The following is a 113148-nucleotide window of genomic DNA, read 5'->3' as shown; positions in this document are numbered from 1 at the left end:
CTCGGCGAGAATCAGCTGCAGACGTTCGTTCGGGATCTTTTCCAGGCTGCTGTCGAAGCCGTTAAGCACCTTGTTCAGCAGGCGTTCGCCAAGATTGATGGATTCTGAGCGTCGTTGCAGTTTGAGTGCGTGCCGAATGTGGGTGCGGGCCTTGCCGGTGACGACAAAGTTGAGCCACGCCGGATTGGGTCGCGCTCCCGGTGCACTGACGATTTCAACTGTCGAGCCGCTTTGCAGGGGCTCGGACAGTGGGGCAAGCCGACGATTGATGCGACATGCGATGCAGCTATTGCCAACGTCAGTGTGTACCGCATAGGCGAAGTCGACAGCCGTGGAGCCTTTGGGCAACTCCATGATCCGGCCTTTAGGGGTGAACACATAGACCTCGTCCGGGAACAGGTCGATCTTCACGCTTTCAATGAATTCCAGGGAGTTGCCGGCGCGTTGCTGCATTTCCAGCACGCCTTTGACCCATTGACGGGCGCGTGCGTGGGTGCCTTTGGGCTGCTCGTCACCCGAGGATTTGTATAGCCAGTGTGCGGCGATGCCGTTGTTGGCCATCTCTTCCATTTCGCGGGTGCGAATCTGGATTTCGATGGGGACGCCGTGCATGCCGAACAGGGTGGTGTGCAACGACTGATAGCCGTTGGCTTTGGGAATCGCGATGTAATCCTTGAAGCGGCCAGGCAGCGGTTTGTACAGATTATGTACAGCCCCCAGCACGCGATAACAGGTGTCGACCTTGTCGACGATGATCCGGAACGCGTAGACGTCCATGATCTCGTTGAAGGCCCGACGCTTGCCGCGCATCTTCTTGTAAATGCCGTAAAGGTGCTTCTGTCGCCCGCTGACTTCGCCTTCGATACCGTCGACGGCAAGGCAGTGGCTCAACGACTCTTCAATCTTGTTGACCAGCTCCTTGCGATTGCCCCGCGCGCGTTTGACCGCCTGACCGATGCGCGAAGAACGCATGGGGTACATCGCCTTGAAACCCAGGTCTTCGAATTCGATACGCACACTGTGCATGCCAAGGCGATTGGCGATGGGGGCGTAGATTTCGAGCGTTTCCTTGGCGATGCGTCGGCGTTTTTCGCCTGACAGCACTTCGAGGGTGCGCATGTTGTGCAGACGGTCGGCGAGCTTGACCAGAATCACACGAATGTCGCGCGCCATGGCCATGGCCATTTTCTGGAAGTTTTCTGCCTGGGCTTCGGCTTTGGTCTCGAAGTTCATCTGGGTCAGTTTGCTGACCCCGTCGACCAGTTCGGCCACGGTTTCGCCAAACTGCGCACAGAGCGCTTCCTTGGCGATGCCTGTGTCTTCGATCACATCATGCAGCATCGCGGCCATCAGGCTCTGATGGTCCATGTGCATGTCGGCAAGGATATTGGCCACCGCCAGCGGGTGCGTGACGTAGGCTTCGCCGCTGCGACGGCGTTGGCCGTCGTGGGCTTGTTCGGCATAGAAGTACGCTCGGCGAACCAGATTGACCTGGTCTTTGCCGAGGTAGGTCGACAGGCGATCGGCGAGGGCGTCTATGCTCGGCAAGATGCAACTCCTTGCCGATGGCTCTGACCCTGCGCCTTGCTACGTCGACCGGGCATAGGCTTAGACGGCCTCGTTGGACTCGTCCTCGAACGCAGCGAACAATGGTTCATCTTCAACGATTTCAGCTTCTGCAATGACGGCGTAATCCATCAGGCCAGCTGCGATTTCACGCAGGGCAACAACGGTAGGCTTGTCGTTTTCCCAGGCCAGCTTTGGCTCTTTGCCGCCGGTCGCCAGTTGACGCGAGCGTTTGGTGGCGAGCATGACCAGCTCAAAGCGGTTATCTACATGTTCCAGGCAGTCTTCAACGGTCACGCGGGCCATGGGTATTCCTCGTAGCAAATGCGGTATGCGCGGTGCCCGGATGGGCGAGCGGACTCGGTAGTTTACAAGCGGACAGCCACAAGCTTCAAGCGGCAAGCCACAAGCGGTCGATTTTTACAACCCTGCAATCACGCCAGCAGTTGTGCAAGTAGCTCCTGGAAGCGCTGCTGCTGATGCTCCTGGGTGAGCAAATTGGTACGGAAGATGGCTTTGAGGTCTTCCAGCGCGGTGGCGAAATCATCATTAATGACGATGTAATCGTACTCGACGTAGTGGCTCATTTCGCTGACGGCCTCGCGCATCCGGCCCTCGATGATCTCGTCGCTGTCCTGGCCGCGGTTGGTCAGTCGTTGACGCAGCGCCTGCTGGGTCGGTGGCAGAATGAAGATCGAGCGAGCGTGAGGCATCAGTTTGCGCACTTGCTCGGCGCCCTGCCAGTCGATTTCCAGAATCAGGTCATGGCCTTCATCCAGCGTCTGCTGCAGACGGCTTTGCGAGGTGCCATAGAGATTGCCGAAGACTTCGGCCTGTTCGAGGAAATCCCCGTGTTCGATCATGCGCACGAATTCGGCGCGGTCGACGAAGTGGTAATTCACGCCGTCCACTTCACCAGGGCGCATGGCCCGTGTGGTGTGCGATACGGAGACGCGAATCTGCGGCTGAGCATCGATCAGGGCTTTGACCAGGCTGGTCTTGCCCGCGCCCGAAGGGGCGGAAATGATGTACAGAGTGCCGGTGCTGTGGGTCATGTCGGAATTGGCCTTACTCAATATTCTGCACTTGTTCGCGCATCTGCTCGATCAACACCTTGAGGTTGACCGCGGCTTGGGTGCTGCGAGGATCAAAGGCTTTGGAGCCCAGTGTATTGGCTTCGCGGTTGAGCTCTTGCATCAGGAAGTCCAGGCGGCGACCGGCCTGTCCGCCGGTCTTGAGTACGCGGCGAACTTCAGTGACGTGGGTGCTCAGACGGTCGAGTTCCTCGGCGACGTCGCTCTTCTGCGCCAGCAGGACCATCTCCTGCTCCAGACGCTGGGGATCGAGCTCTGCCTTCATATCAGCGAAGCGATCGAGCACTTTCTGACGCTGAGTGGCGAGCATCTGCGGCACGAGGGTGCGCAGGGTAGCCACTTCGGTCTTGATTGAGGAAAGCCGTTCGTCGAGAAGTCTGGCCAGGTCTGCGCCTTCACGGGCGCGCCCGGCTTTCAATTCGTCCAGCGCCTCATTGAAGAGCGCCAGCGCATCGTTGTTCAGGGCTTGGGGATCGGACGCGTCAGCCACGAGAACCCCAGGCCAGGCCAGCACTTCCAACGGGTTCAGCGCGGCAGGTTGCTTGATCAGGCTGGCGACGGTTTCCGCAGCGGCGACCAGCTGGCTGGCACGCTCGCGATCAACCTGCAGCGGTTTACCTGCGGTTTCTTCGGTGAAGCGCAGGGTGCATTCGATCTTGCCCCGTGACAGACCTTGGCGTAGCGCTTCGCGTACGGCGCTTTCCAGGTCGCGGAAGGATTCCGGCAGGCGCAGGTGTGGTTCGAGATAGCGATGATTGACCGAGCGCAGTTCCCAGCTCAGCGTGCCTTGTGTGCCGGCTCGTTCGGCACGGGCGAAAGCGGTCATGCTGTGCACCATGGGAAGTACCTCTGTTTAGTCAGGTGTTGGCGGTAGCCTGCCCGGGGCGGTGTTCTGCCCGAACGAACGTCGTAAAGAACGACAGGCTATAAAGGCGCCAGATTGTAGCTCAGAGCGAGGTTCGCGCCCAAATGCTGCAATGCCGCACGGACTGAAGGAATGCACCGCTTGTTTTGTAGGGTAATGCCAATTCATGGGGCGACACCTGGGCCGATGGTCATCGATGGATCATTTGATGTCCCCAGCGCGAGCTTGCGCCTCTATAATGCACGTCAGTTTTCCGTCTCAGTACAGGTATCCCAGATGAAACGTCCAAGTGGTCGCGCTGCCGATCAGCTTCGCTCGATCCGCATCACCCGCAACTACACCAAGCACGCCGAAGGGTCTGTACTGGTCGAGTTCGGCGACACCAAGGTGATCTGCACCGTCAGCGTCGAAAACGGCGTGCCACGTTTTCTCAAAGGTCAGGGCCAGGGTTGGCTCACCGCCGAATACGGCATGCTGCCCCGTGCCACAGGTGAGCGTAACCAGCGTGAAGCCAGTCGTGGCAAGCAAGGCGGTCGTACTCTTGAGATTCAGCGTCTGATTGGTCGTTCCCTGCGCGCTGCCCTGGACATGTCCAAGCTGGGTGATGTGACCCTGTATGTCGATTGCGATGTGATTCAGGCCGACGGCGGCACTCGTACCGCTTCGATTACCGGTTCCATGGTCGCGCTGATCGATGCCTTGAAAACCATCAAGAAGCGCGGGGGCCTGAAAGGCGGCGATCCGCTCAAGCAAATGATTGCCGCCGTTTCGGTGGGCATGTATCAGGGTGAGCCAGTGCTGGATCTGGATTACCTGGAAGATTCCGCCGCCGAGACCGACCTCAACGTGGTGATGACCAACGCCGGTGGCTTCATTGAGGTGCAGGGCACTGCCGAGGGTGCGCCGTTCCAGCCTGAAGAGCTGAACGCCATGCTGGCACTGGCCCAGAAAGGCATGAACGAGATCTTCGAGTTGCAGAAAGCAGCACTTGCCGACTGAGCATTGCCTCGGTCTTACGGTTTATATCTGTCAGAACAGAGGCAGCACAATGATCGACAGTCAGCCGCCGCAACCAGTGCCGAGCAAGGAAGTCCGCCAATGGGCGATGTTGTGCCATTTCGCGGCGTTTTTCGGCCTGATCTTTCCGTTCGGTAATTTGCTCGGGCCGCTGATTGTCTGGCAATTGAAGAAAGAAACAGATCCGTATATCGACGCTCAGGGCAAGGAAGCCCTGAACTTCCAGATCACCGTGGCCATCGCCGCGATGATCTGCTTCCTGTTGATGGTCATCGTCATCGGCTTCCCGCTGTTGATGCTGGTAGGCGTCGGTGCGCTGGTGCTGACGATCATCGCCGGGATCAAGGTCAACGACGGAATTGCCTACCGCTATCCATTTACCTGGCGGTTGATCAAATAGCGTTGGTGGCCGGCCCCGCAGTGATCGCGGGAGTCTTTCTCTTCTACGCACACCTGTAGCAGTCCGGCTTGCCGGCGGTGACGACTTCGAGATCGATGCCGCCGGCAAGCCGGACTGCTACAGATCGCAGTATTGCGGAAAAACAAAAGCCGACTTCGCGTCGGCTTTTTTTTGAGCAACTGGACGTCAGATCGTCAAGGTCCAGTCGTAGTCCACGATCAGCGGCGCGTGTTGCGAGAAACGCGGCTGGCGTGGCAGGCGTGCGCTGCGAACAAAGCGGCGCAGACCCGGGGTCAGCAACTGGTAGTCGAACCGCCAGCCCAGATTCAGCATCTCGGCCTGTTCGTTATCCGGCCACCAGCTGTACTGGTCGCCTTCGCGGCTGACTTCGCGCAGGGCATCGACATAGCCCATGTTGCCGACAATCTCGTCCATCCACGCCCGTTCGGGTGCCAGGAAACCAGGAGATTGCTGGCTGTCGCGCCAGTTCTTGATATCCAGCTTCTGCTGCGCAACGTAGAGCGAGCCACAATAAATGTACTCGCGACGCTTGCGTCGCTGCTTGTCCAGATACTTGCCGAAGTCGTCCATGAGCTTGAACTTCTGATTCAAGTCTTCATCGCCGTTCATCCCGGACGGGAGCAGCAAAGTTGCAATACTGACTTTGTCGAAATCCGCTTGCAGGTATCGCCCGTAACGGTCGGCTGTTTCAAAGCCCAGACCGTTGATTACCGCCTTTGGTTGCAGTCGCGAGTAAAGCGCCACGCCACCTTGGGCAGGAACTTCGGCATCGCAGGCATACAGGAAGTAGCCATCCAGTTGGAAGGCTGGATCGTCCAGTTCAAAGGCGGAGGCGCGGGTATCCTGAAGGCAGATGACGTCGGCATTCTGGGCTTGCAGCCAACTGAGCAAACCACGCTCGACTGCAGCCTGAATACCATTAACGTTCACACTGATGATCCGCATAAATGGCCCCAAAAATCACGTGCGTGTATGATACCCGAGCTCTACCTAATTAGCTAAATCCGTGGTATTCGGGGCTTTTTTCATGCAAGCGTATCAGCGCGATTTCATTCGTTTTGCCATCGATCGCGGGGTTTTGCGCTTCGGTGAGTTCACGTTGAAGTCAGGACGCACCAGTCCTTACTTCTTCAATGCCGGTCTTTTCAACAGTGGTTCGGCACTGGCCCAGTTGGGCAAGTTCTACGCGGCTGCTGTGGTGGAAAGCGGGATTTCCTTCGATGTTCTTTTCGGGCCGGCGTACAAGGGTATCCCCCTGGCGGCCGCGACAGCCGTGGCTTTGGCAGATCATCACAACCTCGATCTACCGTGGTGCTTCAATCGCAAGGAAGCCAAGGCCCATGGTGAAGGCGGTAGTCTTGTCGGTGCTCCATTGACCGGCGACGTGCTGATCATCGACGACGTGATCACCGCAGGCACCGCGATTCGCGAGGTCATGCAGATCATTCAGGCGCAGGGCGCGAACGCCGCAGGCGTGTTGATCGCACTGAACCGCCAGGAACGCGGCAACGGCGAGCTTTCGGCGATCCAGGAAGTTGAGCGCGACTTCGGCATTCCGGTGGTGAGCATCGTTTCGTTGAATCAGGTCCTCGAGTTCCTGGCCGATGATCCTCAGCTCAAGCAGCACCTTCCAGCCGTTGAAGCGTATCGGGCTCAATACGGAATCTGAGTCGTCAGGGGATCTCGTTTTTATGCTCAAGTCGGGCTCAGTGGGTCTTTGTCTGTTGCTGGGTGTGGTGTGCGTGGCAAGCGTTCAGGCTGACGAGAACCCAGGCATCGTGCTCTATCGCTATGTCGACAGTCGCGGCGTGACGGTTCTTGACCGCCAGGGCGTGCCTGCCGAATACGCAGGTAAAGGCTACGAGGTGTTGAATCAGCGCGGGCGCGTGATCCAGACGATTCCGCCTGCGCCGACCGCTGACGAGGCCCGGAAGGCTCAGGCTGCAGCGCAGGCTGCCAGACTACAGGCCGAGGCTGATGCGCAGTTGCTGCATCTGTACAGCAGCGTGACCGATGTCGATCGTGCCCGGACCCGCAAGCTGGCGGAGCTCGATGCGCTGATTTCCGTAGCCCAGGGCAATATTCAAGGGCTGACAACTCAGCAGGGTGCGTTGCAAACCCAGGCGGCCGATCAGGAGCGCGCGGGGCGACAGGTGCCGCAAAGCCTGATCGACCAGATGGCGGATGTGCGTGATCAGCAGCAGAATCTCAAGCTCGATATCCTGCGATATCAGACCGCACGCAAGCAGGCCGATGCCGAGTTCGCTCAGGACAAGGTGCGATTGCAGCAACTGCTTGGGCATTGAGTGCCAGAATGAAAAAAGACCCCGCCGGTTACGCCGGCGGGGTCTTTTTTTGCGCGGGATCCGCGATCAGTGACGTTTGCGGTTGCTGATCAGGGTGCCGACGCCGGTGTCGGTGAAGATTTCCAGCAGCACGGCGTTCGGAACGCGACCGTCGATGATGTGCGAGGTGGTCACACCGCCCTGCACTGCTTCCAGCGCGCATCGGATCTTCGGCAGCATGCCGCCATAGATGGTGCCGTCGGCGATCAGGCCGTTGACCTGCTCGGTGGTCAGGCCGGTCAGTACCTTGCCTTCCTTGTCCATCAGGCCTGCGATGTTGGTCAGCAGCATCAGCTTTTCAGCCTTCAGAGCTTCAGCTACTTTGCCGGCAACCAGGTCGGCGTTGATGTTGTAGGACTCGCCGTCAGCGCCCACACCAATTGGCGCGATCACCGGAATGAAGTCGCCTTTGACCAACATGTTCAGCAGGTCCGTATTGATGCCCACCACTTCGCCGACATGACCGATGTCGATGATTTCCGGCTTGGTCATCTCCGGGGTCTGGCGGGTAACGTTCATTTTCTTCGCACGGATCAACTGGGCGTCTTTACCGGTCAGGCCGATTGCACTGCCGCCATGGCGGTTGATCAGATTAACGATGTCCTTGTTGACCTGGCCGCCCAATACCATTTCCACGACATCCATGGTCTGCGAGTCGGTGACGCGCATACCGTCGATGAAGTGGCTTTCAATGGACAGGCGCTTGAGCAGATCGCCGATTTGAGGTCCCCCGCCGTGTACCACGACCGGGTTGATGCCCACGGCCTTCATCAGCACGATGTCGCGCGCGAAGCCGGTCTTGAGCTCTTCGCTTTCCATGGCGTTGCCGCCGTACTTGATCACCAGCGTCTTGCCGACGAAGCGTCGGATATAAGGCAACGCTTCGGAAAGGACCTTGGCGGCATTGGCTGCGGCATCACGTTCGAGGGTCATTTGGGCTCCACTCAAAAAGTTTGATCAAAAAGGAAGTTCTAGGTCCGGTGCTACGTTTTTCAACTGGGTGTGGAAGATGTCCTTGATCCGTTGCAGTTCGTCCTCGGTCTCGGCTTCGAAGCGCAGCACCAGAACCGGCGTCGTGTTGGACGCACGAACCAGGCCCCAGCCTTTCGGATAGTCGACACGCACACCGTCGATGTTCGTGAGATTGGCCTTGCCCCACTGGGCATCCCGCTCCAGCGCTTCGATGATGCTGAATTTGCTGGTTTCGGTGACCTTGATGTTGATTTCCGGTGTCGACAGATCGTTCGGGAAAGTCTTGAACAGGTCTTCGGCGCTGAGCTTTTCCTGGCTGAGAATCTCCAGCAGGCGCGCGGCACTGTAGATGCCGTCGTCGAAACCGAACCAGCGCTCCTTGAAGAAGATGTGGCCGCTCATCTCGCCAGCCAATAGCGCGCCGCTTTCTTTCATCTTCTTCTTGATCAACGAATGACCAGTTTTCCACATTACCGGGCGACCGCCGTATTCCTGGATCAACGGTATCAAGCGACGGGTGCATTTCACGTCGAAGATGACGTCGGCTCCCGGATTGCGCTTCACGACATCCCGAGCGAACAGCATCAGCAGGCGATCAGGGTATACGACGCTGCCCGCGTTGGTGACGACACCTACCCGATCGCCATCCCCATCGAACGCCAGGCCCAGGTCGGCGCCCGTCTCCTTGACCTTGGCGATCAGGTCCTGAAGGTTTTCCGGCTTGCCCGGGTCGGGATGATGGTTGGGGAAGTTTCCGTCGACTTCGCAGAACAGCGGGATGATTTCGCAGTTGAGGGCTGCCAGCAGTCGAGGCGCGATAACGCCTGCTGCTCCGTTGCCACAATCGACCACCACTTTGAGTCGGCGCGCCAGGACTACGTCATTGGTGATTTGCCCGGCATAAAGATCGAGGATGTCGACCTTGTTCACGCTGCCTTTGCCGGCTGGAAGGTTGTGGCGCTTGATACGGTCGTGCAGCGCCTGGATCTGTTCGTTGGCGAGCGTATCGCCTGCGATGACGATCTTGAAGCCGTTGTAGTCCTTGGGGTTGTGGCTGCCAGTGAGCATCACGCCGGTTTTGCCTTCGAGCACGCTGGCGGCGTAGTACAGGGCGGGAGTCGGAACCAGCCCGACATCACTGACGTGGCAGCCGCTGTCATACAGCCCCTTGATCAGTTGAGCGACAAGTTCGGGGCCGGAGAGTCTGCCGTCTCGGCCGACGCATACATTGGGCTCACCCTCGGCCAGGCTCTGCGCGCCAATGGCACGGCCCAGCCAGTAAGCGGTTTCTCCGGTCAGGGTCTCACCCACGATGCCGCGGATGTCATAGGCGCGAAAAATGGTATCCGGGAATTGGGGTGCGGTGTTTGCGGTACTGCTCATGGTGTGGGAGTGCTCCGACTTCAGGGCGTCCTGAGATTCATCGAGCAAGTCGATGTCGAGAATGTCGGTGTCTTGAAACAGCGGATCGGTCAGCTCGGTGTCACGTGAGCCGAGTGGCGTAAACGTTGCGGTGCTGCTCGTCGAACCGAGTGCGGTGTCAGGCGAAACATTGTTCGTGGCCGCGACGGGGGCGACCGGCTGATTGCGCAACGACAACTGCGCCAGACTCTGAGCCAGCCCATTGAGGGCGGCCATGCTCAGGCCGAAAGCTTTGACGGCCTTTCCGCCCGAGAGTTCTTGCAGCAGTTGCTCCAACTGTCGGGCATCTGCGGCCACGCGACGTTTCAACGCGCTTTCGTTCAGATACAGCCCCAGCAGCAGGCTGCCGACGGCGACGATTGCCGCCAGTAGCAGCATTAAAGAGGGAGGCGAGGAGTCCAGTGCGGGACCCGGCGTGAAGGTCAGTTTCCAGTTGGGGTAGCCGGTTGGGAAGTCCACAGCGCGACCGCCATTGGCTTGGCCGCGTGTCAGAAAACTCTGCGCCGGTGCATCACCGAATTGCTGACTCAGCACGATCTGCCCGACTTCGGCGGGAGCCTCCGGCAAGGCATTGGTCAACCGTTGCAGCTTGAAAGCCAGCAGCAGGGTCCCGTTGACCGGTGCGTCGGGTGCCGTGCGCAACGGCGCGACGCTGTAAATCACCCAGCTGTCACCCATTTTGCGTGCTTCCGGCGCAGGCATTTCACCCTTGCTTGCCTTGGCGAGCATATCCAGCGTCGCGAAGCTGACCGGCAATGAGCCCTGGTTGTCGACGTTATTGAAACCAGGAGGACTGAGCCGAGCGCCAATCACGCCGTCGCGGTAGGCGAGCTGATTCTGGGCGGCTTCGATCCGTGTCGGATCATTGCTATGCACTGCTTGGGCCAGGGTCGGATCCATGGCCGCGGCCTGGGTACCTGCGCTGATCTGGCGTAACGCCTTGCCGATGGCACCCGCCTGCGCGGTGCCCCAGGCTTGAGCCAGTTGATCCTGTTCCTGCGGTTGGCTGAGCAGGCCCAGCCAGACCAGAACGGCTGCGGCGAACAGGCCGATAAGGGAGGGGAAAAGCCCCGGGGTCGCCAGACTCAGGTTTGAGTCCTTGCCCGCTGCGTCAGTCGTTTCTGGGTGAGGCGTCGCCTTCGCTGTGCGCTTGATGCCTTTCAAACTTGACTCTCCCTGCTCGAGCTTCCTGGGCGGTTCTTATGATTTTGCATCGGGGCGGGGCTTTTAGTCCCTCAAAGACTGCCTTGCCAAGGCGATTGGTGCAGGATCAATGGCTGCCGGAATGGCCGAAACCACCTGCGCCGCGCTGGCTTTCGTCGAACTCTTCGACGACTTCAAAGTGAGCTTGAACGACCGGAACCAACACCAACTGCGCGATACGTTCGCCGATGGAAATCTTGAAAGCGGTCTGGCCACGGTTCCAGCAGGACACCATCAGTTCGCCCTGGTAATCGGAGTCGATCAGACCGACCAGATTGCCCAGTACGATGCCGTGTTTGTGGCCCAGGCCGGAGCGCGGAAGGATCAAGGCGGCAAGGCTCGGATCTGCGATGTATATCGACAGGCCGGTGGGAATCAATAGGGTCTGGCCGGGTTCGAGTACCGTTTCCTCTTTGAGCATGGCGCGCAGGTCCAGACCAGCAGAGCCGGTGGTGGCATAGGCCGGAAGCGGAAAGTCGCTGCCAATGCGAGGGTCGAGGATTTTGGCTTGTAGAGCGTGCATACGTGATTAAACCTGGTTCATGCGATCAGCGATAAAAGACACCAGCTGGCGGGCAATCTTGGCCTTGCTGGTCTGGGCGAAGAGCGTTTCCTTCAGCGCTCGGTCGATCACGCTGCACGCGTTTTCTTCGCTGTTGAAGCCAATGCTGGGATTGGCAACGTCGTTGGCGATGATCAAGTCGAGGTTCTTATCCTTGAGCTTGCGTGCGGCGTAGTCGAGCAGGTGTTCGGTTTCGGCGGCGAAACCGACACTGAACGGGCGATCCTGGCGTTGTGCGATGGTGGCGAGAATGTCCGGGTTGCGGACCATCTGCAGCAGCAGACCATCGCCATTCGTAGGGTCTTTCTTCAGTTTTTGTGGTGCGACGACTTCCGGGCGGTAGTCGGCGACGGCAGCAGAGGCGATGAACAGGTCGCACGGCATCCCGGCCTCGCAAGCAGCCAGCATGTCACGGGCACTGACGACGTCAATGCGTGAAACCCGATCCGGTGTCTGCAGGTTGACCGGGCCGGTGATCAGCGTGACCCGTGCACCCGCCTCGGCCGCGGCTTCTGCCAGGGCGAAGCCCATTTTTCCGGAGCTATGGTTGGTGATATAGCGCACCGGGTCGATGTTTTCCTGGGTCGGGCCGGCGGTGATGAGCACATGCTTACCGGTCAGCGTCAGACGCTGGAAGCAGTCCGCTGCGCTCTGCGCCAGATCGTTGGGTTCGAGCATGCGGCCGTAACCCACGTCGCCACAGGCCTGACTACCACTCGCTGGGCCAAACATGCGGAAGTCACGTTGTTCAAGCAATTGCAGATTGGCTTGCACGGAGGGATCTCGCCACATCGCCTGATTCATGGCAGGTGCGACGGCGACGATGGCATCGGTCGCCAACACCACGGTGGTGAGCAGGTCGTTGGCAATGCCTTGGGCCAGGCGTGCGATCAGGTCTGCGGTGCCCGGTGCAATCAGCACCATGTCCGCCCATTTGGCCAGCTCGATGTGGCCCATCGCTGCCTCAGCGGCAGGGTCCAGCAGGTCCATGTGGACAGGGTGCCCGGACAGCGCCTGCATGGTGAGCGGGGTGATGAACTCGGCGCCGCCCTTGGTCATGACCACGCGCACTTCTGCCCCATGGTCGCGCAATCGGCGGACCAGTTCGGCACTCTTGTAGGCCGCAATGCCGCCGCCGACGCCGAGAACGATGCGTTTCCGATACAGCCGCTGCATAGGCCTGCCTTTTGGTCGAGTTAACACGCGGCAATCAAACGCCTCCCCAGGCTGGACTGTCGCGTAAAAATGATGGGCTAAGATAGCACAGCGACCGCACGGGAACAGCGGCGCCCACATACAGGGAGGTGCTATGAGTATTCGTGACTGGCCCGCGGCCGAGCGACCACGGGAGAAGCTGCTTGAACGAGGCGCTTCGAGTCTTTCGGACGCCGAATTGCTCGCCATTTTCTTGCGCACCGGCGTCTCCGGAAAAAGCGCTGTGGACTTGGCCCGACACCTTTTAGGTCAGTTCGGCAGCTTGCGTGCCCTGCTGGAAGCCAACTTGACAGCATTCAGCAACGAATTGGGCCTGGGGCCTGCAAAGTTCGCTCAGTTGCAGGCGGTCATGGAAATGGCGCGGCGGCACATGGGCGAGAATCTCAAGCGTGGTTCAGTCTTGAGGAGTCCGGTTCAGGTGCGCAGCTACCTCAAGGCGCTGCTGCGACATGAGCCCCACGAGGTGTTCGGCTGTCTGTTTCTGGACAGCAAGAACCGCGTTCAGGCGTTCGAGGCGCTGTTTCACGGCTCGATCAATGTGGCCCATGTGCATGCCCGGCAGGTCGTCAAACGCGCACTCGCCAATAACGCGGCGGGCGTCATCCTTTGCCACAATCATCCGTCCGGCGTGTGTGAGGCTAGCGAAGCCGATGTCGAACTGACCCGACATCTCAAGAAGGCGCTGGCGCTTGTCGACGTGGTGGTGCTCGATCATGTGATCATCGGCGACGGAGACCCGCTGTCGATGCTGGAGCATGGCTTGATGTAGATGCCAGAGGAGGGCCGGAATTTGCTTTCCAGTTCTGGCCGCAAGCCGTAGGAACCAAACTCCGACGGCCTTTGGCCAGAAGCGGAAATCGCATTGGCAGTTACTTCACCATCACTTTCGAAAAGTCCTGTCGGCCGAACGGGCTGACGTTGTACCCAAGAATATCCTTGCGGGTCAGGGCGAAGGCCGTCGGGTGCGCCAGGGGTAGCCACAAAGCCTGTTTCTGGATCTGTTCCTGCGCCTGATGATAGAGCTTGGCGCGCTGTCCCTGATCGGTCACGGCCTTGCCCTGGCTGATCAGCTTGTCCAGCCCCTCGTCGCAATAGCGTGCGAAGTTGGTGCCGGACTTGACCGCTGCGCAGGAAAACTGCGGCGTCAGGAAGTTGTCCGGGTCGCCATTGTCGCCTGCCCAGCCCATGAACAGCAGATCGTGTTCGCCGGTCTTGGCGCGACGAATCAGCTCGCCCCACTCGATCACCTTGATCTCGGCCTTGATGCCTACAGCGGCGAGATCGTTTTGCAACAGCTGCGCGCCTGCGCTCGGGTTCGGGTTTAACAGACTGCCGGAGGGGCGCGTCCAGATCGTGGTCTTGAAGCCGTCTTTGAGGCCTGCCTTGGCGAGGAGCGCCTTGGCCTTGGCGACGTCATGCTTGTAGCCGGGCAAGTCGCTGGCATAGCCCCAGGTGTTGGGCGGATAGGGACCATTGGCGGCGCGTGCCGAGCCTTCGAAGACGGCCTTGAGGTACGTGTCCTTGTCGAATACCAAGTTGATCGCCTGGCGCACTTCAGGCTTATCAAGAGGTGGGTGTTGGCTGTTGATGGCCAGGAACGCGGTCATGAACGCATCGGTCTTTTCGACTTTCAGGTTCGGATCCTTACCCGCTTCGGCCACATCCAGCGGTTTGGGAGACAGAGCGACCTGACATTCATTCTGTCGAATACGTTGCAGACGAACGTTAGCGTCCGGGGTGATCGCGTAGATCAGCGTATCGATAGCCGGTTTGCCCGCGAAGTAATCCGGATTGGCCGCGTAGCGCACCACCGAATCTTTCTGGAAGCGTTTGAAGACGAATGGCCCGGTGCCGATTGGCTGGCTGTTGAGCTTCTCCGGGGTGCCGGCTTTCATCAGCTGTGCGGTGTATTCAGCCGAATAAATGGAGGCGAAGCCCATGCTCAGCGTGGCGAGGAAGGTCGCGTCCGGGTGGTTGAGGGTGATGCGCACGGTATTGGCGTCGGGGGCCTCGACCTTCTTGATCAGTGATGGCCATTGCATGGACTGCGCGTGGGGGAAGCCCTGCACTGCAACCTTGTTCCACGGGTTGGCCGGGTCGAGCATGCGCTGGAAGCTGAACACCACATCTTCTGCATTCAGGTCGCGGGTCGGGGTGAAATAGTCGGTATGGTGAAATTTCACGCCAGTGCGCAATTTGAAGTCATACGTCAGCCCGTCGGGCCATACGCTCCAGTTTTCTGCCAGACTGGCGACCAGTTTGCCGGTCTGCGCGTCGTAATCCACCAGGCGATTCATCAGCACGTCGGCCGAGGCGTTGGTGGTCGTCAGCGAGTTATATTGCACAACGTCAAAGCCCTCGGGGCTGGCTTCCGTGCAAACGCTAAGGCTGGTGGCGGCCTGAGCCATCAACGGCGCGGACAGGGACGCAATCAACAGGGGTAAAACAGCTAGGCGCATGGCGATTTTCCTTTCAGAGATAGCCCATCTGCCGGCGCAGTCTGGTGAGGGACTAACCCTAGACCATGCGTAGGCGCAGGACAATCGCTGCGGCGCGACGAGTGGTATATTTCCCGTCGCGGCCTTTACTGCTGGCGTTGCCGGACTGAAAGCCCTGATTTTCTTGCAGGTAATTCGTCGTTTGTGTTGTTGCTCCAAACGCTTTCTGGTATAAAGCAGCGCTCTTTTCTAGGGGCCCGCTGCCTTCACCGTAGGTGTGGCCGGTAAGACCCCTGAAGAAACGCGGCGCCTGGCGCCAAATGACTGAGAGATTAAGCGGCCAACCCATGCCGGGTTGGGCATGTGGTTTTAGAGGGCTGAGGCATGTCGAGAGTCTGTCAAGTTACCGGTAAGGGTCCGGTAACCGGGAATAACATTTCCCACGCGAACAACAAAACCCGTCGTCGTTTCCTGCCAAACCTGCAGCATCATCGCTTCTGGGTTGAAGAAGAGAAACGTTTCGTACGTCTGCGCGTATCTGCTAAAGGCATGCGTATCATCGACAAGCGTGGCATCACGGTCGTTCTGGCCGAAATCCGCCGCGCTGGCGCTAAGGTCTAAGGGAGAGAATCATGCGTGAATTGATCCGTTTGGTGTCGACCGCTAACACCGGCCACTTCTACACCACCGACAAGAACAAGCGCACTACTCCGGACAAAATCGAAATTAAAAAATTCGATCCGGTTGCTCGCAAGCACGTGATCTACAAAGAAGCCAAAATCAAGTAATTGATTCGCCTCTTACAAAAAAGCCCGCAGCGATGCGGGCTTTTTTGTGGGCAAGGGGAAATCAGCAAGCTGCAGTATGTGTAGGAGCACGCTGCCCGCGATTACGGTCGGTCAGTTCTCACGGATGTGTTTGGCCGAATGCAATACTCCTACCGCTACACGTTGGCAGTCAGGCCTTCTGCTCGAACACCACGTAGATCTTGCGGCACGGCTCAAGCACTTCCCACGTGCCCTTGAAGCCGGCCGGAATCACGAAACGATCACCTGCACGAAGGGTCTTGGCGTTGCCCTCCTCGTCGCGCAACACGGATACGCCCTGGACGATTTCACAGTATTCGTGTTCGGTGTAATTGACCTTCCAATGGCCCACTTCACCCTCCCACACGCCAGCATTCATCTGGCCGCACGGGCTGTTGTAGTGGTTGTAAATCGTTTGCTCAGGATCGCCCTTGAGAATCTTTTCCTCTGCGGGTTTGAATCGCTCCGCTGGGGTAGTGGCTTCACTGAAGTCGACGACGTTCTCGATACTCATGTCCCTGGCTCCTGAACTGGCAATTGAAGATGGTGTTGGATGGGGTTAAGCGGCATGGCGCTCAGCCCTCGATGACGCACTGTTGAATAAAATGCACGATTTCTCGCCGTTTTTCCCCTTTTTGTCCAATATATTGGAAATTCCACCGGCGCTGGTTTAGGGTGACGGATGCCTTTGGCCGATCCGACAGTATGTTAGGCGATGTCCTACAGCACGGCTCATGAGCGCGAGGGCGCGCACAATTCATAGGAGGAGGATGTTTCATGACCACCCTGACTCATGCGGACTGGGAAAAACGCGCCCAGGATCTGAAAATCGAAGGCCGTGCCTTCATCAATGGCGAATACACCGACGCCGCTAGCGGCGCCACCTTCGACTGCATCAGTCCGGTCGATGGTCGATTCCTTGCCCATGTCGCCAGTTGTGACGCCGCCGACGCTCAGCGCGCTGTCGAAAATGCCCGCGCCACGTTCAACTCCGGGGTCTGGTCGCGTCTGGCGCCGGTCAAGCGCAAGGCGGCGATGATTCGCTTCGCCGCGCTGATCAAAGAGAACATCGAAGAGCTGGCGCTGCTCGAAACCCTTGATATGGGCAAGCCGATCAGCGACTCCTACGGCATCGACATTCCGGGCTCCGCACAAGCGTTGAGCTGGAGTGGCGAGGCCATCGACAAACTGTACGACGAAGTCGCGGCCACTCCCCATGACCAACTGGGCCTGGTGACACGTGAGCCAATCGGCGTTGTCGCAGCCATCGTACCGTGGAACTTCCCGCTGCTGATGGCCTGCTGGAAACTGGGCCCTGCTCTGTCGAGCGGTAACTCTGTCGTCCTGAAACCTTCGGAAAAGTCGCCCCTGACCGCCATCCGTGTCGCGCAACTGGCTGTCGAAGCAGGCATTCCGGCTGGCGTGCTCAACGTGTTGCCGGGCTACGGCCATACCGTCGGCAAGGCGCTGGCGCTGCACATGGATGTCGACACCGCGGTGTTCACCGGCTCGACCAAGATCGCCAAGCAGTTGCTGGTCTACGCGGGCGAGTCGAACATGAAACGTGTCTGGCTGGAAGCTGGGGGCAAAAGCCCGAACATCGTTTTTGCCGATGCGCCCGACCTACAGGCTGCTGCCGAATCTGCTGCCAGCGCCATCGCTTTCAATCAGGGCGAGGTCTGCACCGCTGGTTCGCGTCTGCTGGTCGAGCGTTCGATCAAGGACACATTCCTGCCAATGGTGATCGAGGCGCTGAAAGCCTGGAAGCCGGGCAATCCACTGGATCCGGAAACCACCGTCGGCGCGCTGGTCGACACTCAGCAGATGAACACCGTGCTGTCCTATATCGAAGCGGGTCACACGGGTGGGGCCAAACTGGTCGCCGGTGGCAAACGTATCATGCAAGAGACCGGCGGTACTTACGTCGAACCGACGATTTTCGACGGCGTGACCAACGCCATGAAGATCGCGCAGGAAGAAATTTTCGGTCCGGTGCTGTCGGTACTCACGTTCGACACCGCTGAGGAAGCAGTACAGATCGCCAACGACACCCCTTATGGCCTGGCAGCGGCAGTGTGGACGGCGGATCTATCCAAGGCTCACCTCACGGCCCGTGCCTTGCGTGCAGGTAGCGTCTGGGTCAACCAGTACGATGGCGGCGACATGACCGCGCCGTTCGGTGGCTTCAAACAGTCGGGCAATGGCCGTGACAAGTCGCTGCATGCGTTCGACAAGTACACCGAACTGAAGGCGACCTGGATCAAGTTGTAAGGTCACGCGTTGCAAAGCTTGTAGCAATCCGGCTTGCCAACGGCAGCGTCATCGAACTCGCTACCGTCTGCAACCGGACTGCTACAGGGTTGAGTCGAAGTATATTTCCGAACAGCCGGGTTTCCCTCAAGAGCCCGGCTGTTTTGTCTCATCCCTTTGAGCCACAGGAGCGTGGTGATGCGTTGGGGTACTTATTTCGCGGTGTTGTCGTCCGTATTGAGCGTCGGCCTGGCGCTGGGCGTGAGCATGCCGCTGGTGTCGTTGCGACTGGAAAGCTGGGGCTACGGCGCGTTTGCCATTGGTGTCATGGCGGCAATGCCTGCCATCGGCGTGCTGCTCGGCGCGAGCCTGGCCAGTCGCCTGGCGTCGATCCTTGGGACCGCGAACCTGATGCGCCTGTGCCTGTGGGCAGGTTCTATTTCGGTGGGCCTGCTGGCATTGATGCCTGATTACTGGATATGGCTGGTGCTGCGCCTGATGCTCGGCGTGATTCTGACCATGTTATTTATCCTTGGCGAAAGCTGGATCAACCAACTGGTGACTGAAAACCTGCGCGGCAAGCTGGTTGCGCTATACGGCAGCTGCTATGCCCTGAGTCAGCTCGGCGGGCCGTTGCTGCTCGGCGTCATCGGGACCGGGCACGATTACGGCTTCTGGATCGGCACCGCGTTGCTTGCCACGTCTCCTTTGCTGCTGCTGGGCAGAACCGGCGCGCCCAGTGCCGAGTCCAGTCATGTCACCTTGCGCGATCTGGGAGGCTTTTGCCGTCAACTGCCAGCAATCGCGTGGGCAATTGCGTTGTTTGCAGGGTTTGAAGCGATGATCCTCACATTGTTGCCGGTGTATTGCCTGCAACAGGGCTTCACCCCGGAGGTGGCGCTGGCGATGGTCAGCACGGTGGTGGTCGGTGATGCGCTGTTGCAACTGCCGATTGGCGCACTCGCAGACAAGATGTCGCGTCGTCGGTTGTTTTCTGGCTGCGCGCTGGCGCTGATGGTGTCGAGTCTGGCGATTCCCATGCTGGTGGACACGGTTGCGATCTGGCCGCTGTGGGTGCTGTTCGGTGCCAGTGCGGGCGGGTTGTTCACGCTGTCGCTGATTCTGATCGGCGAGCGTTATCGTGACGATGCATTGGTGCGCGCCAATGCTCATGTGGCGCAACTGTGGGGTATCGGTTGCCTGCTTGGCCCTCTGGCGGCTGGCGCTGGCAGCCAATGGATCAGTGGCCAGGCGCTGCCGCTGTTGATGGCGGCCGGGTCGTTGGGGCTGGTGATCCTGTCGCAACGCCCGAGAGCGTTCGGTGCGCAGCCCGTCGCGGCTTAAAGCATCTTCTCCAGGCCTACGGCGCTGCTGAACCAGGCGTTCAGTCGGCGCCACCAGTCGCCGGGCTCCTTGTACAGCGTGTGCATCTTGCCGTTGTCTTCGGTGACCCAGACCACGCGATCATTCTCCAGCTTTGCCTGATAGCTGATGGCAGGCGCCATACCTTGCAGCGCCAGGTCGCGCAGGTATCCGGTCAGTTCGGGACTGTCGACCAATACCCCCACTTNCTTCTGCTGATCGAAGATCATTGCCTTGCTGTGCAGGCTGGACTCGGAGCCGCCCTTGAACGTCCTGGTGTTGAAGAACTTTGGCCCGCTTCCACCGTTGCTCGGGTCGCCTGGTTGGCGGCGCAGCTCGAACAGCTTGACGCCATGGGCCAACAACGCTTTGCGATACGGCGCGTAGCCGCCATGCACGACCGGCACATCAGTGGCTTCGAGGGAGTTGGTCAGCAAACTCACAGCCACGCCTTTGTCTGAGAGTCCGGTCAGATACGTCATGCCTTGTTGTCCCGGTACGAAATAGGCAGAGATCATCATCAGTTCTTGATGCACGTTCTGCAGATCCGGGCTCAGCTGGGTGGTTAGTAGCAGGTGTGGATCCGGCTCGCCACGGGACAGCACTTTGGTGGGCGCATCCCATAGGGCCTGGTTGTGCGCCCAGATCAGTTCATTGAGCCAGGTTTTCATGCGCGGCTGGGTCTTGTAGGCCATCAATCTTTCATACAGCGCCTTTTTCTCAACGTGCGCCTGCTCCAGTGAGACGGCCAGGCGTTTGCGTGCCTTGTCCAGATCCTTGGCGTCGGGCGGCCAATAGAGAAAATCGTCCACTGGTTTGCTCAGGGTGCTGTTCCAGTACTGATCGAAGCTATGCCCCAACTGTTCGGCGACCGGGCCGACGCTGAGCATGTCGATGTCAGTGAAATTGAGGTTGGGTTCTGCGTCGAAATACTCATCGCCCAGATTGCGCCCGCCGACGATCGCGACGGCGCTATCGGCCAGCCACAGTTTGTTGTGCATACGCCGATGTTGCAGCGACAGGTTGAACAGCCGACCGAGCGAGCGCGTGGCGCCTGTGCTACGTCCCAGGTTGAGCGGGTTGAATAGCCGAATCTGAATATTGGGGTGCGCCGCGAGCGTGGCGATGACCTCATCAAGGCCGTCGCTGGTGGTGTCATCCAGCAGGATGCGGACCCGCACTCCCCGGTCAGCGGCTTTGAGCAGTTCGTCGACCAATGCCCTTGTGCTCAGGCCGTCGTGGACGATGTAGTACTGCAGGTCCAGGCTGGTCTTGGCATTGCGGATGAGTTCGGCCCGGGCCATGAAGGCCTCGGTGCTGTTGGGCAGCAGGCGGAAGCCCGAGCGGCCTTCGTAAGGCGCCGCCTGAGCCATGATCGAGCGACCGAAAGCTGAGTCGCAAGCAGGCAGCGCCTGGCTTGGTGCATCGTCCACGGCGGTTGTGTGCGCGCATCCCGTAACGCTGAGGGCAAAGGCCAAAAGGAGGGACAGTGCCCATTTGTTCGTCAACGCATTCATCCAGAAGTCACACCATGGCGATATGACCGCATTTTCTACAAAAGGTTAAATCACACGCGCTCGGTTTGAGCCAAAAGCCGCGCTGCCGTGGCGCCGATCTTGCGTACTGCTTCTTCGATCTGCGGTGTCGGCTTCGCCGCGAAGTTCAGGCGCAGGCAGTTTCTGTATTTGCCCGACGCGGAAAAGATGTTGCCGACGGCAATCTGTACGCCCTGCCCTTCGAGCGCGCGGTTCAAGCGCAGGGAGTCGAAATCTTCCGGCATCTCGATCCAGAGCATGAAGCCTCCCTGTGGACGACTGACCCGTGTGCCGTCAGGGAAATAGCGTGTGACCCAATCTGTCATCAAGTCGCGACTGCGCTGGTATTGGCCGCGCATCCGACGCATGTGTGGCTCGTAATGCCCCGCCTGAAGAAACTCGGCGATTGCCAGTTGCGGCTGAGTGGCGGTGGAGCCGGTGCTGATGTATTTCATGTGCAGCACGCGGTCCAGATATCGGCCTGGTGCGACCCAGCCAACCCGCAAGCCCGGCGCCAGGGTTTTAGAAAACGAGCTGCACAGCAGGACGCGGCCGTCTTCATCGAAGGATTTGATCGTGCGCGGACGGGGGTAATGGTAGGCGAGGTCACCGTACACATCGTCTTCGATGATTGCCACGTCAAAGCGCTGGGCGAGGGTCAACAAGGCGCGTTTACGATCCTCGGGCATGATATAGCCCAGCGGATTATTGCAGTTGGGCGTCAACTGTATGGCCTTGATCGGCCATTGTTCGAGAGCCAGTTCCAGTGCATCCAGACTAATACCGGTAATCGGATCGGTGGGGATCTCCAGCGCCTTCATGCCCAGACCTTTCAACGCCTGCATGGCGCCGTGAAAGCTCGGTGAATCAACCGCGACGATATCCCCCGGTTGGCAGATCGAACGAATGCTGACCGCCAGCGCTTCCTGCGCGCCTGTGGTGATGACCAGATCCTCCGCGCCAACATTGGTGCCTGAGTCGAGCAGCAAGCGCGCAACCTGATCACGCAGGCATTGGGTGCCATTGATGTTGTCGTAATACAGGCCGGGCATGTCCTGACGGCGGCTGATCTTGCCCAGCGCCTGGGTCAGCGGACGAAGCGTGGGGCTGGTGATGTCGGGCATGCCCCGCGCGAACTGCACAACGTCGGGGCGGGGGACGGCGCGCGCCAGTTCCAGCACTTGATCCCATTGCGAGATATCCACAGGCCGCTGGGCAGGGCGCCCTACGACTGGCAACGCTGCGGTCTTGCGCCCAGCCGGTACAAAATAACCGGACTTGGGGCGCGGCGACGCCAGACCGTTGTCTTCCAGCAATCGATAGGCTTGTTGCACGGTGCTCAGGCTGACGCCATGTTCCACGCTCAAGGCGCGCACTGACGGCAACCTGTCGCCAGGGCGATAGAAGCCGCTTTCGATGCGTGTGCCGAGCAGTTCGGCGAGATTGACATAGAGCGTCATGGGCGTAGTCCCCAGCAGTGGCGCGTCGGCTGACCGATACAGATTGGGCAAAAATACATCATTCAGGGGGTGATGTATTGAATCTGTATGCAAAAAATTATAATTCTTTGGATCTGTAATGGTTTTCCATACAGACGCATCATGGATTCACTTGGAACCCATGATGAGGTGTCTGGAAATGAGCGGTATGAGCGATGTCAGGCTGACGCTGTATGCACAGGAGTTGGTACAGGATCAGGACGTTGTGGTGCGCACGAACGCCCCGAAAGGGTTGAGCCTGTGGGGGCTGTTTCAACACCGTCGGGTAACGCGGCGGGCGTTGCTGACCCTCAATGAAGATCAACTGCGGGACATTGGCCTGAGCTACGACCAAGCCCGGTGCGAGGGGCTCAAGCCGTTCTGGAGGGAATGATGGTGTTTCAGTGCACTGATGTTCCTGAGTGTGTTGCAACATATCCACATCCGCCGATTCCTCCGAGCAGCACGGCTTGCCGGCGGTGACGTTTGTCAAAGCGCTGCCGTCGGCAAGCCGGACTGCTACAGGTGCGCGGCAACCCGAGGGGTATGTCTGAGAACACTCGCTACACCAGTTCTTTGAGTCGATGCCATAGCATCCCCAATGCCAACAACGGCGACCGCAGATGTTTGCCGCCCGGGAAGGTCATATGCGGGACTTTGGCGAACAGCTCGAAGTCGCCGCTGTGCTGACCGCTGATGGCTTCTCCCAGTAACTTGCCCGCCAGATGGGTAGCATTGAGCCCGTGGCCGGCGTATGCCTGGGCATAGAACACGTTCGGATGCTCTTTCAGACGTCCGATCTGCGGCAGGCGGTTTGCACCGATGCCGATCATTCCGCCCCACTGAAAATCAATCTTCACGCCCTTGAGCTGCGGAAACACCTTGAGCATTTTGGGCTGCATGTAGGCGCTGATGTCTTGTGGGTCGCGGCCGGAATAGTGGCAGGCGCCGCCAAACAGCAGTCGTTTGTCAGCCGTTAGCCGGAAGTAATCCACTGCCACGCGTTGGTCGCACATCGCGGTGTTGAGCGGAAGTAGCTGGCGGGCCAGGTCTTCGCCCAAGGGTTCGGTGGCGATGATGTAACTCCCCGCGGGCAGGACCCTGCCGCTCAAGGTCGGGTCCAGATCATTCAAATACGCGTTGCAGCCCAGCACCAGCGTGTTGGCGCGGACCAGGCCTTGGGCCGTATGAACCTTGACCTGCGAACCGTATTCCAGACGAGTCACTGCCGAGTGCTCGAACAACTGGACCCCCAGCGATTGCGCGACGGCCGCTTCGCCCAGCGCCAGATTCAGCGGATGCAGATGGCCCGAGCCCATGTCCAGCATGCCGCCGGCGTAGTTGCCTGAGTCGATGACGCTGCGGATGTCTTCTGGCTGTATCAGCTTCAGTGGGTGGCGATACCCCAGTCCGATCAGCTCTTCGGCATCTTGAGAGAAGCCTGCGAACTCCTTCGGCTTATTGGCCAGATCGCAGTAGCCCCATGTCAGGTCGCACGCAATAGTGTATTTCTCGACCCGTTGGCGAACGATTTCGACCGCCTCAAGCCCCATCAGTTTGAGCTGCCGCACGCCCTCCTCACCGATTACATCGCTAAAGCGCTCGACGTGATGGCCGACCCCGCGAATCAATTGACCGCCGTTGCGTCCGCTGGCACCCCAACCGATCTTGCGCGCTTCCAGCAATGCGACGCTCAGGCCGCGCTCGGCCAGTTCGATAGCGGTATTGAGCCCCGAGAACCCCCCGCCCACCACGCAGACGTCAACGTTCACCTCCCCGGCAAGGCTTGGGTAATCGGGTTGCACGTGGCTGCTGGCTGCGTAATAAGAAGCAGCGTGGCTGGAGGGGTTCATGGGTGGGTCTCAATGTGCTGTTTGGAAATTTTTACAGAGGGTAGCCCGTGAATTCGCGCCAGGGCAAGGAAGGTCAATCTCTATCAGCCAGAGTCCCGCTCGGGCACAATTACCGCTCTCCACAGGAAAAAGTCTCGCCATGAGCTGCAACAGCCAGAAAATTCGCGATTTGCGGCGGCAGATTCCGTCCTTCGAATGCGTGCCCGGCTGCCATGACTGCTGCGGACCGGTGACAACGTCGTCAGAGGAAATGGCGCGCCTGCCCCGCAAGACGCCGGCCGAGCAGGAAGCAGCGCTCAATGAGTTCAATTGCGTGCACCTTGGCCCGAACGGTTGCACGGTGTATGACGAGCGCCCGCTGATCTGTCGCCTGTTCGGCACCACGCCGACATTGCCATGCCCTAATGGCCGCCGACCCGAAGTGTTGATTCATCCTCGGGTCGAGAGGCAGGTTCACGAGTACATTGCGTCGACGCGGCAGGTGTTGGTGTAGTTGACGCACTGCAGATCCGTAGCAGTACGGCTTGCCGTCGGTGGCATTCTTCTAAGTCCTGCCGCCCGCAAGCCGGACCGGTACAGGGGATAGCGGATCTCCAACGACGTTTGCATCGCTCACTCTGGAATCGGCAGGCTCAGGCTCTCCTTTACCTCTTCCATCACGATGTAACTCTTGGACTCTCGCACATGGGGCAGTTTGAGCAGGATATCGCCCAGTAGCTTGCGGTAGGAGGCCATTTCCGAGATCCGCGCCTTCACCAGATAGTCGAAATCCCCCGACACCAGGTGGCATTCCAGCACATGAGGCAATTTGAGGACCGCTCGGCGGAATTCCTCGAAAGTGTCCCCTGATTTGTAGTCCAGGCTGATCTCCACGAACACCAGCAGACTAGCCTTCAGGTTCTGCGGATTGAGCCGGGCGTTATAGCCCATGATGATCCCTTCGCGCTCAAGCCGGCGGACCCGCTCGGTGCACGGCGTGGTAGAGAGGCCGACACGCTCGCCCAGCTCCGTGAATGAAATTCTGCCGTCGCTTTGCAAGATGCGCAGGATGTTGCGATCGATCTTGTCCAGTTCACGTTTTGACTGGTGTTGGGTGCGCATTGCAAAGCCCCTCTGCTAAAGCCCTGGTTGTCGAGAACTAACGCTGAATATAGGCGCTTATATAGTGAAAAGCACTGCTCGTTGCTTTTTATACTGCCCACATCCTTGCTTCAAACTTCAAAACGTCAGCGGATATCCGCGATGAGGGAATCAACATGCGCGTTCTGGTCCTTGGAAGTGGCGTAATCGGTGTCACCAGTGCTTACTACCTGGCACGCGCGGGCTTTGAAGTGACAGTCGTCGACCGTCAGTCTGCCGCCGCCATGGAAACCAGTTTCGCCAACGCCGGACAGGTGTCCCCGGGGTACGCGTCGCCATGGGCCGCACCAGGCGTGCCGCTCAAGGCCATCAAGTGGTTGCTGCAGCGTCACGCGCCGCTGGCGATCAAGGCGACCGCCGACATTGATCAGTATCTGTGGATGGCGCAAATGCTGCGTAACTGCACTCAGAGCCGTTACGCGGTGAACAAAGAGCGCATGGTGCGTCTGTCCGAGTACAGCCGCGATTGCCTTGACGAACTGCGTGCCGAAACCGGCATCGCCTATGAAGGCCGCAGTCTTGGCACCACACAACTGTTTCGCACTCAAGAACAACTGGATAACGCCGCCAAGGACATCGCCGTGCTTGAGCAGGCCGGTGTGCCTTATGAAGTGCTCGACCGCGAAGGCATCGCCCGCGTGGAACCTGCGCTGGCAAGCGTGAGCAATATCCTCAGTGGCGCGCTGCGTCTGCCCAACGACCAGACCGGCGACTGCCAGCTATTCACCACGCGTCTGGCAGAGATGTGTGTGAAGTTAGGTGTTGAATTCCGTTTCGGTCAGTCGATCGAGTCGATTGATTTCGCCGGCGACCGGATCAATGGCGTGCGCGTGAACGGCAGGCTGGAAACTGCAGATCGCTACGTGCTGGCGTTGGGCAGTTATTCCCCTCAATTGCTTAAGCCTCTCGGTATCAAGGCACCGGTTTACCCGCTCAAGGGTTACTCCCTGACTGTGCCGATCACCAACCCCGATATGGCCCCGACGTCGACGATTCTCGACGAGACCTATAAGGTCGCGATTACCCGTTTCGACAACCGTATCCGGGTTGGCGGCATGGCCGAGATCGCCGGTTTTGACCTGTCGCTCAATCCTCGCCGGCGTGAAACGCTGGAGATGATCGTCAACGATCTCTATCCTCAGGGCGGCGATCTGAGCCAGGCCAGTTTCTGGACCGGTCTGCGTCCGACCACTCCGGATGGCACGCCGATCGTGGGCGCCACACCGTATCGCAACCTGTTCCTCAATACCGGCCACGGAACTCTTGGCTGGACCATGGCCTGCGGTTCCGGTCGTTTGCTGGCCGATCTCATCGCCCGCAAAACACCACAGATCAGCGCCGAAGGCCTCGATATATCCCGCTATGGAAGCTCCAAGGAGATCGCAAAAAATGTCAGTACAGCGCCAGCTCACCAATGAGCGCATGAGCCAGCTCGTCGTCCACAACGGCACCGTTTATCTTGCCGGACAAGTGGGTGACAATCTGACAGCGGGGATCGAACAACAGACCCGAGAGACGCTCAATAATATCGAGCGCTTGCTGGACCTGGCCGGCACCGACAAAAGCCGCCTTTTGTCGGTGACGATTTACCTGAAAGACATCGACGCCCATTTCGCCGGGATGAACAGTGTCTGGGACCAGTGGCTGCCCAAAGGCGTCGCCCCCGCCCGTGCCACCGTAGAAGCCAAGTTGTGCGAACCGGACATTCTGGTTGAGTTGTCGGTGACTGCTGCACTGCCGTAATCAACACGCGTAGCCCCCGCCGGGATTACGCGAAACCCTGTAGGCGTGAGCTTGCTCGCGATGGCGTCGTGTCCGGCGTGTCTGGTTCATCGGGCTGGCCTCATCGCGAACAAGCTCACGCCTACAGGTCATTCATATTCTTTGATCAAGAAGTCATCCCCATGCGTCCAGCCCGCGCCCTCATCGATCTTTCAGCCTTGCGCCACAACTACCAACTGGCTCGTGAAGCCGCGGGCGCCAAGGCACTTGCCGTCATCAAGGCCGATGCCTATGGCCATGGCGCCGTGCGCGTGGCTCAGGCGCTGGAAACCGAAGCGGATGGTTTTGCTGTGGCCTGTATCGAAGAGGCGCTGGAACTGCGTCAGGCCGGCATCAAAGCACCGGTTCTGCTGCTGGAAGGTTTCTTTGAGGCGGACGAACTGCCGCTGATTGTCGAGCACGACTTCTGGTGCGTCGTTCATTCGCTGTGGCAACTCGATGCCATCGAGCAGGCCAGCGTCAGCAAACCGCTGAACATCTGGTTGAAGATGGACTCAGGCATGCACCGAGTAGGGATTCATCCCACTGACTTTCAGTCCGCCTATCAGCGTCTGCAGGCCAGCGCCAAAGTAGCCAATGTCGTGCTGATGAGCCATTTCGCCAGGGCTGACGAACTGGACAGTTCGCGCACCGAAGAACAGCTCGCCATCTTCCAGTCGGCCCGTGAAGGGCTGGGCACGCAGATCAGTCTGCGCAATTCCCCCGGCGTGATGGGCTGGCCGAACGTCCCCAGCGATTGGGTTCGCCCGGGCATCATGCTGTATGGCGCAACGCCCTTCGATCAGCCGCAGTCAGTGGCTGATCGTCTTCAAGCGGTCATGACGCTGGAGTCCAAGGTGATCTGTGTGCGCGAATTGCCAGCCGGTGAACCCGTCGGCTACGGCGGAGCATTCGTGACTGACCGCAACATGCGCATCGGTGTAGTGGCGATGGGTTACGCCGACGGTTATCCGCGTCAGGCGCCAACGGGTACACCGGTCATGGTCGACGGTCGCCCCAGCCGTTTGCTGGGACGCGTCTCGATGGACATGCTGTGTGTTGACCTGACTGATGTTCCGGGCGCTGGCCTGGGAAGTCGCGTCGAGTTGTGGGGCAAAAACGTTCTTGCCAGCGACGTCGCTGCCAGCGCGGGCACCATTCCCTACCAGATATTCTGCAACCTCAAGCGCGTGCCAAGGCTCTATTCCGGGGATTGACTCACGCTTGTCGTCGCCCCGCCTGAACTGCCCATGGTTTATGGCGGGCACCGGCCTCTTTGCTAATCGGGTCAAGTGTTGTAAATACTGAACGCTGTCGCCATCATGGCGACCACTTGACCGTGTTTGATTATCAGGAGGACTCCAGCATTGGACGTCGGTGAACGACTGCAATCCATTCGTAAACTCAAGGGTCTGTCCCAACGCGAACTCGCCAAACGAGCGGGCGTGACCAACAGCACCATTTCCATGATCGAGAAGAACAGCGTCAGTCCCTCGATCAGCTCGCTGCGCAAGGTGCTTGGCGGCATACCGATGTCCATGGTGGAGTTCTTTTCAGAAGAGCTTGAGCCAGAAAATCCGACCCAGGTGGTCTACAAAGCCAGCGAATTGATCGATATCTCGGACGGCGCTGTCACCATGAAACTGGTCGGCAAGTCTCATCCGAGCCGTGCGATTGCTTTCTTGACCGAGGTCTATCCGCCAGGTGCCGACACCGGGGATGAGATGCTCGTTCACGAAGGTGAAGAGACCGGCATTCTGGTCGAAGGCCGCCTTGAGCTTGTCGTCGGGCTTGATACGTATGTGCTCGAAGCCGGGGACAGCTACTATTTCGAGAGCACCCGACCGCATCGCTTCCGCAATCCGTTCGACGTACCGGCACGGCTCATCAGTGCTGCTACGCCTGCGAATTTCTGATCAGCGAAACCCTCCTGCCTGAGCGCTCAGACGGGATACAGGAATAGCCCGAAGCAAAAGGTCGATGCGCTAATAACCCTGCGATGCTCAGGGATGTTACGGCCAACGGGCTAACCGCTATACTTTCGTCGCCTGCGCCTAACCGTGAACGCAGGGGCGTTATAGCCACCATGAGGGTGAAAGCGTGAACCTTACTAATAAGATCCTGGCTGCAGTTGCACTCCTCGCCTTCTGGGCATTTACGGCCCAGGCCTCCACCAGCGATGACCTCGCCAAACGACTCGAACCGGTCGGACAAGTCTGTGTTCAGGGCAAGGAATGTCCCGGCATGGACGTGGCGGCGACAGCCGGTGGTGCGGGTGGCGCCAAATCCCCTGATGACGTGATCGGCAAGCACTGCAACGCCTGCCATGGCTCCGGTCTGCTGGGCTCGCCGAAAATCGGCGACAGCGCCGACTGGGGCAAGCGCGCCAAGGAACAGGGCGGTCTGGACGGCCTTCTGGCCAAAGCGATTAGCGGCATCAATGCCATGCCGCCCAAAGGGACCTGCGCCGATTGTTCGGATGAAGAACTCAAGGGTGCAATCAAGAAAATGTCCGGGCTGTAACGACACGGGGTTCTATGGTTCGCAAGACAACGCTGCTGTGGTTGCTGCCTTTACTGCTGTTTGCCGGTTTCGCGCAAGCCACGATGCGTTGCGGGACCGCGCTGATCAGCTTGGGGGATACAGCGAGTGTTGTTCGCGAGAAGTGCGGTACGCCTGATCGCAGTGAGGATCAGGACCCTGCGTCACGGGTCAATGGAGTTCCTCGCCTTAACGCCGTGAAAGTCAGCCTCTGGGTCTACGGGCCTCGCAACGGCGCTTATCAACATCTCAAGTTCATCGAGGACAAGCTCGTGTCCATCGACACGCGGCGCGACTGAACCGCTGGTTTGTACCTATCCCTCCTGTAGCCGCACGGCTTGCCCGCGGTGGTGATCTTCCCGCCGCCACCGTCGGCAAGCCGCGCTGCTGCGAAGGTGGGGCTGGGCGACCGGCAATTGCGTACCCGTGGCGAACGCATGATCGCATTGCAGCAATTTCCTCTGATCCCCGGTCCAACCTCCATCGAATAACAAACCAGGAGAGGCCGGATGCCGCATTCCTGCTCGATCGAGCAAGCCGTCGATCACGTACTGGCCGAGCTGCCGTCGCACATTCGCATGGGCATGCCTCTGGGGTTGGGCAAGCCCAATCGTTTTGCCAACGCCCTGTATGCCCGGATCAAATCCTTGCCCGAGCGGCAACTGACGATTTACACCGCTCTGTGTCTGGGGCGTCCCGCGGTGGGCGAGGGTTTGCAAGGACGCTTTCTCGAACCCTTCCTCGAGCGCGTGTTCGGTGACTACCCGGAACTGGATTTCCTCGCCGATCTGCACAGAAGCAATCTGCCGTCCAACGTTCGCGTCGAGCAATTCTTCATGCAGCCGGGCAGTCTTCTGAACAGCACCTTTGCACAGCAGGATTACGTCAGTAGCAATTACAGCCACGCTGCCCGGGACATCAACGCCAATGGGCTGAATCTGGTCGCGCAACTGGTCGCCCACGATCCGCAAAAACCAGGGTACCTGAGCCTGAGCTGCAACCCGGACATCACCCTCGATTTGCTGCCCATGCTGGAAAAGCGCCGTGCTGCGGGCGAAAGCATTCTGGTGTTGGGTCATGTCCACGCCGATCTCCCTTATATGCCCGGCGATGCAGAAGTGAGCGTCGATACCTTCGATTTGCTGATCGAGCGTGAAGAACGCAGCACGCTGTTCTCCACACCCAACATGCCGGTCGGCTTTCAGGATCATTTCATCGGGCTGTATGCCAGCACGTTAGTGCGCGATGGCGGGACGTTGCAGATCGGTATCGGTTCGATGGGCGATGCGTTGACCGCTGCCTTGTTGGCGCGTCAGGCCGACAACGAAACCTACCGGGCGTGCCTGGCCGAGCTTGACGGGATATCGACCTGGAAACCGCTGATCGAAGCAGAAGGCGGCGTCATGCCCTTCGCAATGGGGCTTTATGGTTGCAGCGAAATGCTGGTCAACGGCCTGTTGGTGCTTCTGGACGCAGGGATTATCCGGCGCAAGGTTTACCCGGAACCTGCGCTTCAGAAGCAGGCTGACGCAGGATTGCTGGATGAGTCCATGCATGACAATGGCGTGCTGATCCACGGCGGCTTCTTTCTCGGACCTGCCAGTTTTTACGGGCGACTGCGAGAGTTCTCCCCCGCCCAGATGGCGCAGATCAACATGACCGCCATCAGTTACATCAACGAGCTGTATGGCGATGAAACGCTCAAGCGTTTGCAGCGCCGCGATGCACGATTCATTAACAGCTCGTTCACGGTGACGCTGCTCGGTGCGGCGGTGTCGGACCAACTGGCAGACGGTCGAGTGGTCAGTGGCGTGGGTGGGCAATACAACTTCGTTGCCCAGGCGCATGCGCTGGAGGGCGCGCGGTCGATTCTGATTTTGCGCAGTTGGCGCGAGTCAGGTGGTGAAGTCAGTTCCAACATCGTCTGGGACTATGCGCACACTACGATTCCCAGGCATTTGCGCGATATCGTGATCACCGAATACGGCATCGCCGATCTGCGCGGCAAGACCGACTCGGCGGTCATCGAAGCTTTGCTCAATATCACCGATTCACGCTTTCAGCCGGTGCTGATCGAGCAGGCGCAGAAGGCGGGCAAGCTGCCTAAAGGATTTCGACTTGATCCGTTGTTCACGCAGAACACACCGGAGCGGCTGAAAGATATCCGCGACCGCTTTCCTTCGCTGTTCATCGAGTACCCATTGGGCAGCGATTTTACGGCGCCAGAGCGCGACCTGTTGCGGGCGCTGAATTGGCTCAAGAGCAAGTTCAAGCTCACAGAGATCATCGAGCTCGGTAAGGCGACACTCGAAGCACCGGATCCCGGCCTGTTTCCCGAGCATCTGCAGCGCATGGGGCTGGATCAGCCGCAGGGGCTGCGCGAGGAGTTGTATCAGCGTCTGTTGCTGGCGGGGTTGCAGGCCACGAGTGCATCCCAGCCCTCGTGACCTTCGATCGCGCTACAGGACGGGGTCAGGAGAGTGTCTTCACCACCAACAACACCGCAGCGATCATTCCGATCACCGCAAACAGTTGTTGCAACCTCGGCCCTGCCAGAAAGCGCGAGACCTGCCTGCCGGCCATCAATCCGACGACAGCGCCCGCCGCAAACGGCAAACCCACTGCCCAATGCATCACGCCGCTGGCGCTGGCGGAAATCACACTGCCGGCCGAGACCAGCGCAATCACCGCCAGCGACGTCGCAACGATGCTTTTGATGTCCAGATCGGTGTAGCGGGTCAGTGCCGGAATGATGACGAAACCTCCTCCTACGCCCAGCAATCCGGATAACAGGCCAGCGACCACGCCGGTGATCGCCAGTGAGCGCGCGCATGGCAGAGTCCAGCGCAGACGACCTTCCAATGGATTGAGCACGCAGGGCAGAAACGCTGCCCTCGCTGGCGGCTGGCCGTGGTGCAGTTCATGCGCGGCCTTGCGGTAAATGCGTGCGCAGGCGTAGACCAGGACCGCGGCGAAACTTGATGCCAAAGGTGCGTTTGGCAGTTGATGGGCGAGCCACAAGCCCAGCGGCGTGAAACAGATCCCGATGACCGCGATGAACAGCGCCGCCCGGTAGCGCACGATCCCCTGACGCAACCCCAGCAGCGCGCCGACTGCCGCTGCAAGCCCAACGGCCAACAAGCCGACCGGGGCGGCTTCGACCATCGACATGCCCAGTCCGAAAACCAGTAAAGGCACCGCGAGAATTCCGCCCCCTGCGCCAGTCAGCGCCAATACCGCTCCGATGATTGTGCCGAGACCGGCTCCGATCAGTTCGTGTTCATTCATGAGAGACAAAAGCGCCTTGTAGCCACAGCCAGATATGAGCCGGGAGTCGGTATTTACAGCGAATTGATCGGGACCTTCAGATAACTCACGCCGTTGTCTTCCGGCTCTGGAAGATGCCCTGCGCGCATGTTGATCTGCACCGAAGGCAGGATCAGCACGGGCATGTCCAGGGTCGCGTCGCGTTTCTCGCGCATCTCGACAAATGCGTCTTCGTCGATGCCCTGGCGGATGTGGATGTTATTGGCGCGCTGCTCGGCCACGGTGGTCATGTACATCAACTCCCGCCCGTTTGGCAGGTAGTCATGGCACATGAACAGACGCGTCCGAGGCGGCAGGCTGAGGATTTTGCCGATGGAGCGATAGAGTGTTCGCGCGTCCGCCCCCGGGAAGTCACAACGGGCTGTGCCGTAATCGGGCATGAACAGCGTGTCGCCGACGAACGCCACGGTTTCGTCTGCGATCTCGATCAGGTAGGTCATGCAGGCGGGCGTGTGGCCCGGGGTGTGGATCGCCCGAGCCGACAGACTGCCGATCCGAAAATGCGCATCGTCTTCCAGCAGCCGGTCGAACTGACTGCCATCGCGGGCGAATTCGCCTTTGGCATTGAATAGCGTGCCAAACACCTTCTGTACACGGGTGATATGACTACCGATGGCGACGCTGCCGCCGAGTTGTTCCTTGAGATAAGCCGCCGCGGAGACGTGGTCCGCATGCACATGGGTTTCGAGAATCCACTCCACTGACACGCCCAGCTCGCGAACTCGGGCGATCAACTTGTCGGCTGACCCGGTTGCAGTGCGTCCGGACTTGGGATCGTAGTCCAGCACGCTGTCGATCAGCGCGGCCTTGAGGGTTGAGCGGTCAACGACCAGATAGCTGATGGTCCAGGTCTGCGAGTCGAAAAACGCTTCCACGCATAATTTTTCGCCGATGATCATGGGTCTCTCCAAAATTGGCCGATGCAACGCTGGCCGGCCGCCGAGACCTGAGTGCCGGAACCCGCAGGCCGCTCAGGAACAGAGTCGCCGCTGCCAGCTTCCGTCAGGACCTAGTCTATCGCATCAGTGCGTTCGCGATGGGTCTTGGGGACCTGCCAGCGTGGTGGCGCTCATCCATCGGTTACACCCACGCTCTGCGCCTCCTGCTACCATGTCGCGCAATTTGCCCCTGCCGTGACGCTGACCGATGCCCGACGCTCCTGTTCCTGCCGCCAAGTCTGAATTGTCCGCTGTGTTTTCCACCGTGCAGCAACACTTCATGGAAGTGATTGTGCCGCTGTGGCTGGGGCCGGGCTGGAATGCCGAAATGGCGTTACCTTTCGAGGCGCTGGACGCTGAGCATCGCCCTTTGCCTGCCCAGCGTTATCGCGCGATGGCCTGTGCCCGGCAGCTGTTTCTGTTCTCCAGCTTCATCGGCAATCCGCAGGTGCCTGACGCCCCCGTTCGTGCTGCGGCGCTGTTCCGCTCGTTGCAGCGGCATTTCCACGACGCCGAGAACGGTGGCTGGTTCTACAGCATCGATCCACAGGGCGCGCCGCTGGACCGTCGCAAGGACCTGTACACCCACGCCTTCATCATCTTTGCCTGTGCACATTACTGGGCGAAGGTCCGTGAACCTTTGGTCGAGTCGGTGCTCAATGCCGCGTTGCACGTCGTCGCAAAGCAGTTTTCCGATGGGGACGGCCTGTATGAAGCCGTGCTGGCCGAGGACTGGTCGTCACTGGGGGCAGGCCCGCTGCAGAACCCGTTGATGCACCTGGCCGAAGCCTTCCTGGCGACGCTTGAGGTCCGCGAAGACCGCGACACTCTTTCTGCGCTGGATACATTGGCCGACGCCATGCAGCGCCGCTTTGTGGATATCGAGCATGGCGTAATGCTCGAGAAGCCACTGAACGCTGTGGATAACTGGTCCGAGCCAGGTCATCAGTTCGAGTGGTTCTATCTGCTGGAATCGTCTGAACATCTGCGCGGCACGCCGTTGCATCGCTCGCTGACCACGGCTTTTGCTCACGCCGAACAGCAAGGCGTCGATCCGGCGACTGGCGCCGTGGCTGCGATGCTGGAAGTGCAAGGTTCAGTGAAGGACGGCACCCAGCGCATCTGGGCTCAAGCGGAGTACCTGCGAGCGCTGACATTGCGCCAAGGCAGTGAAGCGCTGCTGGCGCGCCAGTTGAAGGCTTTGCAACACCGCTTCCTGCACTCATCTGGCTGGAACGAGTGCCTGGACAGCGAGGGCAGGATCAGTCGCAGCGACATGCCTTCGACCACGCCCTATCACCTGGCAACCTGCTATATCGGTTTGGCTGAGTACTTCCAGGCCTGATACAAATTCTGTAGCAACACCGGCTTGCCGGCGGTAGCGATCCCGATGACGCCACCGCCGGCAAGCCGTGCTGCTACAAAAGTGATGCTAGATGTCAGCGGCAATGCATGGCGTGCTGCCGTTGCTCGAAATTACTTCGTTTCACCGCGACTGCGGTCAATCGCAAAGCCCGCCCAGGTCTGGCTTACTGGCATCAATTCCAGATTGTTCACGTTAACGTGTGCCGGGGTGTTCATGATCCAGAAGATGGTGTCGGCGATGTCTTGCGGCTGAATCGGCTCGGCACCTGCGTAGGTGGCGTCGTACTTGGATTGGTCGCCACCAAAACGCACCAGCGAGAACTCGCTTTCGCACAGGCCTGGCTCCAGGTTGGTCACGCGCACACCTGTGCCGACCAGGTCATTACGCAGGTTCAGGGAGAACTGACCAACGAATGCCTTGGTGCCGCCATACACGTTACCGCCCGGATACGGATAGTTGCCTGCCACTGAGCCCAGATTGACGATGCTGGCACCGCGGCCGTATGCGATCAGGCGCGAGAGCAGCAAGCGAGTGGTGTAGACCAGGCCTTTGACATTGGTGTCGATCATCGTGTCCCAGTCATCCAGATCGCACTTGGGCGCAGGGTCGATACCCAATGCCAGACCGGCGTTGTTGATCAGGCCGCGAATCTTGGCGAAGTCGGCAGGCAGGCCTTCGATGGCCTTCTCCATGGCCGCACGATCGCGCACGTCCAGCGTCAGCGTGTGAACCTTGGTCTGCTTCGACAAATCGGCGCTCAACGCCTGCAAACGGTCCTCACGGCGACCGGTCAGCACCAGCGACCAACCCGCCTCTGCGAAACGGCGTGCACAGGCTTCGCCAAACCCGGAGGTAGCGCCGGTAATGAACACGGTAGAAGTCATGTCGTTCTCCTGAATGAGGGTTACGGGCTTATGGGATAAGCGTTGGGCAAGCACAACCTGAGTTGCGCGTAGGAAAGTTCTGGAGGATGCCCGCGCAGACGCCACTGGATCAAGCCCGAAGCGAAAGATCATCGTACAACCCGTTGAGTTCATTGAGTCTGTACAAAAAACATACAGCTTAACCAAAGCCTTGTGCCATATGGCCCGCACGCAGTTTTGCCCACCTTATCCACAGCCAGGCACACAAAATCCGGGGGCAACTCGAAAACTTACAGATCACGTCATACGCGGCCTGTGAGCAAATCTGCCGGCGTTTTCACTTGACCTGCTGAAACGTATCTGTAAGGAAATCGACAGCAGAGTTGCGCATGCGGACAGGATTGAACGCCCAAGCCCAGAGATTGCGCTACCTACGGCGGTCTTTCCAACGGTTGCACACAGAGTTATCCACAGGATGGAGCGGTCGTTGGGCTGTATAAAAAACCAGCTTACGTACCGTTGACAAGTGGGTCTGAAATGTCGGCCGAATCCGCTGATCAAATATTGATCAGGGCGCTGCAGGCCGCGTGAATCAAGGCTTGTAGCCAACTGCCACCAACTTATTCACAGTCGCCTCCACAGTAAAACTGAACAAGTCAAAACGGTGACAAAACAAACATTTAGAGCGGCTATATGTCGCGCTTTGGCGGTTGTTGAAAATTGTTTTCCACAATTGCTGCACGGCAGCCAGACTGCCGACCAATTGGTGCCATTTCACCTTTTTCGACCTCACAAAAAAACCTTGTAGCAGCACGTCTTGCCGGCGGTTGCGTTCCAAAGATCGCTGCCGTCGGCAAGCCGGACTGCTACAGGGGTCATCTCAGTCTTTGTTATAAAAACCAGCTAACGAATCAATGCCCGCCGAGGTAAGCGTTCCTGACTTCCTCATTGGTCAGCAGCTCCTTACCGGTGCCTGTGAGACGAATCTCGCCGTTCACCATCACGTACGCCCGGTCCGACAGCTTCAGCGCGTGGTTGGCGTTCTGCTCGAGCGCTGATTGCGACATTCCTTGAGGCGCGGGACCATGCGCTGCATGGCTTCAGTGGGGTATTTATCGCCTAATCGGGAGGGTGTCCGATCCCTCTCTCTGCCTCTCCTCTACCCCTGCCGCAATCCGAATATCTCCACCCCGGTATTTTTAGTTGCGACGAAAAACCGCACTTCGGTTTAGGAAACGTCCGACATACATCTCCTGAAATATAGATCTACATGGGAACCGTCATAACAAGCGGCTCATAGACACCGAACATTAGTTTGGTAAATGTTGAAAATGGCGGAACGTCATAAAATTCTAAACTGCCCCAAAAATTATAAGGAAGTACCATGCAGATAACGTTACCCAATACTTATGTTATTGCCGACAGAGAGCCAACCTTTGGTCCAGGATTTGGAGGCGGATATAACGTCGGGTCTGCACTCCAGATAAGTTATAGCTTAGACCCCACGGAGCCTCCTTTCACGAGGCACCGAGCAGCGCAGTCGTTGGCAGAACTTGGCAGGGCTGCGCGGAGCTCTATCGAGCAGGCATTCAGCTTAAGACTACAGTCGCTTCCCTCGTCGCTTGAATCCGAACTACAAAGCCTGAGGTTAGCTTCCGGGCAAAGCAACATGCTTTCACATTATGAGAACTTGGCCAAAGAAAAAAATTTGGTTGAAACGTTGATTCATACCAAATACATCCATAAGGAAGAAAAGCACCGCCAGGCCAACGCTTTTTTTGGTAGTGATCCGCTGAGCAAAACAGAAAGTGAATTGAGGCAACAGCTTTTTAGAAACTTAACGATGGATATCAGAGATAGCAAATATGATCTATGGGCCACCTCTGTTAATGCAGGCTACTCAGTAAAAATACATTCCGAGGCCATCAATATATTAAACAGTAAAGTACACTTGTTATATCAGCAGCTGGCTCAGGAATCCGCGCGACTTAATGCAGCAGCCGAAGCACGTCGCCGTGCAGACGAGCAGGCACGCATTGCAGCAGAGGCCGAAGCACGTCGTCGTGCAGACGAGCAAGCGCGCATCGTTGCCGAGGCCGAAGCACGTCGTCGTGCAGACGAGCAGGCGCGCATCGCTGCAGAGGCCGAAGCACGTCGCCGTGCAGACGAGCAGGCACGCATTGCTGCAGAGGCCGATGCACGTCGCCGTGCAGACGAGCAGGCACGCATTGCTGAAGAGGCCGAAGCACGTCGCCGTGCAGACGAGCAGGCACGCATTGTTGCAAAGGCCGAAGCACGTCGTCGTGCAGACGAGCAGGCACAGCTCGCGACAGCAGCCGAAGCCGCACGTATCGCGCAAGAGCAAGCGAGACAACGAACGCAGACTGCGCTTACGCAGGCCCAGACGTTCCATACGCGAACCCCAATATCTGCGGCAACAACCATGGTTCTGACGCCGACGGGCGTAGTCGCAGTTCTCGAGGCAGCAGGTGTAACGTTACAGGCCGCTATCAGGGCAGCCGTTGCCACTGTCGGCGGCGCCGCGGCGAGTGTCGCGTCAGGATTTGCAGTAGGAGCAGGCGCTCTCCTCTATTCACCGAAACTAGGGAACGGTGAACTGCCGTTGTCTTACATCGTCAACACGCCGTTATCAGACTTGGCACCGGAAATCGCTAATGCACTGAGCACCGGCGCCACGACAGCGTCGACAGTTGAAATGCCGGTCCGTCTGGGCGCTATTACCGGCGCGGATGGTCAATCTCAAGTCGCTGTAATAGCAACAAAAGAAGTTTCAATGCCTACCACGGTCCAAGTGGTAATCGCAACTTATGACGCTTCGGCAAACCGATACACCGCTACCACAACCGACGCCATACCAAACACGCTTACTTGGACTCCGATCGTCGCTCCAGGAAACGCTTCGACGCAGACCCCAGCTCAAGCTCAACCCGTGCCTGCCTACACTGGAGCAACGGTAACCCCTGTTTTGGGTCGGCTTGACTCATTTCCTGCAACGCAGATTCATATTCACGACCTGATTACGGTGTTCCCTGCTGATTCGGGATTGGCGCCGATATATACGGTGTTCAGTAGCCCCTACAAAGGAGCAACGACGAAGGGCGAACACAGCGGTAGATACTACAATCCAGAAAAGGCCGGAGGCCCGACATTGAATCTCGACTGGACGACCGTCACCATCACTCGAGAGGGGGTTGATCTCGTAAAGTTGCACACAGGGAGGTTTCAATTCTCTGCTGGTAACGGAGTAATGATTGAACGATTGGAGCGGATTATACGAGGAGAAACGAATGTTACTGATGTGGATAAAAGATTTTATACACATGAAATCAGAGAGCTGGAGCGCTATCGAGCTTTAGGTATTCAAGACGGCGCAGTACAGCAAGATCAGGAGTCAAGAGCTGCAACATGGAATAATACACACACCGCGACGCTCGAAGACTACAAAATGCACGACAATCATGACCTGCTGTATACTCAAGAAGCGATCACGGCAGACGACAAGCAAGAATATGGAGAATATTTCAGTGATTAATCTTGAGACATTATTCGCACAAGAAAGTGTTATTGACATTGTCACATTCCATGCAGGCTTAAAAAACGGGATAGACTATCGAATGCTTGATCGCAAATTTGTTCAATATCGTTTCGAAGTCATTGCAACCGGGGAGCTGCTGTCAACCGTTAACACGTTGTGTCGGGAGGGCATCATCCAAGATGAGCGTGGCTCCATGGTCTTCACAAAAGGCTCAAACTGGAAGGAGCCGCTTTTTTCCAAAGAAAAGAAACATGGGATTAAGTAAAAGTATATATAACCGCTAACAGCCATGATCGATTTTCAGTGATTAATTGAAAACGAAACACCGGCTGAGTTTTTAGCTTTTTTTGCCAGTAGCGATAAAGGGCTAAACTTTCCAGTGGGCGAGCGCTAGTTTCTGCATAACTGCAGCAGCAAGCAAACTATATTTTTCTGTATCCTCGAATCATAAGTACTAACCACGCCCTGATGTCTCCATCAGGGCGTTCTGTTAACACGACGAACGAATCAATGCCCGCCGAGGTAAGCGTTCCTGACTTCCTCGTTGGTCAGCAGCTCCTTACCGGTGCCTGTGAGACGAATCTCGCCGTTGACCATCACGTACGCCCGGTCCGACAGCTTCAGCGCGTGGTTGGCGTTCTGCTCCACCAAGAAGATCGTCATGCCGGTCTGCGCCAGCTCACGCAACGTCGAGAAGATCTGTTTCACGATGATCGGTGCCAGTCCCAGGCTCGGCTCGTCCAGCAGCAACAGTTTGGGACGGCTCATCAGTGCGCGGGCGATGGCGAGCATCTGCTGCTCGCCGCCCGACATCGTCATCGCACGCTGATTACGACGTTCCTTGAGGCGCGGGAACAGGTCGAACATGCGCTGCATGTCTTCGGTGGCGTACTTGTCCCCAATCGGGATGGTGCCCATCATCAGGTTTTCTTCCACCGACATGTCGGGGAACACACGGCGGCCTTCAGGCGACTGTGCAATGCCGTTGGAGGCGATGTAGTGCGACGACTTTTGAGTAATGTCTGTGCCCTGATAGATGATCTGTCCGCTCGCCGCACGCGGCTGACCGAAGATCGACATCAATAGCGTGGATTTGCCCGCGCCGTTGGAGCCGATCAGGCTGACGGTTTCGCCCTCGTCAATGTGCATCGAGACTTTCTTCAGGGCCTGAATCGGCCCGTAATACACGTCGATCTCTTTCAGTTCGAGGATCGGCTTACTCATACCAACTCCTCTTCATCAGCACCCAGATACGCGGCAATCACTTTTGGATCGTTACGAATCTGCTCCGGCTTGCCCTTGGCGATCACGTTGCCGTGGTCGAGCACGACGATATCGTCGGAAATGCCCATGACCATGCCCATGTCGTGCTCGATCAGCACGATGGTCATGTCGTGGTCGTCGCGCAGGTGGCGGATCATGCCGCTCAGCGCTTCGGTTTCCTGTGGGTTGAGGCCTGCGGCCGGCTCGTCCAGGCAGATGACCTGCGGACGGGTGCACATGGCGCGAGCGATTTCCAGGCGGCGTTGCTGGCCGTAGGAAAGCTCACCGGCCAGGCGGTTGGCGCAGTCCACCAGATCCACCACTTCCAGCCAGTAGAAGGCCGTGTTCATGGCGTCGTCTTCGGCCTTGCGGTAGCCCTTGGTATTGAGGATGCCGGCGATCATGTTGCGGTTGACCCACATGTGCTGGGCCACCAGCAGGTTCTCGACGACAGACATTTCCTTGAACAGGCGAATATTCTGGAAGGTCCGCGCCAGACCTGCCCGGTTCACCAGATGGGTGCCGCCGAACATCTTGTAGAACAGACGGCTGCCGAAGCGCTTGGGCGAAGCGAAGTCACTGGCGCGGAATTGTTCGCCCAGCAGTTGGATCACGTTGGTTTTCTTGCCACGAGCGTTCAGCTCGATGCGACCACCCGTGGCTTTGTAGAACCCGGTCAGGCAGTTGAACACGGTGGTTTTGCCCGCGCCGTTGGGGCCGATCAGGGCGAAGATGGAGTTGCGGCGTACCTCGAGGCTGACGTCGCTCAAGGCCTTGATGCCACCGAAGTGCATCATCAGGTTCTCGACGGAAAGAACGATTTCGTCGCTCATCACGCGCCCTCCACTTTTGCCAGCACGCCTTTGCGTGGTTGTACGCCGGCACGGCTGATGCGGATCAGGCCGCGTGGGCGCCAGATCATCATCAGGACCATCAGGATACCGAACAACAATACGCGGTATTCAGCGAAGCTACGCAGCATCTCCGGGGCAACGGTCAGCACGAATGCGGCAATGACCACGCCGACAGTCGAGCCCATGCCGCCGAGCACGACGATGGCCAGGATCAGCGCCGACTCGAAAAACGTGAACGAGGTCGGGTTGACGAAGCCCTGGTAGCTGGCAAAGAACACTCCGGCCAGGCCCGCGGTCGAGGCACCGATGGTGAACGCCGAAAGCTTGACCAGAACATGGTTCAGGCCCATGGAGCGGCAGGCGATTTCGTCTTCGCGCAGGGCTTCCCACGCACGGCCGACTGGCATGCGGGTCAGGCGATGCTTGATATACAGGACCGCCAGCACGACCAGGAACAGCACGGCATAGATGAAGATGAATTTCAGGTCCGGGTTGTATTCGAAGCCGAAGTACTCGTGAATCGGGATGCCGCCATCTTTGGCGCGGCGGCCGAACTCCAGACCGAAGAGGGTTGGAGCAGGCACGGGCACGCCGTTCGGGCCGCCGGTAAACGACAGCCAGTTGTTCAGCACCAGACGAATGATTTCACCGAAGCCCAGGGTCACGATGGCCAGATAGTCGCCGTGCATGCGCAGGACCGGGAAGCCGAGGATGCAACCGGCCAGCGCCGCTGCAATCGCTGCCAGCGGCAATGCCGACCAGAAACCGAGCCCCAGATACTGATAACCCAGCGCCAGGCCGTAAGCGCCAATGGCGTAGAACGCTACGTAGCCGAGGTCGAGCAGACCCGCCAGGCCGACCACAATGTTCAGCCCCAAGCCCAGCAAAACGTAGATCAGGCCGAGGATAACCACGGTCAGTACGTATTTGTCAGCGAACACGGGGAAGATCACCGCAATCAGGATCATCAGCGGAATGATGAAGCGCAGGCGGGTCTTGTAGCCCGGTGGCAGCACATGCACGCCGGAGCCCGAACTTTCGAAGCTCTGCGCGATGGCGACGCCCTTTGGTGTCTGCAGGAAAAGACTCATCAGGAAGCGGCCGACCATCACAACGCCAACCAGCGCCGCAACGCGACCTGGCTGCGTGTTGAATCCGTAACCGTCGAGCACGATGCCGACAATGGGGCCGAACACGATGAGCGCCAGCAGACCGGCAACCACCGCGTCGATCAGGCTTTGTTTGATATCGATGGGTTTAGTAGGTGCAGACATGGTTATACCTTCGCCACGAGTGGGCGACCCAGCAGGCCTTGAGGACGGAAGATCAGAATCACTACCAGCAGGCCGAAACTGAACACGTCTTTGTAGTCGGAGTTGATCAGACCGGAGAATTGCGACTCGGCAACCCCCAGGATCAATCCGCCGAGCATCGCGCCCGGCAGCGAGCCGATGCCGCCCAGCACCGCAGCGGTAAAGGCCTTGATGCCAATCACGAAGCCAGCGAAGAAGTCGAAGGTGCCGTAGTTCATGGTGATCAGCACGCCGGCCAATGCCGCCATGGCTGCACCGATGACGAATACGTAGGAAATGACGCGGTCGGTGTTGATCCCGAGGATCGACGCCATCTTGCGGTCCTGTTGCGTGGCGCGGCACATGCGACCCAGCTTGGTGTACTTGATGATGTAGGTCAGCACGCCCATGCCGATGAACGCGGCAATCAGGATGAAGATCTTGGTGTAGGTGATCTGTACGAAACCGCTGCCGACGTCGAAGCGCATGGCGCCTTCGAGCAGGGTGGGTACGCCCTGCTGGCGTGGGCCTTGGGCGATCTGCGCGTAGTTTTGCAGAATCAGTGAAATGCCGATGGCGCTGATCAGCGGTGCCAGACGGGTCGAGTTACGCAACGGTTTGTAGGCCACGCGCTCGATGACGAAACCGTACACACCGGTCACCACGATGGTGAAGATCAGCGTGCCCAGAATCAGAAAAGGGAAAGATTCGATGCCGAAGAACGACAACACGGCCAGGCCGATAGCGGCGAGGTAGGCGGAGATCATGTACACGTCGCCGTGGGCGAAGTTGATCATGCCGATGATGCCGTAAACCATCGTGTAACCGATGGCGATCAAGCCGTAGACCGACCCCAGAGTCAGGCCGTTGACCATTTGCTGCAGGAAAATACCATCCATCACGCACGCTCACGAACTTGATAGGCCAACCTGGCGCGCACCGGATATCTCCTCGTGAGAGATAGCGGACGAGNCGTCGTGTCGAGGGTCCAAGCCCGCGACACGACTCATCCGACTAGGAGCTCAACTCACTTCTGCTTTTCGAGCTGGTGATATTTGCCGTCCTTGTCCCACTGGTAAACCACGTAGTCGGAGACCTTCAGGTCGCCTTTGGAGTCCCAGGCCTTCTCGCCCATGACCGTTTTCACCGGGTGGGACTTCAGGAACTTGGCAGCGTCTTCGCCCTTGTTGGACTTGGCGCCGTTGAAGCCAGCGGCAAGGGCCTGAACCGAAGCGTAGGCGTACAGGGTGTAGCCTTCAGGCTCGTAACCGGACTTGCGGAACTGCTCAACCACAGCCTTGCTGTCTGGCAGCATGCGCGGGTCGGCGCCGAAGGTCATGTACACGCCGTCGACGTACTGAGCGCCGCCAGCAGTGGTGACCAGTTCGTCGGTCACAACGCCGTCGTCAGACATGAACTTGACGTCTTTGAGGCCTTGTTCACGCAGTTGGCGAACCAGTGGACCGGCTTCCGGGTGCAGGCCGCCGAAGTAGACCACGTCGGCGCCGACGCTGCGGATTTTGGTGACCAGAGCGCTGAAGTCTTTCTCGCCGCGGGTCAGGCCTTCTTCCAGCACCGGCTTCACGCCACGAGCAGTCAGCTGTTTGGCGGTGGCGTCAGCCAGGCCTTTGCCGTAGGTGTCTTTGTCGTTGATGACAGCGATTTTCTTGCCCTTGAGCACGTCGACGATGTAGTCGCCTGCAACGATGCCTTGCTGATCGTCACGGCCGCACATACGGAACATGGCGCTCAGGCCGCGTTCGGTAACGGTCGGGTTGGTGGAGCCGGGGGTAATCGCGATGATGCCGGCTTCGTCATAGACTTCCGAAGCGGGAATGGTGGACGAGGAGCAGAAGTGGCCGACCACGCCGGCGACTTTGTCCGAGGCGGCCTTGTTGGCCACTGCCACGGCCTGTTTCGGCTCGCACGCATCGTCGTAGGCGGTCAGTGCGATTTTCTCACCGTTAACGCCGCCAGCAGCGTTGATGGCATCGGCTGCCGCTTGAGCGCCTTTCATGTATTGCTCGCCGAAGGAGGCGTTGGCGCCTGTCATCGGACCTGCAACGCCGATCTTGATGTCAGCCTGCGCAAAAGTAGCCGCACCCATTGCAGTAGCGACTGCGAGTGCCAGAAAGCCTTTCCTGTAAAACGTCTGCGACATGAGTTGGTGCTCCTAGGTTTTTTAATTAGCACTGCGACCACAGAGATGCTCTGAGCAAGTGGCGTGCCATCGGTTTTTTATTCTGAAAAAAGTCGTCGTTTTGTTGTTATTCGACTGTTTCTGGCCCTTTTTTACTGGGCGTGCAACCGTCTAAACCGCGCAAGGTGCAACCCTGCGACTTTTAAAGAGCAACCCTCCCCGAATAAACGCGCAACCACGCCAGCCTGACTTGTACAACCCTGTTGTTACAGGCTGCGTCACCGAACTGCACACCGCCGGTGCGGTGCCGCTACGGGACGCACCATTTCAGGTTAGTGGATGCGCGAGAAAGCGTCGTTTTATGACAGATATTTCGCCTCAGATCACGATTCTGAGGCATTGCCCTGCATGGTATAGCGAAAAGCCAGCCTCATATAGAGAGCTGCGCAAACCAATGACGGAGAGCGGCTGCATGCTCGCGAAGGGAATGGGCAAAACAGTCGCATCGCCGCTGCACAGATAATCGGCAAATGCTTTACCGACGACCGTGCCGGTCGTGTTGCCGCGACCGTTATAGCCGGTCACCGCGACCAGTCCTGGTGCAGGCTCGAACATGCGCAGCAGGTGATCGGGCGTAAACGCGATGGTGCCGGTCCAGGTGCATTCCCAGTCGACCTTCCTCAGGTACGGGAAGTAGTGCTGCTGAACGCGGTCAGCCCAGGCCTTCAGAAACCAGGTAGGTTTCTGGTTGCCATTGCCCAGACTCCCCAGCAACAGGCGTCCGTCGGCGTCGCGGCGAATGCTGCTCAGTACCTGACGCGTATCCCAGGAGCCTTGCCCGCCCGGCAGGATGTCGTGGGCGGCGTCTTCGGTCAGCGGCGCAGAGGCGACCTGATAGTAATAACCGGGGAAGAAATTGCGACGCAGCTCGGTCCATTCGCCCTCGGTGTAGGCGTTGGAGGCGACGACCACCTGATCGGCGACGACCGAGCCGTTTTCAGTGATTACGCACCAGCGTTGGCCCTGACGCTCCAGCCGCTTGACCGGCGAGTGGTCGAAACGTTTACCGCCCAGTTGCGTGACGGCGGCCGCCAGGCCGCTGGTGTAGGCCATCGGGTTGATGGTCCCGGCGCGGTGGTCGAGCAATGCGGCGGTGATTTCCCTGGTGCCGGTGGCCTCCTGGCAAGCCTTGCCCGTCAGGAGCTCAATAGGCGCACCGCGGCGTTTCCATTGTTCTTCGCGACTGCGCAGATCGATTTCGCCCTTGGCGTTATGCGCCATATGCAGCGTGCCCTTGCGGGTCGCCTGGCAGTCGATGCCGTATTTCTCGATCAGACTGAAGACCAGCGAAGGTGCGTTGCCCAGCATGGTGTTGAGCTGGCTGCCGACCTTCTTGCCGAAACCGGCTTCGATCTCGTCGGGGGGAATCCACAAGCCGGCGTTGACGAGCCCCACGTTACGGCCCGAACCACCCTGACCCGTGCGGTGGGCTTCGAGGATGGCGACTTTCTTGCCTTGCTCAAGCAGATGAATCGCCGCCGAAAGCCCGGTAATACCGGCGCCGATGACGCACACATCGACGCTTACTTCACCCTTCAACGCTGGCGCCTCAGGCCTCTGCGGCGTCAGCGTTTCCCACAGACATTCTTCGCGTAGCGGCATCGCAAAACCTCGGAGAGAGACACAGCCAAATCTTCGCTACGCCGCAATACATGTAGGAGCGCGCTTGCCCGCGATTGCGTCTTGCCAGACCTACAAATGCTCGCTGACACGTTGCAATCGCGGGCAAGCGCGCTCCTACAAATGGGCGGCGCTTACCTTACGAAATCAATCAAACGTAATCCCCTGCGCCAGCGGCAGTTCGCGGGAGTAGTTCACGGTTGCGGTCTGGCGGCGCATGTAGCCTTTCCACGAATCCGAACCCGATTCGCGGCCACCGCCGGTTTCTTTCTCACCGCCGAATGCGCCGCCGATCTCTGCACCACTCGGGCCAATGTTGACGTTGGCGATGCCGCAGTCGCTGCCCAGTGCTGAAATGAACTGCTCGGCTTCACGCACGTCAGTGGTGAAAATGCACGATGAGAGGCCTTGCGGAACGTCATTGTTCAGGCGCACCGCCTCGCTGAATTCCTCATAACCGACCACGTACAGAATCGGCGCGAAAGTTTCGCTGCGCACCACGTCGCTTTGCTCCGGCATTTCGACGATGGCGGGCGACACGTAGAACGCGTTGGGGAATTTGTCTGCCAGTTGGCGCTTGCCGCCGAACACCTTGCCGCCTTCGCTCAGAGCCTGTTCCAAGGCTTCCTGCATGTTCTCGAAGCTCTGCTTGTCGATCAATGGGCCGACCAGATTGCCTTCCAGCGGATGACCGATGCGCACTTTGGCGTAAGCGGCTTTAAGGCGCTCGACGAACTCTGCCTTGACCGAATTGTGCGCGATCAGGCGGCGCAACGTGGTGCAACGCTGCCCTGCAGTGCCGACGGCACTGAACAGCACGGCGCGAACGGCCAGATCCAGATCAGCGCTTGGGGTCAGGATCATGGCATTGTTGCCACCCAGTTCGAGAATGCTGCGAGCGAAACGCGCAGCGATCTTCGGCGCGACTTCGCGGCCCATGCGGGTGCTGCCGGTGGCACTGATCAATGCAACGCGGGAGTCATCGACCAATGCTTCGCCGGCTTCACGGCCACCAATGACGCACTGGGCGAGGTACTGCGGCGCATCCGCGAATTCCGACGCAACGCGGTCGAACAGCGCCTGGCAGGCCAGCGCGGTCAATGGCGTTTTTTCCGACGGTTTCCAGATGACCGAATTGCCGCACACCAATGCCAGTGCCGTGTTCCACGACCAGACCGCAACCGGGAAGTTGAAGGCACTGATCACGCCGACGACGCCCAGCGGGTGCCAGGTTTCACGCATGTGGTGGCCGGGACGTTCGGAGGCGATGGTCAGGCCATAGATCTGGCGGGACAGACCCACTGCAAAATCGCAGATATCGATCATTTCCTGCACTTCGCCCAACCCTTCCTGAGTGATCTTCCCAGCTTCCCAGGAAACCAGTTCACCCAGCTCTGCCTTGTGCTTGCGCAATGCTTCACCGAAAAGGCGCACCAGCTCGCCTCGACGTGGCGCAGGCACCTTGCGCCAGGCCTCGAAGGCGTGCTCGGCGCGGGTAATGCGCTGCTCGACTTGCGCAGCGCTTTCCCATTGGACCGAAGCAACCTGACTGCCATCGATCGGCGTGTGCACAGGCTTGTCGCCCTTCTCATAGAGAGCGGGGTTGACACCAAGGCCTTTAAGTAAGTCGCTTAGCGAGTTGTTGAGCATGATCTCTCCTGGATTCTGGTGAGTCGTAAAACACAAATGCGGAATGCTGAAATTCGGATATTTCCTCAGGCTGTAGTAATAGCTGGCTTGAGTCAGGGCAACAAACGACGATTAAGCGAGATATCATTCCGTTTTTTCATGCTGACGCTTAACAGGCCCGAAGATGCTGAACAAACGCCATTTGCCGTCCGTTACGGCGCTGCAATGTTTCGAAGCGGTCACCCGACACCTGAGCTTTACCCGTGCGGCGCAAGAGCTGAACCTGACGCAAAGCGCGGTCAGCAAACAGGTGGCGCAACTCGAAGAGCTCGTCCAGCACTTGCTGTTTCGCCGGGTGCGCCGGCGTTTGCAACTGACGCCCGCCGGCGCGCTATATCTGGGCGAAGTGCGAAAGGTGCTGACGCAGATGGAGATGTCGACGCACTTTCTGCGCTCCTACGGCGGCGAAACCGAGGTGCTGAGGGTGTCCACCCCCTCGACGTTCGGCGCGCGGTGGTTGGTCCCGCGCCTGAAGGGTTGGCGTTTGCGCCATCCGCATATTCATCTTGATCTGGTCAATGAGCAGGAAAGCGATGACCTGGCGCAGAGCCGCTGTGACATGTCGTTCTACTTCGGGCAGGGCGCACGGCCCGGCGCTGAAAGCATGAAGCTGTTCGGTGAGGAGCTGGTGCCTGTGTGCGCGCCGGGCTGCCTGCCTGATAAACCGTTCACCGATCCGACGCAACTGGCTGATCTGGTCCTGCTGCAGAACGCCCACCGCCCGCAAGCCTGGCATGAGTGGTTCGAAGATCAGGGTTATCAGACCGAGCACAGCTACCACGGCCCGCGTTTCGAGACGTTCTACATGTGTATCCGAGCCGCTCAAGTGGGCTGCGGTGTGGCGCTGTTGCCGCGCTTTCTGGTGGAAGAGGAACTGGCCGACGGCAAGCTGATCATCCCTTGGCCTCATGCACTGCCCAGCCGTGATGCCTATTACCTCGCGTATCCGGAGCATGCCGCTGAAGTGCCGAAGATTCGGGTCTTCGTGGAGTGGATGCTGGAGCAGCTGGACGAACCCACCCCGCAATAACCCCCCCTCCGGGAATCATCTAACCCCCTGTAGCAGTCCGGCTTGCCGGCGGTAGCAATCTCTGGGCCGCCACCGCCGGCAAGCCGGACTGCTACAGGGAAACGGTGCCGTGTCTGAGACACCATCGAACGGCACACGGCATTCGCGGGCAAGCGCGCTCCTGCAATTGATCGATGGGCCCGCTGAAACATTTCTGCCCCAACCCGCTCTCGGCTGGCATTATGTCGGTCATCGTCAATAACAGACCGGACGTATCGCCACCGCGCTACCGCAAGGTTGTATGCGACACCGACTTGAATTCCATGGGCCGCACATGGCGGCCACTGCTGGCTGGAGCGACACAATGAGTGAGAGCGCTTTCGCGGATCGCATCGTTCAGAACCTGCTCGATACCGACCTCTACAAGCTGAGCATGATGCAGGCTGTTCTGCACAACTATCCCAACGTGGACGTTGAGTGGGAGTTCCGCTGCCGCAACAGTGAAGACCTTCGGCCTTATCTGATGGAGATCCGCCACCAGATCGAACAGCTCTGCGACCTGTCGCTGAGCGTCGAAGAAGCTGGGTTTCTCGAACGCATCAACTTCATGAAACCCGACTTTCTGCGCTTCCTCGGCCTGTTCCGCTTCAACCTGCGCTACGTGCAGACCAGCATCGAAAATGACGAACTGACCATCCGCCTGGCAGGTCCGTGGTTGCATGTGATCCTCTTCGAAGTGCCGGTCCTGGCAATCGTCAGTGAAGTGCGCAACCGCTACCGCACCCCCGACACCCTGCTGATACAGGCCCGCGATCAGCTGTATCGCAAGTTCGACTGGTTGACCGCCGCTGCTACGCCCGACGAACTCGCCGAACTGAAAGTGGCTGATTTCGGGACGCGTCGGCGCTTCTCGTTCGCCGTTCAGGAAGACGTCGTTTCCGTGCTGAAAAAGGATTTCCCCGGCCAGTTCGTCGGCACCAGCAACGTGCATCTGGCGCGCAAGTTCGACCTCAAACCGTTGGGCACCATGGCCCACGAGTGGATCATGGCGCATCAGCAACTCGGCCCGCGTCTGATCGACAGCCAGATCGCCGCTCTCGACTGCTGGGTCCGCGAGTACCGGGGTCTGCTGGGCATCGCATTGACCGATTGCATCACCACTGACGCGTTTCTCGGCGATTTCGACCTGTTCTTCGCCAAGCTCTTCGATGGCTTGCGCCACGATTCGGGCGATCCTGTGCAATGGGCTGAAAAATGCATCACCCATTACCAGAAGCTAGGCATCGACCCGATGAGCAAGACCTTGGTGTTCTCGGACGGTCTGAACCTGCCCAAGGCACTGGAAATATTTCGCGCGTTGCGTGGTCGGATCAATGTCAGCTTCGGTATCGGCACCAACCTGACCGCGGATGTCCCGGGCATCGAGCCGATGAGCATCGTGCTGAAAATGACGGCCTGTGCCGGTCAGCCGGTTGCGAAGATTTCCGATGAACCCGGCAAGACGCAGTGCAAAGACCCCGAATTCGTGTCCTATCTGCGTCATGTATTCAAGGTGCCAGCCTGACTCGAGCACCTCTCTTACTCTCTTTACATGCCTCTTTTCTTTTTCATAAGGAGTCAATCATGCAAGCCGTACAGCTCGAGATCGCCAAGGAGCTTAAGGTTCAGGCGCCCTTCGCCAATCAGGGTGAGCTTGAAGCCGAAGTCGCGCGCCGCGTCCAGTTCATCAAGGACTGCCTGCACAACGCCCGCATGAAAGTGCTTGTACTGGGTATCAGCGGCGGTGTGGACTCGCTGACCGCCGGCCTGATGGCCCAGCGCGCCGTTCGCGAGCTGCGCGANGTATCATGTCCAGCACGACGAACATGAAGCCACCGCGTCGGTTGATTTCATCAATCCGGACGAGCGCCACACCGTGGACATCGCGCCCGCGGTCAAGGCATTGGTCGAGCAGGTCAAGGCATTCGAAGGTCAGTCCGATGCGGCTGTGGACTTCGTCAAAGGCAACGTCAAGGCGCGCACACGCATGGTCGCGCAATACACCATCGCCGGTGTGCGCGGGGGTCTGGTGATCGGCACTGACCATGCTGCGGAAGCAGTGATGGGGTTCTTCACCAAATTCGGCGACGGCGCCTGCGACCTGGCTCCGTTGAGTGGTTTGGTGAAAAATCAAGTCCGCGCCATTGCCCGCAACTTCGGGGCTCCGGAAAATCTGGTCGAGAAAATTCCGACTGCTGACCTCGAAGATCTGGTTCCGGGCAAACCGGACGAAGCGTCCCATGGCGTGACTTACGCCGAGATCGATGCGTTTCTTCATGGTCAGCCGCTGCGCCAGGAAGCGTTCGACATCATCGTCAACACGTACCGCAAGACCCAGCACAAGCGCGACCTGCCGTACGCGCCTTGAGGGCTTCGGAGATCTCTGTAGCAGTCCGGCTTGCCGGCGGTAGCGATTTCAATGACGCCACCGCCGGCAAGCCGTGCTGCTACAGGAGGTTCAAGCAGGGATTCAATTCCGGCTTCATTCTGAAAAGGAATGACCCGGTCGTTTTTTTTCGCTTGATGGTGTTCGCCATCAACGCTTACATAGTGTCCTGACTTTCTCGCTCAGAGCCGCTGACCATGACTGCTTTTCAAGGCCTCTTCTCCCTCGTTGCTTCCACCGTCGGCCAACCCGCTGCCGACTGGCTCAAAGACCGTGTCGAAGTCCCGCAAGCGCTGGAGGGCTTCTCGTGGAGCGATGATGCGATTCACCGTGTATGGCTCGCCGAGGCACTGAACCTGTGCCTGTTCCACAAACTGGTGGACGCCGTGCCCGACGGCCTTCGTTATGTGAATGAACAATGCGAAAGCGGCCGTAAGGTGGTGTTCGACCACGGCGCGATACGCACTGTGGACTGGGCCGAGAACGGTGAATTACCGAGAGGGCGCCAGGCCTTCTCCCGTCTTCTTGAACCCCTGGGGTTCACCGATGTTCGCACTTACCCGCTGACCAAACTGAACATGACCGGCTGGGGTTATCGCCAGATGGACCTGCCGGAAGACATTGCACAGTTCTTCGTTTCCGAACTGCACCCGGGGCGCTTGAGCGAGTCGTTTCAAAGCGCGGTCAGCCGCGTCGTCGGTTCGAGCCGGGATCCACTGAGCAGCGAAGACCTGAGTATCCTCAACTGCTTGCGCACGACCCGTCATTGCAGCGCGCAGGAGGCTGCCCAATTGTTGCCGGGGCTGTACCGGGCGTTCGGCCGTCAACACGGGGTGGTACGCGAAGACGACTATCGCCAGTTGCTAAGGGATAGCGCGGAGATGGCCTGGATCGCCACCGAAGGCAATAGCTTCAATCACCTGACCGACCGCGTTGCGGACCTGGAGGCCACGGTCGGAGAGCAGATTCGTCTTGAACGTCCGATGAAGGACAGCATCGAGGTGTCAGGGTCGGGGCGCGTCATGCAGACGGCTTATAAGGCCTGCACCGTGAGCCGACATTTGCTGGACAGCGAAGGGGTGCTCCAGGCGCACAGCGTACCGGGATCGTTCGTCGAATTCATTCAGCGCAAGATCGATCCGGAGAACGGAAACATCGACCTGAATTTCGACAGCAGCAATGCGCAGGGGATTTTCAAGATGACCGCATCGTAAAGGCACGCAACGTAGAAACTTTTGTAGGAGCGCGCTTGCCCGCGATTGCAGGTTGTCAGGCACATCCTCTGCACCTGATACACCTCATCGCGGGCAAGCGCGCTCCTACATGAGATAAGTCATCACAGGGACTGCATCACTTCAGAGTGATCGCGCCCTTCATCATGCTGATGTGGCCCGGGAACGAGCAGAAAAAGCCGTATTTCTCTGCTGGGTCCAGCTTGGACACATCGATCTTCAGCGAGTCGGTCTCGCCTGCGCCAATGATTTTGGTGTGGGCGATGATGCGTGCATCACCCTCTTTGAGGTACTGCTTGTCGATACCGGCGCTCAGGCCGTCGGTAGCGATCGGCTGCATGTCCGCTTCTTTACTGACCACCAGGTTATGGCCCATGACATTCTTCGGCAGGCTGCCGGAGTGCTTCAGGTTGACGGTGAATTCCTTGCAGCTCTTGTCGATTTCGATGGCCTTGGTGCTGAAGGTCATCTGGTCGGTGGAGTCGACGTCGACCGAGCATTCAGCCGCCAACAAATGGCCACTGACGAGCGTCAGCAGGGATGCAGCAACAAGCTTGCGAATCATGGTGAGTCTCCTGAATGGGGTTGCTCTTGGTTTTTGTATACAAAGAGTGCCTGAACTTTAAACAATTTATCAACTGAAGATTATGAAACATGTCTGGGGCAACCCTATCAGGGCAATCGAGACAATCAAACAGCGGACTGTACAGTGTCCTACTAAGATCGCGTTGTCACTCATCAATTAGGACGAACTTCATGCAACTCAATAGCCTTTTTCGCAGCCTGCTTGCGGCTTATGCCTGCGGCGCCAGTGGCAATTACGACAGTGCCCGTCAGGATTACAGCGCCTATCATGAGGCTGCTTACCACGTGTGATAGCGCAGCATTCGCGCTTCGATAGTGAACAGACGAATGGCAGACGAAAAATACAACGCCGGATAGGGCTCGTTATCAGGCAGAATGACCAGACTTATCGACTGCCCGAGGACTGCCCATGGCCAAACCCAACTATTCATTCGCCAAACGCCAACGCGACCTGGCCAAGGAGCAGAAAAAAGAGGAAAAGCTGCAGCGCAAGCAGGCCGAGAAGGCTGAAGCGCAGGTTGAAGAGAACGCGACCACCGAGCAGCAGAGCGACGAGAAGCCGGCCGAATAAGCCTGGACTTACCCCGCTACCGGCATCACCGTCACCCGGACTTCCGGGTCATGATTGCCGCCGCCGAGAATCACTCCGCGTAACGGAGAGACATCTGAAAAGTCTCTCCCCCACGCCAGACTGATGTGCTCCAGCGCCGGCTGGATGTTGTTGGTCGGATCGAAATCCACCCAGCCCAGCACCGGGCAGAACACCGACACCCACGCATGGGAAGCGTCAGCCCCAATCAGACGCGGCTGGCCCGGTGGCGGCTGAGTCAACAAATACCCGCTGACATAACGCGCCGCCAACCCTCTGGACCGCAGGCACGCCAGCATCAGATGGGCGAAGTCCTGACACACGCCACGACGGCGCTCCAGCACCTCCACGAGCGGGGTTGCGACGTGTGTCGCCTCGCCGTCGAAAGTGAACTCGTCGAAAATCTTCTCCATCAAGGCCTGTGCGCAAAGCAGCATTGGCCGACCCGCAGGGAAGCAGCTGGCCGAGAACTCGACGAATGACTGCTTCAAATGCACGTAGGGTGATTCGAAGCGATAACGGCAGGCATCGAGGATGTCGGTAGACATTTTCGAGGCGTTGTACGTCAGCGCGCTGCGCGTCTGATCCCACGCCGTCGAACGCTGGAAATCCAGGACAGGGCGCTCCAGCACTTCAATGCGCAGCCGGGCGTTGACCTGCAACTCGTCGTGGGGCCGCTCGAACGCCAGCCGCGTCAGCGGATTGCCAAACACGTCCAGTTCGTCGCGGCGTGTGGTTGGCGTCGGGCTTATCACCAGATGCTGCTCCAGGCAGCGCTGCCACGGGCTGCGTCTGGGCCACAGATGGGCCAACTGCTGCGCCAGAGAAACGGGACTGTCGTACTTGTAATGGGTATCGTGAAGAATCTGGTAATGGGCGCTGTTCATCAGACGGACACCGTGCGTTGGCTGACATCATCGACATGGGCGAAATGGCGCAACGCCAAGCGGTCGGACACCTGACCGCTGATATCCCCTACGCCCTGCAGCAGTTCCGCCAGACCGTGCAGCGCGGCTCTGACACTGCTCTGGCCGAACAAACCGTTTTCCAGACAGCCCAGATCGAAATTCGCCAGGCGCTGAATCAGTGTCGCGAGGCTGTTGTCCTGAGGCGCACCAAAGTCTTCGTTCAAGCGCCTCAGCGAGCGTGCTACCAGCTTGAGCTGGAACAATACTGCGTGCGGGTTCTGTTCATCGAGCAGCAACAGATCGAGCACCGGAATCAACTGCGGCAGTGCCAGGTAACGCGAGCGATAGGTAATGCTGCTGTTGCCCAGTTCCAGCAGCCAGTCCAGCGCGTCCTGTTCAAACGCCGCGTCGCTGCGCAGAAACGCCGCCAGACTGGTGCTCAGGAACTGCAAACGCTCAATGCGTCGGCCGATCATCAAGAAGCGCCAGCCTTCATCGCGGGTCATGTCGTCCAGGGCAAAGCCGGACAGCGCTGCCAGAGACATCACCAGGCGGTTCAGGAAATCCAGCAACTCTCCGAAATCGGGGTCGTCGGTTTCCAGATTCGCGGCTTCGCGCTGCAACTCCACCAGTGCCTGCCAGTTTTCGCGGGACAACTTGCCGCGCACTTGCGACGCCGCCCACTGCAAGCGCTGCAGGTTGGAACGCAGACTGAAGGGCCATTCATCGCCGAGCAAAGCCGCAAGCAGTCGCTCAGGCAGTTCGGTGCCCTCCTCTTCATCTTCGCGAGGCACCAGATTCAAGCGCTCGCCCAACTCCACGGCCGCTTGCAGCGCCAGTGGATCGTCCCCATCCACGTAACGCGCCAGCATGATGCGCAACAGACGCGCACTGTCGTCGCAACGTTCGCAGTAGCGACCGAACCAGAACAGGTTTTCCACAACACGTGACGGCAAATAAGGGTCGCGACGAACCAGGTCATGCACGCCCAGCGTGCGGCGACCTTTCCACGGCTCGCTACCCAGTGTGCGTTCGCCGAGAATCCAGGTGTCCTTACTGGCGCCGCCGCGCTGCATCGAAACGACGTCGGCGTCGGCGTCCGCCGCCACACGGGTCAGACCGCCAGGCAGCACGCGATACCCTTCGTCGGTAGCGACCGCGTACACCCGCATGCCAATGGCGCGGGGTTGCAGTTGATCTTTTTCGCCTTGCCAGATCGGCGCATGGGACAGCTGGGCGATCTCCTGCGCGACGTAGGCGTAAGGGCGGGCCTGCATACGTGCTGCCAGCGCCTGGCGCTGTTCCTCGTTGAGATCGCGACCGAATACCGGTGCGAAACTCTGGGACGGGAACGCAGGCTTGATCAGCAATTCCGGCATCTTTTCCAGCGCCTGAGCCAGTACAGGTGGCTCGCCGCACCACCAGGTCGCGACGGACGGCAGAATCAGCTCTTCGCCAAACAGGTGCTCATTGATCTTGGGCAGGAAACCCAACAGCCCCGGCGACTCCAGCACACCGCTGCCCAAGGCATTGGCGACCAGCACGCGGCCCTGTCGCACTGCTTCCAGCAGACCGGGTACACCGAGCGCCGAGTCCGTACGCAGCTCCAGCGGATCGCAGAAATCATCGTCCAACCGGCGCATGATCGCGTGAACACGCCGCAAGCCGCTCAGGGTTTTCAGGTAAACCGTGGCGTCGCGCACGGTCAGGTCGCTGCCTTCTACCAGTGGATAACCCAACTGGCCCGCCAGGTAGAGGTGTTCGAAATAGCTTTCGTTGAAACGGCCAGGCGTCAGCAACACCACCAGCGGCGCTTCATTACTGCTGGGGGCCTGGCGGGCCAGGGTTTCCTGGAGTGAGCGGAAAAAACCGGACAGGTGCTGCACTTCCAGATCGCGATACAGTTCGGGGAAGGCGCGCGACACGATCAAGCGGTTTTCCAGTGCATAGCCTGCGCCCGAAGGCGCCTGCGTCCGATCTGCCGTGACCCACCAGCGGCCATCCGGGGTGCGTGCCAGGTCAACGGCATAGACATGCAGAAAGGTGTTCTCCGGCGGTGTGACGCCTTGGCACGGCCAGAGAAAATTGTTGTGGCCGAACACCAGTTCGGCGGGCAGAAGGCCTTCGGCAATCAGCTTTTGTGGCCCATAAAGGTCCGCCAGCACGGCGTTGAGCAGGCGTGCGCGCTGGGCGATGCCGGCTGCAACCTGTTGCCATTCTTCGACCGGAATCAGGTGTGGCAGCAGATCCAGCTCCCAAGGGCGGTCAGCGCCCTTGGGATCGGCATAGACGTTGTAGGTGACGCCGTTTTCCTGAATCTGTCGAGCCAGCAGCGCTTGACGCTGTATCAATTGCGCAGGCGTGCTGCGCTGCAGATGCTCATAGAGGCGCAGCCAATGCGGGCGCACTTCACCGCTAGCGTCGAGCATCTCGTGATAAGTACCCGCGGAGAGCGGGTATCGGTCAAGCAGGTCGGGCATGGAAGGCTCGGCAGACAACTGAAAGGGCTCGAATTAGCAGGGCTTAGATTAGCGCAGACAATGTGACACGCGAGACGCGCTTCCCTGCGGCCCCGTCCCGTTTGTCAGACGCCTGGAGGCTGGGCTTCAAGGCGTCTGAAAGGGCGGCCGTTATCGATGCAGACGCAAGTCCAGCGTCATGGGCATTTCATCGTTGATGGTCAGTGCGGGAACCGCCAGTTTGCCGGGGCTGTGGCCAATCCGGAAAAATCGCGACAGGCGCCGGCTCTCGGCTTCGTTGGCGTTCACCGGCAGGGTCTCGTAGTTGCGACCACCAGGATGCGCGACATGATACTCGCAGCCACCCAATGAGCGCTGCATCCATGTATCGAGGATGTCGAAAACCAGCGGCGCATGCACGGGGATGGTCGGTTGCAGCGCATTGAACGGCTGCCAGGCGCGATAGCGCACCCCGGCGACGAACTCGCCAATCCGTCCGGTCGGTTGCAGCGGCACAGGAATGCCGTTGCACGTCAGCACATAGCGCTGCGGTGGGAGCCCGGTGACCTTCAGTTGCAGACGCTCGAGCGAGGAGTCCACGTAACGAACCGCGCCGCCAGCCGCGCCCTCTTCGCCCAGTACATGCCATGGCTCCAGGGCCTGTCGCAATTCCAGTTCAATGCCGCTGACCGCGTAATCGCCCACTTTGGGGAAGCGGAACTCCAGATGCGCCGCGAACCACTCTGCCCGCACTGGATACCCGGCGGCGTTGAGCTCGACGATGACGTCGGCGAAGTCCTGCTCGATAAAGTGCGGCAGCATGAAACGGTCATGCAGTTCGTTGCCCCAGCGGGCCAGTTTCGGCGGCGCATAAGGCTCCCGCCAGAATCGCGCAACAAGGGCCCGAAGCAGCAACTGCTGCGCAAGGCTCATGCGTGCATGGGGCGGCATTTCGAACGCGCGCAGTTCCAGCAAGCCCAGACGCCCTGTCGCGCCATCGGGCGAATACAGCTTGTCGATGCAGAATTCGGCCCGGTGAGTGTTGCCCGTCACGTCGATCAGCAGGTTGCGCAGCAGGCGGTCCACCAGCCATGGCGGGCATTCTTCCCCCGGCTCTGGCATCTGCGAAAAGGCGATTTCCAGTTCATACAGCGAGTCGTTGCGCGCCTCATCGACACGAGGAGCCTGCGAGGTTGGGCCGATGAACAGCCCCGAGAACAGGTACGACAGCGATGGATGGTTGTGCCAGTAACTGAGCAGACTGCGCAGCAAATCCGGGCGTCGCAGGAACGGCGAGTCACCCGGCGTCGCGCCACCCAGCACGAAGTGGTTTCCGCCGCCGGTGCCTGTGTGGCGCCCGTCGATCATGAATTTCTCCGTCGTCAGCCGGGTCAGACGTGCCTGTTCGTAGAGAAACTCGGTGCGTTCCACCAGTTCGTCCCAGCTCGACGAAGGCTGCACGTTGACCTCAATCACACCTGGATCCGGGGTGATGCGGAAATTGGCCAGACGCGGGTCGCTGGGTGGCTCGTAGCCCTCCAGCAGAACCGGACAATGCAGTTCTTCAGCGGTCGCTTCGATGGCCGCGACCAGCTCGAGATAGGCTTCCAGCGACTGCAACGGCGGCATGAACAGATACAGACGCCCGCTACGCACCTCGGCGCCCAGCGCTGTACGTGTCAGCCAGTCAGCCGATTCGTCGATGTCTGGCGCTCGCTCGGCGTCTGGGCGCTTCTGTTCGGTCAAGCCGTCCAGGCGCGCCTGCACCTCGTCCCGATCCGGCAGATCCGGGAAGTCCTGATTGTGGTCAGTCGGATGAATGTAAGGGTATTCCGCAGCCTTGACCCAAGGCTGTGAAGCCAGCGGCAAGCGGTAGCCCAGCGGTGAGTCGCCTGGCACCAGACGGCAGTGTTCATCGCGCAGATACCAGCGCCCGCTCTGCCAGTGGTCATCGGCAGCCGTGCGCGCCAAGGGAAGAACGTGGCCAATGACCTTGTCCAGACCATGAGAGAACACCTTGTTTAGCCGCGCCCGCTCCAGCTCGTCGCCAAGGCGAGAATCTTCGGCACTGACGTTCTTGGGCAGCGCGCCCTCACGCCACAGGTAATAGAAATTGTCTTCGTAGGCTGGAAACACGTAGCGCGCCGGCAACTTTAACCGCTCGGCAACGCTGCGCAGGAAGCGCCCGGCGGTTTCACTGTCGGTGCCGTAATCTTCGTTTTCATCGGCGATCAGTGCGTTGTTGCGCCATACCGGTTCCCCATCGCGACGCCAGAAACAGTTCAGCGACCAGCGTGGAAGCTGCTCGCCCGGATACCATTTGCCCTGACCGAAATGCACCAGACCTTGAGGCGCGTAATGCTTGCGCATGCGCTGGAACAACTCGGCCGACAGCACGCGTTTTTTTGGCCCCAAGGCTGCGGTATTCCACTCGTTGCCGTCGCGATCATCGATGGAGACGAACGTCGGCTCGCCGCCCATGGTCAGGCGCACATCGTCGGCAAGCAGATCAGTGTCGATCTGTCGGCCCAGTGCCTGAATCTCCAGCCATTGCGCTTCGGTGTAAGGCTTGGTGACCCGTGGCGCTTCCCAGATGCGCTCCACTGACATCTCGTGGCTGAATTCGGTTTCGCAAGGCTCAACCAAGCCACTGATGGGCGCGGCCGAAGACGGCTCGGGGCTGCACGCCAACGGAATGTGCCCTTCACCGGCAAAGAGACCTGAAGTGGCATCAAGGCCAACCCAGCCTGCGCCGGGCAAATAGACCTCGCACCAGGCGTGCAGGTCGGTGAAGTCGACGTCAGTGCCCGAAGGGCCGTCCAGTGCTTCGACGTCTGCCTTGAGTTGAATCAGATAGCCCGAGACGAAGCGCGCCGCCAGCCCCAGATGGCGCAGCAGCTGCACCAGCAGCCAGGCCGAATCCCGGCAGGAGCCCGAGGCGTTCTCAAGCGTGAATTCAGGCGTCTGGATACCCGGTTCCATGCGGATCAGGTAACCGATGTCGTGGGCCAGACGTTGATTGAGGTTCACCAGGAAATCGATGGCCGGTATCGGCGTGCGGTCGATGCTGTCCAGATACGCCTGGAATCTCGGCGTCAGCGGCAGCTTTTCCAGATAGGGCTGGAGCTCGTGATGCTCCTCCCTGGCGTATGTGAACGGAATTTTTTCGGCGTAAGGTTCGAGGAAAAAGTCGAATGGATTGAACACCGCCATCTCGGCGACCAGATCGACTTCGATACGCAACTCATCGGTCTTTTCCGGAAACACCAGACGCGCCAGGTAATTGCCCTGCGGATCCTGTTGCCAATTGACGAAGTGATTTTCAGGCAGGACTTTGAGCGAATAGGACAGCACACGTGTACGGCTGTGCGCGGCCGGGCGCAAGCGCACGATCTGCGGACCCAGTTCTACCGCACGTTCGTAGCGGTAATGCGTGACGTGGTGCAAGGCAATGTGAATCGACACGGCGTGCCTCCTGCGAGCCTGGACGGTAGCGGAACCGCGCAAGACTTATGCCATCCAGGCAAGTCAGGCGCCTTCGGCGTTGAGGGTGCTCGCTCAGCTAAGCACAGCACCAAAATCGCGCCAGCTTTGGCGGACGGTGCAAGGGTCGCACGGAAATGAGGCGGGTGGGGTTATTTACGCAGGAGGCCACGCAATGCTGGCCTTGACGCTGTTAATCGCGGCAGCCAACCCGCAGGATATGAAACGGTACAACGCAAAACGCCAGCTCGAAGGCTGGCGTTTTTCATTGCGGCATCACTCAGCGCGGAAACACTGGCTGACGTGAGGGTTTCTTGCTCTTGCCGCCCTTCCCGCCCTTGGACGCGTCCGCGCGTTCCTTGGCTGCCTGCTTATTGCGTGCAGCTGCAGCGGCCTTGGCCTCTTCGCGTTTGTCCCAAGGCTTGCTGCCATCGCTGGCGCGCGGCGGCAGGCCGGTGTGCTGGGTCAGGATCTTCGTGGTCTTGGCGACCTTGTGACTGCCAGCCGGCGTCGAGTTCTTGCGACGGGCGCTCTGGTAACTGTCGGTTTCCGGCTGGTGCTCCGGGATCAGTTGATTCTTGCCCGAGCCAATGAGGTCGGAACGGCCCATGCGCTCCAGCGCCTCACGCAGCATCGGCCAGCCTTTCGGGTCGTGGTACCGCAGGAAAGCCTTGTGCAGACGGCGCTGCTCTTCGCTCTTGACGATGGTCACCGAGTCGCTCTTGTACGTGACCTTGCGCAGCGGGTTCTTGCCGGAGTGGTACATGGCCGTCGCGCTGGCCATCGGCGACGGATAGAACGCCTGCACCTGGTCGGCACGGAAACCGTTGCCCTTGAGCCACAGGGCCAGATTCATCATGTCTTCGTCGGTGGTGCCCGGGTGAGCGGCGATGAAGTACGGAATCAGGTACTGCTCTTTACCCGCCTCTTTCGAATACTTCTCGAACATGCGCTTGAACTTGTCATAGCTGCCAATGCCCGGCTTCATCATCTGGTTGAGCGGACCTTCCTCGGTGTGTTCCGGGGCGATCTTCAGGTAGCCGCCAACGTGGTGGGTGACCAGTTCCTTGACGTATTCCGGCGACTCGACGGCCAGGTCGTAACGCAGGCCGGATGCGATCAGGATTTTCTTCACGCCGGGCAGTTCACGGGCACTGCGATACAGCTGAATCAGCGCCGAGTGGTCGGTGTTCAGGTTCGGGCAGATGCCAGGGAATACGCAGGAAGGCTTGCGGCACGCGGATTCGATTTCCGGGCTCTTGCAGGCGATGCGATACATGTTCGCGGTCGGGCCGCCGAGATCGGAGATCACGCCGGTGAAGCCTGGCACTTTGTCGCGAATCTCTTCGATTTCGCGAATGATCGAATCGTGGGAGCGGTTCTGGATGATCCGGCCTTCATGCTCGGTGATCGAGCAGAAGGTGCAGCCACCAAAGCAGCCGCGCATGATGTTCACCGAGAAACGGATCATGTCGTAGGCCGGAATCTTCTCCTTGCCATACGCCGGGTGCGGAATGCGCGCATACGGCATGCCGAACACGTAGTCCATTTCTTCAGTAGTCATCGGAATCGGTGGCGGGTTGAACCAGACATCGACTTCGCCGTGCTTTTGAACCAGCGCCCGAGCATTACCCGGGTTGGTTTCCAAGTGCAGCACGCGGTTGGCGTGGGCATAGAGAACGGCGTCATTGCGCACTTTCTCCATGGACGGCAGGCGGATAACGGTTTTGTCGCGGGTCATGCGAGGGCTGGCCAGAATCTGCACGACCTTGGCTTCGCTCGGATCCTCGACGGGGCCTTTTTCCTGCTCAATGGCGCAGGCCTGGGTGTCTTGCGTGTTGACGTACGGGTTGATGATCTTGTCGATCTTGCCCGGACGGTCGATGCGCGTGGAATCGACTTCGTACCAGCCTTCCGGCGTGTCGCGACGAATGAACGCAGTCCCGCGCACGTCAGTGATGTTTTCGATCTTTTCGCCATAGGACAGGCGATTGGCGACTTCAACGATCGCCCGCTCGGCGTTGCCGTACAGAAGGATGTCGGCGCAGGCGTCGATCAGGATCGAGTTGCGAACCTTGTCCTGCCAGTAATCGTAGTGAGCGATGCGGCGCAGCGAAGCTTCGATGCCACCGAGAACGATGGGTACGTTCTTGTACGCTTCCTTGCAGCGCTGGCTGTAAACCAGGCTGGCGCGATCCGGACGCTTGCCGGCCATGCCGCCCGGCGTGTAGGCGTCGTCGGAGCGGATTTTCTTGTCCGCGGTGTAGCGGTTGATCATCGAGTCCATGTTGCCGGCCGCGACACCGAAGAACAGATTCGGCTCGCCCAGCTTCATGAAGTCGTCTTTGGATTTCCAGTCCGGCTGGGCAATGATCCCGACGCGAAAGCCTTGCGACTCCAGCAGCCGGCCAATGATTGCCATGCCAAAAGACGGGTGGTCGACGTAGGCATCACCGGTGACGATGATGATGTCGCAGGAATCCCAGCCAAGCTGATCCATCTCTTCCCGGCTCATTGGCAGGAAGGGCGCTGGTCCGAAACATTCGGCCCAGTACTTCGGATAGTCAAATAACGGCTTGGCTGCTTGCATGTCGATGACCAGTGTTTGTAATCAGGGAGGCGAGTTTCCGACGGAAATTCGCGGGCGCGGAGAATAGCACAAAAAATAACCAATTCCGACTGTTTGGGTATTTGCCGGCGGCCTCAGACCATCACTCATCATCATCAAAGTTGTAACTACCCGGCGCGAGGTTCTCGAAGCGCGTGTACTTACCGATGAACGCCAGCCGCACAAAGCCGATGGGGCCGTTACGCTGCTTGCCGATGATGATTTCCGCTACGCCCTTATGCTCGGTTTCGGGGTGATACACCTCGTCCCGGTACACGAACATGATGACGTCGGCGTCCTGCTCGATCGCTCCGGATTCCCGCAAGTCGGAGTTCACTGGACGTTTGTTCGGACGCTGTTCGAGCGAGCGGTTGAGCTGAGAGAGCGCAACCACCGGGCAGTTGAATTCCTTCGCCAGGGCTTTCAGGGAGCGGGAGATTTCGGAAATCTCGTTGGTCCGGTTGTCGCCGCTGGAGCCCGGAATCTGCATCAGTTGCAGGTAGTCGATCATGATCAGGCCGACTTCCCCATGCTCACGAACCAGGCGACGAGTCCGGGCACGCATTTCTGACGGGCTGATCCCCGCTGTGTCGTCGATGAACAGCTTGCGATCGTTCAGCAGGTTCACCGCTGAGGTCAGGCGTGGCCAGTCGTCGTCATCCAGCTGGCCGGAACGGACCTTGGTCTGATCGATACGCCCAAGCGATGAAAGCATACGCATGATCAGCGATTCGCCTGGCATCTCCAGGGAGTAAACCAGGACGGCCTTCTCGCTGCGCAATACCGCGTTTTCGACGAGGTTCATCGCAAAGGTGGTCTTACCCATGGATGGACGACCCGCAACGATGATCAAGTCCGATGGCTGCAGGCCGCTGGTTTTCTCGTCCAGATCGGTATAGCCGGTAGACAGGCCGGTGATGCCTTCGCCCAGATTGAACAAGGTGTCGATACGGTCGATGGCCTTGGTCAGCAGGTCGTTGACGCCCACGGGGCCGCCGGTTTTGGGGCGTGCTTCGGCGATCTGAAAGATTTGCCGTTCGGCTTCGTCAAGGATCTCTTCGGCCGTGCGCCCCTCGGGGTTGAACGCGCTGTCGGCGATCTCGTTGCTGATCCCGATCAACTGACGCAGGGTGGCCCGCTGGCGAACGATCTGGGCATAGGCCTTGATGTTCGCCACCGACGGAATGTTCTTCGCCAGTTCAGACAGGTAACCAAGGCCGCCAACCTGTGAGGTCTGCCCTTCTTTGTCCAGTTGCTCGGACAGGGTCACGACGTCGATGGGCAGGTTCTGATCGGCCAGTTTGGCGATGGCCCGGAAAATCAGGCGGTGGTCATGACGATAGAAATCGCCATCCGANCACCGAGCACAGCCTGTTCGGCCTCGATGGAATGCGGCGGCACCTTGAGGGCAGCAGTTTGCAGATCGTATTGCTCGGGAGCGGAAATATCGTTCATGGCCACACGGAATAAGGATTTTGAAACAGGATACTCAGAAATGACAAAGGGCACGACCTGATAAACAGGAACGCGCCCCTCGCCTGCCGGCTGACGAACGAGTCGCCAGTCGGCCAGACTTCAGCACCGAAGCGCCAAAATCAAACTGCTTAAGCAGCTACCACAACTACGCGAACGGTAGCTTCAACATCGCTGTGCAGGTGCACGGCAACGTCGTATTCGCCAACGTTACGGATGGTGCCGTTCGGCAGACGAACTTCAGCTTTAGCCACTTCAACGCCAGAGGCGGTCAGTGCATCAGCGATGTCGTGAGTACCGATCGAACCGAACAGCTTGCCTTCGTCACCAGCGGTGGCAGTGATAGTCACTTCCAGCTCAGCCAGTTGAGCAGCGCGAGTTTCAGCAGAAGCTTTCTTCTCGGCAGCGGCTTTTTCCAGCTCAGCGCGACGCTCTTCAAACGCGGCCAGGTTGGCAGCGGTTGCAGCGGTGGCTTTGCCGAAAGGCAGCAGGTAGTTACGGCCGTAACCAGCCTTAACGTTTACTTTGTCGCCCAGGTTGCCCAGGTTGGCGATTTTTTCCAGCAGGATGAGTTCCATTTGGTAATAACCTCTTAACTTTAACCTTCACCGTTCGCAGAACCGTTATCGGCATCTTTCGACGCCAGACGGCCGCGAAAATCAATCAGGCTGTCGACAATGGCAAACACCACCAGCAACGGATAGATCAGCTGCATGAACAGCAGCAGCGTGACGTACAACCCCACCAGCCAGAACCGCGTCAGGCGCTTTGCAGCCACCAGGCCGTGGATCAGGGCAAGTCCCGCGAACATGAGCGGTACGCTGCACAACGGTGTCAGCATCGCCAGTTGCGGACCGAAATTGGGCCCCACCAACATGCACACCAGCAGCACCAGCATCGGTGCCCGCGGGAGTCTCAGGCTGCGAAATTCGCGTCCGAAACCGCCCGGGTTATACAACAACGCCTGCCAGTAACGCCCAAGGATCAGGCATACCACGCTGACGATCTGCAACAGCGCTGCTATCAGGCCGTTAAGGACCGGTGTAATCAGTGCTCCCAGACGCGCTCGCTCTTCTACCGACATTTGCTGGTAGACATCACCGAAGACGTGGGGCAGGAGTTTCTGCAACTCCCCCGCCATGGCTTCGATGGGCTCGCGGAAAACCGCCCCCAGAACCACTCCATACAACAATCCAAGCCCTACGCTGACCAGCAGCACACGGACCCAGGACTCGCTGGCGCGCAATACGGCCGCCAACCCCCATGAACCGAGCAACACCATCAGGGTGCGAGGTTCACCGAAATACCACCAGACCAAGGCCGGCAGCAGAGCCCAGGCGAGAACGCCAACGGCGTCGCTCAACCCGCGTCGCAGGAGCACAAGGCAACCTGCGGCAGCACTCAACCAGAACAACAGCGGCAACGCCGCACATCCAACCACTACGAGAGTGGCCTGCACGCGACCGCGCATGATGAAGTCAGCCATGGCGCGCATGCGATCTATCCCTTACTGCGTTTTTGTCGACTGAACCTGGTCTCAGCGGCCGTGGCTGTCGGTGTAGGCCAGCAGGGCCAGGAAGCGGGCGCGCTTGATAGCGGTAGCCAGCTGACGCTGATAACGAGCTTTGGTACCGGTAATGCGGCTAGGAACGATCTTGCCGGTTTCGGATACGTAGGCTTTCAGGGTGTTGAGATCCTTGTAATCGATCTCCTTCACATTTTCAGCTGTGAAGCGGCAGAATTTACGACGACGGAAGAAACGTGCCATGTAATAGGCTCCTCAAAAGGTCCGTGGATTACTCGTCAGCGTTATCGCTGTTGTCGCTGTCATCACTGTCAGCGCCTTCGGCGTCGGAGTGCTCAGGACGGTCGCGACGCTCACGGCGCTCACTGCGGTTTTCTTCAGCCTTGAGCATCTCGGACTGGCCGGTAACGGCTTCGTCGCGACGGATGACAAGGTTACGGATCACGGCATCGTTGTAACGGAAGTTGTCTTCCAGCTCGGCCAGAGCCTTGCCAGTGCACTCAACGTTCAGCATCACGTAGTGAGCCTTGTGAACATNCCGTCTTCTTCGATCAGCTTGGTATAACGCTCAACCATGCCGCCGACTTGCTCGCTCTGGTCCGGGTGAACCAGAAAGATGATTTCGTAATGACGCATGAATGCTCCTTACGGGTTGTAGCCTGCCGCCAAAGCGGTCAGACAAGGAGTGAATAACACTGGTTTATCTTGCACAGGGACAGGCACGTGAGCGCCTGCCATGACAGCAAGGGGCGCAATTGTAGAGAAGGGGCAGTGGCTGCGCAAGAAAATTGGTGATTATTTGAACAGTTCGGCGTCGTCACCTGGTCAGCGGCGCTCAAGGCCTTGATTCGAGCGGACGTGGCACGGGTTTGCCTGCTGACAGGTGTGGACGGGCACATGGCGAAAAGCATTCGCGAGCCCGTTCACCCCTGTGCGAGTAGTCCCGATCAGACGAATGAGACAACGCCGCCGTTCAGCGACTTGACCCGAGCCAGGGATTCCACGCGATAGCCCTGGGCATCAAGCTCGGCACGGCCGCCCTGGAACGACTTCTCGATCACGATGCCCAGACCTGCCACCGAAGCCCCCGCTTGCTTGATGATCGAAATCAGTGCCTGGGACGCCTTACCGTTGGCGAGAAAGTCATCGATGATCAGCACGCGGTCACTGCTGGTCAGGTGACGAGTGCTGATCGCGATGGTGCTTTCGGTCTGCTTGGTGAAGGAATACACCGTCGCAGAGAACAGGTTTTCGGTCAGCGTGAGCGACTGGTGCTTGCGGGCGAAAATCACCGGAATGCCCAGCTTCAGACCGGTCATTACCGCAGGCGCGATGCCGGAGGCTTCGATGGTCACGATCTTGGTGATGCCGGCGTTTGCGAACAACGTGGCGAACTCGTCACCGATCTGCTGCATCAGGACCGGGTCGATCTGATGGTTGAGAAACGCGTCGACCTTCAATACCTGGTCGGAAAGTACGATGCCTTCCTCGCGAATTTTCTTGTGCAGTGCTTCCACGTTGGTGTTCCTCAGGGCGCAAGTCGCGCGAAATGGATGTTTATCTTTTCAGCATGGCGCGAATGTCCGCCAGTGCCGTGTTGCCGCGAACGGCTTTCACTTCGGTAGGCGTGTCGTCGTTGCCTTCCCAGGCCAGATCGTCCGGTGGCAGCTCATCGAGGAAACGGCTTGGCAGGCAGTCGATGATCTCGCCGTATTGCTTGCGTTTGGCGGCAAAGGTGAAGGCCAGGGTCTGGCGCGCACGGGTGATGCCCACGTAGGCCAGTCGACGTTCTTCTTCGATGGTGTCAGCTTCAATGCTCGAACGGTGTGGGAGGATTTCCTCCTCCATGCCCATGATGAACACGTAAGGAAACTCCAGGCCCTTTGAAGCATGCAAGGTCATCATCTGCACACCTTCGGCGCCGTCTTCCTCTTCCTGCTGACGCTCGAGCATGTCGCGCAGGACCAGCTTGCCGATGGCTTCTTCGATGGTCATGCCGCCTTCTTCGTCTTTCTCCAGCGTGTTTTTCAGCGCTTCGATCAGGAACCACACGTTGCCCATGCGGTAGTCGGCGGCCTTGTCGCTGGAACTGTTCTGACGGAGCCAGTTCTCGTAATCGATGTCCATGACCATGCTGCGCAGGGCCGCGATCGGGTCTTGCGTCGCGCATTGCTGGCGCACGCCGTCCATCCAGTGCTTGAAGCGCTTGAGGCGGTCGGTGAAGCGGGTGTCCAGATGCTCACCCAGGCCGATTTCGTCGGTGGCGGCGTACATCGAGATTTTGCGTTCCGTGGCGTAGTTGCCGAGCTTTTCCAGCGTGGTCGAGCCGATCTCCCGGCGGGGCACGTTGATGACGCGCAAGAACGCGTTGTCATCGTCCGGGTTTACCAGCAGGCGGAAGTAGGCCATCAGGTCTTTGACTTCCTGACGGCCAAAGAAGCTGTTGCCACCGGAGAGCCGATAGGGGATCTGGTGGTGCTGAAGTTTCAGCTCGATCAGCTTGGCCTGATAGTTGCCGCGATACAGGATCGCAAAGTCGCTGTAAGGCCGGTCGGTGCGCAGGTGCAGACTGAGAATTTCAACGGCCACGCGTTCGGCTTCTGCGTCTTCGTTCTTGCAGCGGATCACGCGGATTTCATCACCGTGACCCATCTCGCTCCACAGCTGCTTTTCAAACTCGTGCGGGTTGTTGGAGATCAGCACGTTGGCGCAGCGCAGGATTCGGCTGGTGGAGCGGTAGTTCTGCTCCAGCATCACGACTTTCAACGACGGGTAGTCGTCCTTGAGCAGCATCAGGTTTTCCGGACGCGCGCCGCGCCAGGCGTAGATCGACTGGTCGTCGTCACCCACCACGGTGAACTGGCAGCGGGTCCCGATGAGCATTTTCACCAGCAGGTATTGGCTGGCGTTGGTGTCCTGGTATTCGTCGACCAGCAGGTAGCGCACCTTGTGCTGCCATTTTTCCAGAATGTCGGCGTGTTCTTCGAACAGTTTGACCGGCAGCAGGATCAGGTCATCGAAGTCCACTGCGTTGTATGCCTTGAGCGTGCGCTGGTAGTGGGTGTAGACGATGGCGGCGGTCTGCTCTTTGGGGTTGCGGGAGTTCTCCAGGGCCTGAGCGGGCAGGATCAGGTCGTTTTTCCACGCGCCGATCATGTTCTTGATCTCGTCGACGCCATCGTCGCCCGAGTACTCCTTCTGCATGATGTCGGTCATCAAGGCTTTGACGTCGGTCTCGTCGAAGATCGAGAAACCGGGCTTGTAACCCAGGCGTGCATGCTCCTTGCGGATGATGTTCAGGCCCAGGTTGTGAAACGTCGAAACCGTCAGGCCGCGCCCTTCACCGCTGCGCAGCAGAGTGCCGACCCGCTCTTTCATTTCCCGCGCCGCCTTGTTGGTGAAGGTCATGGCGACGATGTACTGCGCACGAATGCCGCAGTTCTGGATGAGGTGGGCAATTTTGCGTGTAATCACGCTGGTCTTGCCGGAGCCAGCACCGGCAAGCACCAAAAGAGGGCCGCCGACGTAGTTCACGGCTTCCTGTTGCCGGGGATTGAGTCGGGACATGGGGAAATAGAGGGATCACTAGAAAAATGGGCAGGCATTTTAACAGGGTCCACGGATTGTGCAGCGACCGTCCGACACTGTGATGCGCGACGCTATCTAAATTTCGCCGTTTTGTTACATTTGCGCATCGCGCGGACGATACCCGCGTTTGACCACACTCGTTTGAGTGATGGTCTATGTCTTTGGATTGTGTGGGGAGCTAGCTTGTCTACGCCCGTCGAACCCTTGCGTTTGCTGCTTCTGGCGGACACGCCGGAATGGTCAGCGTTATTGCGCGAGTGCCTGGCGCCTCTTGGAGATGCCGTATTTCTCGACTGTGTGTCGAGCTGGGACGCTATTGGCAGTCAGGCCGACCTCCCGCAATCCTTCATTCTTTTCACCACGCCTTTGCTGCAACCAGGCGCAGGTCAGTGCAACTGGCCCACGGTGTTGCTGCTGGACGCTGAGCCTGACGCAGACCCGGTTGGCGTGGCCGACTGGCTGGTGCGCGACTCTCTGACGACCAACACGCTGCGTCGCTGCCTGCGGCATGTTCGCGAGCGAGGTTTGCTGGAAAACACACTGCAACGTCTCGCCGAGCAGGATCCTTTGACCGGCATCGCCAACCGCCAGGGCTTCCAGACCTTGCTGGCTGCGCGCCTGGCAGAGTTCGACGGTCGCGGGCTGGCGCTGGGGCATCTGGATCTCGACAACTTCCGCAGGGCCAACGATGCGCTCGGCCACCAAGCGGGTGATCGGCTGATTCTGCAAGTTGTAGCGCGTTTGAAAAGTCAGCTCGAAGCCTGCGATCAACTGGCGCGTTTGGGCAGCGACGAATTTGCCCTGCTGATCGATACCCGCCGTGCACCCGAGCGCGCCGAGTGGATGGCCGAACGGATTACCGAAGCGTTGTCCGAGCCTTACTGGGTCGATGGTGAAAGCCTGCTGATCGGGTGCAGCCTCGGGATTGCCCATGCGCGCGTCGACGGCGGCGCCGATCCGTTGATGTGGCACGCACACATCGCCATGCAGCAGGCCAAAAGCACGCAGGGTTGCACCTTTCACATCTTCAATGAACGCATCAACCGCAATGCCCGAAGCCTCGCGGATCTGGAAAGCGAGCTGCGTCGAGCCTTGCGTCGTGACGAGCTGGAACTGCATTACCAGCCGCGTTTGTGCCTGAACACTGGGCATATCCTTGGGCTGGAAGCGCTGGTGCGTTGGCGTCATGCCGAGCGCGGTCTGTTGCCACCCAGCGAATTCGTGCCGTTGGCCGAGCAGAGCGGGCTGATCGTGCCGCTGGGTTATTGGGTGATCTCCCGCGCCTTGCGTGACATGCAGACTTTGCGAGAGAAGGGCCTGCCACCGCTGCACATGGCGATCAATCTGTCGTTCCGCCAGTTTCAGGACAATCAACTGTTGGCGACATTGAGTCGCTTGATCGCCGACAGGGGTGTGGATGCGCAGTGGCTGGAATTCGAGCTGACGGAAACCGCTGTCATGCGCCGTAGCGATCTGGTCAAGCAGACCATGGACGCCCTGGGTCGACTGGGCGTGCGCTTCTCACTGGACGACTTCGGCACCGGCTTTTCGTCGTTCGTCCACCTGAACAGCCTGCCGATCACCTTGCTCAAGATCGACAAGAGCTTTGTCGGCGAGATGGAGCAGCGCGAAGAGAACCGCAAGCTGGTGCACGCCATGATCAACCTGGCGCATAACCTGAGCCTGGAGGTGGTGGCCGAGGGCGTTGAAACGCCGGAGCAACTGGCATTGTTACGCAGTTTCAATTGCGATCAGGCTCAGGGCTATCTGATCAGCCATCCGCTGGCATTGCCGCAATTGCTGGATTATCTGATGTTCGATCAGGGCAAAGGGCAGTTGATGCAGGGATTGAATTGATCCCAAGTGATTTTATTGCGTAGCAGTCCGGCTTGCCGGCGGTTGCGATCTCAAGGACACCTGCGCCGGCAAGCCGGACTGCTACAACAGAACTTGACTGGCATTGAGTTCCGTTTGCCTGAGCCGACGCATTCGCGAGCAAGCCGGGTCTTTAGCCCATCACCACCACCCCGGTGGCTTCCTTGCGCAGCAGCTTAGCGGTCTTGCGTTCGAAGGCGTAGGTCAGGGCAATCGCCGAACACAGCAGGCCGAGTGCCAGGCCCCACCACACGCCGACCGCGCCTTGGTGCGCCAGGAAGCCGAAGGCCCAGGCCAGTGGCGCGCCGACCACCCAATAGCTCGCCAGCCCGATAAGAAACGTGGTCTTGGCATCCTTGAAGCCCCGAATCGCGCCCATCGCAATGGTCTGGGTGCCATCGAGGATTTCGAACCACGCCGCAATCGCCAGCAGTTTGACCGTCAGCTCCACCACGTCTTGGTATTTGGGATCGTTGAGGTCCACGAACAGGCCGATCACCGAATGCGGCGCAACCCAGAACAGGATGCCGAACGCGAGCATCAGCAGTCCGCCGAAGGCTATGCCCATCCGCCCCGCAGTGCGCGCCAGCAGCAAATTGCCCGCGCCGTAGTGCAAGCCAATGCGCATGGTCACAGCGTAGGAAATTCCCACTGGAATCATGAAGGCCATCGACACCGATTGCAGAGCGATCTGGTGCGCGGCCATCTGCGTGCTGCCCATCGCGCCCATGCAGAAGGCCGCGAAAGTGAAAAGCCCGACTTCCACCGCGTAGGTGCCGCCAATCGGCAAGCCCAGCCGCCACAGCTCTTTCAGGCAACTGCGTGACAGGTTCGTCAGGTTCTGGTGGATTGGGTACGCGGCGTAAGCCTTGTGATAGCGAATGTGCAGCCACAGGGCCAGCGCCATGCTGTTAGTGACAATTGCCGTGACCAGCCCGATCCCCATCAGGCCCCAGTGCGGCAGGCCGAACATCCCGTGGATGAAGGCGTAGTTGAGGCCGAAGTTGGCCGCGACGCCTACCAGGCTGATCACCATGACGGGTGTGGCCCGGCCCAGCGCGCTGGTAAAGCCCCGCAGCGCCATGAAGCTCAGCAAGCCTGGCAGGGCGAGGGGAAGGGTGATCAGGAACTGGCTCGCCATGTGGACGTTGGCTTCGTCCTGGCCGAAGTTCAGGAGAATCGGTTCAAGGTTCCACAGGATAAGGGCGGCGATCAGCGCCATGCCCCAAGCGAGCCAAAGGCCGGCTTGCGTCAGGCGGGTAACGCCTGCGTCGTCGTTGGCGCCTCTGCGGATGGCAACCAGCGTGCCGACGGCGGCCATCACGCCGACGCAGAAGAACGAAACGAAGTTGTAACTGGCGGCACCCAGCCCCCCACCCGCCAATGATTCGGGGCCGAGTTTGCCCATCATCACGGTGTCAGTGAAGACCATCAGCATGTGCGCCATCTGGGAAGCGATCAGCGGCCCGGCCAGGCGCAGGATGATCCACAGTTCTTTGAAGGCGTGCTGTTGCATGGTCTTGGCGCTCGGCGTTAGAGGCATTGAAGAGCGGCTCATTGTGGTGATTCGCCGGCAAATCCACAAAGGGATAAATACGATCATTGCCATGACTAAAACTCATGCTGGCGCTTTTGCAGTAGAGTGCTCGCACCGCTTCCATATCAAAGAGCACGTGCCTCATGTCTCGTAGTCTTCCGCCCCTGTATGCGCTGCGTGCATTCGAAGCTGCCGCGCGACATGCCTCGTTCACCCGCGCGGCCGAGGAGCTGTCGATCACCCAAAGTGCGGTAAGCCGCCACATTCGTACCCTCGAAGAACACTTTGCCTGCCGGTTGTTTCGCCGCAACGGCCGCAATCTGCAGTTGACCGAAGCCGCGCGAGAACTGTTGCCAGGCGTGCGCGAAGGGTTTTCGGCCCTGGAGCGAGCCTGCAGCGCGTTGATGGCCGAGGAGGGGATATTGCGCATGAAGGCGCCTTCGACATTGACCATGCGCTGGCTGCTGGCGCGGCTTAGTCGTTTTCGTCACTTGCAGGTGGGCAACGAAGTGCAACTGACCAGCGCCTGGATGGACATCGATAACGTGGACTTCACCCAAGAGCCGTTCGATTGTGCGGTGTTGCTGGGGCGCGGGCATTTCCCACCGGATTGGGAGGCGACGTATCTGTTTCCCGAGTTGTTGATCCCGGTGGGCTCGCCGAGCCTGCTCGATGACGCGCCGTGGGATGTAAAACGACTGGCCAGTGCCGAGCTTCTGCATCCCACCCCGGACCGACGCGACTGGCGCAGCTGGCTGGAGAGGACGGGGCTGTCGGACCAGGTGTCGCTCAAGGGCGGGCAGGTCTTTGACACCCTGGAGCTTGGCATGATCGCAGCCGCCCGAGGTTACGGGGTGTCCATGGGTGATCTTCTGATGGTGGCCGAAGATGTCATTCAAGGGCGCTTGAGTTTGCCTTGGCGTACGGCAGTGGTCAGTGGCGAGAATTACTACCTGGTCTGGCCCAAGACTCGGCCGGGAGGCGAGCGGTTGCGCAGGCTCAGTGATTTTCTGCAAAGCGAGGTGCAGGCGATGGAGTTGCCTGAGGTGACGATTCTGGACTGAAGCGCCTCGCGCCCCGGCCTTGCCCGCTATTTTTCCTGTGGCGACGCCCTTGTAGCAGTCCGGCTTGCCGGCGGTGGCGATTTCATTGGCGCTACCGCCGGCGAGCCGAACTGCTACCGGGGGAATACCCTATGGCGAATGTCTCCCGTCCTAAGTCCGCGTGTAGGACTCAAGTATTGGCTCTGTCAGCCGAATCCTTAATTGCAGAACCCTTTGTTCCAATCGGTTCATCGATCCCCTCTATTAGAAATAGTCCGAATGGTGTCCCTGAGATCAGGACGATCCCGTCGTTCGGCAAGGAGTTTTCATGCCTCAGCCCCGTGCCCGAATTGCCTCGCAGCTTGGCATCGCCCTGGCTGTCATCCTGGCCGTTGTCATCAGCGGCAGCACCTTGTTTGCCCTGCGCTCGCTGGACTCAGCGAACCTCGCCATCCGCGAAGAACACATGGGAAGCGAGGCGCGATTGCTGGCCGACCAGTTGAATACCTTCCACAGCACCCTGCGCGACAGTACCCAGCGACTGGCGGGCTTGTTCGAGAAGCGGTTCAACAATGGACTGACAGTGCAGGCTGATCAGCAGATCGCCGTCGCGGGCGTTCAGACCCCGGCGTTGTTGCTGAACGGCAATGCGCTGAACAACGATTTCGCCGAGGTCGATGACTTCAGGAAAATGACCGCAGGCGTGGCAACGGTGTTCGTGCGCAGTGGCGACGATTTCGTCCGCATCAGCACCTCGCTGAGCAAGCAGGACGGTTCGCGGGCCATTGGCACATCGCTGGACCACAAACATCCGGCCTACGCTCGGCTTCTGGCGGGACAGGACTACGTGGGCCGCGCGCTTCTGTTCGATCGCTTGTACATGACTCAATACACACCGGTTCGTGACGGCAGTGGCAAAGTCATTGCCGTGTTGTTCGTGGGCTTCGATTACACCGACGCGCAGAAAGCCCAGTTCGATAACCTGAAGAACTTCCGCATTGGCACCACCGGCTCACTGGCGTTGCTCGATGAGCAGAACAAATGGCTGGTGCCGCCCGCGGGCGTGAAGGATCTGGATCAGGCGAGCCAAATCCTGACCGACTTCGTCAAGGTTCCGGGCAAGGGCCGTTTCTGGGAAGACGCCGGCAATGACTTCTACACCGTTGCCGAGCCGTTCGCGGGTGGGCCATGGTCGATTCTGGCGATCATGCCGAAAGACGAAATCAGCGCGGTGACCTGGAGCGTCGGTATTCAACTGGCCATCGGCAGTTTGCTGGCGATGCTGATCGCCGTGGGTGCCGCGATCTGGCTGTTGCGCAGCAAGTTGCAGCCGTTGTCGGATTTGGTGAATCAGGCTGAGGCCCTGGGGGCCGGTGACTTGAGCGTGCGCCTGAATGTCACCCGTCAGGACGAGATCGGCCAGTTGGCCAGCAGCTTCAACAAGATGGGCCAGGCGCTGGAAACCATGGTTTCGCATATTCGCACCGCCGCCCAGGAGGTCAGCGGTCGCGCGCAGGCGCTGTCCGGTCTGTCCGGTGGCGCTTACGAAGGCATGGAGCAGCAGTCGGGCGAGATCACCAGCATGGCGGGCGCCGTCGAAGAGTTCAGCGCCACGGCCTTGACCATCGCCGACAACATGGGCAACACCGAGCGTCTGGCCCAGGGTAACGCTCAGCAAACCCGTATCGGTCGAGCATCGATGGAGGAAGCTTCGGCATCGCTGGAACAGATCGCCGGGTCTCTGGGCAGTACCGCTGCTGTGATCGACACCCTTGGCCAGCGCTCGCAGGAAATCGGTGGCATCGTCAGTGTGATTACCTCCATCGCCGAACAGACCAACCTGCTGGCCCTCAACGCCGCCATCGAAGCCGCACGCGCGGGTGAGCAAGGTCGTGGTTTTGCCGTGGTAGCTGACGAGGTTCGCAATCTGGCATCGCGCACCCGTCAGGCGACCGACGAAATCTCCGGCATGATCGCCAGCATCCAGCAGGAAACCGGCAACGCGATCAGCACCATGGAGCAGGGCAATACGCTGATGCAGGAAGGCCTGTCGCGTAACGCCAAAGTCGCGGCCGCGCTGGCGCAGATCGACGAGCAAAGCCGCTCGGCTGGCGAGCAGTTCGCCTCGATCACCACGGCGACCCAGGAGCAGAGCAACACGGCGACCTTGCTCAGCGCCAACCTGCAAAGCATTGCCCTGGCCAACAGCGAACAACGTGAAGTGGTCTCAAATCTGGCCGTCACCGCGCAGGAGTTGAACTCGCTGGCGGCGGATCTGCGCAAGGAAGTAGACCGGTTCCGCTGATCGGTCTGACTCCTGCGAAATGCAACGGGCCGGTCAGTGATGACCGGCCCGTTTTTGTTGGTCAGCGTTTTTTCGCCTAAACCTTGAGCTCATCCATGACGCTCAGCACTGCCTTGTGCGCCAGGCCGACGATCTGGTCGACTTCGCTCTCGGTGATCACCAGCGGCGGCGCGAAGCCGAGGATGTCGCCGTGAGGCATGGCGCGGGCGATCAGGTTCAGATCGCGTGCAGCCTTGGAGACCCGAGCGCCGATTTTCAGCGACGGATCGAAGCGCTTTTTGGTGGCTGGGTCAGCCACGAACTCAATCGCGGCCATCAGGCCCACGCCGCGCACTTCGCCCACTATTGGCAGACCGGCGAAGGTCTCCTGCAGGCTCTTCTGGAAGTAGCTACCGACCCGCTGCGCGTTGCCCGGAATGTCTTCGCGCTCGACGATGTCCAGCACTGCGTTGGCTGCGGCGACGCCAATCGGGTGACCCGAATAGGTATAACCGTGAGAGAAAGCGCCCACGCGGTCCGCACCTTCTTCCAGCACCTTGTACACCTTCTCCCCGACAATCGACGCTGACAGCGGCACGTACGCTGAAGTCAGGCCCTTGGCGACCGTGATCAGATCTGGCTCGATGCCGTACTTGTCGCAGCCGAACATCGCGCCGGTACGCCCGAAGCCGGTGATGACTTCGTCAGCGATCAGCAGAATGTCGTACTTTTTCAGTACCGGTTGAATCGCTGCCCAATAACCGGCAGGAGGCGGGGTGATGCCTCCTGTGCCCAGCACCGGCTCAGCGATGAACGCGCCAACGGTGTCCGGGCCTTCGCGCAGAATCAACGCTTCCAGTTCTTCAGCGCGGCGGGCGGAGAATTGCTCCTCGGTCTCACCGGCTTCGGCGCCCCAGTAATAGTGCGGCACGCCGGTGCGAGGGATGCCTGCAATGGGCAGGTCCATGTGGTCGTGATAGAAGCTCATGCCGGTCATCGAGCCTGACACCACCGAGCAACCGTGATAGCCGCGATCACGGGTGATGATCTTTTTCTTCTTCGGCAGGCCGCGCAGGTTGTTGTAATACCAGACCAGCTTGGCTTGGGTCTCGTTGGCGTCCGATCCAGACATGCCGTAGAACACCTTGCTCATCTTGCCCGGCGCCATGCGCACCAGACGGTCGGACAGGCGCGCCAGTTCCTCGGTGGTGTGAGCCGCGTAGGAGTGGTAGTACGCCAGTTTGTGCGCCTGACGGGAAATGGCTTCGGCTACTTCGGTGCGGCCATAGCCCACGTTCATGCAGTAAAGGCCGGCGAAGCCATCGATGTACTCGCGGCCGGTCGCGTCTGTGATGCGGATGCCCTGGGCGGTTTCGATGATGGTCGGATCGCCCGCCTTGCCGCTGGCAAAGTCTTTGAGTTGAGTGAAGGGGTGCAGGACCGATGCCCGGTCCATTGCTGATATCTGATCCTGGGTTTGCTTATCCATGATGGGGCTCCCGTGGGTTAGAGGCTGCCGACGCAGACGTATTTGAATTCCATGTATTCGGCCAGCCCGTGTCTGGAGCCTTCGCGGCCCAAACCTGACTGCTTCCAGCCGCCGAATGGAATCGGCGCGCCGGTGAATTTCGCGGTATTGAGGGCGACCATGCCGAACTCCAGTCGGTCCGAGACCCGGGCGGCACGGCGCAGGTCATTGGTGTACACGTAAGCAGCCAGGCCGTATTCGGTCTGATTGGCGCGACGAATGACCTCCTGCTCATCGTCGAACGGCAGGATCGCGGCGACCGGACCGAAGGTTTCCTCAGTGGCAATGTCCATCGCGTCAGTGACGTCGGCCAGCACGGTCGGGGTGACGAAATGGCTGCCAAGCGCACAGTCCATCCCGCCCGTCGTCAATCGTGCGCCGAGAGATATCGCGTTGCCGATGTGGTCACGGCTTTTGTTGGCGACAGAGACGCGGGTCATAGGGCCGATGTCGACGCCGTCCTCCAGGCCGTGCCCGACATTCAGCGCCGCAGTGGCACGAGTGAAGGCCGCCACGAAAGGTTCGTACAGACCACGCTGAACGTAGATACGATTGGCTGCGAGGCAATCCTGCCCCGAGGTCGCGAATTTGGCGCCTATGCAACCAGCCACGGCCTCTTCCAGCTCTGCGTCGTCGAAGACGATGAAGGGCGCATGACCGCCCAGTTCCAGCGAGACCTTTTTCACAGTCTCGGCAGATTGCCTGAGGAACAGCCGGCCGATTTCCGTGGATCCGGTGAAGCTGAAGGCGCGGACTTCCGGGCGTTGCATCAGGCGTGCGGACAGGCTCGGCGCATCGCCGGTAACCACCTGAAATACGCCGGCGGGCACCCCTGCCTCTTCAGCGAGTTTCGCTAGCGCCAACGCTGACAACGGTGTTTCCGGTGCCGGTTTGACGATCATGCTGCAGCCTGCCGCCAATGCAGCGCCTGCCTTGCGGGTGATCATCGCATTGGGGAAGTTCCACGGGGTCACCGCTGCGGTGACGCCGATTGGCTGCATCCGAGTGCTCAGCTGGCTGCCCGCTAAGTGGCTGGGGATCGATTCGCCGTAGCTGCGCTCGGCTTCGGCGGCGAACCAGTCGAGAAAGGCTGCGCCGTAGGATATTTCGCCGAGGGATTCCTTAAGCGGCTTGCCTTGCTCGGCCGTCATGATGACGGCCAGGTCCTGAGCGTTGTCGCGGGTCAAGTTAGCCCAGCGCCGCAAAACGGCGCCGCGTTGTGCCGGCAACAGATCACGCCAGGCCAGAAACGCCCGAGCGGCCGCATCGACGGCCTTGTCCATCCAGGCCACATCGCAGTGGGCGACGTGGGCCAGGGTCGCGCCTGTGGCGGGGTCGATCACGGCGATGCGGGACTCTCCGTCAATCCACCGGCCGTCAATCCAGGCGCGGGTTTCCAGAAGGTCGGGGCGGCGCAGTTGTTCGAGCGCAGTTTGGGCGAGGTTGTTCATGGTCTGAGTCTCATCGTCGAAAGGACGTGTTGATGAGCTCATTCTAGGAACGGAGCGGCGTTGAAAAACTGCGTTGCCTTCGCAGTGCGCGCAGAATTGCTGAGTATTTTCCAAAACAACGCGGAAAAACTGCGTGATCTGCACGTCGAGCACTGTTTTCTGGCTTTCAAGTGCTAAAGCTTGACCAGTCTGGCGTGGCTATTTGATTTCGACTGCCCCCGGGATAGGGATGCTGAAACCGGCTTTGACCCGATCCATCACCACCATGGTCTTGAAGCCCTTGATATTGGGATTGTTGTAGAAAAACTGGCGCGTGAACTGCTCGTACTCGTCCATGTTGCGGGTCGTCACCACCAGTACGAAGTCGGCATCGCCGGTGACGTAGTAGCCGCTCATGATTTCCGGCGTCGAACGGATCGACTGCTTGAAGGTGTCGATGATGTCCGCACGCTCACGTTCGAGCGACACGAGCACCAGCATCATCACCTCGCGCCCGACCGCTTTGGGCGAAACGACCGCAATGTCCGCCTCGATAATGCCCTGGGCGCGTAAACGCTTGAGGCGGCGCTGAATCCCGGTACTGGAAAGCCCGACCTGCTCGCCCAGTTCCTCGCTGGAAACGCGGTTATTGCGCTGCAATTCGCTCAGCAGCCTTGCATCTATTCTGTCCAGTTCCACGCTCAAGACTCTTTCAGGTGTGTTGACCAGGGATGACGATAAGGCTGCATGTTAGCCCGAGATTCGCCCAACACGTTCATCAGCTGGTTGACGGACGATACTGCAAGGCCTCGGCGATATGGCTTCGTGCAATAGCGTCTACCCGCTCAAGGTCGGCCAATGTGCGCGCCACTTTCAAGAGTCTGTGTGCTGCGCGCAAGGATAGGGTCAGGCGCTCGCAAGCGGTCTCCAGCCATGCCTCGTCTTCTTCCTTGAGCGCGCAATGCTGACGCAACGAGGGCAGATCAAGAAAAGCATTGGCGCAGCCTTGGCGTTTTTGCTGGCGCTCCCGGGCTTCGGACACCAGCAACGCGGCGCTTGCGCTACTGTCTCCGGTTTGCGGGGGAGTTGCCAGTGAGGTTGTTTCGCGGGCAACGGTCAGGTGCAGATCAATCCGGTCCAGCAGCGGGCCGGAAAGTTTGTTGCGATAGCGCTGGATCTGATCGGTGGAACAGCGACAGCGTCCTGTGGGCTCGCCATGGTAGCCGCAAGGGCAGGGGTTCATCGCGGCGACCAGTTGAAAGCGTGCCGGAAAGCGCACGCGGTCACGCGCCCTGGAAATCACGATGTGGCCTGACTCCAGCGGCTCTCTCAGCACCTCCAACACGCGACGATCAAACTCGGGAAGCTCGTCGAGAAACAGCACGCCGTGGTGAGCCATGGTAATTTCGCCAGGCTGCGGACGACTGCCACCGCCGACCAGCGCGGGTCCAGAGGCAGAGTGATGGGGTTGGCGGAAAGGGCGCTGCGGCCAATTGGTCAGGGGTGCGTGGCTGGCGACCGATTGAATCGCCGCGACCTCCAGCGCTTCACGTTCATCCAGCGGCGGCAACAATCCGGGAAGGCGACTGGCAAGCAGTGTCTTGCCGGTGCCAGGAGGGCCGCTGAATAGCAGGTTATGTGCGCCGGCTGCGGCGACGAGTAAGGCGCGCTTGGCGGCAGTCTGGCCCTGAACTTCACTGAGGTCGGGGTAGGGCTGAATTTGCAGGATCAACCCATTGGATTTGTATGGGGCAATGATGGTGTGCCCATTGAGATGCGACACCAACTCCAGCAGATGACTGACCGCAATCACCTTCAACCCTGAAGCCAGGCAGGCTTCTTCGGCGTTCACCGCCGGAACGATCAGCGTATGTCCTGCTTCGCGGGCGGCGAGTGCGGCGGGCAGGACGCCTTGAACAGGCCGAATCGCGCCAGACAGTGCCAATTCGCCCAGGCACTCCACGCCATCCAGCGCCAACGTCGGCACCTGCGCACTGGCGGCGAGCAAACCCAGAGCAATCGCCAGATCGAAGCGCCCACCATCCTTTGGTAGATCGGCAGGCGCAAGATTCAACGTGATGCGCCGCGCCGGAAACTCCAGCCGACAGTTGAGAATCGCACTGCGCACCCGATCCTTGCTTTCCTTCACCGCACCTTCGGGCAGCCCGACCAGCGTCAGCGCAGGGAGACCGTTGGCGAGATGGGCTTCAACAGTGACAGCCGGCGCTTCGACACCCACTTGCGCGCGGCTGAGAACAATGGCCAGAGACATGATCGTTCCTTGAAGGCGGCACCGCGTCCTGCGGCGTGCTCAAGGATAGTCAGGGTGGGGGAGTGGGCGCGGGTGCATGTTCTACGGCATGTGTCCGATTGGCGGGCGCTCGATATGCTTTGACGACGGCCTCGTTGCGCTCGCGCACGACGCTGACTACAATCCGCAATTAACGAATAACGTTAAGCGTTAGCAATGATTGCAAGTTTTAAATGTAAGGATACTGAATCGCTTTTCCGACAGGGCAAGACGCGCATTTGGTCGTCAATTCTCTCAGTCGCGGAACGCAAGCTGACGATGCTCGAAGCTGCTACGTCGCTGTTGGATTTAAAGTCTCCGCCCGGAAATCGTCTGGAAGCGCTTGGTGGGGATCGAAATGGGCAGCACAGCATACGCATCAACGCCCAATGGCGTATTTGCTTCATCTGGGGCCCAAACGGCCCGGAGAATGTCGAAATCGTCGATTACCACTGAGGTAACTCCAATGACCAAGAACGGAATGCGCCCGGTACATCCCGGGGAAATTCTCAAAGAGGAATATCTGGAACCGCTGGAGCTTACGTCTGCGGCGTTGGCACGCGCGTTGGGCGTCTCCACCCCTACGGTGAATGACATTGTGCTCCAGCGCAGAGGGGTCAGCGCTGACGTGGCGTTGCGCCTCGCCGCTTGTTTTGAAACCACCCCTGAGTTTTGGCTGAATCTGCAACTCACTTACGATCTGCGCAAAGCGGAAATCGAACGGGGTTCAGCCATAAAGGCGCAGGTTCAGCGTATCGCGCACTGCGCCTGAGCAAAACAGGACATGCCCGGCCTTGGCCGGTGCATGTTTAAGCTTTACTCCTTCGCCTGTCCCGCCAACTGCGCTTCCATCTCGGCCATCTTCGCTTCCAGTGCCTCAAGGCGGGCACGGGTGCGGGCGAGGACGATCATCTGGCTGTCGAATTCTTCGCGGCTGACCAGATCCAGTTTGCTGAAACCACTTTGCAACAGTGCCTTGAACTGGGTCTCGAATTCATTGCGCGGGAGCGGTGTTTCGCCGTTGAACAAGCGCGATGCGTGGCCGCTGATGGCGTCTAGAAAAGCTTTGGGCGCGAGCATGGTGAAGCTCCGAAATCAGATGGGCGGCAGTGTAGCACGCAGCGTTAATAGTCTTTTTACCCTGTCATCGGTTGCACGATTTTTGCGCATCGCACCGTGCACGGGCGCACTGTTGTTGTGCGGTCGGGTTGAGTGATGGCGATCTGAACCCCGAGAATATCGATCAACGCGCCGTAATTCGTGAGATTGCCGGAGATGGCAAGGTTTCTGCTTAGTGGCATATGACCCATGCACTGATGCAGTCGCTGTGACGAATGCAGTGCGGCAGGCGGAGCGGGGAAGTGTTTCGTCAGAAGCGGTTTTCTGGAGTTGGTCTGGTCTGTTTCGGGCCATCGACGCGTTACAAAGCCAGACACTGCGCTTAGACTTGAGTCGGGTTTGTTTTCCTGGGGCAAGTCCACCAATTCGGGAGAAAGTTTCATGAAGCTAGTCACTGCCATCATCAAGCCGTTCAAGTTGGACGACGTACGCGAGTCGTTGTCCGAAATCGGCGTGCAGGGCATCACGGTAACTGAAGTCAAAGGCTTCGGACGTCAGAAAGGCCACACCGAGCTGTATCGCGGTGCGGAATATGTAGTCGACTTCCTTCCCAAGGTGAAGATCGACGTTGCGATTGACGATAAGGATCTGGACCGCGTTATCGAAGCGATAACCAAAGCGGCCAACACCGGCAAGATCGGTGACGGGAAGATCTTCGTGGTCAATCTGGAACAGGCTATTCGTATCCGTACCGGCGAAACCGATACCGACGCAATCTAAGCCGCCAAACCCAACGCCCCAGGAGAAAACAATATGACTCTGCGTCAATTCGCAGGGCTAGGAGCCCTGTTGTCCCTCGTAACCCCTGGCTTGGCCATGGCGGCAGACGAAGTGGCAGCCCCAGTCCTCAACTCAGGCGACACCGCCTGGATGCTGACATCGACAGCCTTGGTGCTGTTCATGACCATTCCAGGTCTTGCGCTGTTCTACGGCGGCATGGTCCGCTCGAAAAACATCCTTTCGGTCATGATGCAGTGCTTCGCCATCACCGGCCTGATCAGTATTCTGTGGTGCATCTACGGCTACAGCATGGCGTTCGATACCACCGGTATGGAAGCCAACGTCGTTAACTTCAACTCCTTCGTCGGCGGCCTGTCGAAGGCGTTCCTGGCAGGCATCACGCCCTCCAGTATCACAGGTGCTGCAGCTCTGTTCCCGGAAGCTGTGTTCGTCACCTTCCAGATGACTTTCGCCATCATCACCCCTGCTCTGATCGTCGGCGCCTTCGCAGAACGCATGAAGTTCTCCGCGATGCTGATCTTCATGGCTATCTGGTTCACCCTGGTCTACGCGCCAATCGCGCACATGGTCTGGAGTGGTGTCGGTGGTCTGTTGTGGGACTGGGGCGTACTCGATTTCGCGGGCGGCACCGTTGTCCACATCAACGCCGGTGTGGCTGGCCTGGTAGCGTGTCTGGTACTGGGCAAGCGTAAAGGTTTCCCGACCACTCCAATGGCTCCGCACAACCTGGGTTACACCCTGGTCGGCGCAGCGATGCTGTGGGTAGGCTGGTTCGGCTTCAACGCCGGTTCCGCTGCTGCGGCCAACGGCACTGCCGGTATGGCGATGCTGGTCACTCAGATCGCAACCGCCGCCGCTGCACTGGGCTGGATGTTCGCCGAGTGGCTGACCCACGGTAAGCCAAGCGCTCTGGGTATCGCTTCGGGTGTGGTTGCCGGTCTGGTTGCCATCACCCCTGCGGCCGGCACTGTAGGCCCGATGGGCGGCCTGATTATCGGTCTGGCGGCCGGCGTGGTCTGCTTCTTCTGCGCCACCAGCCTGAAACGCAAACTGGGCTACGACGACTCCCTGGATGCCTTCGGCGTTCACGGCATCGGCGGTATCCTGGGCGCAATCCTGACCGGTGTTTTCGCAGCACCCTCGCTGGGCGGCTTCGGCACTGTGACCGACATCGCTGCACAAGTCTGGATCCAGTGCAAAGGCGTAGGCTTCACGGTTATCTACACCGGTATCGTGACCTTCATCATCCTCAAGGTGCTTGACGCGGTCATGGGCCTGCGTGTCACCGAGGAAGAAGAAGCTGTTGGTCTTGACCTTGCACAACACAACGAGCGTGGCTACAACTTGTAATCGCGGCTGTAAAAAAATGCCCGGTTTACCGGGCATTTTTTTGTCTGGAGTTTGTCGATAGGCACAACCGCCAGCGATTGCTGCAATGACGTGGCGCCCCCCTGGCCAAGACCGCTTCGCAGAGCATCTGCGGTGGTTGCTGCGACGGGATGCATGGGTAGGGTTGTGGCTTGTGGAAAACGTCACTCATTACGCACTTTGTTTTTTTTTCCATCGCGTTAGAATGCGCGCCGAAGGGCGGAGAACTGTATGTGGCAACAGACCAGAATTACGCTGCGGGCAAGGCCTCGCGGATTCCATCTGGTAACCGACGAAATCGTCGCAGGGGTTCCCGGACTGCGTGATTGCCGTGTCGGCCTGTTGCATCTGTTGCTGCAACATACCTCGGCTTCGTTGACGATCAACGAGAATGCCGATCCGGCAGTGCGACGTGATTTCGAGCGTTTCTTCAACCGGCTGGTGCCTCAGGGGCATGACGGTTATGAACACGATGACGAAGGTCCCGACGACCTGCCTGCGCACTTCAAAGCCAGTTTGCTAGGCTGCCAGCTTGTTCTGCCCATCACGGACGGACGGTTGGCGCTAGGCACCTGGCAGGGTGTTTATTTAGGAGAGCATCGCGATGCAGGCGGTGCGCGTAAAGTCCTCGCCACCCTTCAGGGTGAGGGGCACGACCGCTGATTATTGGCGGTAGTTGAATTTTTTCCGGCTGTCTTAGAAATTAGGCGTAGCTGGGCTATAACTAATCTGCTTTCGCAAGTCATGAGGTAGAACATGAGCGACGACGACAACGACGATCTGGTTGAAGACGGTCTGGAAGATGAAGAGGACGGTGAGGAGCTTGCGGCTGCTCCCGATGACGATGTCTCGGAAATAGACGACAGTCCCGAAGCTGCGGCAACACCAGCCAAGGGTAAAGCCAAGGCAGCCGTCTCGGTCGATGAACTGCCTAGCGTCGAAGCCAAGAACAAAGAGCGTGATGCTCTGGCTCGCGCGATGGAAGAGTTCCTTGCCCGTGGCGGCAAAGTGCAGGAAGTGGAGGCCAATGTTGTCGCCGATCCGCCCAAGAAGCCTGACAACAAGTACGGTAGCCGCCCTATCTGAGGGTGTCAGATACCTCCTGAAAAAAAGCCCGCTGTCGCTGCGGGCTTTTTTTTGGTTTGGATTTGGCTTTTTTGCGTTTGGCCTGGAATGCTGACTCGGATGCCCTGCGGGATCAGCGTAGCGATCTCAACCCCACCTCAACCCCACCTCGCCAAAACCCCAGGCAACTGCGACAGGCTATTGATCTGCGCATCCGGCAATTGATCCGCTTCCCAGACCTTGCCGCTCGGGTTGTACCAGATGGCCCGCATACCGGCCTGCTGCGCACCGGCTATGTCATCGCCGGGGTGATCGCCGACATGCACTGCGTTGCCAGCGTCGGCCTTGCCGCGTTTCAAGGCCTCAAGGAAAGGCGCAGGGTCCGGCTTGCCGATGCCCAGATCTTCGGCGCATAGCGCAAACGCGAAATAGTCTGCCAGGCCCAGACGACCTACGTCGGCGTTGCCGTTAGTGACCACGCCCAGCGTGTACTGTTTGGTGAGCAGTTCCAGCGTCGGCACGACCTCGGGGAAGATGTCCAGCTGGTGCCGTCCTTGCAGGAATATCTCGAAACTGCGATCTGCCAGATCCTGAGCCTCAGGATGTGCATAACCTGCATCCTCCAGCGCCAAAAACAGGACTCGGCGGCGCAGTGCACTGATTCGGTGCTTGAAGCTCGGGTCGGCTTCGACCAGTCGCGCGCGGATTTCCCACAGATGCTCCACCGGAACCGGTCCCAGTTTAGGTGCGTGCTCGGCCAGCCAGTCGCGCAGCATGGTTTCGGCGCTGACAATGGCCGGCGCGGTTTCCCACAGGGTGTCGTCCAGATCGAAGGTAACCAGCTTGATGCTCATGTGTCTGAAGAATCCTTGCGTTTGGCCCTTGGGTGGGCGCTGTCGTACACGGTTGCCAGGTGCTGAAAGTCCAGATGGGTGTAGATCTGGGTCGTCGTGATATCAGCATGGCCGAGCAATTCCTGTACAGCACGCAGATCCTGCGAGGACTCCAGCAAGTGACTGGCGAAGGAATGGCGCAGCATGTGCGGGTGCAGGTTCTGGCCCAGCTCCCGTTCGCCGGCAGCCTTGACTCGAAGCTGGATCGAGCGCGGGCCGAGGCGTCTGCCTTGCTGACTGACGAACACCGCATCGTCCTGAGGGTTGGCCAGGGCGCGCTGTTTCAACCATTGCTCCAACGCCTCACGGGCTTTCCTCCCCACTGGAAGTACGCGAGTCTTGCTGCCTTTGCCGAGGACCTGAATCAGCCCGTCAGCGAGGTCCAGTTGCTCGCAATTCAAACCCGTCAGTTCGGACAGGCGCAGACCTGATGAGTAGAACAGTTCGAGAATCGCGTGATCGCGGCGCGCGAGGAATTCGTCTTCGACGCCGCCTTCGAGCAACTGCAGTGTGCGGTCGGCGTCGAGGGTCTTGGGCAGGCGTCGCTCGCCTTTGGGGGGCGACAGGCCATTGGCCGGGTCGTGCTCACACATGCCTTCGCGGTTCAGGTAGTGATAGAAACCGCGGACTGCCGAGAGCAGCCTGGCGATACTGCGTGAGGACTGACCCTGCGAGTGCAGACGAGCGACGAGGCCGCGCATCGACTGGATATCAAGCGCCTGCCAGCTGTCGATGTTCTGCTTTTCGCAATAGCCCAGCACCTTGCTGAGGTCGCGGCGATACGCCTGCAGCGTGTGACTCGACACTTGGCGCTCACTGCGCAAGTGCGTGCAGTAGGCGTCCAGCTGTCGTTCCATGACTAGCGAACCGAGCGCAAGGCGTTGGTGAAGCGCGGCAACAGGCGGCTCAATACGTCGGCGATGTAACTGAGAAACAGCGTGCCCACGGAGCTTTTGTAGTGCTGCGGATCACGGCTGCCGATGGCAAGTACGCCGTGCAGCCCTTGATGACTGAGCGCGGCGATGGCGGTCGAACCGACTTCCTTGCTCTGGTCGGCGCCGAACAGGAACTCCAGCTCATGCTCACGCAATGCGCCGCTCACGGTTTTACCACCGGAAATCAGGCCGCCAATGGCTTTCTGTGCGTCCGCGCTACTGACCCAGCGACCGACAGTCATCGGGTTGTCGCTGAACAGGATCAGGCTCACGAAAGGCACCTGAAATTCCTGACGCAGGCTGTCTTCCACTGCGATGACGATTTCTTCCAGGCTGGTGGCGTCCATCAGCGTCAGGATCAAACGGCGGGTTTTTTCGAAGAGACGATCATTGTCACGAGCCACGTCCATTAGCTGCGACAGGCGATGGCGCATCTCGATGTTGCGTTCGCGCAGCAGTTTGAGCTGACGCTCGACCAGCGAAACGGTGTCGCCTCGCTGATGAGGAATGCGCATCGCGCTGAGCAGTTCGTCATGCTCGGCGAAGAAGTCTGGGTGTTGTTGCAACCACGCAGCGACTGCCTCTGCTTCAAGGGCTGGCACTGCGTGATCGGCAGGCGATTCGCTGGGCGTGTCGGTTGAAGTCTGAGGCTGGTCGGTCATTGGATACTCTCACTCATAGACGTACTTGGCCTTCGTAAACCCGGACGGCCGGGCCGGTCATCAAGACCGGATGACCTGGGCCGGCCCACTCGATGGACAGGCGCCCGCCAGGCAGATCGATCAGCAGTGGCGAATCCATCCAGCCTTGGCTGATGGCCGCAACGGCAGCTGCGCAAGCGCCTGTTCCGCAGGCTTGTGTTTCACCGGCGCCGCGCTCCCAGACCCGCAATTGTGCGCGCTGGCGGTCGACGACGTGCAGGAATCCGACGTTCACTCGGGCAGGAAAGCGCGGGTGGTTTTCGATCTTCGGGCCAAGGCTGTGAACGGGCGCATTATTGATGTCGTAAACCCGCAACACCGCATGGGGATTGCCCATCGACACGGCGGCCAGTTCGATGGTCTCACCTTCGACATCCAGCGAATAACTGATGGCCTGTTGTGGTGCGTCGAAAGGAATGTCAGCGGGCACCAGGCGCGGCGCGCCCATGTCGACGCTGATCTGGCCATCGTTGCGGATGTCCAGTTCGATGATGCCGCTCTTGGTCTCGACGCGAATCTGTTTCTTTGCCGTCAGACGCTTGTCCAGCACGAAGCGGGCAAAGCAGCGCGCGCCGTTGCCGCACTGTTCGACTTCGGAACCATCGGAATTGAAAATCCGGTAGCGAAAGTCCACGTCCGGGTTGCTTGGCGCTTCAACCAGCAGCAGTTGATCGAAACCGATACCGGTGTGCCGATCGCCCCATTGCTTGGCGTGCTTGGGCAGAATGTGCGCGTGCTGGCTCACGAGGTCCAGCACCATGAAGTCGTTGCCCAGGCCATGCATCTTGGTAAAACGCAGCAGCATGGGATTACTCCGGCAGCAGGCTTTCGCCGGCAAACAGCTCAGTCACGGTTTCACGACGACGCACTTCGAACGCTTGATCGCCATCGACCAGCACCTCGGCGGTACGTCCGCGGGTGTTGTAGTTGGAACTCATGACGAAGCCATAGGCGCCAGCGGAGTGCACGGCCAGCAGATCACCTTCGGCCAGAGCGAGTTCGCGCTCCTTGGCAAGGAAATCCCCGGTTTCGCAGATCGGGCCGACGATGTCGTAATTGCGAGGAGCACCATCGCGAGGCTGGACTGCTGTTACATCCATCCACGCCTGATACAGCGCCGGGCGGATAAGGTCGTTCATCGCTGCGTCGACGATGGCGAAGTCCTTGTGTTCGGTGTGCTTGAGGTATTCGACGCGCGTCAGCAGCACGCCTGCGTTGGCGACGATGAAGCGGCCTGGTTCGAACATCAGCGCCAGGTCACGGCCGTCCAGCCGCTCGCGCACAGCCTTGATGTAGTCGCCAGCCAATGGCGGCTCTTCGTCGCGGTAACGCACGCCCAGACCGCCACCCAGATCCAGGTGACGCAGCTGGATGCCGCAATCGCCGAGGCGGTCGACGAGATCGAGCAGACGATCCAGCGCGTCGACGAATGGCGACAGCGTGGTCAGTTGCGAACCGATGTGGCAATCGACCCCGATCACTTCCAGATTTGGCAACTGAGCGGCGCGGATATACACGTCTTCGGCATCAGCGATCGCGATGCCGAACTTGTTTTCCTTGAGACCGGTGGAGATGTAGGGGTGGGTGCCCGCATCGACGTCCGGGTTAACGCGCAGGGAAACCGGCGCGCGTACGCCCATTTCGGCGGCCACGAGCTGCAGGCGTTCCAGCTCGTCGGTGGACTCGACGTTGAAGCAATGAACGCCGACTTCCAGCGCACGACGCATGTCGTCACGGGTCTTTCCGACCCCGGAGAACACGATCTTGTCGGCCTGACCGCCTGCTGCCAGTACACGCTCCAGCTCACCACGGGAAACGATGTCGAAACCGGCGCCCAGACGCGCCAGGACATTGAGTACACCCAGGTTGGAGTTGGCTTTGACGGCGAAGCAGACCAGATGCGGCGTGCCGCTCAGGGCATCCGCGTAAGCGCGGTATTGCGCTTCAATGTGCGCGCGAGAGTAGACATAAGTCGGCGTGCCGAAGCGCTCGGCAATGGCAGACAATGCAACTCCCTCCGCGAACAGCTCACCGTCGCGGTAGTTGAAGGCGTCCATGGCTGATCCCTAGTAGGTCGAGTGCTTGTGCGAGTGCGATTTGGTCTGGCTGCTGCCGTCCGACGAGTCGTCGTCGGGCAGGTACAGCGGACCTTTTTGACCGCAGGCAGAGACCAGGCACGCTACAGCGAGGAGCGCGGCCAGTGAGGAAATCAGGCGCTTCATGGCGAAATCCTTTGTATAAGCATTAATTGCGCCCGAGTATACCGACCACCCGACAGATTGCCTATGCGCTGGAGTTCCCGTCCGGCGGGGCTTTGACGCACGCACCGGATGAGCGGGCAGTGAGCGTGCGGTTTTTTGGCGCGGCGCGCGGCAAAAGGGCGGGTATGCTTTGCAATTGCCGGGGAGCGACCGTATCTTGCGTCGCTGCGCCATCCGTAGACACTTTCGAGGTTCCTGCAATGAGTTTGACCGAAGCCCGCTTTCACGACCTGGTTGATGCCACCCAAGAGCAGCTTGAGGATATCTTCGACGAGAGCGATCTGGATCTGGACCTTGAGAGTTCGGCCGGTGTGCTGACCGTAAAATTCGAAAACGGCACGCAGTTCATCTTCAGCCGCCAGGAGCCTCTGCGTCAGCTCTGGCTGGCAGCGGTCGCTGGCGGTTTCCATTTCGATTACGACGAAGAAGAGAAGCGCTGGGTTTGCGACAAGACCGAAGAGCTGTTGGGCGAGATGCTTCATCGTCTGGCGTTGAAGCAGGCCGATGTTGAAATCGAATTCGATGCCATCGATGGTCATGAAGACGGAAACCGGCAGTGACCAACGCGACATCTGTCAAAGCGCCGAAGCCGCTGTTCAGTAACGTCAGCCCGGCCGTGCCTTCACCCTGCATCAGCGTATGTCGGCTCGATGAGCATAAAGTCTGTACAGGGTGCTGGCGCCACGTCGAAGACATCCGTCAGTGGCGCGCAGCGACGGATGAGCGCAGGCGAGAGATCGTGCGCCAGGCTGATCAGCGCCGGGCGAGCCGCTGAACCTCTGATGAATTCGCCCCCCCTGTACGAGTGAGCTTGCTCGCGAATACTGACTTCGGCCTCTGAACATGTACTGGATGCGCCGGCCTCTCGCGAGCAAGCTCACTCCTACTGGGTCTTGCGTCAGCCATGATGCCGAGTAGAACGCCCATCAAGCCTCATCCATCGCCTCATCCATCGCCTCATTCAACGACTTCTCAAGCTCGGCCTTGTAGCGCAGGAACAGGATCGTCTGCCCTTGCGTATCAGCCAATATCCCAGACAGATCAAGGTCGGTGATGTAGCAGCGATAGCGCTGTGGCTCGCTGCGCTGGTCGAGAATCTGCCGCGCCACAACGCTGAAGAGTTGCTCGCCGAATTCCAGCTCGGAGAACTCCATACCGTCGCAATACAGGGTGACGCTGACCTGTCCCGGTGAAGCTTCTTCGACGATGGCCTGTACGTCATAGAACGGTTTGTCGGTCGGCATGACCGGTGCCAGGCGTTGTTCGACTCGCCGCGCGCGACCGGCGCCGTCCGGGGTAACGCGGTAATACAGGGTTTCCAGCGACGAAGGCTCCAGCGGGTTGTCCAGCGGCAGCAGTGCGCCACGGCGATACATCAACGAATGCAGAAACCGCTGCAGTGGCATCAGCAGGCTGGGCTCATCGTGATACGGCAGTCGCTGATGCCACAGCGCATTGTGTTCATCGAGCACGTACAGGTCCGCGTGAGGTTCGCTGATGCGGTAGAACACCTGAATGCATTCCGGCTGACCATGGGGAATGATCAGCGACAGATCACTGTCATCCAGCGCTTGCGGATCAAGATGAATCGGGCTGTAACCCGGCAGTTCTTCGCCCAGATATTCGTAGAGCGCAGGCAACGTTTCAAGCGAGACGTGACTGACTTGGCCTGGTGTCATTTCCAATACGTGATAGCGCTGCTCCACCTGAATCAGGTAACGATGATTCAGCCGCCGCGTCAGCAGCAATTGCGCGGTACTGATCAACTCCTCGACCCGTTGCGCAATGGCGGGCGCGCGGTTGTGGCAGAAGCAGCGTACTCGAATGACCGGCTTGGGCGAGCTCTCGGGCAGGTTGTTGAGCAAGTCGGTCATGCAATCGAGCAGCGCGTGAGGGCCGTCGAAGCGGTTGACCAGTACCTCGTTCCAGCTATTGAGGGTGATCTGGTCGAAGGTCAGCACCAGATTCTCCCTGACCCCGGCGTAGCTCAAGGAGTCGGTGCGCTCGGTGGTCATCAGGATGTTCAAGTCCTTGTGATGCTTGAGCGGATCGACCCCCACATTGACCAGCAGCAGAACTTCGCTCGGCACACTCGGCCTGAGCAGCGCGTCTTCGTGGACCATTTCCAGGGGTAGCGGGATGCTTTGCTGTAGCGCGCCCTGAAGATTGAACAACTCGAACTCGGTCAGATCGCTGGTACCGGGGTGGAGTGCGAGGCGGGTGGTACTGTCGATCACGTTGTTGCGATGGCACCAGGTCAACAGTTCCAACAGTTCTCGACTGCGCTTGATTGGCGCAAAGGCCTCCCACTCATGGACCCCGAGATTGCCGTTGTACAAGCCCCACTGATATTTGCCGGGTTCGCGCTTGTTGGGTGATTGCACCAAGGTAAGCGTGTCCTCGGCCAGATCCGGGGCGATGCCCGGATTGACGAATTCGACCTTGCCCGCCTTGCGCTCGAAGGCCGCGTAGAGGCGGCGTCCCAGTACGTTGAGATCGCGTTTGTTGATCGAACTGACAGCGTTCTGCGTGCGAGCGAACTGAGTCAGGAAGCGATAGCTGTAATTGAGTTCACTGACCAGTGCGCGGCGCTCGCTGGACACCTGACGTACTTTCCATTGGCTGCGACTGTCGAGCAGCGCCAGTTGGCGTTCGTCCCATTTCCATTCCTTCGCCAGACGTTCCAGCAGCAACCGTTGCCAACTGGTGGAGCGTTGGCGTGGCAGCCCGGTGAGCCTTTTGTTCACTTTCAGGTACAGGCTGCGACGCACCAGCTCCAGGCGCTCCTGTTCGCCGCGATGGCGCAGGTACTCCTCGATTCGGCGGTAGACCATCATGTATGGGTCCAGCTCGTCGAGGTCCGTGGAGTTGGCGAATACCTGCTGTTTGAAGCGCATGCTCAGGCACTGGACCTGGGGGTGTTCGCTGGCGTAGACCTCCGTCAGCAGTAGCTTGAGCACTGACTTGTAAGGGGAGTCGATACCCTTGAACAAATGCCACAGCCCGGCTCCGATGAACTCGCCCGGCGGAATGTGCGACATGTTGCCCAAGTCGATGACTTCATCTGCCCGAATGAAGCGCTTGGAGATCAGCGTATGGGTGTATTCGGCGTAGCGCGCTTCTTCATAGACCGGGACCAGCCACCACATGGGGGTGCGACCGGCAAGCCAGATGGCCGTACGGTAAAACTCGTCGAGGAGCAGGTAATGCTGAGTTGTTCCGCAATCTTCGCCGCTGAGCTGTGCGTCACGCTCCCCCAGCACGAAGCGCTCGGGATCAATGAGGAAGAAATGCGCTTCTGCGCCCATGGTGGCGGCCCATGTTTCCAGTGTCTGGCACTTCTTGCGCAGCTCCAGCACTTCTTCGGGGGAAAGGTCCGTGTCGTGACAGATCCATACGTCCATGTCGCTCTGATCGGCCTGGGCGAGTGTGCCAAGGCTGCCCATCAGGAAAATTCCGTGGATCGGCTGCGCAGCATTGCCGCGCCTGGGGCGATAGGAGAACGAGCGCGTCAGGCGCTGCGCTTCGGCAAGGGCCTGGGCGTCGGGTTCGTAGTTCGAGACACCGGCGGGCGTGGCGCCGGAGACATAGCCAGGCAGCAGCGGATGATTGACGTGGAAGAACAGCGGCAGCAGGGTGAGGACCGATTGCTGGCGTGTGGACAGGCCTTCGTTGGCACGACCGAGCCGCCCTTCATTCAGGGACAGGAAGCGGTTGCGGAGCTGGCTGAGAACCTTGCGGTCGATGCCCTCATCCAGATCAGGGCGGATTTCAAAACTACGCGTCATCGCGACTCAAGGCCGACGAACGGCACTGCTGGGGTGGCGAGCAAGGCGACAGCAAAGAAGAGTCAGCATCAGGCGGCTGTCGTCAACGCGGCTGGATGTCTTTTTTCTGGCACCAGATTTTTATCGGCGCAGCATCTTACAAATGAAGGGTTCGCGAAACCTTTATTTCATGCATCCGGGCAAAGGTTTCGCGATCGGCGATTTCAGGCCGCTTCCTGTGCAGTGGTGAGAATGATCAGCAGCGATTGTGCGTGTTCGGCGGCATCCAGTCCCAGACTGGTCAGATAGCCCCCGTCGACCTGAGTGGTCAGGCCTTTCTCGAAGAGTCTTTTGGCAGCAGCGACAGCGGTGGGAGCAGCCACGTGGTGGACTTTGAGGCCCTCCTGGGTATTGCTCAGGTTGAACAGTGACAGGATTTCCAGTTCGGCAACCAATTCAGGGGTAAACGACATAGGTGCTCCAGACTTTTTCTAATTGATGACGCGGCGAACGAATCGCAGACGTGACAGCCCCGTAGGTCACGCGGCAGCGGGGCATCTGGAGTGTAGTTAGGGTCTGGAGGTTTTGCCGAAAGTATCTGGCCGGTCGTCAGATGGCGGGGAGCGGGGGGATTGGAACTGACGATCACCCTTGTAGCAGCACGGCTTGGCGGTGGTGACGTTCTCCAAACCGCTACCGCCGGCAAGCCGTGCTGCTATCTATCACCCAGCGGCTTGGGATATGAGTCGAAAACCGGAGGGGAGTTACTCGCCTTCGTCCAGCTTCACACCCGGTGGCATCTCTGGCAGGGCGCGCAGGGCTTTTTCGTACCACTCAGTGTTGAACGGGCGGTCTTCTTCAAGAATCCCGTCGATCTCGACGGCCAGGACGTGGGCCATCATCTCAAGGATGTCGTCGCGCTCATAACCGACCAGCGTCAGCTTGTTGAACGTGGCTTTGGCGGCAGGTGGGTTATCGCTTTCGATCTGGTTTTCGATGGCCTGGATCAGGGTCGATTCAGCGAACTCTTCTTCGTCGTTGTCGATCTTGTCGCTCATGGTGTTCTCGGGTCCTGGAAATGAATGGGGCCGCCCTCCGGGGCGGCCCGCTCGGTATCGCTTAACGGTTGGCCAGCAATTGCTTGCCACGCCCCACGGCAGCCGTTACCTGCGCAGGCGCGGTACCGCCGATGTGGTTGCGGGCGTTGACCGAGCCTTCCAGAGTCAACACGGCGAACACGTCCTGCTCGATCTGATCACTGAACTGGCGCAATTCCTCCAGGGTCATTTCCGCCAGATCCTTACCGGTTTCCACGCCGTATTTCACGGCATGGCCGACGATCTCGTGACAGTCACGGAACGGCAGGCCCCGGCGCACCAGATAGTCAGCCAGGTCGGTCGCGGTGGAGAAACCGCGCAAGGCCGCTTCACGCATGATCGCGTGCTTTGGCTTGATCGCAGGAATCATGTCGGCGAAGGCGCGCAGCGAGTCACGCAGCGTGTCGGCGGCGTCGAACAGCGGCTCTTTGTCTTCCTGGTTGTCCTTGTTGTAGGCCAGAGGCTGGCCCTTCATCAAGGTCAGCAGGCCCATAAGGGCGCCGAACACGCGGCCGCTCTTGCCACGGACCAGCTCCGGGACGTCCGGGTTTTTCTTTTGCGGCATGATCGAGCTGCCGGTGCAAAAGCGGTCTGGCAAATCAATGAACTGGAACTGCGCACTGGTCCACAGCACCAGCTCTTCGGAGAAGCGCGACAGGTGCATCATCGCAATGCTCGCTGCCGAGCAGAATTCGATGGCGAAGTCGCGATCCGACACGCTGTCCAGCGAGTTGCCGCCCACGGCTTCGAAGCCCAGTAACTGGCAGGTGAGTTCGCGGTCGATGGGGTAAGTGGTGCCCGCCAACGCAGCGCTGCCCAATGGCATGCGGTTGGTGCGCTTGCGGCAGTCGACCAGGCGCTCGTAATCGCGGCTAAGCATCTCGAACCAGGCCAGCATGTGATGCCCGAAGGTCACCGGCTGTGCGGTCTGCAGGTGAGTGAAGCCCGGCATGATGGTGTCGGCTTCGCGCTCGGCCAGGCCCAGCAGGCCTTCTTGCAGCCGAGTGATCTCAGCCAGGATCAGGTCGATTTCGTCACGCAGCCACAGGCGGATGTCGGTGGCGACCTGGTCGTTGCGGCTACGGCCAGTGTGCAGTTTCTTGCCAGTGATACCGATGCGGTCGGTCAGACGCGCCTCGATGTTCATGTGCACGTCTTCCAGGTCCACACGCCAGTCGAAAGAGCCGGCCTCGATTTCGCCCTGAATGGTTTTCAGGCCATCGATGATGGTGTCGCGCTCGGCATCGGTCAGCACGCCGACCTTGGCCAGCATCGTGGCGTGGGCAACCGAGCCCATGATGTCGTGGCGATAGAGGCGTTGGTCGAAGGTGACGGAGGCGGTGAAGCGCGCGACGAAGGCGTCGACGGGTTCACTGAAGCGGCCGCCCCAGGACTGGTTGGTCTTGTCGGTGCTCATGGATTCGCTCGCTGCTCTGCTGATTACTGTGCTGATGACTGTTTGGTGAAAAGTGACTTGGCCGATTTTAAAAGGCGCGGGCGATGATAACAGCATTGCCGGTTTTTTATTCCGGACAGCTTGCCCGCCGGGGTGCGAGCGCGGAGACTGGAGCCATGCAAAACGAGCGCAACAATCCGGGCCAGAGCGCTTCGCCCGGCAAAGAGTTCTTCCTCCCGGAGCTGTGCCTGCCGCAGGCGCTGCTGGTTCTGGTCGTGCTGGCAGAGCTGTTGGTATTGGTGCTGGTATTGGTCGAGCCGATGCGTCCGGGTTTCGATTGGGTGAGACTGGCGCTGATATCGCTGTTCGTGCAGTGGATCGTGCTGCTTTCTGCCGCGTTGCTGTGTGGCTTGCGCCCGTGGCTTGCCCGACTTCAGGCAGGTGTTGCCGGCGCCATCGGATGTTTTCTGGTCATGGCGGTCACCTTGCTGTGTACAGCCGTCACTGACTATTGTCAGTTGGCAGTCACGACGCCCGTCGATGGTGTCATCGAGCGCTATCTTCGTTACTCATTGATAGCCTTGATCATGTCGGCGCTGATGTTGCGCTACTTTTATCTGCAAAGTCAGTGGCGCAAACAGCAACAGGCGGAGCTGCGGGCCAGGATCGAGTCATTGCAGGCGCGTATCCGGCCGCATTTTCTGTTCAACACGCTAAACAGCATTGCCAGTCTGGTCGCCACGGACCCGAACAAGGCCGAACAGGCAGTGTTGGACCTGTCGGACCTGTTTCGCGCCAGTCTGGGAAAGCCCGGCAGCCTGACCACGTGGCGCGAAGAACTGGAGTTGGCCAAACGTTATCTATCGATTGAGCAATATCGACTTGGCGAGCGTCTACAGTTGGACTGGGACGTCAGTGCAATTCCCGACGACTTGCCGATTCCCCAGCTAACCTTGCAGCCATTACTTGAGAACGCATTGATTTACGGTATCGCGCCCAGTGTCGAAGGCGGTGTGGTCCGGGTCGAGGCGGACTACGAACGGGGAGTATTCATATTGCGCGTCAGTAATCCCTATGAAGAAGTCGCGCCGCGGCAGACTTCAAGCGGCACTCAGCAGGCCTTGGCAAATATCGGCGCCCGCCTCACGGCACTTTTTGGCCCTCTCGCGAGTCTGAGCGTGGAGCGCCGTGACGGTCGTCACTTCACCTGTCTACGCTATCCTTGTGCGAGACTCACGCAGGAAGCCAGAGCAATATGAATGTCCTGATCGTTGATGACGAACCCCTAGCCCGCGAACGCCTGGGCCGAATGGTCGGTGATCTTGAGGGTTATCGGGTCCTTGAACCCAGCGCCACCAATGGCGAAGAAGCCTTGACGCTGATCGATAGTCTCAAACCCGATGTGGTGTTACTCGACATCCGCATGCCGGGTCTTGACGGGCTGCAAGTGGCAGCCAGGTTGTGCGAACGCGATACACCGCCAGCCGTGGTTTTCTGCACGGCCCATGACGAGTTTGCCCTGGAGGCTTTCCAGGTCAGTGCCGTGGGTTATCTGGTCAAACCGGTGCGTCCGGAGAACCTGCTCGAAGCCCTGCGTAAGGCCGAACGGCCGAACCGCGTGCAACTGGCAGCCATGACCCGGCCTGCTGCAGAAAGCGGCAACGGTCCACGCACCCACATCAGTGCCCGGACCCGCAAGGGGATCGAGCTGATCCCGCTGGATCATGTGATCTATTTCATCGCTGATCACAAATACGTGACCTTGCGCCATGAGGACGGCGAAGTGTTGCTTGATGAGCCACTCAAGGCACTGGAAGACGAGTTCGGTGATCGCTTCGTGCGGATTCACCGTAACGCGCTGGTGGCCCGTGATCGCATCGAACGCCTGCAGCGCACGCCGTTGGGGCACTTTCAGCTGTTCCTCAAAGGGCTCAATGGCGATGCGCTGATCGTCAGCCGCCGGCATGTTGCCGGTGTGCGCAAGATGATGCAGCAGTTATAGGGATTTGGGTTCGGCGCGTGCTCACTTCTATGTTGATCCTCTGTGGCAGCGTGGCTTGCCGGCGGTAGCGTTTTGAAGGGTGTCACCGCCGGCACGCCGTGCTGGAACGGATCGACCCCTGTCATGACGCACAGTGTCGTGATCAGCTCTGACGGCGACACGCCGTCACATGGCGTCAGTGCGTCGATTGAGACCATGATGCAAGCAGATTGATTACAGTCATTCGGCCCGATTGGGCCGAACTGTTATTATCCGCCGCATTCACTCAGTACGGATTGATTCATGTCCCCTCGCGAAATCCGCATCGCCACCCGCAAAAGCGCACTGGCCCTCTGGCAGGCCGAGTACGTCAAGGCCCGCCTGCAAGAAGCCCATCCTGGCCTGATCGTGACCCTCGTTCCGATGGTCAGCCGTGGCGACAAGCTGCTGGACTCGCCCCTGTCGAAAATCGGTGGCAAGGGTCTTTTCGTCAAGGAGCTGGAAACCGCACTGCTGGAAAACGAAGCGGACATCGCCGTTCACTCGATGAAAGACGTGCCGATGGATTTCCCTCAGGGGCTGGGACTGTTCTGCATCTGCGAACGGGAAGATCCGCGCGACGCGTTCGTTTCCAATACCTTCGCCAGCCTCGACGAATTGCCTGCCGGCAGCATCGTCGGCACCTCCAGTCTGCGCCGTCAGGCTCAACTGCTGGCGCGTCGGCCCGATCTGAAAATCCACTTCCTGCGTGGCAACGTGAACACGCGCCTGGCCAAGCTGGATGCCGGCGAATACGACGCCATCATTCTTGCCGCAGCCGGACTGATTCGTTTGGGCTTCGAAGATCGCATCACATCGGCGATCAGTATCGAGCACAGTCTGCCCGCGGGTGGCCAGGGTGCAGTGGGTATCGAGTGTCGCAGTGCCGACACTCAGTTGCATGCGCTGCTGACCCCCCTTCACCATGCCGACACCGCCGTGCGTGTCACCGCCGAGCGAGCACTGAACAAGCATCTCAACGGCGGCTGCCAAGTGCCAATCGCCTGCTACGCGGTACTCGAANCTTCTGCTGCGCGCCGAAGCTCGTGCACCGCAGGCCGATGCTCAGGCCTTGGGCGTGCAGGTGGCTGAAGCCTTGCTGGAACAGGGGGCGGCGAAAATTCTCAAGGCTGTCTACGGCGAGGCGGACGAGGAGTGAAAGGCTGGCGCTTGCTGCTGACGCGACCGGCTGAAGAATCGCAGTCACTTGCTCATCTGCTGGAACAGGAAGGCATATACAGCGCCAGCCTGCCTCTGCTGGAAATCCGCCCGTTGCCGGTTTCAGACGAGAACCGTTCGATCATCTACAACCTTGCGGCCTACAGCGCGGTGATCGTGGTCAGCAAACCCGCCGCGCGCCTGGGGCTGGAAATGGTCGACGAAGTCTGGCCGCAGCCACCGATGCAGCCATGGTTCACGGTAGGGGCCGCCACCGCGCAGATTCTGGATGACTATGGCCTTCGTGTGTTCTTCCCTGAGCAAGGTGACGACAGCGAAGCGCTGCTCGAACTGCCGCAACTTCAAGAAGCAATCTGCGGCTATGACCCAAAGGTGCTGATCATGCGCGGCGAAGACGGTCGCGAGCTGTTGGCCGAGCGCTTGCGAGAACGAGGTGTTGCTGTCGATTATCTGCCGCTGTACCGTCGTCACCTGCCGTATTACCCGGCTTTTGCCCTGCCACAGCGGGTTAAGGCTGAACGCTTGAACGGGCTGGTGGTCAGCAGTGGACAGGGTTTTCAACATCTGCGCGAGTTGGCGGGCGATGCCTGGCCGGATCTTGCGCAATTGCCTTTATTCGTACCGAGCCCCCGGGTCGCTGAACTGGCGCGAGAGGCCGGGGCTCTGACCGTAGTGGACTGCCGTGGCGCCAGCGCTTCGGCTTTGCTGGCAGCGTTGCGGGAACAACCCGAACCTGCCTCTCAGGCGTAATGATCGACAATCGGATTACGCGATTGCGCCCCAATGCAAAGGATGGATACGTGAGCGAAACAGTCTTGCCAAAAGATGACGTTGAACCGGTTCTGGCCAAATCTGAGCCGTTGCCGGATCCAGCGCAAAAAGAACCCTCGAATCGTCGTGGCAGCAATGGGCTGGTCATTCTGGCGTTATTGCTGGGTGCTGCGGGTGTGGCAGTCGGCGGCTGGAGTGTATGGCAGTTGCGGGCCATTCAGTCTGGAAGCCAGGCGCAGTCCAGTCAGTTGCAGGACATCGTCTCGCAAACCCGGATCCTAAAAGAGAGCGAGCAGCAGATCTCGGCGCGTCTGGCTCAGCTGCCTCCCGCCCAGGAGCTTGAGGACCGCCGTCGTCTGGTCACTCAATTGCAGGGTGATCAGCAACGGCTGAGTCAGCGTCTGGAAACCGTTCTGGGCGCCAGCCGCAAGGATTGGCGACTGGCCGAGGCCGAACATTTGCTGCGTCTTGCCAGTCTGCGCCTGTCGGCGCTGCAAGACATTAACAGCGCCAAGGCGCTGGTTCAGGGGGCGGACGAAATCCTTCGCGAGCAGGACGATCCGGGTGCATTCGGCGCTCGCGAGCAGTTGGCCAAGAGCCTGGCGGCGCTGCAAACCGTCGATCAACCGGATCGCACCGGCCTTTTCCTGCAACTGGCCGCATTGCGCGATCAGGCATCGCAACTCAATGCCCTGGCGCCTGAGTACAAGGACAAGGGCGAATCGCTGCTTGGCCTCACCGATGGCAGTGAAGACAGCTATTGGGCCCAGTGGTGGGACAAGATTTCCCAGTACATTCGCATCGACTTCCACGCTGACAAAAACATTCGTCCGCTGCTGGCCGGACAAAGCCTGACGCAAGTTCGCCTGGCGCTCAGCCTGGCACTTGAGCAGGCGCAATGGGCGGCGCTCAATGGCGAGGCCGATGTGTACGCCAAGGCCGTCACCGAAGCGCGTAGTGTGCTGGACGCCAATTTCAATCAGGACAATCCGCAAAGCAAAATGCTGGGCGAGCGTCTGGACGAACTGGCGAAGAAACCCGTTTCGGTGATCACTCCGGACCTGACCCAGAGCCTCGGCGCGGTGCAGGCTTATCTGGAACAGCGCCACAAACCCGTAGGTGGCGCGCTGGAAAAGCCGGATGAAGGTGCCAAGCCATGAAGCGTGCTTATGTCATTGTCTTCTCTGTGATTGTGGTTGCGGCACTGGTGGGTCTCGCCATTTCGCGCCACGCCGGTTACGTCCTGATCGCGTATGACAGTTTCCGTTACGAGTCCAGCCTGTGGGCGGCGCTGGCGTTGCTGGTCTTCGGTGTACTGCTCGTCTGGCTGATACGCGGGTTGGTCAGCTTGCTGACGACATCGGGTGGTGTAGTCAATCCATGGTCGCGCCGCAACCGTAGCCGTCGTGTGCAGGTCGCGATCGAGCAAGGCCAGTTGGATCTTGCCGAAGGCCGCTGGGCCAGTGCTCAGCGGCATCTGCATCGGGCAGCCGAGGCCGAGGGTCAACCGCTGCTGTATTACTTGGGCGCCGCACGTGCAGCCAACGAGCAGGGTCGGTACGAGGACAGCGACAATCTTCTGGAACGAGCGCTTGAGCGTCAACCTCATGCTGAACTCGCCATTGCCCTGAACCATGCGCAACTGCAACTGGACCGTGGCGATAGCGACGGCGCGCTGGCAACTCTGCAAGCGATGCAGGAACGTCACCCGCATAACCCTCAAGTTTTGCGTCAGTTGCAGCGCTTGTACCGCCAGCGCGGCGAGTGGTCCGAGCTGATTCGCCTGATGCCGGAACTGCGCAAGGACAAAGTGCTCCCTTCCCAGGAGCTCGCAGACCTGGAAAAACGCGCCTGGGGCGAAAATCTTTCGTTGGCCGCATACCGGGATGTCGAGGATGAGGCGGGCGTTTCGGGTCTGCCCGCGCTGGAGAAAGCGTGGCAGCAACTCACTTCCGCACAGCGTCAGGAGCCCGCGTTGATTCTGGCCTATGCCGAACAACTGCGTCGTCATGGTGCCGACGTTCAGGCTGAAGAAGTGCTGCGCAACGCCATGAAGCGCGACTACAGCACTCACCTGGCCCGACTGTATGGACTGGTGCGCGGCAGCGACCCCGGCAAACAATTGCACACTGCCGAAAGCTGGCTGAAGAATCATCCTGACGATCCAGGTCTGTTGCTGACGCTGGGGCGGCTGTGTCTGCAAAGCAGCTTATGGGGCAAGGCGCGTGATTATCTGGAGGCTAGCCTGAAGTTGCAGCGTAACCCTGAGGCCTGTGCCGAGCTGGCGCGTCTGCTGGCGCAACTGGGAGAAACCGATCGTAGCAATCAGCTCTTTCAAGAGGGGTTGGGTCTGCTGGACGAGCGTTTGCTGGCCCGCCCGCTGCCGTCGTTAACCCGCGCTTGATGCTCGTTGGGTTGCCCTGCAGAAGGCCCGTATACGGGCCTTTTTGCTGCGGAACCGGAAGCTGCTGTAGGGCGTTTCTGTGACAAAGTCATTGTTTTGAATCGCTGATGGGAAAGCGGGTATAAATTCTGATGTTTTTAGTCGTTAAATCCCTACAGAAACAAAGAAATATCCTCCTCTGATTGCCTTGAAAGCGGGTCTCGCTTTCCTCTACCGTAGCCGCCTTAGTCTTTTGTTACGGATTTTCCATGCACCTGGCCCGTACGCGCTCCCTGTTCTTTCTGGCGTCTTTAGCCTGTGCACTGATCGTGGGAGCTGCATTTTATCTGGAGCGTGTGGCGGGATCCGCCCCATGTCCGCTGTGCTATGTACAGCGTGCGCTTTTCGCGGCGCTCAGTTTCGTCAGTCTCGTTGCGGCCTTTCATGCTCCGCAAAAGCGTGGTTGGCGCCTCTACTCATTTGTCATGTTGTTGCTGTCACTGGTAGGTGCAGCCACAGCGGGACGGCATGTCTGGCTTCAGGCATCGCCTCCTGAAAACATGGCTTCCTGTCTCGAGAATCTGCGTTACCTGCTCGACACGCAGCCTTACCTGAAGGTCCTGAGTCTGATCCTGGCCGGAGGCGCAGGGTGCTCTGAAATCACCTGGTCACTTTTCGGAATCAGTCTTCCTGAATGGAGTCTGCTGGCTTTCTCCGGGACGAGCCTTTTCGCGCTGTACTACCTTTTCATCGAGTTTCGTGGATTCGGATCACTGGATATCGGCGCGCCGGATTAAACACTTGTATGAACTTTATCTCCTGCGTACCTTGAAGGCCTGGTCGTGCGGGCATAATCTGGGCCGCACGCATCATCGGAATAATGCTGCTGTCGACGTTTTTCAGACCCGGTTTTCATAAGCATCGGACCGGGTCGCCAAGCGATTACAGGCAGCATGCCCCTGAAGGGAAGAGAGAACATCATGCTGGAAAGTTGTCAGAATGCTCAGGAACGCTGGGGTGGAGTTCACAAGCTGATCGACCGTTGGTTGCTGGAACGCAACGAGCTGATCAAGGCTTACGATGACCTTGGCGCAGAGCCGGACGCGTTGTCCGAGACACGCAAACAGTTACAGGAATTCTGCGGGACTTTAGTCGACTACGTGTCGGCGGGGCACTTCGAAATCTACGAGCAGCTCACTGGCGAAGCGAAGGCGTTCAACGATCAGCGCGGTCTCGAACTTGCCGATACGATCTATCCTCGCATCGATGTCATCACTGAAAAGCTGCTGGCGTTCAACGACCTCTGTGACGAAGGTAAATGCGTGGCCGAGAAATTCAAGGAGCTGGGTGGTTTGCTCCATGAGCGTTTCGAACTGGAAGATTGCCTGATCGAAGTGCTGCACACCGCGCACAAGGAACACAACGCGGTTCAGGCCTGATCGATTTTCGTGTGTCAAAAAGGGTGCCTTCGAGCACCCTTTTTTGTTGCCTGCTCCAGGCCTGCGATGAAGTCGCCCGATATTACTGCGACACCGCGATCAGCTCGATCTCGAACACCAGTGGCGTGTAAGGGTCGATCAAGTCTCCCGCACCTTCTGCGCCATAAGCCTGTGCCGACGGAATGACCAGACGCCATTTCGCCCCAACGGGCATGTCGACCAGTGCGGTGGTCCAGCCAGCGATCACGCTGTCCAGACGAAACCATTGAGGTTGCTGGCTCTGATCGAAGATGGTGCCGTCAGGCAGGCGCCCGACGTATTTCACTTGAACGCGACCGTTGATGTCCGGTTTGGGACCTGTGCCTGGCGTCAGCTCGGTCATGAGGATGCCATCGGCCAATGGGTGTACACCCGGCTTGGCTTTCTCGGTGTCCATGAAACGGCGTTCTTCCTTCAAGGCGGCTTCGGTCTGCGGTTCGGACTGACCGGAGTTCTCCGCTTGAGCGAGCGCAGCATCGTGGTCGCTGAGAATCTGCTCCATGCGCTCCTGCTTTATTGCCAGCGGCTTGTTCTGATACGCCTGTTGCAGGCCTTCGATCAATGCCGGCAGCTGCAGATCCGGTGCTTCCTGACGCAGGCGTTCACCCAGACTTGCGCCCAGGCTGTACGCCAGATCGTGGGCATTATCGGAGGGGGCAGCATCGGTGGCGTGAGCAAGGGGTACCAAGAGGAACAACGACATAAACAGGTAGCGCGACATGAATGCTCTCCGGCCTGGGAAGTGAGCGATTATGCCAGCGCCGGGTCGTTAATGTGATGCCGATGTGAAGGGATTTTGGAGAGCGTGCAACAGAGCTGGGTTTGTAGTGTCAAGATGGCCTAGCGGCGGTGCGGGCAGAGGTCTAGTATGAGCCGCATTCAAATCAGCCAGGAGGTAAATCATGTCGGCCACCAAGAAGCCAGTAAACACTCCGTTGCATTTGCTCCAACAACTTTCGAGCAGCTTGCTCGAACATCTTGAAGATGCCTGCTCCCAAGCGTTGGCCGATGCAGAAAAACTGCTCGCCAAGCTGGAAAAACAACGCGGCAAAGCCCAAGAAAAGCTGCACAAATCGCGCACCAAACTGCAAGACGCAGCCACTGCCGGGAAAGCCAAGGCGCAAGCCAAGGCCAAGGACAGCGTCAGTGAACTCGAAGCACTGCTCGATGCGTTGAAAGATCGCCAGACTGAAACTCGCTCTTACATCCTTAACCTCAAGCGTGATGCTCAGGAAAGCCTGAAGTTGGCGCAAGGCATTGGTCGTGTGAAAGAAGCTGTTGGTAAAGCACTGAGCGATCGTGCTGCCAAAGCTCCCGTCAAGGCTGTCGCCAAACCCGCTGCGAAAACTGCCGCCAAGGCACCAGCAAAAGCACCGGCCAAAGTTGCTGCTGCCAAGCCTGCCGCGAAAGCACCTGCCAAGGCTCCAGTAAAAGCTGCCACCAAGCCTGCCGCTAAACCAGCCGCCAGAACTGCAGCTGCCAAACCTGCTGCAGCGAAGGCTCCCGTAGCGGTCAAACCAGCCGCTAAAGCCGCTGCCAAACCTGCCGCAAAACCTGCAGCAAAAGCACCGGCCGCTACCAAGGCTCCTGCAAAAACGGCGGCTGCCAAGCCAGCAACTGCCGCCGCTAAACCCGCCGCAAAAGCGCCTGCAAAAGCGGCCGCCAAGCCTGCAGCCAGTACTGCTGCTAAACCTGCTGCCGCCAAAGTTGCTGCAAAACCCGCCGCTGCCAAGCCCGCCGCTAAAGCTGCTGCAAAACCTGCTGCCGCAAAACCCGCAGCCAAACCTGCGGCCGCCAAGCCCGCCGCGAAGCCTGCCGCCAAGCCGGCAACCCCGGCCGCTTCCACAGCTGCCAAGCCTGCGACCCCTGCGCCAACCGCGTCGACTTCGACAGCCGCGCCAGTTACCCCGGTGTCATCTGCTACTCCTGCAGCCACCCCGGCGACAGGTTCGAGCTCGAACAGCGCTTCTTAAGCGAGTTCCGCCCCGACGCGCCGCAACACTTGCAGCGCGTCGGGAGCTTCATTCGCAGCGCCTCCCGCGAGCGCTCCGAGCCAGGCGCCATTGTTCTGTGCACCTCGCTCATGCCAGGCCTGAGTCAATCTTTGCAACCTCACGAGCAGCTCACGCTCGGCATCCAGTTCCAGCACTTTCAAACGTTCACGCAACGCGCCCAGTTCCGCATCGGTTGACGCAGCGGATTTCCACTGCGTGCGTAAATCGCGCAGCGGACCGACCACCTGATCGTGCCAGGGAGTCGCCAATTGTCTGATTTCGTCAGCCCGTTGCGGATTGAACGGAATGTCAGACTGGTCCAGCCAGACCCCGCACAGCAGCGCGCAGACATTGCCGCCATGGGCTTGCAGCGTCAGACACGCTTGCTCGACGCCTGGTCGGGCATAGAAATCGAGGGTAAAACTCCATAGGTCAGAAGGCATCGTCATCTACCTGTTTTGGGCGAAGCTGGTAGACTCCGCCGCCATTATGATCAGACTTCAAAGCCTCACCTTACAGCGTGGTCCGCAACGTCTGCTAGAAGACGCCGAGCTGACCCTGCACGCCGGCCAGAAAGCCGGCTTGATCGGCGCTAATGGCGCCGGTAAATCCAGCCTGTTCGCCTTGCTTCGGGGTGAACTGACCCCCGACAACGGCGATTGCTCGCTGCCAGCCGATTGGCGTATTGCCCACATGCGTCAGGAGGTCGATACCCTCGAACGCCTGGCGGTGGATTACGTCCTTGATGGTGACCTGCGTTTACGGCAGGTGCAGCGCGATCTTGCAGCGGCCGAAGCCGCGCATGACGGTGCGGCTCAAGCGCGTCTGCATTCTGAGCTCGACAGCGCCGACGGCTATACCGCCGATGCGCGTGCTCGCAAGTTGCTGGCCGGCCTGGGCTTCACCAATGAGCAGATGGAGCGTCAGGTCGCTGATTTCTCCGGTGGATGGCGGATGCGTCTGAACCTGGCTCAGGCCCTGATGTGTCCATCGGACCTGCTGCTGCTCGACGAGCCTACCAACCACCTGGACCTCGATGCGATCCTCTGGCTCGAAGACCATCTGAAAAGCTATCAGGGCACACTGCTGCTGATCTCCCACGACAGGGACTTTCTCGACGCTGTCGTCGATCATGTCGCACACGTCGAACAGAAGAAGATAACGCTCTATCGCGGTGGCTACAGCGCCTTCGAGCGCGCCCGTGCCGAACGTCTCGCCCAGCAGCAGCAAGCCTACGAGAAGCAACAGGCGCAGCGCGCGCACATGGAGAAATTCATCACGCGCTTCAAGGCTCAGGCAACCAAGGCCAAGCAGGCTCAGAGCCGGATCAAGGCCTTGGAACGTATGGAAGAGCTGTCGGCAGCGCACGTCGATTCGCCGTTCGATTTCACTTTCCGCGAGTCCGCCAAAATCTCCAGCCCGTTGCTGGATCTGTCCGATGCCCGTCTGGGTTATGGCGACAAGGCGATTCTGCAGAAGGTCAAACTGCAACTGACCCCAGGCGCACGAATCGGTCTGCTGGGCCCGAACGGCGCCGGTAAATCCACACTGATCAAAAACCTGGCCGGTGAACTTGAGCCGTTGAGCGGGCGTCTGGTGCGCGGTGAAAACACCGTGGTTGGCTACTTCGCCCAGCATCAACTCGATTCCCTCGACGCCAAGGCCAGTCCGCTACTGCATTTGCAGCGCATCGCGCCGACTGAGCGCGAGCAGACGCTGCGCGATTTTCTCGGCGGTTTCGACTTCCGTGGCGGGCGACTCGATGAGCCTGTGCTGAATTTCTCCGGCGGCGAGAAAGCGCGTCTGGCGCTGGCGCTGATTGCCTGGGAAAAACCGAACCTGCTGCTGCTTGACGAACCGACCAACCACCTGGATCTGGAAATGCGTCTGGCACTGACCATGGCGTTGCAGGAGTTCAGCGGCGCGGTGTTGGTGGTTTCCCACGATCGTCATCTGCTCAAGAGCACCACTGACAACTTTCTGTTGGTGGCCGATGGCGCGGTGCAGGAATTCGACGGCGATCTGGATGACTACGCCCGCTGGCTGGTGGATTACAGACTGCGCAATGCGCCGGTGAGCAATACGCCGGTCAGTGCCGACAAGACCGACAAAAAGGCCCAGCGTCAGCAGGCAGCAGCGCTGCGTCAGCAGTTGGCACCGCACAAGCGTGAAGCCGAGAAGCTTGAAAAAGAGCTGGGCACCGTGCACGAAAAACTGGCGAAGATCGAAGCCGCTTTGGGCGACAGCGCGATTTACGAGGCGTCGAACAAGGACAAGCTGCGTGATTTGCTCGCCGATCAGGCGAAGCTGAAGGCCCGCGAATCCGAACTCGAAGAAGCGTGGATGGAGGCGCTGGAGCTGCTGGAGTCGATGCAGGCCGAACTGGAAGCGTTGTCCTGATGGAATCGATGGCGTTGCCCGTCCCGGCGTACTGGATCGAACCGATTCTGGTGGGGCTACAGATTCTGTTGATCCTGTTGGTCGGCTATACCTTGCAGCGTGTGGTTGCGCGTTTTCTGACTCGTTTGGCCGAACGTTACCCGTTGCTGCCGCCCGAATTGCTGGTGATGCTGCGTGGCGGTTTGCGCTGGTTGATCATGGGCACCGCATTCGTAGCGGTGTTGGGCCGTCTCGGGGTGTCGGCGTCCGTGTTGTGGGCGGCATTGTCGGGGTTCGTCGCCGTCGCTGCGGTTGCGTTCTTCGCAATGTGGAGCGTGCTGTCGAACCTGCTCTGTGCGGTCTTCATCTTCACCATGGGCCCGTTTCGAATTGGCGACATGGTCGAATTGGTGGATACCACGGATAAGCCCGGGATCAAGGGTCGCGTCACTGCCATCAACTTGATGTTCACAACGCTGGTAGAGCCTGCCGAGTTGGGCGGCACACTTGTGCAGGTGCCGAACAGCCAGTTCTTCCAGAAGTCGATCCGGCGCTGGCGAGGTAACGACGGCACGCCGATCATTTCCGGCGAGAAGCGCGGAGCCGAACACGCCCAACGCTGAGCGACCTGCACAGCTATCTCCGAACTCGCCGCAACAGTTAGAAATAATTGGTCTTTGCGCCGCAGAAACACTAGGTTAGGGCGAGTTTTCGCTCTCGCCTGAGGTGTGTAATGTCGCTTGAAACATGGCTGGCCTTCTTTGCCGCCTGCTGGGTCATCAGCCTTTCCCCGGGCGCTGGCGCCATCGCATCGATGTCCAGCGGTCTGCAATACGGGTTCTGGCGCGGTTACTGGAATGCGTTCGGCCTCCAGCTGGCCCTCATCGTCCAGATTGCGATCATCGCCGCAGGGTTGGGCGCCGTACTCGCGACCTCGGCACTGGCGTTCACGCTGATCAAATGGTTTGGTGTGGCGTATCTGGTCTATCTGGGCATCAAGCAGTGGCGTGCGCTGCCGAGCGATATGTCCGACGACTCAACGATCCGTCCTGTCGGCAAGCCGTTGGCGTTGATTGCGCGGGGCTTTCTGGTCAACATCAGTAACCCCAAGGCGCTGGTCTTCATGCTGGCGATCCTCCCTCAGTTCATCGATACCCACCTGCCGCTGCTGCCTCAGTACCTGACCATCGCCGTGACCATGGTGAGTGTCGATCTGATCGTCATGGCCGGGTACACGGGCCTGGCGTCAAAAGTGCTGCGATTGCTCAAAACCCCCAAACAGCAGCGTCGAATGAACCGGACATTTGCCGGGCTGTTTGTCAGCGCGGCAGCTTTTCTGGCGACGTTGCATCGTGCCTGACGGTCCGGTGAACAGCTCAGTCCGAACTGCGGAGTTCATGTGATGCGCGTATGGATCGATGCCGACGCTTGCCCCAAGGCAGCCAAGGATCAGGTGGTCAAGTTCGCCCTGAAGCGCCAGTTCGAGGTGGTGATGGTCGCCGGTGTGAGCCTGATCAAGCCAGGGTTCGCGCTGGTGAAACTGGTCGTGGTGCCCAGTGGTCCGGATGCTGCCGATGATTATCTGGTCGAGCACGCCGTGCCGGGGGAGCTGGTTATCTGCAGCGACGTGCCGCTGGCTGATCGACTGGTGAAGAAAGGCGTGGCGGCGCTGGATCCGCGAGGCAAGGAGTTCGATGCGCATAACATGGGCGAGCGTCTGGCGGTGCGTAACCTGTTCACCGACCTGCGCGAACAAGGGCAGGCCGGTGGCGGGCAGGGCGCTTATGGTGATCGCGAGAAGCAGGCCTTCGCCAATTCCCTGGACCGGATTCTGACGCGTTTGGCGCGCGAATATCCGGTCTGATCAGCCTGGGGCGTCAGGCTGAAGCCTGCTCCTCACGCTCCTGCACCAGCTCCAGGACTCGATCCACCAGCTTGTTGATACCCGAAGCCGCTTCGCCGATGGATTTGGCGACCATGTAAGCAGGCGTGCAAACCAGTTTGCGGTTTTTGTCTTCGACGATATCGCTCACTTCGCACTCTTCGTGCTTGCCGCCCATTTTGGTGATTTTCGCTGCTGTGTCTGGATCGTTGCCGATAGTGCAGGTCACGCCCGGGCCGTAGATCTTCGCCGCCAGCGCCGGTGATACGCAGATCAGTCCGATGGGTTTTCCTGCTTCGGCGAAGGCCTCGGCCATGGCCAGCACCTCTGCCTGAACCTTGCAGCCGGAGCCTTCGACGGCGAAGTTCGACAGGTTCTTCGCGGCCCCGAATCCACCGGGAATTATCAGTGCGTCGAACTCGGTAATGTCCGCTTCGCGGATGTCCTCGATGGCGCCGCGTGCAATGCGCGCCGATTCGACCAGCACGTTGCGGGTCTCCGGCATTTCTTCGCCGGTCAGGTGATTGATGACGTGATGTTGCGCGATGTTCGGCGCAAAGCATTTGACCTGCGCACCACGCTGATCCAGGCGCAGCAGGGTGAGCACGCTCTCATGAATTTCCGCTCCGTCCTGAACGCCGCAACCGGAAAGAATGACGGCCACTTTTTTGCTCATGCGTGTGCTCCCTTTCTTGGGCGATCCCGTATGCGGGGTACGCCGATTCTGTCGTTTTCCATGGCGTCCCGCGCGTCGCGCGTTGCGCCAACGATGTCGTCAAATGTCTACTAATTTGTCATTCGTTGCCATAGGGTTTCGCCATGGCCTCGCCTAATCTTCGAAGTTTCGTCGCTGGGTGGCATCGATGAATTTCATTCTGTACGCAGTCCCGTTTTTCTTTGTGTTGATCGCAGTCGAGTTGCTCGCCGATCATTGGCGCAAGGTCAGCAACTACAGAGTCGCGGACGCGATAAACAGCCTCAGCACCGGCGTGTTGTCCACCACTACCGGCTTGTAGACCAAAGGCGTCGGGCTG

Annotated in this window: 104 protein-coding genes and 11 pseudogenes (2 of these 115 cut by a window edge); 55 read left to right on the top strand and 60 right to left on the bottom strand. The window is 59.3% G+C overall.

From position 1 onward, the window contains the following. From spoT to D3M70_RS24480, 4 genes are all read right to left on the bottom strand, one after another. Positions 1–1548, bottom strand: partial view of a bifunctional GTP diphosphokinase/guanosine-3',5'-bis pyrophosphate 3'-pyrophosphohydrolase gene (gene spoT, locus D3M70_RS24495; RefSeq protein WP_120128172.1) — the 5' portion only. 561 nt of this gene lie to the left of the window's left edge; only the first 1548 of its 2109 coding nucleotides appear in the window; the start codon lies at positions 1546–1548; its stop codon lies beyond the left edge, outside the window. Positions 1549–1608: 60 nt separating this feature from the next. Continuing rightward, entirely contained in the window at positions 1609–1872 is a 264-nt protein-coding gene (rpoZ, locus tag D3M70_RS24490; RefSeq protein WP_004887180.1) for a DNA-directed RNA polymerase subunit omega, read from the bottom strand. 128 nt (positions 1873–2000) lie between these two features. Beyond that, positions 2001–2621 carry a guanylate kinase gene (gmk, locus tag D3M70_RS24485; protein ID WP_120128170.1) on the bottom strand — a complete coding sequence of 207 codons (621 nt, stop codon included), beginning with the start codon at positions 2619–2621 and terminating at the stop codon, positions 2001–2003. Positions 2622–2634: 13 nt separating this feature from the next. Beyond that, a complete protein-coding gene (locus D3M70_RS24480) occupies positions 2635–3498 on the bottom strand; it encodes a YicC/YloC family endoribonuclease (protein ID WP_120128169.1) in 864 nt (287 codons plus the stop codon). 303 nt (positions 3499–3801) lie between these two features. On the opposite strand from D3M70_RS24480, the gene rph reads away from it, so the two are divergent. Further along, complete coding sequence (gene rph / locus D3M70_RS24475; protein WP_120128168.1) at positions 3802–4524, top strand: ribonuclease PH; 723 nt, start codon at positions 3802–3804, stop codon at positions 4522–4524. Between the two features lie 49 nt (positions 4525–4573). Beyond that, positions 4574–4942, top strand: a complete 369-nt coding sequence (locus D3M70_RS24470) for a DUF4870 domain-containing protein (protein WP_120128166.1) — start codon at positions 4574–4576, stop codon at positions 4940–4942. Between the two features lie 186 nt (positions 4943–5128). Here D3M70_RS24470 and D3M70_RS24465 read toward each other — a convergent pair whose 3' ends face one another. After that, positions 5129–5908: an exodeoxyribonuclease III gene (locus D3M70_RS24465; RefSeq protein ID WP_037016693.1), complete on the bottom strand. Its 780-nt coding sequence runs from the start codon at positions 5906–5908 to the stop codon at positions 5129–5131. 82 nt (positions 5909–5990) lie between these two features. Here D3M70_RS24465 and pyrE point away from each other — a divergent pair, with 82 nt between their 5' ends. Next, the gene (pyrE, locus tag D3M70_RS24460) at positions 5991–6632 is read left to right on the top strand and encodes an orotate phosphoribosyltransferase (RefSeq protein WP_062379786.1); all 642 of its coding nucleotides are present in this window, start codon (positions 5991–5993) and stop codon (positions 6630–6632) included. 22 nt (positions 6633–6654) lie between these two features. Next, positions 6655–7269: a DUF4124 domain-containing protein gene (locus tag D3M70_RS24455; RefSeq protein ID WP_120128165.1), complete on the top strand. Its 615-nt coding sequence runs from the start codon at positions 6655–6657 to the stop codon at positions 7267–7269. A gap of 66 nt (positions 7270–7335) precedes the next feature. On the opposite strand, the gene argB is transcribed toward D3M70_RS24455, so the two are convergent. The 4 genes from argB to coaBC form a co-directional block, all read right to left on the bottom strand. Continuing rightward, positions 7336–8241 (bottom strand): acetylglutamate kinase, encoded by a 906-nt coding sequence (gene argB / locus D3M70_RS24450; RefSeq protein ID WP_120128163.1) that lies wholly within the window; start codon positions 8239–8241, stop codon positions 7336–7338. 24 nt (positions 8242–8265) lie between these two features. After that, a complete protein-coding gene (locus tag D3M70_RS34330) occupies positions 8266–10866 on the bottom strand; it encodes a phosphomannomutase/phosphoglucomutase (protein WP_375233024.1) in 2601 nt (866 codons plus the stop codon). Between the two features lie 106 nt (positions 10867–10972). Next, positions 10973–11428 carry a dUTP diphosphatase gene (dut, locus tag D3M70_RS24440; protein ID WP_120128162.1) on the bottom strand — a complete coding sequence of 152 codons (456 nt, stop codon included), beginning with the start codon at positions 11426–11428 and terminating at the stop codon, positions 10973–10975. 6 nt (positions 11429–11434) lie between these two features. Further along, positions 11435–12643, bottom strand: a complete 1209-nt coding sequence (gene coaBC / locus D3M70_RS24435; RefSeq protein WP_120128161.1) for a bifunctional phosphopantothenoylcysteine decarboxylase/phosphopantothenate--cysteine ligase CoaBC — start codon at positions 12641–12643, stop codon at positions 11435–11437. 133 nt (positions 12644–12776) lie between these two features. Here coaBC and radC point away from each other — a divergent pair, with 133 nt between their 5' ends. After that, positions 12777–13451: a DNA repair protein RadC gene (gene radC, locus D3M70_RS24430; RefSeq protein WP_120128160.1), complete on the top strand. Its 675-nt coding sequence runs from the start codon at positions 12777–12779 to the stop codon at positions 13449–13451. A gap of 100 nt (positions 13452–13551) precedes the next feature. On the opposite strand, the gene D3M70_RS24425 is transcribed toward radC, so the two are convergent. Further along, positions 13552–15141, bottom strand: a complete 1590-nt coding sequence (locus D3M70_RS24425; protein WP_120128159.1) for an ABC transporter substrate-binding protein — start codon at positions 15139–15141, stop codon at positions 13552–13554. A gap of 363 nt (positions 15142–15504) precedes the next feature. Here D3M70_RS24425 and rpmB point away from each other — a divergent pair, with 363 nt between their 5' ends. Beyond that, positions 15505–15741 (top strand): 50S ribosomal protein L28, encoded by a 237-nt coding sequence (gene rpmB / locus D3M70_RS24420; protein ID WP_037016669.1) that lies wholly within the window; start codon positions 15505–15507, stop codon positions 15739–15741. Positions 15742–15752: 11 nt separating this feature from the next. After that, entirely contained in the window at positions 15753–15908 is a 156-nt protein-coding gene (gene rpmG, locus D3M70_RS24415; protein ID WP_062379766.1) for a 50S ribosomal protein L33, read from the top strand. 169 nt (positions 15909–16077) lie between these two features. On the opposite strand, the gene D3M70_RS24410 is transcribed toward rpmG, so the two are convergent. Then, positions 16078–16440: a cupin domain-containing protein gene (locus D3M70_RS24410; RefSeq protein WP_120128158.1), complete on the bottom strand. Its 363-nt coding sequence runs from the start codon at positions 16438–16440 to the stop codon at positions 16078–16080. A gap of 308 nt (positions 16441–16748) precedes the next feature. Here D3M70_RS24410 and D3M70_RS24405 point away from each other — a divergent pair, with 308 nt between their 5' ends. Then, the gene (locus D3M70_RS24405) at positions 16749–18197 is read left to right on the top strand and encodes an aldehyde dehydrogenase (protein WP_375233036.1); all 1449 of its coding nucleotides are present in this window, start codon (positions 16749–16751) and stop codon (positions 18195–18197) included. A 177-nt stretch (positions 18198–18374) separates the two neighbouring features. Next, positions 18375–19520, top strand: a complete 1146-nt coding sequence (locus D3M70_RS24400; RefSeq protein WP_120128156.1) for an MFS transporter — start codon at positions 18375–18377, stop codon at positions 19518–19520. Here D3M70_RS24400 and D3M70_RS33660 read toward each other — a convergent pair. The 3 genes and pseudogenes from D3M70_RS33660 to D3M70_RS24390 form a co-directional block, all read right to left on the bottom strand. Then, positions 19517–19746 (bottom strand): annotated as a pseudogene (locus D3M70_RS33660) (phospholipase D family protein); the annotation flags it as partial. The gene D3M70_RS24400 and the pseudogene D3M70_RS33660 sit on opposite strands and share 4 nt — an antisense overlap. A gap of 1 nt (position 19747) precedes the next feature. Next, positions 19748–21046, bottom strand: a 1299-nt coding sequence (locus D3M70_RS24395; protein ID WP_375233035.1) for a phospholipase D family protein, incomplete at its 3' end; no start/stop codon positions are given. A 59-nt stretch (positions 21047–21105) separates the two neighbouring features. Beyond that, entirely contained in the window at positions 21106–22533 is a 1428-nt protein-coding gene (locus tag D3M70_RS24390; RefSeq protein ID WP_120128154.1) for a PLP-dependent aminotransferase family protein, read from the bottom strand. A 178-nt stretch (positions 22534–22711) separates the two neighbouring features. Here D3M70_RS24390 and D3M70_RS24385 point away from each other — a divergent pair, with 178 nt between their 5' ends. After that, positions 22712–22945, top strand: a complete 234-nt coding sequence (locus D3M70_RS24385; RefSeq protein WP_120128418.1) for a DUF1127 domain-containing protein — start codon at positions 22712–22714, stop codon at positions 22943–22945. A gap of 169 nt (positions 22946–23114) precedes the next feature. Here D3M70_RS24385 and D3M70_RS24380 read toward each other — a convergent pair whose 3' ends face one another. Then, positions 23115–24404, bottom strand: coding sequence for an FAD-binding oxidoreductase (locus D3M70_RS24380; protein WP_120128153.1), 1290 nt, complete (start codon positions 24402–24404; stop codon positions 23115–23117). Positions 24405–24543: 139 nt separating this feature from the next. On the opposite strand from D3M70_RS24380, the gene D3M70_RS24375 reads away from it, so the two are divergent. Continuing rightward, complete coding sequence (locus tag D3M70_RS24375) at positions 24544–24897, top strand: YkgJ family cysteine cluster protein (RefSeq protein ID WP_120128152.1); 354 nt, start codon at positions 24544–24546, stop codon at positions 24895–24897. Between the two features lie 119 nt (positions 24898–25016). On the opposite strand, the gene dadR is transcribed toward D3M70_RS24375, so the two are convergent. Then, on the bottom strand, positions 25017–25505 hold the full coding sequence (dadR, locus tag D3M70_RS24370) for a transcriptional regulator DadR (RefSeq protein ID WP_093466232.1): 489 nt from the start codon (positions 25503–25505) through the stop codon (positions 25017–25019). Positions 25506–25660: 155 nt separating this feature from the next. Here dadR and dadA point away from each other — a divergent pair, with 155 nt between their 5' ends. The 7 genes from dadA (at position 25661) to D3M70_RS24335 (ending at position 32293) form a co-directional block, all read left to right on the top strand. Beyond that, on the top strand, positions 25661–26962 hold the full coding sequence (dadA, locus tag D3M70_RS24365) for a D-amino acid dehydrogenase (protein ID WP_120128151.1): 1302 nt from the start codon (positions 25661–25663) through the stop codon (positions 26960–26962). Further along, complete coding sequence (locus D3M70_RS24360; RefSeq protein WP_120128150.1) at positions 26934–27287, top strand: RidA family protein; 354 nt, start codon at positions 26934–26936, stop codon at positions 27285–27287. Before dadA ends, D3M70_RS24360 begins: the two co-directional genes overlap by 29 nt. 161 nt (positions 27288–27448) lie before the next feature. Continuing rightward, positions 27449–28522: an alanine racemase gene (alr, locus tag D3M70_RS24355; protein WP_120128149.1), complete on the top strand. Its 1074-nt coding sequence runs from the start codon at positions 27449–27451 to the stop codon at positions 28520–28522. Between the two features lie 150 nt (positions 28523–28672). Beyond that, a complete protein-coding gene (locus tag D3M70_RS24350) occupies positions 28673–29221 on the top strand; it encodes a cupin domain-containing protein (protein WP_120128148.1) in 549 nt (182 codons plus the stop codon). A 184-nt stretch (positions 29222–29405) separates the two neighbouring features. Then, positions 29406–29828: a cytochrome c5 family protein gene (locus tag D3M70_RS24345; RefSeq protein ID WP_120128147.1), complete on the top strand. Its 423-nt coding sequence runs from the start codon at positions 29406–29408 to the stop codon at positions 29826–29828. A 14-nt stretch (positions 29829–29842) separates the two neighbouring features. Beyond that, positions 29843–30145, top strand: a complete 303-nt coding sequence (locus D3M70_RS24340; protein ID WP_120128146.1) for a DUF2845 domain-containing protein — start codon at positions 29843–29845, stop codon at positions 30143–30145. A gap of 210 nt (positions 30146–30355) precedes the next feature. Continuing rightward, positions 30356–32293 (top strand): acetyl-CoA hydrolase/transferase C-terminal domain-containing protein, encoded by a 1938-nt coding sequence (locus tag D3M70_RS24335; protein ID WP_120128145.1) that lies wholly within the window; start codon positions 30356–30358, stop codon positions 32291–32293. Positions 32294–32318: 25 nt separating this feature from the next. On the opposite strand, the gene D3M70_RS24330 is transcribed toward D3M70_RS24335, so the two are convergent. Next, positions 32319–33134 carry a sulfite exporter TauE/SafE family protein gene (locus D3M70_RS24330; RefSeq protein ID WP_120128144.1) on the bottom strand — a complete coding sequence of 272 codons (816 nt, stop codon included), beginning with the start codon at positions 33132–33134 and terminating at the stop codon, positions 32319–32321. A 53-nt stretch (positions 33135–33187) separates the two neighbouring features. Further along, the gene (locus tag D3M70_RS24325; RefSeq protein WP_120128143.1) at positions 33188–34072 is read right to left on the bottom strand and encodes an MBL fold metallo-hydrolase; all 885 of its coding nucleotides are present in this window, start codon (positions 34070–34072) and stop codon (positions 33188–33190) included. Positions 34073–34319: 247 nt separating this feature from the next. Between D3M70_RS24325 and D3M70_RS24320 the strand changes: the two genes are divergently transcribed. Further along, positions 34320–35456, top strand: a complete 1137-nt coding sequence (locus tag D3M70_RS24320) for an AGE family epimerase/isomerase (RefSeq protein WP_120128142.1) — start codon at positions 34320–34322, stop codon at positions 35454–35456. 131 nt (positions 35457–35587) lie between these two features. Here the strand turns inward: D3M70_RS24320 and D3M70_RS24315 are convergent, their stop codons facing one another. Further along, positions 35588–36361: an SDR family oxidoreductase gene (locus D3M70_RS24315; RefSeq protein ID WP_120128141.1), complete on the bottom strand. Its 774-nt coding sequence runs from the start codon at positions 36359–36361 to the stop codon at positions 35588–35590. Positions 36362–37251: 890 nt separating this feature from the next. Continuing rightward, positions 37252–37392 (bottom strand): annotated as a pseudogene (locus tag D3M70_RS24310) (ABC transporter ATP-binding protein); the annotation flags it as partial. Positions 37393–38009: 617 nt separating this feature from the next. Between D3M70_RS24310 and D3M70_RS24305 the strand changes: the two are divergent. Continuing rightward, positions 38010–39893, top strand: a complete 1884-nt coding sequence (locus tag D3M70_RS24305; RefSeq protein ID WP_165869872.1) for an S-type pyocin domain-containing protein — start codon at positions 38010–38012, stop codon at positions 39891–39893. After that, positions 39886–40161, top strand: a complete 276-nt coding sequence (locus tag D3M70_RS24300) for a hypothetical protein (RefSeq protein ID WP_218568446.1) — start codon at positions 39886–39888, stop codon at positions 40159–40161. Before D3M70_RS24305 ends, D3M70_RS24300 begins: the two co-directional genes overlap by 8 nt. Before the next feature lie 242 nt (positions 40162–40403). Here D3M70_RS24300 and D3M70_RS24295 read toward each other — a convergent pair whose 3' ends face one another. From D3M70_RS24295 to D3M70_RS24265, 7 genes are all read right to left on the bottom strand, one after another. Next, the gene (locus D3M70_RS24295; RefSeq protein ID WP_120128138.1) at positions 40404–41120 is read right to left on the bottom strand and encodes an ABC transporter ATP-binding protein; all 717 of its coding nucleotides are present in this window, start codon (positions 41118–41120) and stop codon (positions 40404–40406) included. Beyond that, positions 41117–41992 (bottom strand): ABC transporter ATP-binding protein, encoded by an 876-nt coding sequence (locus tag D3M70_RS24290; RefSeq protein ID WP_120128137.1) that lies wholly within the window; start codon positions 41990–41992, stop codon positions 41117–41119. Before D3M70_RS24290 ends, D3M70_RS24295 begins: the two co-directional genes overlap by 4 nt. Further along, positions 41992–43287, bottom strand: a complete 1296-nt coding sequence (gene livM, locus D3M70_RS24285; RefSeq protein WP_120128136.1) for a high-affinity branched-chain amino acid ABC transporter permease LivM — start codon at positions 43285–43287, stop codon at positions 41992–41994. The genes D3M70_RS24290 and livM overlap by 1 nt, the downstream gene beginning before the upstream one ends. Positions 43288–43289: 2 nt before the next feature. Further along, the gene (locus D3M70_RS24280) at positions 43290–44204 is read right to left on the bottom strand and encodes a branched-chain amino acid ABC transporter permease LivH (RefSeq protein ID WP_081563892.1); all 915 of its coding nucleotides are present in this window, start codon (positions 44202–44204) and stop codon (positions 43290–43292) included. Between the two features lie 128 nt (positions 44205–44332). Continuing rightward, the gene (locus tag D3M70_RS24275; protein WP_120128135.1) at positions 44333–45466 is read right to left on the bottom strand and encodes an ABC transporter substrate-binding protein; all 1134 of its coding nucleotides are present in this window, start codon (positions 45464–45466) and stop codon (positions 44333–44335) included. 357 nt (positions 45467–45823) lie between these two features. Beyond that, positions 45824–47107 carry an FAD-binding oxidoreductase gene (locus D3M70_RS24270; protein ID WP_120128134.1) on the bottom strand — a complete coding sequence of 428 codons (1284 nt, stop codon included), beginning with the start codon at positions 47105–47107 and terminating at the stop codon, positions 45824–45826. 165 nt (positions 47108–47272) lie between these two features. Further along, the gene (locus tag D3M70_RS24265; RefSeq protein ID WP_120128133.1) at positions 47273–48775 is read right to left on the bottom strand and encodes an aldehyde dehydrogenase family protein; all 1503 of its coding nucleotides are present in this window, start codon (positions 48773–48775) and stop codon (positions 47273–47275) included. A gap of 163 nt (positions 48776–48938) precedes the next feature. On the opposite strand from D3M70_RS24265, the gene D3M70_RS24260 reads away from it, so the two are divergent. From D3M70_RS24260 to D3M70_RS24240, 5 genes and pseudogenes are all read left to right on the top strand, one after another. Beyond that, a complete protein-coding gene (locus D3M70_RS24260) occupies positions 48939–49844 on the top strand; it encodes a LysR family transcriptional regulator (RefSeq protein WP_120128132.1) in 906 nt (301 codons plus the stop codon). Between the two features lie 343 nt (positions 49845–50187). Then, positions 50188–51387, top strand: a complete 1200-nt coding sequence (pncB, locus tag D3M70_RS24255) for a nicotinate phosphoribosyltransferase (protein WP_120128131.1) — start codon at positions 50188–50190, stop codon at positions 51385–51387. 59 nt (positions 51388–51446) lie between these two features. After that, positions 51447–51664, top strand: a pseudogene (gene nadE, locus D3M70_RS33655) (NAD(+) synthase); the annotation flags it as partial. Between the two features lies 1 nt (position 51665). Then, positions 51666–52230 (top strand): ammonia-dependent NAD(+) synthetase (nadE, locus tag D3M70_RS24250; protein ID WP_256659965.1); only part of this gene is annotated, 565 nt, incomplete at its 5' end. Between the two features lie 215 nt (positions 52231–52445). Beyond that, positions 52446–53462, top strand: coding sequence for a 2-oxoadipate dioxygenase/decarboxylase family protein (locus tag D3M70_RS24240; protein WP_120128129.1), 1017 nt, complete (start codon positions 52446–52448; stop codon positions 53460–53462). A gap of 136 nt (positions 53463–53598) precedes the next feature. Here the strand turns inward: D3M70_RS24240 and azu are convergent, their stop codons facing one another. Beyond that, a complete protein-coding gene (gene azu, locus D3M70_RS24235; RefSeq protein WP_120128128.1) occupies positions 53599–54045 on the bottom strand; it encodes an azurin in 447 nt (148 codons plus the stop codon). A 429-nt stretch (positions 54046–54474) separates the two neighbouring features. On the opposite strand from azu, the gene D3M70_RS32075 reads away from it, so the two are divergent. Beyond that, positions 54475–54636 (top strand): hypothetical protein, encoded by a 162-nt coding sequence (locus tag D3M70_RS32075; protein ID WP_165869871.1) that lies wholly within the window; start codon positions 54475–54477, stop codon positions 54634–54636. An 8-nt stretch (positions 54637–54644) separates the two neighbouring features. On the opposite strand, the gene D3M70_RS24230 is transcribed toward D3M70_RS32075, so the two are convergent. The 3 genes from D3M70_RS24230 to D3M70_RS24220 all read right to left on the bottom strand — a co-directional run bounded on the left by D3M70_RS24230 (position 54645) and on the right by D3M70_RS24220 (position 61486). Further along, the gene (locus D3M70_RS24230) at positions 54645–55541 is read right to left on the bottom strand and encodes a transglutaminase family protein (RefSeq protein WP_120128127.1); all 897 of its coding nucleotides are present in this window, start codon (positions 55539–55541) and stop codon (positions 54645–54647) included. Continuing rightward, complete coding sequence (locus D3M70_RS24225; protein ID WP_120128126.1) at positions 55541–58042, bottom strand: circularly permuted type 2 ATP-grasp protein; 2502 nt, start codon at positions 58040–58042, stop codon at positions 55541–55543. The genes D3M70_RS24230 and D3M70_RS24225 overlap by 1 nt, the downstream gene beginning before the upstream one ends. Positions 58043–58192: 150 nt before the next feature. After that, complete coding sequence (locus D3M70_RS24220; protein WP_120128125.1) at positions 58193–61486, bottom strand: DUF2126 domain-containing protein; 3294 nt, start codon at positions 61484–61486, stop codon at positions 58193–58195. Positions 61487–61679: 193 nt separating this feature from the next. Here D3M70_RS24220 and D3M70_RS33650 point away from each other — a divergent pair, with 193 nt between their 5' ends. Further along, entirely contained in the window at positions 61680–61811 is a 132-nt protein-coding gene (locus D3M70_RS33650; protein ID WP_256659964.1) for a hypothetical protein, read from the top strand. Here the strand turns inward: D3M70_RS33650 and D3M70_RS24215 are convergent. From D3M70_RS24215 to rep, 10 genes and pseudogenes are all read right to left on the bottom strand, one after another. After that, positions 61785–64094 carry a YgiQ family radical SAM protein gene (locus tag D3M70_RS24215; RefSeq protein WP_120128124.1) on the bottom strand — a complete coding sequence of 770 codons (2310 nt, stop codon included), beginning with the start codon at positions 64092–64094 and terminating at the stop codon, positions 61785–61787. The two genes, D3M70_RS33650 and D3M70_RS24215, sit on opposite strands and share 27 nt — an antisense overlap. A gap of 121 nt (positions 64095–64215) precedes the next feature. Beyond that, positions 64216–65469 (bottom strand): annotated as a pseudogene (gene dnaB / locus D3M70_RS24210) (replicative DNA helicase); the annotation flags it as partial. Position 65470: 1 nt separating this feature from the next. Continuing rightward, positions 65471–65558: pseudogene (locus D3M70_RS33645) on the bottom strand (hypothetical protein); the annotation flags it as partial. Positions 65559–65716: 158 nt separating this feature from the next. Next, a complete protein-coding gene (gene rplI / locus D3M70_RS24205; protein ID WP_062379016.1) occupies positions 65717–66163 on the bottom strand; it encodes a 50S ribosomal protein L9 in 447 nt (148 codons plus the stop codon). A gap of 20 nt (positions 66164–66183) precedes the next feature. Further along, positions 66184–67080 (bottom strand): hypothetical protein, encoded by an 897-nt coding sequence (locus D3M70_RS24200; protein WP_120128123.1) that lies wholly within the window; start codon positions 67078–67080, stop codon positions 66184–66186. A 42-nt stretch (positions 67081–67122) separates the two neighbouring features. After that, on the bottom strand, positions 67123–67353 hold the full coding sequence (rpsR, locus tag D3M70_RS24195) for a 30S ribosomal protein S18 (RefSeq protein WP_037015707.1): 231 nt from the start codon (positions 67351–67353) through the stop codon (positions 67123–67125). Positions 67354–67381: 28 nt separating this feature from the next. After that, positions 67382–67647 (bottom strand): annotated as a pseudogene (locus tag D3M70_RS24190) (30S ribosomal protein S6); the annotation flags it as partial. Position 67648: 1 nt separating this feature from the next. Next, positions 67649–67746, bottom strand: a pseudogene (locus D3M70_RS33640) (30S ribosomal protein S6); the annotation flags it as partial. Between the two features lie 311 nt (positions 67747–68057). Further along, positions 68058–68627 carry a xanthine phosphoribosyltransferase gene (locus tag D3M70_RS24185; RefSeq protein ID WP_120128122.1) on the bottom strand — a complete coding sequence of 190 codons (570 nt, stop codon included), beginning with the start codon at positions 68625–68627 and terminating at the stop codon, positions 68058–68060. 40 nt (positions 68628–68667) lie between these two features. Then, positions 68668–70677 carry a DNA helicase Rep gene (rep, locus tag D3M70_RS24180; RefSeq protein WP_120128121.1) on the bottom strand — a complete coding sequence of 670 codons (2010 nt, stop codon included), beginning with the start codon at positions 70675–70677 and terminating at the stop codon, positions 68668–68670. 204 nt (positions 70678–70881) lie between these two features. On the opposite strand from rep, the gene D3M70_RS24175 reads away from it, so the two are divergent. Further along, on the top strand, positions 70882–72555 hold the full coding sequence (locus D3M70_RS24175) for a bifunctional diguanylate cyclase/phosphodiesterase (RefSeq protein WP_120128120.1): 1674 nt from the start codon (positions 70882–70884) through the stop codon (positions 72553–72555). Between the two features lie 151 nt (positions 72556–72706). Here the strand turns inward: D3M70_RS24175 and D3M70_RS24170 are convergent, their stop codons facing one another. Then, the gene (locus tag D3M70_RS24170) at positions 72707–74089 is read right to left on the bottom strand and encodes a NorM family multidrug efflux MATE transporter (protein ID WP_120128119.1); all 1383 of its coding nucleotides are present in this window, start codon (positions 74087–74089) and stop codon (positions 72707–72709) included. Between the two features lie 164 nt (positions 74090–74253). Between D3M70_RS24170 and D3M70_RS24165 the strand changes: the two genes are divergently transcribed. The 3 genes and pseudogenes from D3M70_RS24165 (at position 74254) to D3M70_RS34320 (ending at position 77458) form a co-directional block, all read left to right on the top strand. After that, positions 74254–75174 (top strand): LysR substrate-binding domain-containing protein, encoded by a 921-nt coding sequence (locus tag D3M70_RS24165; protein ID WP_120128118.1) that lies wholly within the window; start codon positions 74254–74256, stop codon positions 75172–75174. Positions 75175–75481: 307 nt separating this feature from the next. After that, a pseudogene (locus D3M70_RS34325) lies at positions 75482–76603 on the top strand (Cache 3/Cache 2 fusion domain-containing protein); the annotation flags it as partial. After that, the gene (locus tag D3M70_RS34320; protein WP_375233034.1) at positions 76598–77458 is read left to right on the top strand and encodes a methyl-accepting chemotaxis protein; all 861 of its coding nucleotides are present in this window, start codon (positions 76598–76600) and stop codon (positions 77456–77458) included. The pseudogene D3M70_RS34325 and the gene D3M70_RS34320, both read left to right, overlap by 6 nt. Positions 77459–77534: 76 nt before the next feature. On the opposite strand, the gene D3M70_RS24155 is transcribed toward D3M70_RS34320, so the two are convergent. From D3M70_RS24155 to D3M70_RS24140, 4 genes are all read right to left on the bottom strand, one after another. Next, entirely contained in the window at positions 77535–78926 is a 1392-nt protein-coding gene (locus D3M70_RS24155) for an aspartate aminotransferase family protein (protein ID WP_120128116.1), read from the bottom strand. Positions 78927–78943: 17 nt separating this feature from the next. Beyond that, a complete protein-coding gene (locus D3M70_RS24150) occupies positions 78944–80416 on the bottom strand; it encodes an NAD-dependent succinate-semialdehyde dehydrogenase (protein WP_120128115.1) in 1473 nt (490 codons plus the stop codon). A 198-nt stretch (positions 80417–80614) separates the two neighbouring features. After that, positions 80615–81094, bottom strand: coding sequence for an Lrp/AsnC family transcriptional regulator (locus tag D3M70_RS24145; protein ID WP_120128114.1), 480 nt, complete (start codon positions 81092–81094; stop codon positions 80615–80617). Positions 81095–81173: 79 nt separating this feature from the next. Then, on the bottom strand, positions 81174–82667 hold the full coding sequence (locus D3M70_RS24140; protein WP_120128113.1) for a YifB family Mg chelatase-like AAA ATPase: 1494 nt from the start codon (positions 82665–82667) through the stop codon (positions 81174–81176). Between the two features lie 195 nt (positions 82668–82862). Between D3M70_RS24140 and D3M70_RS24135 the strand changes: the two genes are divergently transcribed. After that, on the top strand, positions 82863–83141 hold the full coding sequence (locus D3M70_RS24135; RefSeq protein WP_120128112.1) for a type II toxin-antitoxin system RelE/ParE family toxin: 279 nt from the start codon (positions 82863–82865) through the stop codon (positions 83139–83141). Between the two features lie 10 nt (positions 83142–83151). Beyond that, positions 83152–83457: a HigA family addiction module antitoxin gene (locus tag D3M70_RS24130; RefSeq protein ID WP_120128111.1), complete on the top strand. Its 306-nt coding sequence runs from the start codon at positions 83152–83154 to the stop codon at positions 83455–83457. Between the two features lie 44 nt (positions 83458–83501). Here D3M70_RS24130 and D3M70_RS24125 read toward each other — a convergent pair whose 3' ends face one another. Continuing rightward, positions 83502–83765: an accessory factor UbiK family protein gene (locus tag D3M70_RS24125; protein WP_120128110.1), complete on the bottom strand. Its 264-nt coding sequence runs from the start codon at positions 83763–83765 to the stop codon at positions 83502–83504. Positions 83766–84185: 420 nt separating this feature from the next. On the opposite strand from D3M70_RS24125, the gene glnK reads away from it, so the two are divergent. The 4 genes from glnK to sutA all read left to right on the top strand — a co-directional run bounded on the left by glnK (position 84186) and on the right by sutA (position 86999). After that, on the top strand, positions 84186–84524 hold the full coding sequence (gene glnK / locus D3M70_RS24120) for a P-II family nitrogen regulator (protein ID WP_002555808.1): 339 nt from the start codon (positions 84186–84188) through the stop codon (positions 84522–84524). Positions 84525–84557: 33 nt separating this feature from the next. Beyond that, positions 84558–85895 carry an ammonium transporter gene (locus D3M70_RS24115; protein WP_120128109.1) on the top strand — a complete coding sequence of 446 codons (1338 nt, stop codon included), beginning with the start codon at positions 84558–84560 and terminating at the stop codon, positions 85893–85895. Between the two features lie 249 nt (positions 85896–86144). Further along, positions 86145–86576 (top strand): secondary thiamine-phosphate synthase enzyme YjbQ, encoded by a 432-nt coding sequence (locus tag D3M70_RS24110; RefSeq protein ID WP_120128108.1) that lies wholly within the window; start codon positions 86145–86147, stop codon positions 86574–86576. Between the two features lie 93 nt (positions 86577–86669). Beyond that, the gene (gene sutA / locus D3M70_RS24105; RefSeq protein WP_120128107.1) at positions 86670–86999 is read left to right on the top strand and encodes a transcriptional regulator SutA; all 330 of its coding nucleotides are present in this window, start codon (positions 86670–86672) and stop codon (positions 86997–86999) included. 137 nt (positions 87000–87136) lie between these two features. Here the strand turns inward: sutA and D3M70_RS24100 are convergent, their stop codons facing one another. The 6 genes from D3M70_RS24100 to D3M70_RS24075 are packed head-to-tail and all read right to left on the bottom strand — an operon-like array spanning position 87137 to position 91729. After that, positions 87137–87832 (bottom strand): HAD family hydrolase, encoded by a 696-nt coding sequence (locus D3M70_RS24100; RefSeq protein ID WP_120128106.1) that lies wholly within the window; start codon positions 87830–87832, stop codon positions 87137–87139. Next, the gene (xerC, locus tag D3M70_RS24095; RefSeq protein WP_120128105.1) at positions 87829–88728 is read right to left on the bottom strand and encodes a tyrosine recombinase XerC; all 900 of its coding nucleotides are present in this window, start codon (positions 88726–88728) and stop codon (positions 87829–87831) included. The genes D3M70_RS24100 and xerC overlap by 4 nt, the downstream gene beginning before the upstream one ends. 2 nt (positions 88729–88730) lie before the next feature. Next, positions 88731–89468: a DUF484 family protein gene (locus D3M70_RS24090; RefSeq protein WP_120128104.1), complete on the bottom strand. Its 738-nt coding sequence runs from the start codon at positions 89466–89468 to the stop codon at positions 88731–88733. Between the two features lie 13 nt (positions 89469–89481). Next, the gene (gene dapF, locus D3M70_RS24085) at positions 89482–90312 is read right to left on the bottom strand and encodes a diaminopimelate epimerase (protein ID WP_120128103.1); all 831 of its coding nucleotides are present in this window, start codon (positions 90310–90312) and stop codon (positions 89482–89484) included. Positions 90313–90316: 4 nt separating this feature from the next. After that, positions 90317–91564, bottom strand: a complete 1248-nt coding sequence (gene lysA, locus D3M70_RS24080) for a diaminopimelate decarboxylase (RefSeq protein ID WP_120128102.1) — start codon at positions 91562–91564, stop codon at positions 90317–90319. A gap of 9 nt (positions 91565–91573) precedes the next feature. Further along, a complete protein-coding gene (locus D3M70_RS24075; RefSeq protein WP_120128101.1) occupies positions 91574–91729 on the bottom strand; it encodes a lipoprotein in 156 nt (51 codons plus the stop codon). Between the two features lie 239 nt (positions 91730–91968). Here D3M70_RS24075 and cyaY point away from each other — a divergent pair, with 239 nt between their 5' ends. Continuing rightward, a complete protein-coding gene (gene cyaY / locus D3M70_RS24070; RefSeq protein WP_120128100.1) occupies positions 91969–92328 on the top strand; it encodes an iron donor protein CyaY in 360 nt (119 codons plus the stop codon). Continuing rightward, positions 92325–92543, top strand: a complete 219-nt coding sequence (locus tag D3M70_RS24065; protein WP_120128099.1) for a DUF1289 domain-containing protein — start codon at positions 92325–92327, stop codon at positions 92541–92543. The genes cyaY and D3M70_RS24065 overlap by 4 nt, the downstream gene beginning before the upstream one ends. Before the next feature lie 151 nt (positions 92544–92694). On the opposite strand, the gene D3M70_RS24060 is transcribed toward D3M70_RS24065, so the two are convergent. From D3M70_RS24060 to argH, 4 genes are all read right to left on the bottom strand, one after another. Beyond that, a complete protein-coding gene (locus D3M70_RS24060; protein ID WP_120128098.1) occupies positions 92695–95556 on the bottom strand; it encodes a class I adenylate cyclase in 2862 nt (953 codons plus the stop codon). 203 nt (positions 95557–95759) lie between these two features. Beyond that, the gene (locus tag D3M70_RS24055; RefSeq protein WP_062379696.1) at positions 95760–96008 is read right to left on the bottom strand and encodes a TIGR02647 family protein; all 249 of its coding nucleotides are present in this window, start codon (positions 96006–96008) and stop codon (positions 95760–95762) included. Positions 96009–96299: 291 nt separating this feature from the next. Next, positions 96300–96593 (bottom strand): hypothetical protein, encoded by a 294-nt coding sequence (locus tag D3M70_RS24050; RefSeq protein WP_120128097.1) that lies wholly within the window; start codon positions 96591–96593, stop codon positions 96300–96302. 61 nt (positions 96594–96654) lie between these two features. Then, positions 96655–98049, bottom strand: a complete 1395-nt coding sequence (gene argH / locus D3M70_RS24045) for an argininosuccinate lyase (protein ID WP_120128096.1) — start codon at positions 98047–98049, stop codon at positions 96655–96657. Positions 98050–98204: 155 nt separating this feature from the next. On the opposite strand from argH, the gene D3M70_RS24040 reads away from it, so the two are divergent. The 9 genes and pseudogenes from D3M70_RS24040 to rsd all read left to right on the top strand — a co-directional run bounded on the left by D3M70_RS24040 (position 98205) and on the right by rsd (position 105820). Then, positions 98205–99287: a sensor histidine kinase gene (locus D3M70_RS24040; protein WP_120128095.1), complete on the top strand. Its 1083-nt coding sequence runs from the start codon at positions 98205–98207 to the stop codon at positions 99285–99287. Further along, a complete protein-coding gene (locus D3M70_RS24035) occupies positions 99284–100030 on the top strand; it encodes a LytTR family DNA-binding domain-containing protein (RefSeq protein ID WP_120128094.1) in 747 nt (248 codons plus the stop codon). The genes D3M70_RS24040 and D3M70_RS24035 overlap by 4 nt, the downstream gene beginning before the upstream one ends. 282 nt (positions 100031–100312) lie before the next feature. Further along, positions 100313–101071, top strand: a pseudogene (gene hemC, locus D3M70_RS24030) (hydroxymethylbilane synthase); the annotation flags it as partial. 1 nt (position 101072) lies between these two features. Then, positions 101073–101207: pseudogene (locus D3M70_RS33635) on the top strand (hydroxymethylbilane synthase); the annotation flags it as partial. Further along, entirely contained in the window at positions 101204–101977 is a 774-nt protein-coding gene (locus D3M70_RS24025) for a uroporphyrinogen-III synthase (protein ID WP_120128093.1), read from the top strand. The pseudogene D3M70_RS33635 and the gene D3M70_RS24025, both read left to right, overlap by 4 nt. Positions 101978–102027: 50 nt before the next feature. Next, entirely contained in the window at positions 102028–103158 is a 1131-nt protein-coding gene (locus tag D3M70_RS24020) for a uroporphyrinogen-III C-methyltransferase (RefSeq protein WP_120128092.1), read from the top strand. Then, on the top strand, positions 103155–104402 hold the full coding sequence (locus D3M70_RS24015; RefSeq protein ID WP_120128091.1) for a heme biosynthesis protein HemY: 1248 nt from the start codon (positions 103155–103157) through the stop codon (positions 104400–104402). The genes D3M70_RS24020 and D3M70_RS24015 overlap by 4 nt, the downstream gene beginning before the upstream one ends. A 248-nt stretch (positions 104403–104650) precedes the next feature. Beyond that, positions 104651–105178 carry a disulfide bond formation protein B gene (locus D3M70_RS24010; RefSeq protein WP_120128090.1) on the top strand — a complete coding sequence of 176 codons (528 nt, stop codon included), beginning with the start codon at positions 104651–104653 and terminating at the stop codon, positions 105176–105178. Between the two features lie 183 nt (positions 105179–105361). Next, positions 105362–105820, top strand: coding sequence for a sigma D regulator (gene rsd, locus D3M70_RS24005; RefSeq protein ID WP_120128089.1), 459 nt, complete (start codon positions 105362–105364; stop codon positions 105818–105820). A gap of 82 nt (positions 105821–105902) precedes the next feature. Here the strand turns inward: rsd and D3M70_RS24000 are convergent, their stop codons facing one another. Continuing rightward, positions 105903–106580: an FKBP-type peptidyl-prolyl cis-trans isomerase gene (locus D3M70_RS24000; protein WP_120128088.1), complete on the bottom strand. Its 678-nt coding sequence runs from the start codon at positions 106578–106580 to the stop codon at positions 105903–105905. A 181-nt stretch (positions 106581–106761) separates the two neighbouring features. Between D3M70_RS24000 and D3M70_RS23995 the strand changes: the two genes are divergently transcribed. Beyond that, positions 106762–107832 carry an AlgP family protein gene (locus tag D3M70_RS23995; RefSeq protein ID WP_120128087.1) on the top strand — a complete coding sequence of 357 codons (1071 nt, stop codon included), beginning with the start codon at positions 106762–106764 and terminating at the stop codon, positions 107830–107832. On the opposite strand, the gene D3M70_RS23990 is transcribed toward D3M70_RS23995, so the two are convergent. Further along, positions 107829–108296, bottom strand: a complete 468-nt coding sequence (locus tag D3M70_RS23990) for a TIGR02444 family protein (RefSeq protein ID WP_120128086.1) — start codon at positions 108294–108296, stop codon at positions 107829–107831. The two genes, D3M70_RS23995 and D3M70_RS23990, sit on opposite strands and share 4 nt — an antisense overlap. 46 nt (positions 108297–108342) lie before the next feature. Here D3M70_RS23990 and D3M70_RS23985 point away from each other — a divergent pair, with 46 nt between their 5' ends. From D3M70_RS23985 to D3M70_RS23970, 4 genes are all read left to right on the top strand, one after another. After that, a complete protein-coding gene (locus D3M70_RS23985; protein WP_120128085.1) occupies positions 108343–110253 on the top strand; it encodes an ATP-binding cassette domain-containing protein in 1911 nt (636 codons plus the stop codon). Next, positions 110253–110855, top strand: coding sequence for a mechanosensitive ion channel family protein (locus D3M70_RS23980; RefSeq protein ID WP_120128084.1), 603 nt, complete (start codon positions 110253–110255; stop codon positions 110853–110855). Before D3M70_RS23985 ends, D3M70_RS23980 begins: the two co-directional genes overlap by 1 nt. A gap of 110 nt (positions 110856–110965) precedes the next feature. Further along, positions 110966–111592, top strand: coding sequence for a LysE family transporter (locus D3M70_RS23975; protein WP_120128083.1), 627 nt, complete (start codon positions 110966–110968; stop codon positions 111590–111592). 42 nt (positions 111593–111634) lie between these two features. Beyond that, positions 111635–112096: a YaiI/YqxD family protein gene (locus tag D3M70_RS23970; protein ID WP_120128082.1), complete on the top strand. Its 462-nt coding sequence runs from the start codon at positions 111635–111637 to the stop codon at positions 112094–112096. Between the two features lie 13 nt (positions 112097–112109). Here the strand turns inward: D3M70_RS23970 and elbB are convergent, their stop codons facing one another. Next, entirely contained in the window at positions 112110–112790 is a 681-nt protein-coding gene (gene elbB, locus D3M70_RS23965) for an isoprenoid biosynthesis glyoxalase ElbB (RefSeq protein ID WP_120128081.1), read from the bottom strand. A 187-nt stretch (positions 112791–112977) separates the two neighbouring features. Between elbB and D3M70_RS23960 the strand changes: the two are divergent. Then, a pseudogene (locus D3M70_RS23960) lies at positions 112978–113148 on the top strand (sterol desaturase family protein) (it continues 1068 nt past the right edge of the window).

Source organism: Pseudomonas sp. LS-2 (assembly GCF_003605735.1).
Lineage (GTDB): Bacteria > Pseudomonadota > Gammaproteobacteria > Pseudomonadales > Pseudomonadaceae > Aquipseudomonas.
The sequence above is the reverse complement of the archived record's forward strand: the minus strand, read 5'-3'. Positions and strand labels throughout refer to the sequence as shown.

What these genes read in the sequence shown, in the direction of transcription:
- livM (WP_120128136.1), bottom strand. Translation starts at nt 43,287, where the DNA reads ATGTCTGCACCTACTAAACCCATCGATATCAAACAAAGCCTGATCGAC.
- D3M70_RS24325 (WP_120128143.1), bottom strand. Translation starts at nt 34,072, where the DNA reads ATGATCATCGGCGAAAAATTATGCGTGGAAGCGTTTTTCGACTCGCAG.
- D3M70_RS23990 (WP_120128086.1), bottom strand. Translation starts at nt 108,296, where the DNA reads ATGCCTTCTGACCTATGGAGTTTTACCCTCGATTTCTATGCCCGACCA.
- D3M70_RS24010 (WP_120128090.1), top strand. Translation starts at nt 104,651, where the DNA reads ATGCACCTGGCCCGTACGCGCTCCCTGTTCTTTCTGGCGTCTTTAGCC.
- D3M70_RS24230 (WP_120128127.1), bottom strand. Translation starts at nt 55,541, where the DNA reads ATGAACAGCGCCCATTACCAGATTCTTCACGATACCCATTACAAGTAC.
- elbB (WP_120128081.1), bottom strand. Translation starts at nt 112,790, where the DNA reads ATGAGCAAAAAAGTGGCCGTCATTCTTTCCGGTTGCGGCGTTCAGGAC.
- dadR (WP_093466232.1), bottom strand. Translation starts at nt 25,505, where the DNA reads ATGCGCACCCAACACCAGTCAAAACGTGAACTGGACAAGATCGATCGC.
- D3M70_RS24320 (WP_120128142.1), top strand. Translation starts at nt 34,320, where the DNA reads ATGCCCGACGCTCCTGTTCCTGCCGCCAAGTCTGAATTGTCCGCTGTG.
- D3M70_RS24290 (WP_120128137.1), bottom strand. Translation starts at nt 41,992, where the DNA reads ATGAGCGACGAAATCGTTCTTTCCGTCGAGAACCTGATGATGCACTTC.
- D3M70_RS24390 (WP_120128154.1), bottom strand. Translation starts at nt 22,533, where the DNA reads ATGACGCTCTATGTCAATCTCGCCGAACTGCTCGGCACACGCATCGAA.
- D3M70_RS24400 (WP_120128156.1), top strand. Translation starts at nt 18,375, where the DNA reads ATGCGTTGGGGTACTTATTTCGCGGTGTTGTCGTCCGTATTGAGCGTC.
- rpsR (WP_037015707.1), bottom strand. Translation starts at nt 67,353, where the DNA reads ATGGCACGTTTCTTCCGTCGTCGTAAATTCTGCCGCTTCACAGCTGAA.
- D3M70_RS24170 (WP_120128119.1), bottom strand. Translation starts at nt 74,089, where the DNA reads ATGCAACAGCACGCCTTCAAAGAACTGTGGATCATCCTGCGCCTGGCC.
- D3M70_RS24315 (WP_120128141.1), bottom strand. Translation starts at nt 36,361, where the DNA reads ATGACTTCTACCGTGTTCATTACCGGCGCTACCTCCGGGTTTGGCGAA.
- D3M70_RS24015 (WP_120128091.1), top strand. Translation starts at nt 103,155, where the DNA reads ATGAAGCGTGCTTATGTCATTGTCTTCTCTGTGATTGTGGTTGCGGCA.
- xerC (WP_120128105.1), bottom strand. Translation starts at nt 88,728, where the DNA reads ATGGAACGACAGCTGGACGCCTACTGCACGCACTTGCGCAGTGAGCGC.
- pncB (WP_120128131.1), top strand. Translation starts at nt 50,188, where the DNA reads ATGAGTGAGAGCGCTTTCGCGGATCGCATCGTTCAGAACCTGCTCGAT.
- gmk (WP_120128170.1), bottom strand. Translation starts at nt 2,621, where the DNA reads ATGACCCACAGCACCGGCACTCTGTACATCATTTCCGCCCCTTCGGGC.
- cyaY (WP_120128100.1), top strand. Translation starts at nt 91,969, where the DNA reads ATGAGTTTGACCGAAGCCCGCTTTCACGACCTGGTTGATGCCACCCAA.
- D3M70_RS24265 (WP_120128133.1), bottom strand. Translation starts at nt 48,775, where the DNA reads ATGCTCAACAACTCGCTAAGCGACTTACTTAAAGGCCTTGGTGTCAAC.
- rplI (WP_062379016.1), bottom strand. Translation starts at nt 66,163, where the DNA reads ATGGAACTCATCCTGCTGGAAAAAATCGCCAACCTGGGCAACCTGGGC.
- rpoZ (WP_004887180.1), bottom strand. Translation starts at nt 1,872, where the DNA reads ATGGCCCGCGTGACCGTTGAAGACTGCCTGGAACATGTAGATAACCGC.
- D3M70_RS24050 (WP_120128097.1), bottom strand. Translation starts at nt 96,593, where the DNA reads ATGAGCGACAAGATCGACAACGACGAAGAAGAGTTCGCTGAATCGACC.
- D3M70_RS24110 (WP_120128108.1), top strand. Translation starts at nt 86,145, where the DNA reads ATGTGGCAACAGACCAGAATTACGCTGCGGGCAAGGCCTCGCGGATTC.
- D3M70_RS24200 (WP_120128123.1), bottom strand. Translation starts at nt 67,080, where the DNA reads ATGCGCGCCATGGCTGACTTCATCATGCGCGGTCGCGTGCAGGCCACT.
- dapF (WP_120128103.1), bottom strand. Translation starts at nt 90,312, where the DNA reads ATGCTGCTGCGTTTTACCAAGATGCATGGCCTGGGCAACGACTTCATG.
- glnK (WP_002555808.1), top strand. Translation starts at nt 84,186, where the DNA reads ATGAAGCTAGTCACTGCCATCATCAAGCCGTTCAAGTTGGACGACGTA.
- D3M70_RS32075 (WP_165869871.1), top strand. Translation starts at nt 54,475, where the DNA reads ATGGCCAAACCCAACTATTCATTCGCCAAACGCCAACGCGACCTGGCC.
- azu (WP_120128128.1), bottom strand. Translation starts at nt 54,045, where the DNA reads ATGATTCGCAAGCTTGTTGCTGCATCCCTGCTGACGCTCGTCAGTGGC.
- lysA (WP_120128102.1), bottom strand. Translation starts at nt 91,564, where the DNA reads ATGGACGCCTTCAACTACCGCGACGGTGAGCTGTTCGCGGAGGGAGTT.
- D3M70_RS24155 (WP_120128116.1), bottom strand. Translation starts at nt 78,926, where the DNA reads ATGGATAAGCAAACCCAGGATCAGATATCAGCAATGGACCGGGCATCG.
- D3M70_RS24335 (WP_120128145.1), top strand. Translation starts at nt 30,356, where the DNA reads ATGCCGCATTCCTGCTCGATCGAGCAAGCCGTCGATCACGTACTGGCC.
- D3M70_RS24140 (WP_120128113.1), bottom strand. Translation starts at nt 82,667, where the DNA reads ATGTCTCTGGCCATTGTTCTCAGCCGCGCGCAAGTGGGTGTCGAAGCG.
- D3M70_RS24040 (WP_120128095.1), top strand. Translation starts at nt 98,205, where the DNA reads ATGCAAAACGAGCGCAACAATCCGGGCCAGAGCGCTTCGCCCGGCAAA.
- D3M70_RS24455 (WP_120128165.1), top strand. Translation starts at nt 6,655, where the DNA reads ATGCTCAAGTCGGGCTCAGTGGGTCTTTGTCTGTTGCTGGGTGTGGTG.
- rpmB (WP_037016669.1), top strand. Translation starts at nt 15,505, where the DNA reads ATGTCGAGAGTCTGTCAAGTTACCGGTAAGGGTCCGGTAACCGGGAAT.
- D3M70_RS24275 (WP_120128135.1), bottom strand. Translation starts at nt 45,466, where the DNA reads ATGTCGCAGACGTTTTACAGGAAAGGCTTTCTGGCACTCGCAGTCGCT.
- D3M70_RS24270 (WP_120128134.1), bottom strand. Translation starts at nt 47,107, where the DNA reads ATGCCGCTACGCGAAGAATGTCTGTGGGAAACGCTGACGCCGCAGAGG.
- D3M70_RS24165 (WP_120128118.1), top strand. Translation starts at nt 74,254, where the DNA reads ATGTCTCGTAGTCTTCCGCCCCTGTATGCGCTGCGTGCATTCGAAGCT.
- D3M70_RS24215 (WP_120128124.1), bottom strand. Translation starts at nt 64,094, where the DNA reads ATGCAAGCAGCCAAGCCGTTATTTGACTATCCGAAGTACTGGGCCGAA.
- D3M70_RS24295 (WP_120128138.1), bottom strand. Translation starts at nt 41,120, where the DNA reads ATGAGTAAGCCGATCCTCGAACTGAAAGAGATCGACGTGTATTACGGG.
- rep (WP_120128121.1), bottom strand. Translation starts at nt 70,677, where the DNA reads ATGTCCCGACTCAATCCCCGGCAACAGGAAGCCGTGAACTACGTCGGC.
- D3M70_RS23980 (WP_120128084.1), top strand. Translation starts at nt 110,253, where the DNA reads ATGGAATCGATGGCGTTGCCCGTCCCGGCGTACTGGATCGAACCGATT.
- pyrE (WP_062379786.1), top strand. Translation starts at nt 5,991, where the DNA reads ATGCAAGCGTATCAGCGCGATTTCATTCGTTTTGCCATCGATCGCGGG.
- D3M70_RS23975 (WP_120128083.1), top strand. Translation starts at nt 110,966, where the DNA reads ATGTCGCTTGAAACATGGCTGGCCTTCTTTGCCGCCTGCTGGGTCATC.
- D3M70_RS24360 (WP_120128150.1), top strand. Translation starts at nt 26,934, where the DNA reads ATGTCAGTACAGCGCCAGCTCACCAATGAGCGCATGAGCCAGCTCGTC.
- D3M70_RS24280 (WP_081563892.1), bottom strand. Translation starts at nt 44,204, where the DNA reads ATGGATGGTATTTTCCTGCAGCAAATGGTCAACGGCCTGACTCTGGGG.
- sutA (WP_120128107.1), top strand. Translation starts at nt 86,670, where the DNA reads ATGAGCGACGACGACAACGACGATCTGGTTGAAGACGGTCTGGAAGAT.
- D3M70_RS24375 (WP_120128152.1), top strand. Translation starts at nt 24,544, where the DNA reads ATGAGCTGCAACAGCCAGAAAATTCGCGATTTGCGGCGGCAGATTCCG.
- D3M70_RS33650 (WP_256659964.1), top strand. Translation starts at nt 61,680, where the DNA reads ATGCTGGCCTTGACGCTGTTAATCGCGGCAGCCAACCCGCAGGATATG.
- D3M70_RS24060 (WP_120128098.1), bottom strand. Translation starts at nt 95,556, where the DNA reads ATGACGCGTAGTTTTGAAATCCGCCCTGATCTGGATGAGGGCATCGAC.
- D3M70_RS24380 (WP_120128153.1), bottom strand. Translation starts at nt 24,404, where the DNA reads ATGAACCCCTCCAGCCACGCTGCTTCTTATTACGCAGCCAGCAGCCAC.
- D3M70_RS24425 (WP_120128159.1), bottom strand. Translation starts at nt 15,141, where the DNA reads ATGCGCCTAGCTGTTTTACCCCTGTTGATTGCGTCCCTGTCCGCGCCG.
- D3M70_RS24075 (WP_120128101.1), bottom strand. Translation starts at nt 91,729, where the DNA reads ATGAAGCGCCTGATTTCCTCACTGGCCGCGCTCCTCGCTGTAGCGTGC.
- D3M70_RS24055 (WP_062379696.1), bottom strand. Translation starts at nt 96,008, where the DNA reads ATGTCGTTTACCCCTGAATTGGTTGCCGAACTGGAAATCCTGTCACTG.
- D3M70_RS24225 (WP_120128126.1), bottom strand. Translation starts at nt 58,042, where the DNA reads ATGCCCGACCTGCTTGACCGATACCCGCTCTCCGCGGGTACTTATCAC.
- rsd (WP_120128089.1), top strand. Translation starts at nt 105,362, where the DNA reads ATGCTGGAAAGTTGTCAGAATGCTCAGGAACGCTGGGGTGGAGTTCAC.
- D3M70_RS23995 (WP_120128087.1), top strand. Translation starts at nt 106,762, where the DNA reads ATGTCGGCCACCAAGAAGCCAGTAAACACTCCGTTGCATTTGCTCCAA.
- D3M70_RS24240 (WP_120128129.1), top strand. Translation starts at nt 52,446, where the DNA reads ATGACTGCTTTTCAAGGCCTCTTCTCCCTCGTTGCTTCCACCGTCGGC.
- D3M70_RS34320 (WP_375233034.1), top strand. Translation starts at nt 76,598, where the DNA reads ATGGGCCAGGCGCTGGAAACCATGGTTTCGCATATTCGCACCGCCGCC.
- D3M70_RS24410 (WP_120128158.1), bottom strand. Translation starts at nt 16,440, where the DNA reads ATGAGTATCGAGAACGTCGTCGACTTCAGTGAAGCCACTACCCCAGCG.
- D3M70_RS23970 (WP_120128082.1), top strand. Translation starts at nt 111,635, where the DNA reads ATGCGCGTATGGATCGATGCCGACGCTTGCCCCAAGGCAGCCAAGGAT.
- D3M70_RS24135 (WP_120128112.1), top strand. Translation starts at nt 82,863, where the DNA reads ATGATTGCAAGTTTTAAATGTAAGGATACTGAATCGCTTTTCCGACAG.
- rpmG (WP_062379766.1), top strand. Translation starts at nt 15,753, where the DNA reads ATGCGTGAATTGATCCGTTTGGTGTCGACCGCTAACACCGGCCACTTC.
- radC (WP_120128160.1), top strand. Translation starts at nt 12,777, where the DNA reads ATGAGTATTCGTGACTGGCCCGCGGCCGAGCGACCACGGGAGAAGCTG.
- argH (WP_120128096.1), bottom strand. Translation starts at nt 98,049, where the DNA reads ATGAGCACCGACAAGACCAACCAGTCCTGGGGCGGCCGCTTCAGTGAA.
- D3M70_RS24115 (WP_120128109.1), top strand. Translation starts at nt 84,558, where the DNA reads ATGACTCTGCGTCAATTCGCAGGGCTAGGAGCCCTGTTGTCCCTCGTA.
- alr (WP_120128149.1), top strand. Translation starts at nt 27,449, where the DNA reads ATGCGTCCAGCCCGCGCCCTCATCGATCTTTCAGCCTTGCGCCACAAC.
- D3M70_RS23985 (WP_120128085.1), top strand. Translation starts at nt 108,343, where the DNA reads ATGATCAGACTTCAAAGCCTCACCTTACAGCGTGGTCCGCAACGTCTG.
- D3M70_RS24260 (WP_120128132.1), top strand. Translation starts at nt 48,939, where the DNA reads ATGCTGAACAAACGCCATTTGCCGTCCGTTACGGCGCTGCAATGTTTC.
- D3M70_RS24385 (WP_120128418.1), top strand. Translation starts at nt 22,712, where the DNA reads ATGAGCGGTATGAGCGATGTCAGGCTGACGCTGTATGCACAGGAGTTG.
- D3M70_RS24130 (WP_120128111.1), top strand. Translation starts at nt 83,152, where the DNA reads ATGACCAAGAACGGAATGCGCCCGGTACATCCCGGGGAAATTCTCAAA.
- D3M70_RS24035 (WP_120128094.1), top strand. Translation starts at nt 99,284, where the DNA reads ATGAATGTCCTGATCGTTGATGACGAACCCCTAGCCCGCGAACGCCTG.
- D3M70_RS24125 (WP_120128110.1), bottom strand. Translation starts at nt 83,765, where the DNA reads ATGCTCGCGCCCAAAGCTTTTCTAGACGCCATCAGCGGCCACGCATCG.
- D3M70_RS24100 (WP_120128106.1), bottom strand. Translation starts at nt 87,832, where the DNA reads ATGAGCATCAAGCTGGTTACCTTCGATCTGGACGACACCCTGTGGGAA.
- coaBC (WP_120128161.1), bottom strand. Translation starts at nt 12,643, where the DNA reads ATGCAGCGGCTGTATCGGAAACGCATCGTTCTCGGCGTCGGCGGCGGC.
- D3M70_RS24340 (WP_120128146.1), top strand. Translation starts at nt 29,843, where the DNA reads ATGGTTCGCAAGACAACGCTGCTGTGGTTGCTGCCTTTACTGCTGTTT.
- D3M70_RS24000 (WP_120128088.1), bottom strand. Translation starts at nt 106,580, where the DNA reads ATGTCGCGCTACCTGTTTATGTCGTTGTTCCTCTTGGTACCCCTTGCT.
- argB (WP_120128163.1), bottom strand. Translation starts at nt 8,241, where the DNA reads ATGACCCTCGAACGTGATGCCGCAGCCAATGCCGCCAAGGTCCTTTCC.
- D3M70_RS24305 (WP_165869872.1), top strand. Translation starts at nt 38,010, where the DNA reads ATGCTTTCACATTATGAGAACTTGGCCAAAGAAAAAAATTTGGTTGAA.
- D3M70_RS24470 (WP_120128166.1), top strand. Translation starts at nt 4,574, where the DNA reads ATGATCGACAGTCAGCCGCCGCAACCAGTGCCGAGCAAGGAAGTCCGC.
- dadA (WP_120128151.1), top strand. Translation starts at nt 25,661, where the DNA reads ATGCGCGTTCTGGTCCTTGGAAGTGGCGTAATCGGTGTCACCAGTGCT.
- D3M70_RS24330 (WP_120128144.1), bottom strand. Translation starts at nt 33,134, where the DNA reads ATGAATGAACACGAACTGATCGGAGCCGGTCTCGGCACAATCATCGGA.
- D3M70_RS24465 (WP_037016693.1), bottom strand. Translation starts at nt 5,908, where the DNA reads ATGCGGATCATCAGTGTGAACGTTAATGGTATTCAGGCTGCAGTCGAG.
- rph (WP_120128168.1), top strand. Translation starts at nt 3,802, where the DNA reads ATGAAACGTCCAAGTGGTCGCGCTGCCGATCAGCTTCGCTCGATCCGC.
- D3M70_RS24090 (WP_120128104.1), bottom strand. Translation starts at nt 89,468, where the DNA reads ATGACCGACCAGCCTCAGACTTCAACCGACACGCCCAGCGAATCGCCT.
- dut (WP_120128162.1), bottom strand. Translation starts at nt 11,428, where the DNA reads ATGCACGCTCTACAAGCCAAAATCCTCGACCCTCGCATTGGCAGCGAC.
- D3M70_RS24480 (WP_120128169.1), bottom strand. Translation starts at nt 3,498, where the DNA reads ATGGTGCACAGCATGACCGCTTTCGCCCGTGCCGAACGAGCCGGCACA.
- D3M70_RS24150 (WP_120128115.1), bottom strand. Translation starts at nt 80,416, where the DNA reads ATGAACAACCTCGCCCAAACTGCGCTCGAACAACTGCGCCGCCCCGAC.